The sequence below is a fragment of the Bariatricus sp. HCP28S3_F11 genome, assembly GCF_052065395.1.
Lineage (GTDB): Bacteria > Bacillota > Clostridia > Lachnospirales > Lachnospiraceae > Allocoprococcus.
Window position 1 is genome coordinate 1 of record NZ_JBQHUC010000007.1, and the last position, 115343, is coordinate 115343.

General features: G+C 45.2%; 105 protein-coding genes, 3 tRNA genes and 3 other annotated features (1 of these 111 running past the window's edge). Of the genes, 93 read left to right on the top strand and 15 right to left on the bottom strand.

Going from position 1 to position 115343, the window contains the following annotated elements; all coding sequences use genetic code 11:
• The 20 genes from ACTNBR_RS04995 to sigE form a co-directional block, all read left to right on the top strand.
• Positions 1-271: cysteine-rich VLP protein (locus ACTNBR_RS04995; protein ID WP_441042676.1), on the top strand; the 271-nt coding region annotated here is incomplete at its 5' end.
• A gap of 111 nt (positions 272-382) precedes the next feature.
• Entirely contained in the window at positions 383-778 is a 396-nt protein-coding gene (locus ACTNBR_RS05000; protein WP_002578726.1) for a replication initiator protein A, read from the top strand.
• Positions 779-967: 189 nt separating this feature from the next.
• Complete coding sequence (gene mobV / locus ACTNBR_RS05005; RefSeq protein WP_441042677.1) at positions 968-1912, top strand: MobV family relaxase; 945 nt, start codon at positions 968-970, stop codon at positions 1910-1912.
• 72 nt (positions 1913-1984) lie between these two features.
• Positions 1985-2179 (top strand): hypothetical protein, encoded by a 195-nt coding sequence (locus tag ACTNBR_RS05010; protein WP_002334813.1) that lies wholly within the window; start codon positions 1985-1987, stop codon positions 2177-2179.
• Between the two features lie 145 nt (positions 2180-2324).
• Positions 2325-3902, top strand: coding sequence for a DUF4368 domain-containing protein (locus ACTNBR_RS05015; RefSeq protein WP_441042679.1), 1578 nt, complete (start codon positions 2325-2327; stop codon positions 3900-3902).
• Between the two features lie 70 nt (positions 3903-3972).
• Entirely contained in the window at positions 3973-4305 is a 333-nt protein-coding gene (locus ACTNBR_RS05020) for a hypothetical protein (RefSeq protein WP_441016960.1), read from the top strand.
• A 206-nt stretch (positions 4306-4511) separates the two neighbouring features.
• Entirely contained in the window at positions 4512-4787 is a 276-nt protein-coding gene (locus tag ACTNBR_RS05025) for a hypothetical protein (RefSeq protein WP_427819081.1), read from the top strand.
• A 66-nt stretch (positions 4788-4853) separates the two neighbouring features.
• Positions 4854-5096 carry a hypothetical protein gene (locus tag ACTNBR_RS05030; RefSeq protein WP_427805470.1) on the top strand — a complete coding sequence of 81 codons (243 nt, stop codon included), beginning with the start codon at positions 4854-4856 and terminating at the stop codon, positions 5094-5096.
• A gap of 429 nt (positions 5097-5525) precedes the next feature.
• Positions 5526-5963: a division/cell wall cluster transcriptional repressor MraZ gene (gene mraZ / locus ACTNBR_RS05035; protein WP_427805471.1), complete on the top strand. Its 438-nt coding sequence runs from the start codon at positions 5526-5528 to the stop codon at positions 5961-5963.
• A gap of 54 nt (positions 5964-6017) precedes the next feature.
• Positions 6018-6953, top strand: a complete 936-nt coding sequence (rsmH, locus tag ACTNBR_RS05040; protein ID WP_427819080.1) for a 16S rRNA (cytosine(1402)-N(4))-methyltransferase RsmH — start codon at positions 6018-6020, stop codon at positions 6951-6953.
• Positions 6954-6992: 39 nt separating this feature from the next.
• Positions 6993-7535 carry a hypothetical protein gene (locus ACTNBR_RS05045; RefSeq protein ID WP_427819079.1) on the top strand — a complete coding sequence of 181 codons (543 nt, stop codon included), beginning with the start codon at positions 6993-6995 and terminating at the stop codon, positions 7533-7535.
• Positions 7536-7558: 23 nt separating this feature from the next.
• Positions 7559-9418, top strand: coding sequence for a peptidoglycan D,D-transpeptidase FtsI family protein (locus tag ACTNBR_RS05050; RefSeq protein ID WP_441016957.1), 1860 nt, complete (start codon positions 7559-7561; stop codon positions 9416-9418).
• A gap of 77 nt (positions 9419-9495) precedes the next feature.
• Positions 9496-11223 (top strand): peptidoglycan D,D-transpeptidase FtsI family protein, encoded by a 1728-nt coding sequence (locus tag ACTNBR_RS05055; RefSeq protein WP_427805475.1) that lies wholly within the window; start codon positions 9496-9498, stop codon positions 11221-11223.
• 110 nt (positions 11224-11333) lie between these two features.
• On the top strand, positions 11334-12293 hold the full coding sequence (gene mraY / locus ACTNBR_RS05060; RefSeq protein WP_441016954.1) for a phospho-N-acetylmuramoyl-pentapeptide-transferase: 960 nt from the start codon (positions 11334-11336) through the stop codon (positions 12291-12293).
• A 31-nt stretch (positions 12294-12324) separates the two neighbouring features.
• Entirely contained in the window at positions 12325-13674 is a 1350-nt protein-coding gene (murD, locus tag ACTNBR_RS05065) for a UDP-N-acetylmuramoyl-L-alanine--D-glutamate ligase (protein WP_427805477.1), read from the top strand.
• 48 nt (positions 13675-13722) lie between these two features.
• On the top strand, positions 13723-14781 hold the full coding sequence (locus ACTNBR_RS05070) for an FtsW/RodA/SpoVE family cell cycle protein (protein WP_427805675.1): 1059 nt from the start codon (positions 13723-13725) through the stop codon (positions 14779-14781).
• Between the two features lie 61 nt (positions 14782-14842).
• Entirely contained in the window at positions 14843-15607 is a 765-nt protein-coding gene (locus ACTNBR_RS05075; protein WP_427805478.1) for a cell division protein FtsQ/DivIB, read from the top strand.
• A 131-nt stretch (positions 15608-15738) separates the two neighbouring features.
• Complete coding sequence (gene ftsZ / locus ACTNBR_RS05080; protein ID WP_441016951.1) at positions 15739-16941, top strand: cell division protein FtsZ; 1203 nt, start codon at positions 15739-15741, stop codon at positions 16939-16941.
• Positions 16942-17180: 239 nt separating this feature from the next.
• The gene (locus ACTNBR_RS05085; RefSeq protein ID WP_427805480.1) at positions 17181-17972 is read left to right on the top strand and encodes a sigma-E processing peptidase SpoIIGA; all 792 of its coding nucleotides are present in this window, start codon (positions 17181-17183) and stop codon (positions 17970-17972) included.
• An 11-nt stretch (positions 17973-17983) separates the two neighbouring features.
• Positions 17984-18724 carry an RNA polymerase sporulation sigma factor SigE gene (gene sigE, locus ACTNBR_RS05090; RefSeq protein WP_427805481.1) on the top strand — a complete coding sequence of 247 codons (741 nt, stop codon included), beginning with the start codon at positions 17984-17986 and terminating at the stop codon, positions 18722-18724.
• Between the two features lie 14 nt (positions 18725-18738).
• Here sigE and ACTNBR_RS05095 read toward each other — a convergent pair whose 3' ends face one another.
• Positions 18739-20355 carry an MBL fold metallo-hydrolase RNA specificity domain-containing protein gene (locus ACTNBR_RS05095; protein ID WP_441016948.1) on the bottom strand — a complete coding sequence of 539 codons (1617 nt, stop codon included), beginning with the start codon at positions 20353-20355 and terminating at the stop codon, positions 18739-18741.
• 173 nt (positions 20356-20528) lie between these two features.
• On the opposite strand from ACTNBR_RS05095, the gene sigG reads away from it, so the two are divergent.
• The 3 genes from sigG to ACTNBR_RS05110 all read left to right on the top strand — a co-directional run bounded on the left by sigG (position 20529) and on the right by ACTNBR_RS05110 (position 22344).
• Positions 20529-21311: an RNA polymerase sporulation sigma factor SigG gene (gene sigG / locus ACTNBR_RS05100; protein ID WP_427805483.1), complete on the top strand. Its 783-nt coding sequence runs from the start codon at positions 20529-20531 to the stop codon at positions 21309-21311.
• A gap of 68 nt (positions 21312-21379) precedes the next feature.
• Positions 21380-22030 carry an HAD family hydrolase gene (locus ACTNBR_RS05105; protein ID WP_441016945.1) on the top strand — a complete coding sequence of 217 codons (651 nt, stop codon included), beginning with the start codon at positions 21380-21382 and terminating at the stop codon, positions 22028-22030.
• Positions 22031-22080: 50 nt separating this feature from the next.
• Positions 22081-22344: a glyoxalase gene (locus tag ACTNBR_RS05110; protein WP_427805485.1), complete on the top strand. Its 264-nt coding sequence runs from the start codon at positions 22081-22083 to the stop codon at positions 22342-22344.
• 53 nt (positions 22345-22397) lie between these two features.
• Here ACTNBR_RS05110 and ACTNBR_RS05115 read toward each other — a convergent pair whose 3' ends face one another.
• Positions 22398-22829 carry an FMN-binding protein gene (locus ACTNBR_RS05115; protein ID WP_427805486.1) on the bottom strand — a complete coding sequence of 144 codons (432 nt, stop codon included), beginning with the start codon at positions 22827-22829 and terminating at the stop codon, positions 22398-22400.
• 152 nt (positions 22830-22981) lie between these two features.
• Here ACTNBR_RS05115 and pth point away from each other — a divergent pair, with 152 nt between their 5' ends.
• The 5 genes from pth (at position 22982) to ACTNBR_RS05140 (ending at position 30349) form a co-directional block, all read left to right on the top strand.
• Positions 22982-23563: an aminoacyl-tRNA hydrolase gene (pth, locus tag ACTNBR_RS05120; protein ID WP_427805487.1), complete on the top strand. Its 582-nt coding sequence runs from the start codon at positions 22982-22984 to the stop codon at positions 23561-23563.
• A gap of 38 nt (positions 23564-23601) precedes the next feature.
• On the top strand, positions 23602-26967 hold the full coding sequence (mfd, locus tag ACTNBR_RS05125) for a transcription-repair coupling factor (RefSeq protein ID WP_427819073.1): 3366 nt from the start codon (positions 23602-23604) through the stop codon (positions 26965-26967).
• A gap of 152 nt (positions 26968-27119) precedes the next feature.
• Entirely contained in the window at positions 27120-28130 is a 1011-nt protein-coding gene (locus tag ACTNBR_RS05130; RefSeq protein WP_427805489.1) for a SurA N-terminal domain-containing protein, read from the top strand.
• Between the two features lie 639 nt (positions 28131-28769).
• A complete protein-coding gene (locus ACTNBR_RS05135; protein ID WP_441016942.1) occupies positions 28770-29486 on the top strand; it encodes a hypothetical protein in 717 nt (238 codons plus the stop codon).
• A gap of 29 nt (positions 29487-29515) precedes the next feature.
• Positions 29516-30349 (top strand): PHP domain-containing protein, encoded by an 834-nt coding sequence (locus tag ACTNBR_RS05140; protein WP_427819070.1) that lies wholly within the window; start codon positions 29516-29518, stop codon positions 30347-30349.
• A 108-nt stretch (positions 30350-30457) separates the two neighbouring features.
• On the opposite strand, the gene ACTNBR_RS05145 is transcribed toward ACTNBR_RS05140, so the two are convergent.
• The gene (locus ACTNBR_RS05145) at positions 30458-31444 is read right to left on the bottom strand and encodes a putative ABC transporter permease (RefSeq protein ID WP_427805492.1); all 987 of its coding nucleotides are present in this window, start codon (positions 31442-31444) and stop codon (positions 30458-30460) included.
• A 256-nt stretch (positions 31445-31700) separates the two neighbouring features.
• Between ACTNBR_RS05145 and ACTNBR_RS05150 the strand changes: the two genes are divergently transcribed.
• The 3 genes from ACTNBR_RS05150 (at position 31701) to ACTNBR_RS05160 (ending at position 36028) form a co-directional block, all read left to right on the top strand.
• On the top strand, positions 31701-34031 hold the full coding sequence (locus ACTNBR_RS05150) for a VaFE repeat-containing surface-anchored protein (RefSeq protein WP_427805493.1): 2331 nt from the start codon (positions 31701-31703) through the stop codon (positions 34029-34031).
• Between the two features lie 228 nt (positions 34032-34259).
• A complete protein-coding gene (leuC, locus tag ACTNBR_RS05155) occupies positions 34260-35534 on the top strand; it encodes a 3-isopropylmalate dehydratase large subunit (RefSeq protein WP_427805494.1) in 1275 nt (424 codons plus the stop codon).
• Positions 35534-36028: a 3-isopropylmalate dehydratase small subunit gene (locus tag ACTNBR_RS05160; protein WP_427805495.1), complete on the top strand. Its 495-nt coding sequence runs from the start codon at positions 35534-35536 to the stop codon at positions 36026-36028. Before leuC ends, ACTNBR_RS05160 begins: the two co-directional genes overlap by 1 nt.
• A 31-nt stretch (positions 36029-36059) precedes the next feature.
• On the opposite strand, the gene ACTNBR_RS05165 is transcribed toward ACTNBR_RS05160, so the two are convergent.
• Positions 36060-36497 carry an RrF2 family transcriptional regulator gene (locus ACTNBR_RS05165; RefSeq protein WP_427805496.1) on the bottom strand — a complete coding sequence of 146 codons (438 nt, stop codon included), beginning with the start codon at positions 36495-36497 and terminating at the stop codon, positions 36060-36062.
• A gap of 259 nt (positions 36498-36756) precedes the next feature.
• On the opposite strand from ACTNBR_RS05165, the gene ACTNBR_RS05170 reads away from it, so the two are divergent.
• The 5 genes from ACTNBR_RS05170 to ACTNBR_RS05190 all read left to right on the top strand — a co-directional run bounded on the left by ACTNBR_RS05170 (position 36757) and on the right by ACTNBR_RS05190 (position 41894).
• Positions 36757-37587, top strand: coding sequence for a hypothetical protein (locus ACTNBR_RS05170; RefSeq protein WP_427805497.1), 831 nt, complete (start codon positions 36757-36759; stop codon positions 37585-37587).
• 36 nt (positions 37588-37623) lie between these two features.
• Positions 37624-38622 carry a leucine-rich repeat protein gene (locus tag ACTNBR_RS05175; RefSeq protein ID WP_427805498.1) on the top strand — a complete coding sequence of 333 codons (999 nt, stop codon included), beginning with the start codon at positions 37624-37626 and terminating at the stop codon, positions 38620-38622.
• A 27-nt stretch (positions 38623-38649) separates the two neighbouring features.
• Positions 38650-39975, top strand: a complete 1326-nt coding sequence (locus tag ACTNBR_RS05180) for a vWA domain-containing protein (protein WP_441016939.1) — start codon at positions 38650-38652, stop codon at positions 39973-39975.
• Complete coding sequence (locus ACTNBR_RS05185) at positions 39965-41518, top strand: ATP-binding protein (RefSeq protein WP_427819067.1); 1554 nt, start codon at positions 39965-39967, stop codon at positions 41516-41518. The genes ACTNBR_RS05180 and ACTNBR_RS05185 overlap by 11 nt, the downstream gene beginning before the upstream one ends.
• Before the next feature lie 121 nt (positions 41519-41639).
• Complete coding sequence (locus ACTNBR_RS05190; RefSeq protein ID WP_427819066.1) at positions 41640-41894, top strand: hypothetical protein; 255 nt, start codon at positions 41640-41642, stop codon at positions 41892-41894.
• Between the two features lie 100 nt (positions 41895-41994).
• Here ACTNBR_RS05190 and ACTNBR_RS05195 read toward each other — a convergent pair whose 3' ends face one another.
• Positions 41995-43221 carry an argininosuccinate synthase gene (locus ACTNBR_RS05195; RefSeq protein WP_427805502.1) on the bottom strand — a complete coding sequence of 409 codons (1227 nt, stop codon included), beginning with the start codon at positions 43219-43221 and terminating at the stop codon, positions 41995-41997.
• Positions 43222-43820: 599 nt separating this feature from the next.
• Here ACTNBR_RS05195 and proB point away from each other — a divergent pair.
• From proB to ACTNBR_RS05335, 28 genes are all read left to right on the top strand, one after another.
• Positions 43821-44705 carry a glutamate 5-kinase gene (gene proB / locus ACTNBR_RS05200; protein ID WP_427805503.1) on the top strand — a complete coding sequence of 295 codons (885 nt, stop codon included), beginning with the start codon at positions 43821-43823 and terminating at the stop codon, positions 44703-44705.
• Between the two features lies 1 nt (position 44706).
• Positions 44707-45954 (top strand): glutamate-5-semialdehyde dehydrogenase, encoded by a 1248-nt coding sequence (locus ACTNBR_RS05205; protein WP_427805504.1) that lies wholly within the window; start codon positions 44707-44709, stop codon positions 45952-45954.
• 246 nt (positions 45955-46200) lie between these two features.
• A complete protein-coding gene (gene argC, locus ACTNBR_RS05210; RefSeq protein ID WP_427805505.1) occupies positions 46201-47241 on the top strand; it encodes an N-acetyl-gamma-glutamyl-phosphate reductase in 1041 nt (346 codons plus the stop codon).
• Between the two features lie 11 nt (positions 47242-47252).
• Positions 47253-47705 carry a GNAT family N-acetyltransferase gene (locus ACTNBR_RS05215; protein WP_427805506.1) on the top strand — a complete coding sequence of 151 codons (453 nt, stop codon included), beginning with the start codon at positions 47253-47255 and terminating at the stop codon, positions 47703-47705.
• A 16-nt stretch (positions 47706-47721) separates the two neighbouring features.
• Positions 47722-48945 (top strand): bifunctional glutamate N-acetyltransferase/amino-acid acetyltransferase ArgJ, encoded by a 1224-nt coding sequence (gene argJ / locus ACTNBR_RS05220; RefSeq protein ID WP_441016965.1) that lies wholly within the window; start codon positions 47722-47724, stop codon positions 48943-48945.
• A gap of 31 nt (positions 48946-48976) precedes the next feature.
• Complete coding sequence (argB, locus tag ACTNBR_RS05225; RefSeq protein ID WP_427805507.1) at positions 48977-49861, top strand: acetylglutamate kinase; 885 nt, start codon at positions 48977-48979, stop codon at positions 49859-49861.
• A gap of 36 nt (positions 49862-49897) precedes the next feature.
• The gene (locus ACTNBR_RS05230; RefSeq protein WP_441016933.1) at positions 49898-51079 is read left to right on the top strand and encodes an aspartate aminotransferase family protein; all 1182 of its coding nucleotides are present in this window, start codon (positions 49898-49900) and stop codon (positions 51077-51079) included.
• A 60-nt stretch (positions 51080-51139) separates the two neighbouring features.
• Positions 51140-51577 carry a DMT family transporter gene (locus ACTNBR_RS05235; protein WP_427805509.1) on the top strand — a complete coding sequence of 146 codons (438 nt, stop codon included), beginning with the start codon at positions 51140-51142 and terminating at the stop codon, positions 51575-51577.
• 141 nt (positions 51578-51718) lie between these two features.
• Entirely contained in the window at positions 51719-52336 is a 618-nt protein-coding gene (locus ACTNBR_RS05240) for a helix-hairpin-helix domain-containing protein (protein ID WP_441016930.1), read from the top strand.
• 12 nt (positions 52337-52348) lie between these two features.
• A complete protein-coding gene (locus tag ACTNBR_RS05245; protein WP_427805511.1) occupies positions 52349-53038 on the top strand; it encodes a response regulator transcription factor in 690 nt (229 codons plus the stop codon).
• The gene (locus ACTNBR_RS05250; protein WP_427805512.1) at positions 52995-54464 is read left to right on the top strand and encodes a sensor histidine kinase; all 1470 of its coding nucleotides are present in this window, start codon (positions 52995-52997) and stop codon (positions 54462-54464) included. The genes ACTNBR_RS05245 and ACTNBR_RS05250 overlap by 44 nt, the downstream gene beginning before the upstream one ends.
• A 34-nt stretch (positions 54465-54498) precedes the next feature.
• Positions 54499-55422 carry a GerMN domain-containing protein gene (locus ACTNBR_RS05255; RefSeq protein WP_427805513.1) on the top strand — a complete coding sequence of 308 codons (924 nt, stop codon included), beginning with the start codon at positions 54499-54501 and terminating at the stop codon, positions 55420-55422.
• Between the two features lie 4 nt (positions 55423-55426).
• Entirely contained in the window at positions 55427-57676 is a 2250-nt protein-coding gene (locus ACTNBR_RS05260; RefSeq protein WP_427805514.1) for a DNA internalization-related competence protein ComEC/Rec2, read from the top strand.
• Positions 57673-58668, top strand: coding sequence for a DNA polymerase III subunit delta (gene holA, locus ACTNBR_RS05265; protein ID WP_441016924.1), 996 nt, complete (start codon positions 57673-57675; stop codon positions 58666-58668). Before ACTNBR_RS05260 ends, holA begins: the two co-directional genes overlap by 4 nt.
• Before the next feature lie 50 nt (positions 58669-58718).
• The gene (gene lepA / locus ACTNBR_RS05270) at positions 58719-60533 is read left to right on the top strand and encodes a translation elongation factor 4 (protein WP_427819020.1); all 1815 of its coding nucleotides are present in this window, start codon (positions 58719-58721) and stop codon (positions 60531-60533) included.
• Between the two features lies 1 nt (position 60534).
• A complete protein-coding gene (gene hemW, locus ACTNBR_RS05275; RefSeq protein WP_441042678.1) occupies positions 60535-61749 on the top strand; it encodes a radical SAM family heme chaperone HemW in 1215 nt (404 codons plus the stop codon).
• A gap of 162 nt (positions 61750-61911) precedes the next feature.
• Positions 61912-62955: a heat-inducible transcriptional repressor HrcA gene (gene hrcA / locus ACTNBR_RS05280; RefSeq protein WP_427805518.1), complete on the top strand. Its 1044-nt coding sequence runs from the start codon at positions 61912-61914 to the stop codon at positions 62953-62955.
• A gap of 26 nt (positions 62956-62981) precedes the next feature.
• Positions 62982-63674 (top strand): nucleotide exchange factor GrpE, encoded by a 693-nt coding sequence (gene grpE / locus ACTNBR_RS05285; RefSeq protein ID WP_427805519.1) that lies wholly within the window; start codon positions 62982-62984, stop codon positions 63672-63674.
• Positions 63675-63784: 110 nt separating this feature from the next.
• Entirely contained in the window at positions 63785-65656 is a 1872-nt protein-coding gene (dnaK, locus tag ACTNBR_RS05290; protein WP_427805520.1) for a molecular chaperone DnaK, read from the top strand.
• 98 nt (positions 65657-65754) lie between these two features.
• Positions 65755-66948 carry a molecular chaperone DnaJ gene (gene dnaJ / locus ACTNBR_RS05295; protein WP_427805521.1) on the top strand — a complete coding sequence of 398 codons (1194 nt, stop codon included), beginning with the start codon at positions 65755-65757 and terminating at the stop codon, positions 66946-66948.
• Positions 66949-67355: 407 nt separating this feature from the next.
• The gene (locus tag ACTNBR_RS05300; RefSeq protein ID WP_427805522.1) at positions 67356-67820 is read left to right on the top strand and encodes a DUF6465 family protein; all 465 of its coding nucleotides are present in this window, start codon (positions 67356-67358) and stop codon (positions 67818-67820) included.
• Positions 67821-68026: 206 nt separating this feature from the next.
• Positions 68027-69211 carry an iron-containing alcohol dehydrogenase gene (locus ACTNBR_RS05305; RefSeq protein WP_427819018.1) on the top strand — a complete coding sequence of 395 codons (1185 nt, stop codon included), beginning with the start codon at positions 68027-68029 and terminating at the stop codon, positions 69209-69211.
• Positions 69174-70583, top strand: coding sequence for an MATE family efflux transporter (locus ACTNBR_RS05310; RefSeq protein ID WP_441016915.1), 1410 nt, complete (start codon positions 69174-69176; stop codon positions 70581-70583). The genes ACTNBR_RS05305 and ACTNBR_RS05310 overlap by 38 nt, the downstream gene beginning before the upstream one ends.
• Before the next feature lie 146 nt (positions 70584-70729).
• Positions 70730-71107 carry a Rid family detoxifying hydrolase gene (locus ACTNBR_RS05315; RefSeq protein ID WP_427805525.1) on the top strand — a complete coding sequence of 126 codons (378 nt, stop codon included), beginning with the start codon at positions 70730-70732 and terminating at the stop codon, positions 71105-71107.
• 24 nt (positions 71108-71131) lie between these two features.
• The gene (locus ACTNBR_RS05320; RefSeq protein ID WP_441016912.1) at positions 71132-71968 is read left to right on the top strand and encodes a P-loop NTPase; all 837 of its coding nucleotides are present in this window, start codon (positions 71132-71134) and stop codon (positions 71966-71968) included.
• Positions 71969-72184: 216 nt separating this feature from the next.
• Positions 72185-73522, top strand: a complete 1338-nt coding sequence (locus tag ACTNBR_RS05325; protein WP_427805677.1) for a putative DNA modification/repair radical SAM protein — start codon at positions 72185-72187, stop codon at positions 73520-73522.
• Complete coding sequence (locus ACTNBR_RS05330; protein WP_427805527.1) at positions 73497-74264, top strand: TIGR03915 family putative DNA repair protein; 768 nt, start codon at positions 73497-73499, stop codon at positions 74262-74264. The genes ACTNBR_RS05325 and ACTNBR_RS05330 overlap by 26 nt, the downstream gene beginning before the upstream one ends.
• A gap of 86 nt (positions 74265-74350) precedes the next feature.
• Positions 74351-76723 (top strand): ATP-dependent DNA helicase, encoded by a 2373-nt coding sequence (locus ACTNBR_RS05335; protein WP_427805528.1) that lies wholly within the window; start codon positions 74351-74353, stop codon positions 76721-76723.
• A 3-nt stretch (positions 76724-76726) separates the two neighbouring features.
• On the opposite strand, the gene ACTNBR_RS05340 is transcribed toward ACTNBR_RS05335, so the two are convergent.
• Positions 76727-77635, bottom strand: a complete 909-nt coding sequence (locus tag ACTNBR_RS05340) for a LysR family transcriptional regulator (RefSeq protein ID WP_427805529.1) — start codon at positions 77633-77635, stop codon at positions 76727-76729.
• 84 nt (positions 77636-77719) lie between these two features.
• On the opposite strand from ACTNBR_RS05340, the gene ACTNBR_RS05345 reads away from it, so the two are divergent.
• The 3 genes from ACTNBR_RS05345 (at position 77720) to gdhA (ending at position 84068) form a co-directional block, all read left to right on the top strand.
• Complete coding sequence (locus ACTNBR_RS05345; RefSeq protein ID WP_441016909.1) at positions 77720-78463, top strand: TIGR01906 family membrane protein; 744 nt, start codon at positions 77720-77722, stop codon at positions 78461-78463.
• A gap of 126 nt (positions 78464-78589) precedes the next feature.
• Positions 78590-82348: a phosphoribosylformylglycinamidine synthase gene (locus tag ACTNBR_RS05350; protein ID WP_441016906.1), complete on the top strand. Its 3759-nt coding sequence runs from the start codon at positions 78590-78592 to the stop codon at positions 82346-82348.
• A 385-nt stretch (positions 82349-82733) separates the two neighbouring features.
• Positions 82734-84068: an NADP-specific glutamate dehydrogenase gene (gdhA, locus tag ACTNBR_RS05355; RefSeq protein ID WP_427805532.1), complete on the top strand. Its 1335-nt coding sequence runs from the start codon at positions 82734-82736 to the stop codon at positions 84066-84068.
• A 146-nt stretch (positions 84069-84214) separates the two neighbouring features.
• Here the strand turns inward: gdhA and ACTNBR_RS05360 are convergent.
• Both ACTNBR_RS05360 and ACTNBR_RS05365 read right to left on the bottom strand, forming a co-directional pair.
• Positions 84215-84288, bottom strand: a tRNA-Met gene (locus tag ACTNBR_RS05360).
• Between the two features lie 20 nt (positions 84289-84308).
• Positions 84309-84381: transfer RNA gene (locus tag ACTNBR_RS05365), tRNA-Val, on the bottom strand.
• A gap of 263 nt (positions 84382-84644) precedes the next feature.
• Here ACTNBR_RS05365 and ACTNBR_RS05370 point away from each other — a divergent pair.
• From ACTNBR_RS05370 to ACTNBR_RS05405, 8 genes are all read left to right on the top strand, one after another.
• A complete protein-coding gene (locus ACTNBR_RS05370; protein ID WP_441016903.1) occupies positions 84645-85163 on the top strand; it encodes a hypothetical protein in 519 nt (172 codons plus the stop codon).
• A gap of 41 nt (positions 85164-85204) precedes the next feature.
• Positions 85205-85759 carry a 2-C-methyl-D-erythritol 2,4-cyclodiphosphate synthase gene (gene ispF, locus ACTNBR_RS05375; RefSeq protein WP_427805534.1) on the top strand — a complete coding sequence of 185 codons (555 nt, stop codon included), beginning with the start codon at positions 85205-85207 and terminating at the stop codon, positions 85757-85759.
• Positions 85756-86880, top strand: coding sequence for a GNAT family N-acetyltransferase (locus ACTNBR_RS05380; protein ID WP_441016900.1), 1125 nt, complete (start codon positions 85756-85758; stop codon positions 86878-86880). Before ispF ends, ACTNBR_RS05380 begins: the two co-directional genes overlap by 4 nt.
• A gap of 73 nt (positions 86881-86953) precedes the next feature.
• Positions 86954-87200: a binding site (T-box leader), on the top strand.
• 98 nt (positions 87201-87298) lie between these two features.
• Entirely contained in the window at positions 87299-87967 is a 669-nt protein-coding gene (epsC, locus tag ACTNBR_RS05385; RefSeq protein ID WP_427805536.1) for a serine O-acetyltransferase EpsC, read from the top strand.
• Between the two features lie 26 nt (positions 87968-87993).
• Entirely contained in the window at positions 87994-89400 is a 1407-nt protein-coding gene (gene cysS / locus ACTNBR_RS05390; RefSeq protein ID WP_427805537.1) for a cysteine--tRNA ligase, read from the top strand.
• Complete coding sequence (locus ACTNBR_RS05395) at positions 89385-89873, top strand: Mini-ribonuclease 3 (RefSeq protein ID WP_427805538.1); 489 nt, start codon at positions 89385-89387, stop codon at positions 89871-89873. The genes cysS and ACTNBR_RS05395 overlap by 16 nt, the downstream gene beginning before the upstream one ends.
• On the top strand, positions 89873-90625 hold the full coding sequence (gene rlmB / locus ACTNBR_RS05400) for a 23S rRNA (guanosine(2251)-2'-O)-methyltransferase RlmB (RefSeq protein WP_441016897.1): 753 nt from the start codon (positions 89873-89875) through the stop codon (positions 90623-90625). Before ACTNBR_RS05395 ends, rlmB begins: the two co-directional genes overlap by 1 nt.
• A 4-nt stretch (positions 90626-90629) precedes the next feature.
• The gene (locus tag ACTNBR_RS05405) at positions 90630-91250 is read left to right on the top strand and encodes a sigma-70 family RNA polymerase sigma factor (RefSeq protein WP_427805540.1); all 621 of its coding nucleotides are present in this window, start codon (positions 90630-90632) and stop codon (positions 91248-91250) included.
• 33 nt (positions 91251-91283) lie between these two features.
• On the opposite strand, the gene ACTNBR_RS05410 is transcribed toward ACTNBR_RS05405, so the two are convergent.
• Positions 91284-91356: transfer RNA gene (locus tag ACTNBR_RS05410), tRNA-Thr, on the bottom strand.
• Positions 91357-91570: 214 nt separating this feature from the next.
• Between ACTNBR_RS05410 and ACTNBR_RS05415 the strand changes: the two genes are divergently transcribed.
• Entirely contained in the window at positions 91571-92254 is a 684-nt protein-coding gene (locus ACTNBR_RS05415; protein ID WP_441016894.1) for a YczE/YyaS/YitT family protein, read from the top strand.
• A 53-nt stretch (positions 92255-92307) separates the two neighbouring features.
• On the opposite strand, the gene ACTNBR_RS05420 is transcribed toward ACTNBR_RS05415, so the two are convergent.
• Positions 92308-93327 carry a M42 family metallopeptidase gene (locus ACTNBR_RS05420; RefSeq protein WP_427805542.1) on the bottom strand — a complete coding sequence of 340 codons (1020 nt, stop codon included), beginning with the start codon at positions 93325-93327 and terminating at the stop codon, positions 92308-92310.
• A 76-nt stretch (positions 93328-93403) separates the two neighbouring features.
• Positions 93404-94768: an MATE family efflux transporter gene (locus ACTNBR_RS05425; RefSeq protein ID WP_441016891.1), complete on the bottom strand. Its 1365-nt coding sequence runs from the start codon at positions 94766-94768 to the stop codon at positions 93404-93406.
• Positions 94769-94997: 229 nt separating this feature from the next.
• Between ACTNBR_RS05425 and ACTNBR_RS05430 the strand changes: the two genes are divergently transcribed.
• Positions 94998-96662 carry a glutamine--tRNA ligase/YqeY domain fusion protein gene (locus ACTNBR_RS05430; protein WP_427805544.1) on the top strand — a complete coding sequence of 555 codons (1665 nt, stop codon included), beginning with the start codon at positions 94998-95000 and terminating at the stop codon, positions 96660-96662.
• 83 nt (positions 96663-96745) lie between these two features.
• Here ACTNBR_RS05430 and ACTNBR_RS05435 read toward each other — a convergent pair whose 3' ends face one another.
• Positions 96746-97168 (bottom strand): hypothetical protein, encoded by a 423-nt coding sequence (locus ACTNBR_RS05435; RefSeq protein ID WP_441016888.1) that lies wholly within the window; start codon positions 97166-97168, stop codon positions 96746-96748.
• Positions 97169-97337: 169 nt separating this feature from the next.
• On the opposite strand from ACTNBR_RS05435, the gene cls reads away from it, so the two are divergent.
• Both cls and ACTNBR_RS05445 read left to right on the top strand, forming a co-directional pair.
• Positions 97338-98927, top strand: coding sequence for a cardiolipin synthase (gene cls / locus ACTNBR_RS05440; RefSeq protein ID WP_441016885.1), 1590 nt, complete (start codon positions 97338-97340; stop codon positions 98925-98927).
• Between the two features lie 181 nt (positions 98928-99108).
• Entirely contained in the window at positions 99109-100383 is a 1275-nt protein-coding gene (locus tag ACTNBR_RS05445; protein WP_427805547.1) for an adenylosuccinate synthase, read from the top strand.
• A 105-nt stretch (positions 100384-100488) separates the two neighbouring features.
• Here ACTNBR_RS05445 and asnA read toward each other — a convergent pair whose 3' ends face one another.
• Entirely contained in the window at positions 100489-101499 is a 1011-nt protein-coding gene (gene asnA, locus ACTNBR_RS05450) for an aspartate--ammonia ligase (protein ID WP_427805548.1), read from the bottom strand.
• Positions 101500-101663: 164 nt separating this feature from the next.
• Between asnA and ACTNBR_RS05455 the strand changes: the two genes are divergently transcribed.
• Positions 101664-101828, top strand: a complete 165-nt coding sequence (locus ACTNBR_RS05455) for a hypothetical protein (RefSeq protein WP_427805549.1) — start codon at positions 101664-101666, stop codon at positions 101826-101828.
• Between the two features lies 1 nt (position 101829).
• On the opposite strand, the gene ACTNBR_RS05460 is transcribed toward ACTNBR_RS05455, so the two are convergent.
• Positions 101830-102063, bottom strand: a complete 234-nt coding sequence (locus tag ACTNBR_RS05460; RefSeq protein ID WP_441016882.1) for a hypothetical protein — start codon at positions 102061-102063, stop codon at positions 101830-101832.
• A 135-nt stretch (positions 102064-102198) separates the two neighbouring features.
• On the opposite strand from ACTNBR_RS05460, the gene ACTNBR_RS05465 reads away from it, so the two are divergent.
• From ACTNBR_RS05465 to ACTNBR_RS05500, 8 genes are all read left to right on the top strand, one after another.
• Positions 102199-102708: an SEC-C metal-binding domain-containing protein gene (locus ACTNBR_RS05465; protein ID WP_441016879.1), complete on the top strand. Its 510-nt coding sequence runs from the start codon at positions 102199-102201 to the stop codon at positions 102706-102708.
• Positions 102709-102750: 42 nt separating this feature from the next.
• Positions 102751-102967, top strand: a binding site (T-box leader).
• Positions 102968-103035: 68 nt separating this feature from the next.
• The gene (locus tag ACTNBR_RS05470) at positions 103036-103458 is read left to right on the top strand and encodes an acyl-CoA thioesterase (RefSeq protein ID WP_427805552.1); all 423 of its coding nucleotides are present in this window, start codon (positions 103036-103038) and stop codon (positions 103456-103458) included.
• Positions 103459-103505: 47 nt separating this feature from the next.
• A complete protein-coding gene (gene thrS, locus ACTNBR_RS05475; RefSeq protein ID WP_427805553.1) occupies positions 103506-105431 on the top strand; it encodes a threonine--tRNA ligase in 1926 nt (641 codons plus the stop codon).
• A gap of 58 nt (positions 105432-105489) precedes the next feature.
• On the top strand, positions 105490-105804 hold the full coding sequence (locus ACTNBR_RS05480) for a DUF1540 domain-containing protein (protein WP_427805554.1): 315 nt from the start codon (positions 105490-105492) through the stop codon (positions 105802-105804).
• Positions 105805-106079: 275 nt separating this feature from the next.
• Complete coding sequence (locus ACTNBR_RS05485) at positions 106080-107435, top strand: AI-2E family transporter (protein WP_427819005.1); 1356 nt, start codon at positions 106080-106082, stop codon at positions 107433-107435.
• A 20-nt stretch (positions 107436-107455) separates the two neighbouring features.
• Positions 107456-108379, top strand: coding sequence for a homoserine O-acetyltransferase MetA (gene metA, locus ACTNBR_RS05490; RefSeq protein WP_427805556.1), 924 nt, complete (start codon positions 107456-107458; stop codon positions 108377-108379).
• 248 nt (positions 108380-108627) lie between these two features.
• Positions 108628-109254, top strand: a complete 627-nt coding sequence (locus tag ACTNBR_RS05495; RefSeq protein ID WP_441016876.1) for a cyclodeaminase/cyclohydrolase family protein — start codon at positions 108628-108630, stop codon at positions 109252-109254.
• Positions 109255-109277: 23 nt separating this feature from the next.
• The gene (locus ACTNBR_RS05500) at positions 109278-110135 is read left to right on the top strand and encodes a bifunctional 5,10-methylenetetrahydrofolate dehydrogenase/5,10-methenyltetrahydrofolate cyclohydrolase (protein ID WP_441016873.1); all 858 of its coding nucleotides are present in this window, start codon (positions 109278-109280) and stop codon (positions 110133-110135) included.
• 8 nt (positions 110136-110143) lie between these two features.
• On the opposite strand, the gene ACTNBR_RS05505 is transcribed toward ACTNBR_RS05500, so the two are convergent.
• Entirely contained in the window at positions 110144-110500 is a 357-nt protein-coding gene (locus tag ACTNBR_RS05505) for a helix-turn-helix domain-containing protein (RefSeq protein ID WP_441016870.1), read from the bottom strand.
• A 125-nt stretch (positions 110501-110625) separates the two neighbouring features.
• Between ACTNBR_RS05505 and ACTNBR_RS05510 the strand changes: the two genes are divergently transcribed.
• The 5 genes from ACTNBR_RS05510 to ACTNBR_RS05530 all read left to right on the top strand — a co-directional run.
• Positions 110626-111177, top strand: coding sequence for a hypothetical protein (locus ACTNBR_RS05510; RefSeq protein ID WP_427820789.1), 552 nt, complete (start codon positions 110626-110628; stop codon positions 111175-111177).
• Between the two features lie 68 nt (positions 111178-111245).
• The gene (locus ACTNBR_RS05515) at positions 111246-112646 is read left to right on the top strand and encodes an alanine/glycine:cation symporter family protein (RefSeq protein ID WP_427805561.1); all 1401 of its coding nucleotides are present in this window, start codon (positions 111246-111248) and stop codon (positions 112644-112646) included.
• 38 nt (positions 112647-112684) lie between these two features.
• Positions 112685-112933: a binding site (T-box leader), on the top strand.
• Positions 112934-113068: 135 nt separating this feature from the next.
• Entirely contained in the window at positions 113069-114076 is a 1008-nt protein-coding gene (locus ACTNBR_RS05520; RefSeq protein ID WP_427820494.1) for an ABC transporter substrate-binding protein, read from the top strand.
• A 72-nt stretch (positions 114077-114148) separates the two neighbouring features.
• Positions 114149-115036 carry an ABC transporter permease gene (locus tag ACTNBR_RS05525; RefSeq protein ID WP_427805563.1) on the top strand — a complete coding sequence of 296 codons (888 nt, stop codon included), beginning with the start codon at positions 114149-114151 and terminating at the stop codon, positions 115034-115036.
• Positions 115023-115343: the 5' end (the start) of an ABC transporter ATP-binding protein gene (locus ACTNBR_RS05530; protein WP_427805564.1), read on the top strand. It continues 453 nt past the right edge of the window; only the first 321 of its 774 coding nucleotides appear in the window; it begins with the start codon at positions 115023-115025; its stop codon lies off the right edge, out of view. The genes ACTNBR_RS05525 and ACTNBR_RS05530 overlap by 14 nt, the downstream gene beginning before the upstream one ends.

Below are 115343 nucleotides of genomic sequence, written 5' to 3' on the forward strand. Positions count from 1 at the left end.
TGTCCTTGACGATGGGGACACCTGCACCTGTCCGCAGACGATTTCTTTCTCGGTCTGCTGTAAGTGGTTCCGCTGGGCGGTCTTGCCGCTGGACGGGACGCTGGAAGCGGAAATTGTCCGGGATAAGGACTTGAAACGCTGTGCGGTCTGCGGTGGCGTGTTCGTCCCCAAATCCAACCGGGCAAAATACTGCCCCGGCTGTGCCGCCAGAGTTCACAGGCGGCAGAAAACAGAAAGTGAACGGAAAAGGAGGTCTGCTGTGGACAGTTAGGAGCGAAAAAAGCCTTGATTTATCAGGCTTTGCAAGCCCCAAACCGGGGCAGGTGGTATAAAGTATCGCCCGCCCCGGAAAACGGGCTTCTAACCGTCCACAAAACGAACTATGACAAATACCATCTATATCCATCAGCCGGAAAAGGCGTTCAGCTTCACCCGGCTCCCGAATTTCCTCTTTGAAGCCCCCACATTCAAGCCCCTGTCTAACGAGGCAAAGGTTCTGTACGCCTTTATCCTGCGCCGGACAGAGTTATCCCGCAAGAATGGGTGGGCGGATGACTGCGGACGGATTTTCCTGTATTACCCTATCTGTGAAGTGGTCACACTGCTCCATTGTGGGCGGCAGAAAGCGGTGAATACCCTGCGGGAACTGCAATACGCCGGACTGGTGGAGATCCAGAAGCAGGGCTGTGGAAAACCCAACCGCATTTTCCCAAAATCCTATGAAGCGGTTCCAAACACCGACTTCAAGAAATCCGGTTCTGGTACGCCGGAGGACTGAAAACCGTACCCATGAAGTACGGAAATCACTCCTGAGACGTACGAAAACCGGACGGTATATAGAAATACGAAATACAAAGATAAAAAGATTGATTTATATTCTATCCATTCCAATCCTATCCGAGCTATTTTCTGCGGGATTTTCCCTGTGGAAAACCCCGGATAGGAAAGGAATGGGGAAAGGAGCAGAATGGCAAAACACGCAATTTTACGGTTTGAGAAGCACAAGGGCAACCCGGCAAGGCCGCTGGAAGCCCATCACGAAAGACAGAAAGAACAGTATGCCAGCAATCCCGACATTGACACAAGCCGGAGCAAATACAACTTCCATATCGTCAAGCCGGAGGGACGCTATTACCACTTCATTCAGAGCCGGATTGAGCAGGCCGGGTGCCGAACCCGCAAGGACAGCACACGGTTTGTCGATACGCTGATAACCGCCAGCCCGGAGTTTTTTAAGGGGAAATCCCCAAAGGAGATACAGGCGTTCTTCCAAAGGGCGTCGGACTTCCTCATTGGCCGGGTAGGACGGGAAAATATCGTGTCGGCGGTGGTACACATGGACGAGAAAACGCCCCACCTGCATTTGACCTTTGTTCCGCTGACAAAGGACAACCGCCTGTGCGCTAAAGAGATTATTGGCAACCGGGCAAACCTGACGAAGTGGCAGGACGATTTTCACGCCTATATGGTGGTGAAATATCCCGACTTGGAGCGTGGGGAGAGTGCCAGCAAGACAGGCCGGAAGCATATCCCCACCCGGCTTTTCAAACAGGCGGTTTCCCTCTCCAAACAGGCCGGAGCCATTGAAGCCGCCCTTGACGGCATTAACCCGCTGAACGCCGGAAAGAAAAAAGAGGAAGCCCTCTCCATGCTAAAAAAGTGGTTCCCGCAGATGGAGAACTTCTCCGGGCAGTTGAAAAAGTACAAGGTCACAATCAATGACCTGTTGGCGGAGAATGAGAAGTTGGAAGCAAGGGCAAAGGCCAGCGAAAAAGGAAAGATGAAAGATACGATGGAACGGGCAAAGCTGAAAAGCGAACTGGACAATTTACAGCGGCTGGTTGACCGTATCCCGCCGGATATACTGGCGGAACTGAAACGTCAGCAGCGGCACACGGTAAAGGAAAGGTGATAGATATAAGCAGAAATTTTCGCCGCCTTTGTGCGGCATTGTACCTTGAAAACTGAATATGGAGGACACTGGATGGCAAAAAGCGAAAGCGATATTTTTACACCCCGGACAGGGCAGGTCATACAAGCAGAGAACGGCACGCAGTATTTTGTATGTGGGAACAACCGTATAAAAATCTCCGAACACTTCGCCGCAGGCGGGAAGCCCCTCGGTGATCTGATTGTAGATGTGGTGCGGCATACCGCAGAAAAAGCCGCTTCAACCTGATAGCCCATCATTGATAACACGCCCACGCTTATGATATAATTGCCATAGAGCAAAAGTATTGTAAGCGTGGGTTGTTTCTTTAGAAGGAGGATTTTTAACGGTGAAACAACCTTACAATACTACGATTTACAACACGGCGCTTTATATGAGATTGAGCCGGGACGATGAACTGCAAGGAGAAAGCGGGAGTATTCAGACACAACGCATGATGCTCCGGCAATATGCCGCCGAGCATAGCCTGAATGTCATAGATGAATATATCGACGATGGATGGTCTGGAACGAACTTTGACAGGCCGGATTTTCAGAGAATGATTGATGACATTGAGGACGGGAAAATCAACTGCGTTGTTACGAAGGATTTATCCCGCTTAGGCAGAAACTACATTCTGACCGGCCAATACACGGAAATCTACTTTCCCAGCAAAGGAGTCCGCTATATCGCTGTCAATGACAATGTGGACACCATCAACGGAGAGAATGAGCTTGCCCCATTCCTCAACATTCTGAATGAAATGCACGCCCGCCAGACCAGCAAAAAGGTAAAGGCGGCCATGCGGACACGGTTCGCAAATGGCGCACACTATGGAGCCTATGCTCCGCTTGGCTATGTCAAAGACCCAGATAAGAAAGGCCATCTTCTGATTGACCCGGAAACAAGGTGGATTATCGAAAAGATTTTTGACCTTGCCGTTCATGGCCGGGGAGCCGCCAGCATTACACGGATTTTGGTCGAAGAAAAAGTACCTACTCCCGGCTGGCTGAATTTCCAGAGATACGGCACTTTCGCAAATATCTATGCCGGAGCGCCGGAGGAAAAAGCCTATGCGTGGACGATAGCGCAGGTGAAAAGTATTCTGAAAGAGGAAACCTATATCGGACACAGCGTCCACAATAAGCAGACCAATATTTCATTCAAAAACAAGAAGAAAGTACGCAAGCCAAAAGAGGAATGGTATCGTGTGGAGAACACCCACGAAGCGATTATTTCCGAAGATGTGTTCCGTCAAGTACAGGAGCAGATTTGCAACAGGCGCAGACGGCAGAAGAACGGCACAACGCAGATATTTTCCGGGCTGGTAAAATGTGCGGACTGCGGTTGGTCGCTGGCCTATGGTGTGAACAGTCAGAACAAAAATCCCTATGCCCACTACCATTGTAGCAAGTACGGGCAAGGATTGCACCAGTGTTCCATGCACTATATCCGTTATGATGTGCTTTACGCCTATGTCCTTTCCCGTCTGCAATACTGGTCTGTGCTGGCACAGCAGGACGGGGACAAACTTCTGAAACGGCTACTTAACGCCAGCGACAAGGAACGCAATACTGCAAGGAAGCGGCAGACAGCCGAACTGAAAAAGGCGGAAAAGCGCAAAGCAGAAGTAGACACCCTGTTTGCAAAAATGTATGAGGACTGGTCTGCCGGACGCATTACAGAATACAATTTCAATATGCTGTCCGAAAAGTATCAGGGCGAACAGCGAGAATTGGACGCAAAAATTGAACGGCTTCACGAAGCGATGGAGGCCGCCGCCCAGACAGCGGTTGACGCTGAAAAGTGGATAGGTCTGATGAAACAGTATGTCAATCCCACAGAATTGACGGCTGAACTTCTGAATACGCTGATTGAAAAAATCCTTATCCATGAAGCGGTCAAAAGTGAGGACGGAAGCCGGGAACAGGAGGTAGAAATCTTCTACCGCTTTATCGGCAAAATCGAATGACACATCTTGAGATACCCAACAATATCTTTAACTAAGGGAAACGGGAAGAGCGTATCCGGATATTGATAATTTGGTAGTGCTCAGTGAGATATATAAGGTTTCTATCGATGAATTGTTAAAGGATAAGAGTGCTGATGAGCAAGATGAAGTAAACACTGAGATAGAAGTTGAGCCGGAAGAAAGGAATAACAGACTTGCAGTATTGATGGTTGCAATTTCCGGCACTTTGTTTCCGGGTGGAGGATTAGTGATCATGTTGGCAGTTTTACTTTATTGTGGAATCAAAAGGATAGAACTGCCAAAGGTTTATAAAGTTATTATAGCAGTATGTTTCGTAATAAATCTTATAAATGTTGGAGTGTTGATAAAGTCTTTTGGATCTGTTTTTGCAGAGTGGCTATAACAAATAGGTACTAAATTGTTGGAAAAGGTGAACTCTAGTGGTGCATTTAGTAGTGTAAACGAATAATTTCTCCCTGGAAATTACTCATTACTTTGCTGCGATTTTATTTGTGCTATTATAAGTGTATAATATTTGCGCAAATAAACAGCCAGAATAGTGAGAAATTTGGAGACAGTGGACCATAAATTTATACCTTAGGAGGATTTATGAAAGTGAATAGCATTAGTAATAATAAAAAGTTAACATTGCTAGAATTTTTGTGCTTGATTATATTAACTTTATACGTCCTGGAACAATATGTCTTACCGGATCTATTACAGATTAATCCGGATTTTTATGTGATTTTTAATTGGTGGTTGTGGTTAGTGGATAAGACTGTAGGGAATGTTTGCAGATACTTAGCTGTTATTTTTTCTTTCCAGCTATTAAGAACAATCATTCCGGAAAAGCATATGACAAAAGATGAAAATCCAAAAGTCTAATGCTTGAATCTGTTAAAGAAATATGCTAATATTGTAGCATCTAATTTTAAAAGGAGCTACAGTAAGATGAGTCAGGAAAAAGTAGATTGTTATAAAAAAGAAAAAGCAAATAGAAAACAGATTATGAGGAAACAGAAGATTATGCACATCGTGCGCAGTGCCATCGTGGGAGTGATCGCAGTGGCGCTGGTTGGATGGCTTGGTTATTCTGCGTACGGCTTGTATGAGCAGAATCAGCCGAGAGATATGGCAGAAGTGGATTACACTGCTGTAGATGGGTATCTTCAGTCCCTCAATTTATCCGAATAATGAAAATAAAAAGTGTATAGTAAAGAGTCTGCCGGAGAGCAGGCTCTTTTTTAGTTCCGGGGATATGCCGGAAGTGTCAGCGCTCATTTTATTTGCTCCATTTCAATGAGTGAATTAATATAAAAACAGAAAAAAGTGGGAAAATTTCCCACAATGATATGAAAACGAAAAAATCCCCCACGATTCCCCACCACTTGATGCTAAATGGAGGGTGAAGAGGAATCGGAAGGGGATTTTTCTGCTTTTTGTGCAATTTGGGGAGAAAAAAGGAAAAATTACAGAAAAGTCTGGGAGAGCATAAAAAAATGAAAAAGGGGGTTGAAAAGGGAGATAAAGTGGTTTACAATGGTTTCAAGTGGTAGAAAGTGGTGAATAGTGGAGCGAAGTGGTGTAAAAGTGGCAGACCACTTTGAAAGAAGGTGATCCTTGATGTTGACTGGAGAGTTTAATCACAGTATTGACGCGAAAGGCAGGCTCATCATTCCGTCAAAATTGCGAGAAAGTCTGGGAGAACATTTCGTAATTACCAAGGGAATGGATGGCTGCTTATTTCTCTATCCGGAAAACGAATGGGAAGCCTTTGAAGACAAGCTAAGAACCTTACCACTCACGAACAAAAAGGCCAGAGACTTTAAACGTTTCTTTCTCGGAAGCGCCGTGGAAGGAGAACTTGATAAACAAGGGAGAGTTTTGATTTCTTCTTCGCTTCGTGCATATGCCAGTCTGGACAAAGAAGTTGTGCTTGCCGGTGTGCTGGACAAGGTGGAGATCTGGAGCAAGGATGCGTGGGAAGCTCGTACTGCTGATGTTGAGGAAAATATCGAAGATATTGCAAGTGACATGGAAGATTTGGGACTGAGCATTTAACCGGATCACAAAAGCGAAACGGATTGCAATGATTCGTTTCAATAGGAGGACACTATGGCATTTGAACACAAATCAGTATTACTGGAGGAGACAATCGAGGGCCTTGCCATCAAGCCGGACGGTATTTACGTCGATGGGACGCTTGGTGGAGGCGGACATGCTTATGAAGTATGTCGGCGTTTAAGTAACAAGGGGAGTTTTATAGGAATAGACCAGGACGCTGCTGCAATCGAGGCGGCAAGCGAACGATTACTCAGTTTCGGGGAGAGAGTTACAATAATCCGGAGCAATTATTGTGATATGAAACTGAGGCTCCATGAAATCGGCATTGACAAAGTAGATGGGATCGTACTTGATCTGGGCGTGTCATCTTATCAGCTGGATACGGCAGACCGAGGATTCTCCTATCGGGCAGATGCACCTTTGGATATGAGAATGGACACCAGACAGAGTGTAACGGCAAAGGACATCGTCAATGGCTACAGTGAGATGGACCTTTTTCGCATTATACGTGACTACGGAGAAGATAAGTTCGCGAAAAATATCGCGAAACATATCGTGGCCGAACGTGAGAAAGGTCCAATCGAAACGACTGGACAGCTTGCCGAGATCATCAAACAGTCTATACCGATGAAGGTTCAGAAGACATCAGGACATCCGGCAAAGAGAACATTCCAGGCAATTCGGATTGAATGCAACAGGGAACTGGAGGTGCTTCGGGATTCGCTGGATGATATGATTGATATATTGAATCCGGGCGGAAGGATCTGTATCATTACGTTCCATTCGCTGGAAGACAGAATTGTAAAAGGTATTTTTAAGAAAAATGAAAATCCCTGTACTTGTCCAAGTACATTTCCGGTGTGCGTGTGTGGTAAAGTATCCAAGGGACGTGTTGTTACGAAGAAGCCGGTTCTTCCGAGTGAAGAAGAGATGGAAGAAAACAGCCGCTCAAAAAGCGCAAAGCTTCGTATTTTTGAAAGAAGATAGAATACAAGGGATATATTTAATTTGAAAGGGTGGTGCCTTATGGCAGCAAGGCGGAATAATTATGTAGAGACAGCAAGACGCCCACAGGCACATAGTGGAATGTACATATATGGAAATACGGTTCGGCAAAATGAGGTGATGCCGCGAAGACGGGAACGAGTGGTTGAAGAGCCACGCCGTAAGAAGAGAGTCAGCCGTCAGGTGAGACAGAACCGGAAGAAAGCACTGCATATGAGTCCGGCATACGTAGCATTTCTTGCTTTTGCAGCAGTAATCGCACTGGTGGCATGTGTATGGTATCTTCAGATGCGTACAGAGCTTACGAATCGATCTGAACATATTTCAGAACTGCAGCAGGAGCTTGCCGATATACGGGAGGAAAATACGACAAGATACAATTCCATCACAGATTCTGTGAATTTGGAAGAAGTTAGAGAGAAAGCAATCAATGAACTGGGAATGGTCTATGCAAATTCTGATCAGGTTGTTACCTATCAGAATCCGGTAAGTGATTATATGAAGCAGTATCAGGATATCCCGAAAAGCGGAGTGCTGGCTCAGTCTGAACAGATGAAAAAATAGAACAGAAATGCAAGGTGAATCAAATGTCAAAAAGAAAGAAAAGAAAAGTTCCTGCTTTGAGGCAAAAATTCACGAAAGGGATGCAGAAAAAGCTGGTAATACTCTTTATGTTGATATTACTGGCTTTTGTTATTCTCATCGGAAGAATTACTTACATCAATGCCTCGGAAGGAGAAAATTATACGAAGATCGTACTGGATCAACAGCAGTACACAAGCAGAACGATCCCGTTTAAACGTGGTGATATCGTGGACGGCAACGGCACAAAGCTTGCGACCAGTGAACGTGTGTATAATGTGATTCTGGATGCCAAAGTACTTTTGAGTAATGAAAAAAAAGCAGAGACATATAAGCAGGCGACGACGGAAGCTCTTCAGACGTATTTCGGAATTGAAGCGGAAACGGTTCTCAATATTCTGGAGGAAGACCCGACCAGTCGCTATACTATTCTGAAAAAGGGAATAGACTATGATACTGCAAAAGCTTATGAAAAAGCTGTGGAAGGGAATACGGATATTCAGGGTATCTGGCTGGAGGAAGACTACGTCAGAAAATATCCTTATGATACGCTTGCATGCGATGTAATCGGATTCAGTGTAGATGGAAATGTGGGAGCTGCCGGCCTTGAGGCATATTATAACAGTACGCTGAATGGAACGGATGGACGAAAATACGGGTATCAAAACACGGAGGCGTCCACAACGCAGACGGTGAAAGAACCGGTCAATGGCAGTACGATCGTAACAACGCTGGATGCAAATCTTCAGTCAATCGTAGAGAAACATCTGTCTGCATTTTATGAAGAGCATAGAAATGAAGCAACACAGGGAGGCGGATTTAAAAACGGGGCGGTAATTATGATGAACCCGAATACAGGTGAGATTCTTGCCATGTCTTCGCTGCCGATTTTTGATCTGAACAATCCAAGAGATTTGTCAAATTATTATTCAGAAGAGCAGATTGCGGCAATGTCCAGTGAAGAGAAGCTGGATATTCTGAATGGACTCTGGAGAAATTTCTGTGTGTCCGATACTTATGAACCGGGGTCTACGATCAAACCATTTACCGTGGCAACAGGTCTGGAAATCGGAAAGCTGACCGGGGATGAGACCTATTACTGCGGAGGCTACCTTCATGTGGGTGATCATGATATCAAATGTATTTCTTATGATGAAGGAGGACATGGGTATCAGAATCTGACACAGGTTATGGAGAATTCCTGCAATGTGGCTTTGATGGAAATCGGCCTTGATATCGGAACAGAAGAGTTCAGCAAATATCAACACATATTTGGATTTGGTGAGTATAGTGGGATTGATCTCCCGGGAGATGCGGCGACTTCGGCACTTTTGTATCAGCCCGACAATATGGGAAGCACAGATCTTGCAACGAACTCCTTCGGGCAGAACTTCAATGTGACTATGGTGCAGTTGATCTCAGGTTTCTGTTCCCTGATAAATGGGGGGAATTATTATGAACCGCATGTGGTTAAGGCGATTCGTGATGAAAATGGGAATGTCACAGAAACGATTGAACCGGTTCTGGAGAAAAGAACGATATCGAAGAAGACGTCTGAGATGTTGAAAAGCTATATGCACAGTGTTGTTGAAAACGGCAGTGGAAAATATGCGAAAGTGGAAGGCTATGATGTGGGAGGAAAAACAGGTACCGCAGAGAAACTCCCTCGTGGTGAGAATAAGAACGTAGATTCCTTTATCGGTTATGCACCACAGGATAACCCGGAAATCGTCGTTTATGTTGTGATCGATGAACCGAATGTGCCGAATCAGGCAAGATGCAGTAATCAGATTTCACAGCTTGCCGCGGATATTATGAAGGAAGCGTTTCCGTATCTGAATATTACAAAGGCTTCAGCTGAATAAATGAAGGGTATAACCCCGGGCAAAGAATAATATGTTATAGAAATGGAAGATAACATATTTGAAGGTCCGGGGTTTTTATGCGCAACAAAACATATAATAAAAAGAAAATGCTTGTCGTATTTCTGGCAGCGGCGGTGATGATACTGGGGCTGCTGGGAAGGCTTGTCTATCTGATGATCTTCGATGCAGAGTATTATCAGGAAAAGGCAAAAGCGCTGCATGAGCGTGAACGGGAAATTAAGGCTGCAAGAGGAGAAATTGTGGATAGAAACGGAGTTGTACTCGCTACGAACAGAACGGTGTGCACGATTTCAGTTATTCACAGCCAGATCAAGGAACCAGAGAGAGTCATTGAAGTACTTTCAAAAGAACTGGGGATTTCGTCCGGTGAAATACGTAAAAAAGCAGAGAAGATTTCCTCAAGAGAAAAGATAAAGACGAATGTTGATAAAGAGACAGGGGACAGAATCCGGGAATATGATCTTGACGGAGTGAAAATAGATGAAGATTTTAAACGGTATTATCCATATGACAGTCTCGCATCGAAAGTGATTGGGTTCACCGGAGGGGATAATCAGGGAATCATAGGACTGGAAGTGAAATATGAAAAATGGCTGAAAGGGACGAACGGGACGATTCTTACAACGACGGATGCAAGGGGAATCGAACTGGAAGGAATTGCGGAGGACCGGATAGAACCGGTAGCCGGAGAGACACTTCAAATCAGTCTGGATTATAATATTCAGATGTATGCACAGCAGGCTGCGTTGAAAGTCATGGAGGAGAAAGAGGCCGATGCAGTAGTTATCCTTGTGATGAATCCCCAAAATGGTGAAATCTATGCCTGCGTTAATATTCCGGAATTTAATCTGAATGATCCATTTACTTTGAATATGGAAGAGGATACTTCGGAACTGGATGATGAAGTCAAACAGGAACGCTTGAATCAGATGTGGAGAAATCGATGCATCAATGATACATATGAACCGGGATCCGTATTTAAAGTGTTCACGGCTTCTGCGGCATTGGAGGAGGGAGTGGTAAGCCTTACGGATCAGTTCTATTGTCCGGGATATAAAATTGTGGAAGACAGAAAGATCCGCTGTGCAAGAACGACCGGCCATGGTGCGGAAACGTTTGTGCAGGGAGTGCAGAACTCCTGTAATCCGGTTTTTATTGAAGTTGGATTGCGGCTGGGAGTAGATAATTTTTACAAGTATTTTGAAAAATTCGGTCTGTTGGAAAAAACAGGAGTGGATCTTCCGGGGGAGGCTGATACGATTATGCACAAGAAAGAAAATGTCGGTCAGGTGGAACTGGCTACGATGTCCTTTGGACAGTCTTTTCAGGTAACACCGATCCAGATGGCTGCGACGATCAGTTCCCTTATCAATGGCGGGGAAAGGATCACCCCGCATTTTGGAATGGCAACTTATCGGGCGGATGGGGAGAAAACGGAGACATTTGATTATGGGGAAGGCAAAAGAATTCTGTCGCAGGAGGTTTCTGAGACAATGCAGGCTGTACTGGAAACGGTTGTGTCAGAAGGTGGAGGAAAGAATGCCTATATTGAAGGGTATCGAATCGGCGGGAAAACGGCAACCAGTCAGACGCTGCCAAGGAGCGCGAGAAAATATATTGCTTCTTTTGTTGGCTTCGCGCCGGCAGATGATCCGGAAGTGCTGGCGATGGCAGTAATCTACAATCCACAGGGTGTCTATTATGGAGGGACGATCGCTGCCCCGGTTGTGAGGGACATTTTCGATAATGTACTTCCATATCTGGGAATAGAAAAACAGTCATAGGAAAATGAGAAGGACGAAAGGTAAAAGGTCGGAAGTGTCCACTTTACAAATGGAAACAGATACATTATACTAAATGCGTAGAAAAAAACGAAAGAAATAAGAGGTGCGTTATGGATTATAAGATGGTAATTCCAGTGCTGATAGCATTTGGACTGAGTGTATTGACCGGACCTATTGTGATACCGATTCTCAGAAGGCTGAAGATGGGGCAGACAGAGCGTGAGGAAGGAGTGAAGTCTCATCTTAAGAAAGCAGGAACTCCGACAATGGGAGGCGTGATCATCCTGTTCGCGATTACGATGACATCCCTGATCTATGTCAGGGAATATCCAAAAGTGATCCCGGTCCTTTTTGTGACACTGGGGTTTGGAATGATTGGATTCCTGGATGATTATCTGAAGGTTGTACTAAAGCGTTCCGATGGCCTCATGCCGATGCAGAAAATGGCACTCCAGATTGTGGTGACTGCGATTTTTGCATTTTACATTGTTAAGGTTGCAAAGGTCCCGCTTACGATGCTGGTTCCTTTTACCGGCGGGAAATACTACTGGGATATCGGATGGCTTGCAATTCCGGTTCTGTTTTTTGCTGTTATCGGTACGGTGAACGGAGTGAATTTTACGGATGGTCTGGATGGCCTTGCATCTAGTGTGACGGTGCTTGTGGCTACATTTTTCACAGTCGTCGCGATGGGAAATAAGAGTGGAATCGAGCCGATTACCTGTGCGGTTGTCGGAGCGCTTCTTGGATTTCTACTGTTCAATGTATATCCGGCAAGTGTTTTCATGGGAGACACCGGTTCGCTGGCGCTGGGAGGTTTTGTGGCTTCGGCAGCCTATATGCTTCAGATGCCGCTGTTTATCATAATTGTCGGACTTATTTATCTGATCGAGGTGCTTTCTGTTATGATACAGGTTGCATATTTTAAGAAAACGGGTGGGAAGAGATTTTTTAAGATGACTCCGATCCATCATCATTTTGAACTTTGCGGATGGAGTGAAACGAGAGTTGTCGCAGTATTTTCAATTGTTACGGCTATTTTATGCCTGATTGCCCTTCTGGCGCTTTAAGCGAAGAAGAAGAAAGGTAGGAGGAAGAAAGATGGATTTACAAGGGAAGAAAGTGCTTGTTTTTGGTGCAGGCATCAGTGGTACCGGCTCTTGCAGGCTGCTGGCAGATAAAGGGGCAGAAGTGATTCTTTATGATGGAAATGAGAAACTGGATGCGGCTGCTGTTGCAAATCAGACCGGTGCAAGGGTAATTCTCGGAACATTTCCCGAGGAGGAACTTGCGAGGCTTGATCTGGTGGTAATGAGTCCGGGAGTTCCGACGGATCTTCCAATCGTACTTCGGATGAAAGAAGAAGGAATTCCTGTCTGGGGAGAGATCGAACTCGCGTATGTGTGTGGAAAAGGTGAGATTCTCGGAATTACGGGAACCAATGGAAAGACGACGACGACCTCCCTCCTTGGCGAGATTATGAAGAATGCGTTTGAAAGTGTGTTTGTTGTCGGGAATATTGGCAATCCTTATACGACGGTTGCGAACGAAACGAGGGAGGATTCAGTGATCGTCGCGGAGCTGTCCAGTTTCCAGCTGGAGAGTATCCTTACATTCAGGCCGAAAGTCAGTGCGGTTCTGAACATCACGCCGGATCATCTGAACAGACACCACACGATGGAAGCTTATATTCAGGCGAAACAGGATATAGCGAAGAATCAGACCTCCGAGGATACCTGTATACTGAATTATGAAGATGAAGTTACACGTGGTATGGCGGATAAGATCGATGCTTCGGTTCTATTTTTCAGTAGTGCGCATAAATTGGAACAGGGGATTTATCTGGATGATGGTGCGATCATTTACAAACCGGATAAAGATAAGGAAGGTATTTTGATCTGCCGTACGGAGGAACTGCAGATTCTGGGCGTACACAATTATGAGAATGTAATGGCAGCTGTTGCAATGGCGGCTGTCTATGGAGTGGATCTGGATGTGATCCGCGATACAGTAAAGTCATTTAAAGGAGTAGAACACCGGATCGAGTTTGTGGCTGAGAAAGGCGGAGTTGTCTATTATAATGATTCAAAAGGAACCAATCCGGATGCGGCAATCAAGGGAATTCAGGCAATGAACCGGCCTACGGTCCTGATTGGAGGAGGTTACGATAAACAGTCTGACTTTCATGAATGGATCCGCAGCTTTGACGGAAAAGTACGTTATCTGGTTTTGATCGGCGCAACGAAGGAGCAGATACAGAGGGAAGCGGCAGAATGCGGATTTCATGACTGCATTCTGAGAGATACTTTTGAGGAGGCAATGGACACTTGTGTGGAACTTGCTAATCCCGGAGATGCAGTTCTGCTTTCTCCGGCATGTGCGAGCTGGGGAATGTTTCCGAATTATGAAGTACGCGGAGATGAATTTAAGAAATATGTGCTTGCATTATAAAAAGTGAGGAAGTGAGCCGGATTGGCGGAGAAAGAGAAAAAGAAGCGAATGGATTATACGCTTCTTGTCATAGTGTTTCTGCTGGTCGCAGTAGGCCTGGTGATTCTATACAGTACCAGCGCATACAATGGTGACGTGAAATTTCACGATTCTTTCTACTATCTGAAGAAGCAGGTGTTTGCAACGATCCTGGGGCTTGTTATGATGTTCTGGGTTGCCGGGATTGATTATCATGTATGGCAGCAGTTTGCAGCAGTTTGCTATCTGGCAGCGGTTGGGCTGTCAATTGCGGTTATGCTATTCGGAAAAGAGTATAACGGATCCAAAAGATGGTTATCTTTGGGTCCGTTTTCTTTTCAGCCTTCTGAATTTGCGAAAGTTGCGCTTATTATTTTCTTGTCATGGATCGTGACGAAACATGCAAAGACGATTGCGAAAACAGGGACTATGTTCAGAATTGTTCTCTGGATGCTCCCAATCGTGGGACTGGTCGGTACCAGTAATCTGAGTACGGCAATCATCATTCTGGGGATCGGCGTCGTACTGGTATTTGTTGCCAGCCCTCGATATGCACAGTTTGTCGGCATGGGGGTGTTGGGGTGCGCGTTTATGGGAATCTTTCTGGCTCTCGAAAGCTACCGTCTGGAACGTCTTGCAATCTGGAGAAATCCTGAAAATTATGAGAAGGGATATCAGACCCTGCAGGGGCTTTATGCCATTGGATCGGGCGGACTTTTCGGAACCGGTCTTGGAAATAGTGTCCAGAAGCTCGGGTTTGTGCCCGAAGCGCAAAATGACATGATTTTTTCTATTATATGTGAAGAACTCGGACTGGTGGGGGCGGCTTTTATCGTCTTTTTGTTCCTGATTCTGATCTGGAGATTTTTTTTGATCGCAACGCACAGCCGAGATCTTTTTGGCGCACTGATCGCATCGGGAGCGATGGCGCATATGATGATACAAGTGATTCTGAATATTGCGGTCGTTACAAATACAATACCGAATACAGGGATTACTCTTCCGTTCATCAGTTACGGAGGGACGTCCGTTGTTTTCCTTTTGATTGAAATGGGGCTTGTGCTTAGTGTGTCAAGTCTGGTAGAATGAACCTTAGGGAGGAAAATGCTGCCTGAAAAGGACAGCTGATAAATAATAAGGAGGCATTTGGATGAGTGAAGAACAGAATCACAAAAAACGACGAATCAAGAAGCGGACGATTTATGCAATCATTCTGCTGGTTATGCTGATCTGCTTTGTTATGATTGGATTTCTCCTTTTATTTCAGGTTCGAAAAATAGAAGTGGAGGGGAATCAAATTCTATCTAAGCAGGAAATTGCAGACTGGCTGCAGCAGGATGAATTTTCAACGAATTCCGTATATTTGCTCTGCAAATATCATTTTACAGATTATGAGATGCTGCCTGCGTTGGAAGAGGCCAAGGTGGGGCTTGCCAATCCATGGACGATTCGAGTTCAAGTGACGGAAAAGAAAATTGTAGGTTATATTATAGTCGGAGATGATTTCGTATATTTTGATAAGGATGGCGTGGTGCTGGCGCGAACAAAAGAATGGTGGGATGATGTGCCGTGTATCGAAGGTCTTACCGTGAGTGAAGCAGAGCTTTTCGAGGAACTTCCGGTCGGGAAGGACAACAAGAAGGTTTTTGAGCATTTGCTGGATATGAGTAACACGCTGAAGAAATATGACCTGAAGCCGGATCGGATTTTGTGCAGAGGCTCGGATTTGTATTTGTATTTTGGAAATAAATGTGCGATCATCGGTGATGAGAATCTGGCAGACAGGATTGCACAGATTCCGCCGATCCTGGAGAAACTCGGGGATCAGAAAGGGACGCTTCATCTGGAGAGATATGACGAGGATCACACGACAATCAGCTTTGAAAAAGATGTCCTACCGGAAGAAAGTGAGTAAAAAATTAGAAAAATATACAAAATTCTATTGATATTTTGGAAAAAAAACTATATTATAGTTGATATATAGCTAATCGTATATTGGACATATTGGGTGTATAATATAATAAGGAGACAAAGGAGGAGAAACTCTTGTTAGAAATTAAGACAAACGAATCAGAAGCAGCAGCAAAAATAATCGTAATTGGTGTTGGCGGCGGTGGAAATAATGCTGTGAACCGTATGATCGACGAACAGATTGCAGGTGTTGAATTTATTGCAATCAATACAGATAAGCAGGCACTTCAGCTCTGTAAGGCACCGACTCTGATGCAGATTGGAGACAAGCTTACCAAAGGACTTGGCGCGGGAGCAAAACCGGAGATCGGTGAGAAGGCAGCAGAAGAAAGTGCGGAAGAGATTTCAGCAGCACTGAAGGGTGCAGATATGGTATTTGTAACCTGTGGTATGGGAGGCGGAACCGGAACCGGTGCAACGCCTGTTGTAGCACGTATTGCGAAAGAGCAGGGAGCGCTTACTGTAGGTGTTGTTACGAAACCATTCCGTTTCGAATCAAAAACAAGAATGAACAATGCGCTTGCAGGAATTGAAAAATTAAAAGAGAATGTTGATACATTGATTGTTATCCCGAATGATAAACTTCTTGAGATCGTTGATAGACGAACAACAATGCCGGAAGCACTGAAGAAAGCAGATGAAGTCCTTCAGCAGGGTATTCAGGGTATTACCGACTTGATCAACGTACCGTCACTTATCAACCTTGACTTTGCGGATGTTCAGACTGTCATGACAGACAAAGGAATTGCACATATCGGTATCGGTCAGGGCAAAGGCGATGACAAGGCATTGGAAGCTGTTAAACAGGCTGTTGCCAGCCCGTTGCTTGAGACGACAATTGCAGGGGCTTCTCATGTAATTATCAATATTTCCGGAGACATCACTCTTATGGATGCAAGTGATGCGGCTGAATATGTACAGGATCTCGCAGGAGAAGAAGCGAATATTATCTTTGGTGCTATGTACGATGATTCTAAGTCAGATGAAGCAACGATTACCGTAATTGCGACCGGACTTCACAGTGTGGGAGGAACTGCATCCAAATTGCAGTCCAGACTGGAACATAAATCCAGTATGCTTTCAGGCGCAGGTTCTATGGGAGGAACAACGCAGGCGATGCCGAAGAACGACTATGGTATGGAGAGACCGCTTTACAATACAAGAAATTACCAGCAAGGTACCGGTAACGGAACGATGCCTCAGCTTCAGACACCGAGAAAGCCGGCAAGCAATGTAAAAGAGCAGTCTATTAAGATTCCGGATTTCTTTAAGAAATAATTTTATATTTTTGTCGAAAGACGCAACATATTTTATGTTGCGTCTTTTTTTATGCTCATTTATACGACAGCCTTTTTTGTGAAAATTTGACAAAAGTCATTCCGAGTTCCTGTGTTTAGTGGTGTCGAGTGAAAATAAGAACGCTCCTCACTGTTTGACAAAATCTGAGGGGACGATTGTCTATAATAAGGTTTGCTTGAGTACCAAATCGATTTGATTCAAAAGAAAGAGGGAAAAACGTGCAGTATGAAATATATTTAGATGTATTTTTTCTGGTCAATTTTTCGATGGATTATCTGATTCTCCTGGCGGTAAAAAGAGCATTGAAATGTACTGCCACACATGGATATGTGCTGTTGGGAGCATTTGCGGGAGCGTTTTCAGTCAGTGTTTTAATGTGTATTCCGATGTATCCGGCGGTCAAGATTCTGATTATGCATTTATTAGTGAATTCCTGTATGTTGATCGTTTCGCTGAGACCTGCATGCGTTTCGGAGTTTATCAGGGAATGGATCCTGCTTTACATTGTCAGTTTTCTGATGGGAGGAATTATGACATGGGTCAGGCCGTACATGGGTGAATTCTTTCGGGAGGGAGTACTTTGCTTTTCGATTACAGTGTGCAGCTATTATCTGCTGTGCAGAGTGATGGATTTTCTTGAGATGATGTGGAAATTCCAGGGAAGCAGATGCAAAGTGACATTATATTTCCGGGAAAGGGTTTGTACATTCCGGGCAGTAATCGATAGTGGAAATAGTCTTTGTGATACGCTGAGCTGTAAGCCAGTACATATAATTGATAAAAAAGCAATGAAAGAATTGACGGAACAGGAAAAAATACAATATATCAGATACATTCCTTATTGCACGATCCAGGAAAATGAAAGTGTATTGCCAGTATTTACCATCGATAAAATGTGCATTCATGGAAAGCGCGAGAAAATCATAGAATATCCGCTGTTCGGAATTTCGGCACAGGAACGGTTTAATGATGGAAATTATGATGTGATATTGCATCCCGAGGATTGTTAGGAGGAGTAAAATTGATGATAAAAGTTGCAGTTCCAAACCAGTTTAAATTAAAAATGGTACCCACGTTCCGGACATTTTTGTTTCCGGAGACAAAAGATGTACACTATATCGGCGGCTCGGATATTCTTCCGGCTCCGTTGGAAGCAGAGGAAGAAGCGAAGGCGATTGAAGCGCTGGGAACAGAGACGGAAGAAAAGGCGAGGAAGCTGCTGATCGAGCATAATCTGCGTCTGGTCGTCTACATTGCCAAGAAATTCGACAATACAGGAGTCGGTGTCGAGGATCTGATCTCGATCGGAACGATCGGACTTATTAAGGCAATCAACACGTTTAATCCGGATAAAAAGATCAAGCTGGCAACTTATGCCTCGCGTTGCATAGAAAATGAGATTCTCATGTACTTGCGCAGAAATAATAAGACCAGGATGGAGGTTTCCATCGATGAGCCGCTGAATGTGGATTGGGATGGAAATGAGCTGCTGCTTTCCGATATTCTCGGAACAGAAGAAGATACAATCTACCGTGATATGGAAAATGAAGCGGAGAAAAAAGTGTTGTTTCGGGCCGTCAGCCGCCTTTCCAGCAGAGAGAGAACCATCGTGCAGATGAGGTTTGGCCTGGGAATGCCGGGAGGTGAGGAAAAAACGCAGAAGGAAGTGGCTGATATGCTTGGAATTTCTCAATCTTATATTTCGCGTCTGGAAAAGAAAATTATGCAGAGGCTGCGCAGAGAAATGGTGCGCTATGAATAAAAAAAAAGAGATGATTAAACATCATCTCTGTCCCATTTATCTGCCAGATTTTGAATCTGGGTTTCAAATTTTGCAAGGTCTTTATTGGCGAGACCTTCGTTCTTAAGCACAACATCCATGAGACGTTTCGCTGCGGCAACCACTCGCTCGAATGCAGCAGATGCACGCTGCCTTGCAGGTTTTTCGACTGCCTTTTTGGGGATCTTGATTCCGGGGCTTAAGATGGTATCGGTTGCAAGATCTACAGCGCCTCCGGAATAAGGTGCAAATGCAGGTATGTGGAATCGGTCGGTAATAGTATGAGCAAAAGAATCCGTTACTGCATCTTCACCATGAACCACAAAAACGTGTGAAGGTTTTTTGGAGAATCCATCTAACCAGTTAAGGAGTCCGTTCATATCAGCATGACCGCTGATTCCCTGGAGAATTTCGATATGAGCATTTACTTCGATGTTCTCGCCGAACAGCTTCACACAGTCGGCTCCTTCTACAAGCTTTCGCCCCAGAGTGCCTTCTGCCTGATATCCTACAAAAAGGACAGTGCATTCTCTTCGCCATAGATTATGCTTCAGATGGTGGCGAATACGACCTGCTTCACACATACCGGAAGCAGAGAGAATCACCTTTGGCTTATCATCAAAGTTGATTAATTTGGATTCCTCACTTGTAATGGTCGTTTTCAGCCCGGGGAAAAGGAGCGGGTTTATACCCTGATTGATGAGGGCCATAGCTTCCTCGTCGAAGCAGGAACGAGTATTCTTCTGGAATACAGTCGTGGCATCGATCGCAAGTGGGCTGTCTACATAGACCTCAAAGTTGCTGTATTCTGGAAGAAGATTTTTCTCCTTGATCTCCCGGAAGAAATACAGGAGCTCCTGAGTTCTTCCTACGGCAAATGAAGGAATCACGACATTGCCGCCACGTTCGAATGTTTCACGGAGAATCCGTGTGAGTTCGCCAATGTAATCCGGCTTCTCGGCAGCGTGGATCCGATCACCATATGTAGACTCAATGACCAGATAATCTGCATCGCTGACGTTCTGGGGATCACGGATGAGAGGCTGGTCGATATTGCCGACATCGCCCGAAAAAACGATTTTCTTTTCTACGCCATTTTCATGGATCCATATCTCTATGCAGGCGGAACCCAGTAGATGACCTATGTCTGTAAAGCGGACATCGATTCCCTCACACAGCTGAATTTTCTGATTGTAATCTACAGGAGCAAGTAGCATGATCGTATTCTGGGCATCCTGCATATCGTAGAGTGGTTCGTACATAGGGCCGCCTGAACGGCGTGCTTTTCTGTTTCTCCACTCAGCTTCGGCAACCTGGATGTGTGCACTGTCACGGAGCATAATGCTGCACAGATCTGCGGAAGCAAATGTAGAGACAATGTCGCCCTTAAATCCATTTTTTACAAGGAGAGGAAGCTTTCCTGAATGATCGATATGCGCATGAGTCAGCAACACATAATCAATCGTGGAAGGTGAAACTGGAATGTCCTGGTTCTCATAAAGGTCAGGTCCCTGTTCCAGACCACAGTCGATCAGAATATGCTTACCACAGGCTTCAAGATAATGACAGCTTCCAGTGACTTCGTGGGCGGCACCGATAAATGTTAGCTTCATAAGCTCAACCTCATTTCGTTAGAATTATTATCTTAATTATACTATAAATTCAGAAAAAATAATAGTTATTATGTCAAGGACTAATATTTTTTATATTTTGTTTATAATTGTATAAATAAAATATGTTTTGAGAAAAATTCTACTAGCTGGAAAGAGTTAGGAGGATACTTGAAATGGCATTGAATAAGGTTGAAATCTGTGGAGTAAATACAGCAAAGCTTCCGCTTCTGAATGATGAGGAAAAAGATGCCTTGTTTGCAAGAATTAAGGAAGGTGACGAGACAGCAAAAGAAGAGTATATCAAGGGAAATCTCCGCCTCGTCCTCAGTGTGATCAAACGTTTCGGAAGCACGAACGAGAATCCGGACGATCTGTTCCAGATCGGTTGTATCGGGCTAATAAAGGCAATCAATAATTTTAATCCGGAATTGGAGGTGAAATTCTCAACATATGCAGTCCCAATGATCATTGGCGAGATCCGACGCTATATGAGGGATAATAATTCAATACGGGTCAGCAGATCCTTGCGTGATACCGCTTATAAAGCGATCTATGCGAAAGAAAATTACATGAAAAGAAATATGAAAGAACCTACAGTTCAGGAAATAGCGGATGAAATTGGAATATCAAAGGAAGAAATCGTCTATGCACTGGACGCGATCCAGGCGCCGGTAAGTTTGAATGAGCCGGTCTATAATGACAGTGGAGACGCGCTCTATGTAATGGATCAGATCAGTGACAAAAAGAACAGGGAGGAAAAATGGGTGGAGGATCTTTCCCTGCAGGCGGCAATGGAACATTTGGACGAGAGAGAAAGGTATATCATTCAGCTTCGTTTTTTTGAGGGAAAAACCCAGATGGAAGTGGCACGGGAAATCCGAATCTCTCAAGCGCAGGTCAGCCGTCTGGAAAAGAATGCACTGCGTCTGATGCGTCAATATTTGAAAACAGAATAGAAAATCGAATTTTATATTGAAATTTGACAGGGTTCATACTATTATAGTCATAGAAAAGGAGAGCAGCAATGTATAAGGCATGTATTTTTGATTTAGATGGAACCCTGACAGATACTTTGGATTCCCTGTGGTATTCGGTAAATGAGACTTTGAAGCAATTGGGAGTGAAGATGATTTCACGTGAGCAGTGTCGCGGCTTTGTGGGAGACGGTGCCAGATGTCTGGTGGAACGTGCCCTTCGGGCAACCGGAGATGTGGAACTTGAAAGGATCGAAGATGCAATGCAGATATTCGGCAGAGTGTTCAGTGAAAAGTGTACGTATCATGTTGCCCCGTATGAAGGGATTCTTTCTCTTCTTGAGGAACTGAAGAGCCGTGGGCTTGCGATTGCAGTATTTACGAACAAACCGCATCAGCAGGCTGTGGACGTAGTTGAAAGTATATTCGGCAGAGGGATGTTTGACGAGATACGCGGACAGCGTGACGGATTTCCGAAGAAGCCGGATCCGGCGGGGCTTTTTGAAATTACAAAAGACCTTGGAATCAAGAAAGATGAAGTAATCTATGTGGGGGATTCAGAAGTGGACGTTCAGACCGGGAAGAACGCGCAGGTTCTTACGGTCGGTGTGAACTGGGGATTCCGATCAAAAGAGATATTGGAGAGGTCAGGGGTTGATGTGACCATAGACCACGCTGATGAGCTGCTTAGATTCCTGTAATACAAAGCGCAGAATATAAGCGCGATCGAGATAAAGGGAGGGTTATCGAAATGTATGAGTATGATGAGGAGTGCCTGAGAACGTTTTTGAAGATGCAGTCACAATTATTCGATGAACCGGTGGCTGACACACTGGAAGAAGCAGAGGCATTTCTGGAGGACTGTATGGCAGTGATTGTTGACTCTGTCAGAGAAGTAAGAGAATATTTTGAGGAAAGCGGAGCCGATGTGGAAGGCATGAGCGATGAAGAGCTGGAAGATGCTTCTGAGGTATTTGAACTTCCGAACGGACAGTATCTGATTGTAGAAGGATAGTCAGAAAATAGATGTTCTTGTTATTTTCAGGTGAAAAGCCGATAAAGCCGTAGTCATGAAACTACGGCTTTTTTGAGCGCTTCGTCGATGGCATTCAGGAGGAGCTGTGAGGTGTAAGGAGTGTCGGACGGCAGTTCAATGTTTTCAAGTGATTGTGTGTCACAGATCTGTTGGGCAATCTCTTCGATTGCCGGTTGAAGAAGAGGATACATGGCAGCAACAGATTCATCCAGATTGCTGATTCGTATGGACTGGATCCGGGTCTCATCCACAGCAACTTCTACATTCAAATCGGTATTGTTCAGATGAACAGAAGAGGTATAGACACCGGGATTATATGTTTTACGGACATCGCTATGCTTGCCATTCCCAGAAGAAAACATAAAGAAAAGCAGGCATAGGATCAAAATGCCGAAAACAGCAAATACTGCTGTATAAATAATTTCTTTCATGTGCAAGACGATGATTTTGGTTTTGGAACTCATGAAAACCCCCCAAATACATTTCTTTTTGAATATCCAGTTGCATGCTGTTTAACACAATATATGAATGAATGCAGGAAAATATGCATTCTATGGCGTGACAAAAAAGAAAGTGTCTGGTATCATAAAGCAAGAAAAATGCAGAGGTGATTAAAATGTTGGTTATAGTTGGACTTGGAAACCCGGATGATAAATATCAGGGAACACGACACAATGTTGGATTTGATGTGATAGATCTGCTTGCGGAAAAATATAATATAGCTGTAGATACAAAAAAACACAGAGCGTACATTGGAAAGGGAATCATTGGCGGGCAGAAAGTGATCCTGGCAAAACCACAGACCTATATGAATCTGAGTGGGGAAAGTGTAAGAAGCCTGGTCGAGTATTACAAAGTGGATCCGGAAACGGAACTGCTGATTATTTTTGATGATATCAGCCTGGATGTAGGACAGCTCCGAATCCGTAAGAAAGGAAGTGCGGGTGGGCATAATGGAATAAAGAACATTATAGCAAATTTGGGGACTTCTGTTTTCCAGCGGATTAAAGTCGGAGTCGGAGAAAAACCGAAAGGATACGATCTGGCAGATTATGTGCTCGGCCGTTTTTCAAAAGAAGAGCGGGAATTGATAAAAGAAGGCTTTGAGTGTGCTGCGGAAGCGGTGGCTATGATCACAGCTGGAGAAATCGATCAGGCTATGAACAAGTATAACAGGAAACGTAAGGATAATGAATAAAATGATCCTTGCTTAGAAAGAATAAGGAGCAATTGGAAATGAAAGCATTTACAGCCCCGCTGAGAGAATTGGCAGAGTTTGAGGAAATATACAAAGAGAAACGGAAAAAACCGGGAATGCTGCTGCTATCAGGATGTGTGACTTCACAAAAAACTCATATGATTTATGCGCTTAGCGATGGCTGCCCTTGCACACTCATCGTTCTTTCTAATGAAGAAAAGGCAAAACAGATGTACGAGGAATACCGTTTCCTTGATGAGAATGTCTGTTATTATCCGGCAAAAGACCTGTTATTTTATCAGGCGGACATCCACGGGAAACTTCTGATCAAACAGCGTATGGAAGTCGTTCAGAGACTGATCGAATCGAATGAAGCGGGCAGTGAAGAAAAATCAGCCAGTATCATAACGACTTTTGATGCCTTGATGGATTTTCTGATGCCGATTGAAGAGATTGAAGCGTGTATTCTCACTGTAGAAAATGGAAGAGAATATAGGTTTGAAGAGCTTACCAGAAAAATTGCACAGCTGGGCTATGAGAGGGAAGTTCAGGTAGAAGGACCCGGACAGTTTGCAGTACGGGGAGGAATTCTGGATATCTATCCGTTGACGGAAGAACTGCCGATACGTATTGAATTCTGGGGAGATGAAGTGGATTCAATCCGGACTTTTGATGTGGACAGCCAGCGTTCAGTAGAGAATCTGGAACGGATTGTGATCTACCCATCTGAAGAATTGAAAAGTGACAATAATTCCGTTTCTTTCATAGATTATTTTAATGTTAAAAATACGAATTTGTTTCTTGATGAACCGGTTCGCCTAATCGAGGCGGGAACGAGAATTGAAGAAGAAGTTGTGAATGCACGAAAGATGCGCGCTCTGGCGGACAATGAGGACAGGGAAGGTACGCCGGAACCATTGTTTTATACGACAGAAGAAGTGGTTAAGAAATTAAATCATTTTTGCTCTGTCGGAATGTGTGCACTGGAGAATAAATGTAAGCCGTTTTTAGTAAAAGAACAATTCCATTTACAGACCCAGAGTGTGAATCCTTATAATAACAGTTTCGAGATGCTGACCCATGATTTAAAGCGGCTGAAGAGGAATGGATATCGAGTCATTCTGCTTTCCGGTTCGAGAACAAGGGCAAAACGTCTGGCGGAAGATCTGAGAGATTATGACCTCAGCAGTTATTATAATGAGGATCCCATGAGAGAAGTGCTTCCGGGAGAAATCATGGTATGCTATGGGCATGCCGCGGTCGGTTACGAATATTCGATGATTAAATTTGTGGTAATTTCTGAAACGGATATTTTTGGGAAAACAAAAAAGAAAAAGAAACGAAAAAGTTATGATGGACAGAAAATACAGAATTTTTCTGACCTAAAACCGGGGGATTATGTGGTTCATGAAAACCATGGACTTGGAATTTACCGGGGGATTGAGAAAATTGAAGTAGATAAAGTTACGAAAGATTATATGAAGATTTCTTATGCTGATGGAGGAAATCTTTATATTCTTGCTACACAGCTTGACCTGATTCAGAAATATGCAAGTGCAGACGCAAAGAAGCCGAAGCTGAATCGTCTTGGCGGACAGGAATGGAAGAAGACAAAGACAAGAGTAAAAGGGGCTGTACAGCAGATTGCAAAGGACCTTGTGGAACTGTATGCTGCACGTCAGGAGAAGGAAGGATTTGTCTACGAGAAGGACACGGTGTGGCAGAAAGAATTTGAGGAAATGTTCCCGTTTGAGGAGACAGAAGACCAGCTTATGGCTATTGAGGCCACGAAACGCGACATGGAAAGCCCGAAGATCATGGATCGCCTGATTTGCGGAGATGTCGGATTCGGGAAAACGGAGATCGCGATCCGGGCAGCTTTTAAGGCTGTGCAGGACGGAAAGCAGGTTGTTTACCTTGTCCCGACAACGATTCTGGCACAGCAGCATTATAATACTTTTGTGCAGAGAATGAAGGAATTCCCTGTTCGCGTAGATCTTCTCTGTCGTTTCCGTACACCGGCGGAACAGAAAAAAACTCTGACGGATCTGACGAAAGGCCAGGTCGATATCCTGATCGGAACACATCGTGTGCTGAGTAAGGATGTTCAGTTTAAGGATCTGGGGCTTCTGATTATTGATGAAGAACAGCGTTTTGGAGTACAGCACAAAGAAAAAATCAAAAAATTGAAAGAAAATGTGGATGTTCTGACACTGACTGCTACCCCGATTCCGCGAACACTTCATATGAGCCTGATCGGGATTCGTGATATGAGTGTTCTGGAAGAGGCCCCTATGGACCGGATGCCGATCCAGACCTATGTGATGGAATACAATGACGAGATGGTGCGGGAAGCCATCCAGAGAGAATTATCCAGACAGGGACAGGTGTATTATGTATATAATCGGGTCAAAGACATCGCCGATATGACAGCCAGAATCCAGGCATTGGTGCCGGAAGCAAATGTTGCGTTTGCACATGGACAGATGCGGGAACATCAGCTGGAACACATTATGTACGATTTCATTAATGGAGAGATTGACGTATTGATTTCTACAACCATCATTGAAACGGGACTGGATATTTCGAATGTAAATACCATCATTATCCACGATGCCGACCGGATGGGATTGTCCCAGCTTTATCAGCTTCGAGGGCGTGTTGGACGCTCGAATCGGATGGCATATGCTTTCCTTTTGTATAAACGGGATAAGCTTCTGAAAGAAGTGGCAGAAAAAAGGCTTGCAGCCATCCGGGAATTCACAGACCTGGGTTCCGGAGTGAAGATTGCCATGAGGGATCTGGAAATCCGAGGTGCCGGAAATCTCCTGGGTGAGGAGCAGCACGGGCACATGGAGGCAGTTGGATACGATCTCTACTGTAAAATGCTGAATGAGGCGGTTCGTCAGCAAAAAGGAGAAATTCCGGAAGATACGTATACAACGACGATCGATCTGAACATCGATGCATTTATTCCGCCGACTTATATCCCGAATGAATATCAGAAGCTGGATATTTATAAGCGAATCGCAGCCATCGAGACGGAGGAAGAACGGGAAGATATGCTGGAAGAACTGATTGACCGGTTCGGGGAACCGCCGAAAAAAGTACAGCAGCTTTTGACTATCGCACAGATCAAAGCTTTTGCGCACAGCTCTTATATTATTGCAATCGAGCAAAAAGGGGAAGATTATCAATTTACCATGTACGAGAAGGCAAAAGTATCGGCCCAGAAGATTCCGGTGCTTTTGGATAAGTATAAAGGTGCTCTCACTTTCAAAGTCGATGTAAATCCGTATTTCATATATAGGAAGCTTCGGAAGACAAAGAAGGAGAAAGATGAACAGGTTCTCGAAAATGTAAAACAGATTATTGCAGATATTCATGAATTGATTGAAGAATAAAGCGTTTTCATATAGCCGGATGTCAAATAACGGATGTCAAATTTTCGTGAAAAGGATTGCCAGCTAAGGAAAAACACGGTATACTATATAAATATGCACGACGATTCTGCTCGGGAGAACGGCAGGATACGGTTAAGGAGGAAATAGTTCAGATGAAGAAGAGAGTATTGACGCTTGTACTTGCATCTGCCCTGGTGGCAGCTACAGTAGCAGGCTGCGGTAAATTAGATGGAAGTGAAGTAGTTGCAGAGGTTGGAGATGCGAAGATCACGGCAGATGTGGCGAATTTCTATGCGAGATATCAGCAGGCACAATATGAGACGTATTATGCAAGCTTTTTAGGAGAGGATATGTGGTCTGGTGAGGCAGAAGAGGGTAAGACCTATGAAGAAAGTGTGAAGAAAGGCGTTCTGGAGTCACTTGAAACTATGTATATACTGGATGCACATAAGGATGACTATGGTGTTTCCTTGACGGATGAGGAGAATGAGGCTATAGAGAAAGCGGCGAAGAGCTTTACTGAATCGAACAATCTTGAAGATAAGGATATGGTTTCCGGAGATGAAGAAACTGTGAAGAAATTCCTGGAGCTTGTTACCATTCAGGAAAAAATGCATGAAGCAATGACTGCCGATGTGGATACCGAAGTGTCCGATGAAGAGGCTGCACAGAAGAGTATGCAGTATGTATATTTCTCATTTACCAAGACAGACGACGATGGAAATTCAACCCAGCTTTCAGAAGATGAAAAGGCAGAACTGAAAGAAACGGTTGAGGCATTCCGGGAGGGAGCGGTGAACGCGGAGGATTTTGCAGCTTATGCAGAGGAGGCTGGATATACAGCATCGACTCTGACTTTTGATACATCAACTACATCACCGTCTCAACTGCTTGTGGTTGCGGCAGATTCACTGAAGGAAGGCGAGGTTACTCCTGTGGTCGAAGATACCAGCGGATATTTTGTTGCAAAGCTGACCAGTCTCCTCGACCGGGACGCAACGGATGCAAAAAAAGAATCCATCGTTTCCGAACGGAAAGAAGAGCAGTTTGATAAGCTCTGCGAAGAATGGAAAGAAGCAGACGGTGTGAAGGTTCACAAAAATGTATGGGACAAGATCAGTTTTGTAAAACGGGGCGTGACAATTAAAGATACAGACGAATAGAATGTGGAATTGTAGCAGTTCAGCCGTAAGGCTGAACTGTTGTGTTTTGGTCTGGCATTTTTTGTTTTGAATGGTGGCAAGCTTTCTGAATTTACGGGGGATTGTGTAAATTCCTTTTTACAATCTTGCAATTACCTTTTCAAAATCCATAATAAGCTACTGTTCTTACGGATTATTCATCAATTCCACTCTAAGAGTTTGGAAAAATTTATGATATAATATATAATTTTGTAAAAATACAAATACATATTAAAAATGTATTGACAAATTGGGTGCAACGAGTTATTATATAGACATAAAAGATAGATGAGGTAATAAAAACAGATAAAAAGGTTTCGGACGCTATCTTTTTAAATTGAAGAATGGAGGTACAGACCACCGAAAACATAATTTCAAAAACGGGAATCTAAGAAAGGAAGGTACAGACCACCAGAAAGGTAAATAATAATGACAGATGAAGTGAATTAAAGAGGAGTATCAAAATACGAAGGTTGATACTCCTCTTTAATATGTTTAAATTGTAATGAGGGTTAATATTGAGTTTGTGTTAAAACAGTGAAATAGTTGCGATTATGTCTGCTTGTGTGATATAATAATCCGGTGGGAGAACGTAAATAATGATATAGGAGGACTTGTTTTATGTTTAATGAACCAATGATAAATGAGATCATTACCCAGATGAATGCAGTCGTACAGAATGGGATAGAGATACCCTTTCCAGCTCTGGTTATTTCGGCAGTTATCGGATTGATTGTATGTCTGTTCGGACTGAAGCTGGTCAGATTTGTGAACGCGATTTGCGGACTGGCTGTTGGAGCTGTACTTGGAATTCTGGTGGCATATCTGATCCAGACCGATCTGAAGATCGGTCTCGCCATTGTTGCGGCGGCAGCACTGATTCTGACGATCATGTCAGCAGTGTTCAAGAAGTTTGGAGCATTTCTGCTTTGCCTGAGCGTGGCTCTGGAGGTTGTAGGTATGTTCCAGATGCAGAATTTTACAATGCTGGTTGTCACAGGAGTTGCCGGAATTATTATTGCAGTCCTGACAATGATCTGGTTTGAACCACTTGTTATCATTGTGACATCACTGAGCGGGGGAATGGGGCTTGGAAATGCAGTTGCGCAGATGGTCGGAATTAAGAATCCTTACATTACACTGGGAATCTGTGCGGCCGGTATCGCCATCGGACTTATCGTACAATTTATGATGAAGTCCCGGGAAATCGGAAGAAGAGAAGCGCGGCATTCCAGACAGGTGAAAGAAGAGATTTCGATTGAATCGGAGATTGATCGTGCACGTTCCATTCTGGATCTCGATGATGAGGAGGAAGACGAAGACGAGTACGAGGAATAAAATTTTAAAGAAAGTCTGGTGATGTGCTCATGAAGATCGATATGCATTGTCATGTACGGGAAGGGTCGATTGACAGTAAAGTCAGTTTGGAGAAGTATATTTTAAAGCTGAAGGAAAAGGGAATTGATGGTATGCTGGTGACCGATCATGATACGTATAATGGTTACCGGTACTGGAAGAACACTTTCAAAGGGAAAAAGTATAATGATTTCGTTGTGTTAAAAGGAATTGAATATGATACGCTGGAAGCGGGGCATATTCTGATCATCATGCCTCAAGGCGTTAAGATGCGGCTTCTGGAAATGCGCGGACTTCCGCTTTCCCTACTCATTGATTTTGTGCATCATCACGGTGGAATCTGCGGTCCGGCACATCCTTGTGGAGAAAAGTATTTAAGCTTTACCAATACAAAGAAATGGCAGACGTCGCCGGAACTTCTGGAGAAATTTGACTTTGTTGAAACATTTAACGCGTGTGAACCGCCCGAATCCAATGCCGGCGCGAAACTGCTGGCGGAAAAATACAACAAACCCGGAACGGGGGGAAGCGATGCGCACAAGCTGGATTGTGTGGGAATGGCATATACGGAGTTTCCACATCCAATCAAGACGGAGCTGGATCTGATTATGCAGATCCGGAACCGGGAACCGATCAAGGCGGTTGGTGACTTTTACACAAAGACCACGAAGGACAAGATCGGTAAAGCGAATAAGCTTTTGGTGTATTCATTCTGGTTCTACAACCGTGGAGGAGCACTTCTAAAGATGCACAAACGCAAGAATAAGATTCAGGATGAGCAGCCGATCGATCCGATTGATCCGATTGAGATCCCATATCTGAAACGAATTAAAAGAGACCATTAATTGAATAATAAAAGTCCGTATCACCGGCATCGTTTCTGATAGAAAATCAATGCTGATGATACGGACTTTTATGTATAAATGAAAATCTGATTCGGAACTGCAGGTCATCTAGCGTTTGCGCAGAGAATTCAGTTTCTCGCGCAGATCGTCTAAGGATTCACTGTATTTTTTGTTTTCCATTTTCGGGAACGCTTTTAGAAGACGTTTCTGAATACCGGTAAAGTCCTCACCAAGTTCACTGTAATGCTTACGCAAGGATGCAATACGTTCTTTCAATTCGTCTGAAACCGTATCCAATGTTTCGGAAATCTCTTCGCGGCGCTCTGTGAGATTGCCCAGAATCTCTTCCTGCTTTAAAGCAAAAGAATCTTTGAATTCCATCTGTTTTGCTGCAAGGGAATCTTTGAATTCCTCCTGTTTTGCAGTAAAAGAATCTTTGAGTTCTTCCTGCTTCTCCGTAACAGAATCCTTGATCGCATCCTGGGTTTCCATCGCTGCGATCGTATTTTTGTAAATATTTTCTCCAATTTTGTCTGATATTTCATGAAGCTCATCAGCAATCTCCTGCATAGCCGCAAGACGTTTGTTCATCTTCAAGATGCCGGAAGCAGTCACATAAAGGTCTGCAAACATGCCGATCCCCAGTATGATCAGAATGATCACTCCGACGATAACAGGAATATAGAGCAACAGTTTGTGAATAACCGGATGGATGAAATCCACGATCAAAACACAGGCAACGCCCCATATAAGAGAAAACAAGAGGCATACATAGCCATTGAGATTAAGCGGCATATTCGAATAATCCCACCATTTGTTATGAAAGACCCTCTCCAGAATGAACCCGGTCAGCCATTCGAGTGCGGTTACGAGAATCGTACTGGTTATATAGAGAATGATGAGATTGGATCTGTAAGGACTAAGAAAATGGACGACCAGTGTGACTCCGATACCGTAGACCGGACAAATTGGGCCATTCAGAAATCCGCGGTTTACAAATCGATGCTCTTTCCAGGCGGCAAAAGCGACTTCCGTACACCAGCCAAGAAAGCCATAGACGAAAAAGTACAAAGCGATAAAATATAATTCCGTCATTTCAGTTTGCTCCTAACTATTTAATTTGTATGAATTACTATTATAACGCAATTATGGGGGAGATGTAAAGGAGGATTCTGTAAAGAAAAGGCTAAAATGTATTAATAGGATGATGTGAGGTGATAGGAAGATTCGGACTTTAAGAAAAAAATAAGAAGTCTAATAATTGACTTTTGGGTACCCGTATCTTATGATATGGGTACTCGTCTTATGTATCTCTTTTTCGTGCCGGATGGGCAGGAAGGAGAATACAAATATGTTTATCAAATCAAGAAGATGGCAGTATGCCATCACAGCGGTACTTACCGCTCTTTGTCTGACCGGAAGCAGTCAGAAGATCTGCGAAGTCAAAGCGACAGGAAATTCAACAGATACAATTGTAAAGCTGGATGAAAAGCTCGGAGTGGCTCCGGGAGCAGTTCTTACGGAGCTCCAGGCACACGAGAACGACGGTTATTACCTTGGCACACCCTATACCGGTTCCCCGTTAACACCGGGAAACTGTATGCGGCCGAACGGAGCAAATGGTGGAAATGGCGGTATGAACTGTACCGGTTTTGTGGCGTATGTTCTGGAAAAATGCGGAGCGGATCTTTCGGGGATCGCGAACCGTGGATACCGGGGCGGCAAGGTGAATGCAAGCAACTGGTATCACTGGATCACGGAAAATGCCGTGGAGTATTATCATTATGATACCGTTGAAGAGCTGCTGGCGGGCGGAAAGGCCCAGAAAGGGGATGTGATCTATTTTGAACCGCGCTCCTGGGAATCGGAGGATGCGGACTGTCATATCGGATTTTTCTGGGGAAATAACGGGAAAGATAATAAGTTCTGGCATTCTTCGACGCATCCCCAGCGAGGGAATCAGATTTCGGTGCTGGAGCCCAAATGCGAATCTACCGTATATTTATTTAAGATTTCACATACAGGCGGTCTGGAAGTGAAGAAATCCTCTTCGGATGCCGGATTGGTGGAAGGGAATTCCTGCTATTCACTTGCCGGGGCAGAATTTACGCTATTTTATCAAGGAACAGAAAATGTGGCGGCGGTGATCACGACTGATGAAAGGGGCTACGGGAAGGCCGATGCTCTGCAGGAAGGGAGCTATGATATCAGAGAAACGAAAGCTCCGCAGGGGTATACCTGTAACCCGGAGTCGCAAACGATCACCGTAAAAGCAGGTGAGACAGTCTATTATACCTGTGAAGATGCTCCTTTTTACAATCCGATCGAATGGCTGCTGGAAAAGAAGGACAAAGAGAGCGGAAGCGGAAAACCACAAGGAAGCGGAAGCCTGGAAGACGCAGAATTTACAGTGCAGTATTATGATATGATATCGCAGGAAGATCCTGCAAAAGAGGGACATTCGCCGCTTCGGACATGGGTATTCAGGACGGACGCACAGGGTAAAGTGAAGATGACCGGAGCATATCAGGTCGGAGGTGATGCGCTTTATCTGGTAAATGGAGCAGGCGTTCTGCCTGTCGGTACAGTTACGATCCGAGAGACGAAGGCTCCGGAGGGTTACCGGAAGACAGATGTGGTTTTTGCTCAGGCGATTCAGCCGGAAGAAGAAAGTGCATCGGAGGCTGCATTGCATGTCTATCAGGAAACCATTGTTCCGGAGGAGATCGTGCGGGGAGATCTGGAGCTGATCAAGGTGGCTGACAGCACAATGGAACGCCTCTCTGGAATTCCTTTCCGGATCACATCTAAGACCACGCAAGAAGCACATGTCATCATTACCGACAAAAACGGTTATGCGTCTACGGCGTCAAAATGGAACCGTCATACGGTAAATACGAACCGGGGAGAGTCTGCAGAGGATGGAATCTGGTTTGGCGAAGGGAAATCCGATGATAAGAAAGGCGCGCTCCCATATGACACGTATTGCATCGAAGAACTGGAGTGTGAGAATAACAGTGACAGGATTTTACTGCCGCCTTTTGAGGTGGAGATCACGAGAGATGCTCATACCGTGAATCTGGGAACGCTTACGAATGATAAAAGACCGGTTCCGGAGATCGCGACAACGGCACTTGACGAAGAAACCCGCACTCATGAGGCTAAACCGAGGGAGGAAATGGTGCTGATTGATACGGTGTCATGGAAGAACCTTACTCCCGGGAAGGAATATACACTGAAAGGTATTCTGATGGACGCCGAAAGTGGGGAAGAACTGAAAATCGGAGAAGAGCTGGTTACGGCTGAAGCGACATTTGCGCCGGAGAAAGAAGAGGGAAGCGAAGAAATGCGCTTTGTATTTAATGCGTCCGGATTGGGAGGGAAAACGACGGTCGTGTTTGAGTATTTATATTGCGAGGGAAAATTGGTTGCTGACCATACCAATCTGGGAGATGAAGGACAGTCTGTTCATTTTGAGGAAGAGCCGGAAATTCCGGAGGAACCGGAAAAACCCGAAATACCGCAAAAACCAGAAGATATGCAGCTGGGAAAGCCGCAGCTCCCAGTGAAAACAACATCGGTTGCGACCGGTGATTCGGCAAACTTGATAGTTCTTATCCTTTGTGCGCTTCTTTCTTGCGCTGTAGTGTTGAAATGTGTTAGAATATCACGGAGAAAGTAAGTAATTTCATCTTGAAATAAAGATGAGACTCCCACCTCCATAGGTGGCGAGTTGCGGTAAGCTAGTCTTGGTGGGAGTCAAATCTTCTTCCAAGATTAAGCCTCCGGCGGATTGCAGAGGTGCGCAGATGTATTGTGTCATGCAAAGCATGACGCGCACCTCGCAGCAAGTACGCCGAGGCGTACTTGAAGATTCAACTTAATAAATGATCCAAGGAGGAATTTAATCATGGGAATGACGATGACGCAGAAGATTCTTGCGGACCATGCAGGACTGGACTTGGTTGTGGCGGGACAGCTCATTGAAGCAAAGCTGGATGTCGTGATGGCGAATGATATCACAGGTCCTATGGCGCTGCCGATTTTCAGACAGATGGCAGATAAAGTATTTGACAAAGACAAGGTGGTTCTGGTACCGGATCACTTTACACCGAATAAGGATATCAAGTCAGCAGAGAACTCCAAAGCGATTCAGGATTTCGCAAAGGAGCAGGGATTGAAATGGTATCTGGTACAGGGCAAATGTGGTGTGGAGCATGCGATCCTTCCAGAATATGGTATCGTTGCTGCCGGTGAGTGTATTATCGGGGCAGATTCACACACCTGTACATACGGAGCACTCGGAGCATTTTCAACGGGTGTGGGAACCACAGATATTTCAACAGGTATGGCGACCGGAGAACTCTGGTTCAAAGTTCCGTCAGCAATCAAGTTTGAGCTGACCGGCAAACCGGGACCGTATGTGACCGGTAAAGATGTGATCCTTCATATCATCGGCAGAATCGGGGTGGACGGAGCACTGTATAAATCCATGGAATTCATGGGTGACGGCCTGAAGTACCTGACAATGGATGACCGTTTCACGATGGCGAATATGGCAATTGAGGCCGGAGCAAAGAACGGAATCTTTATGGTTGATGAACAGACGGAAGCGTATCTGAAAGAACATACAGATAAAGAATATAAGATTTACGCACCGGATGAGGATGCCGAGTATGATGAAGTTGTTGTTGTGGATCTTTCTGAAGTCCGCCCGACGGTTGCGTTCCCGCATCTTCCGGGCAATGCGAAGACCATCGATGAGATCGAAGCGATGGAACCGATCGTGATCAACCAGGTGGTGATCGGATCCTGCACCAACGGAAGAATTTCCGATATGAGAAAAGCTGCTGCGATCCTGAAAGGACATACTGTTCATCCGGATGTGCGCGTGATGGTAGTTCCGGCTACACAGGCGGTTTATAAGCAGTGTATCAAGGAAGGACTGATCGACATTTTTATTGATGCTGGTTGCGCTGTGAACACACCGAGCTGCGGTCCTTGTATGGGAGGCCATATGGGAGTTATGGCTGCAGGGGAAAAATGTGTTTCAACTACGAACAGAAACTTTGTCGGACGTATGGGACATGTGGATTCTCTGATTTATCTGGCGTCACCGGAAGTGGCAGCAGCAAGTGCAATTGCAGGGTATATTGCAAATCCGGAGAAAGTAGGTGACAAATAATGAACGCAAAAGGACATGTATTTAAATATGGTGATAATGTAGATACGGATGTAATCATTCCGGCGAGATATCTGAATTCCTATGACGCGAAAGAGCTTGCGACGCATGCGATGGTAGATATTGATCCGACTTTTGTGGAGAGAGTACAGCCGGGCGATCTGATCGTGGCAAATAAGAATTTTGGATGTGGCTCTTCGAGAGAGCATGCACCGCTTTGCCTGAAGACGGCAGGGGTAAGCTGTGTGATCGCAGAGACCTTTGCGAGGATTTTCTACCGCAATGCGATCAATATCGGGCTTCCGATCATTGAGTGCCCGGAAGCGGCAAGAAACATTGAGGCAGGCGATGAAGTGGAAGTGGATTTTGACTCCGGCAAGATCTATAACCGTACGAAAGGAACCGAGTTCCAGGGACAGCCGTTCCCGGAATTTATGCAGAAGCTGATCGCGGCAGGCGGACTTGTGAATTATACAAATGCAAAAAAGAATCAGTAATTGAAAAAAGGTCCCGCGGGACCTTTTTTTCTTATATGACATAATCATTGCCATAGAGGGTCGTCTGTTGATCTAGAATATCCTGCAGCGTTACGCTGTCCAGATATTCGTTGACCGTTTTGTAAAGTCCCTGCCACATCGGAAGGGTGAGACATTCGCCGCAGCGCGGGCACATATTCGGTTCCTGCTCGAGACAGGAGATCGGTGCCAGGCTGCCTTCGGTGACGCGAAGAATGTCTCCCACAGTGATGGAAGAAGGTTCTTTCGCCAGCTCATATCCCCCCTGATAACCGCGGCCGGTGAGCAGAAATCCGGCACGGTTCAGCATGGGAACGATCTGTTCCAGATATTTTTTGGAGATATCCTGACGTTTGGCAATATCTTTTAATGCAACAAATCCGCAGTTCCGGTGCTGTGCCAGATCAAGGAGAAGCCGGAGTGCATAGCGTCCTTTGGTTGAGATTTTCATAGTGTTCACCTCGTCTTTATTTCTGATGTCGTGCTCCAGATAACCCGTTCTATACGGGAAAAACCATGGGAATCATGGCATCCTATATATTAACATAATACCACGTATTTACTAGGTATTCAAATGAAAAAAGCATATTGCAACTGTATTTACAAGAATAAGGAGAACGTATATAATAGTTATATGTGTTTAATTGGGCTCGGCAGGACAGAGCGTCAGATGGCGAAGTCTGTCAGAATACGGTGGAAGGTGGATCAGAATGAAAAAAGGGAGAAACGGAAATGTAGTGGATTTCGGCGCAACACTTCAGGAGTGGCCGAAAAGAATATGGGAATGGGACGAGGTGCGGGAGTGCTATCTGCCGCACCTTTCCAAGTGGAAAGAACAAGGAATGCCACTGGAGGCGATGGTATGGGTACCGGCCAAGGGATATGAGCGGGGAGCCTTTGAATATCTGGCGGCAAGATTTGACGGACAGATTATGCTTCTTTTTCCGAAGAAAGACGGAGAGGTAAAGGAGATATGTATTCCATGCAGGGATATCCTGGCTGTGCGGGAACTGCGGTATGTGTTGGACTGCAGATATCTGATCTATTATGAAATGGACGGTAAGATTGAATGCGTGGCGATGCCGTACAATGAGGCGACCCAGTATTTATTTACCCCGTTCTTAAACTGTGCATTGCAGTTGGATGAGAATTTTAATGCGGCAAGCCGGATTCGTTTGAATCCGCGGCCGGAGCATTTGCTCCATGAGGCGCATGAGCTTTACAGTTTCAGTGAGGCTGCATACAGGCTGGGAGACAAGATCGTTCATTATGAATGGGGCAGGAATTTCCAGATTACAAAGAATTTCATATTTAAAACGAAGAAAGAGTGTTCATGGATCCTCTGTGAGATGGAGGAGGGCTGGTGCATGATCGAATGCGGTGCCAACTATCATGAGACCACCTATTTATATAAGAAATATGGCAAAGTCCTGCTGGAAGAAGAAAAAAAGCTCTGGAAGATGGAGGTTGAGGAAAATGGACAGCCTTATCTGGTGCGTGATCTGAAGTATGAGACACGGAATGTGGGCAAAGAAAAATAAGGTGCAATTGTAACCTGAAAGAGAGAGACAGACGACATGAGAATTGCATTCAGAAGAAAAGAAGACGGAGCGGAGCTGGTTCGTGTGTGGAGCGAATCGGAGGTTGTCAAAGTTCCGGAAAATGTTGGAAAATATAGAATAAATTCCATTGCATCCTATGCATTTTCCAATCACAAACAGGTGGAAGATGAAGATGTGGAGTTCTTTGAAGAGGACAGCAGAGCGGAAGAATTCCAGATGCAGGATCTGCCGCTCAGATGCGGAGCCAATCTTCTGGAGATCCATCTTCCACCTACGGTGAAGGTGATCGGTAATTATGCATTTTACGGCTGCATGAATATGAAAGTCTTTCACGGAACAGACGAGATCGTGAGGATGGGAAGCGGTGTGTTCACCGGATGCCGTCTGTCGAATGTTCAAATTGATTTTTATGAGGGAGAGCGGTCCTGTCTGAAGGAGATTCTGACAGAGATCCGCTATGAGATCGTGGCGACTCTGGTTTATGGAAAAGGAAAAGAAGAACGGTTCACGAAGATCATTTTTCCGGAACATTACATGGACGCTGTGGAGAATACGCCTGCAAGGATCGTGGAGACTCATTATTACGGCTCGGGTGGAGAATACAGGGAATGTTTCTACCGCCGGGAGCTGGATTACCTGAAATACGACAGAATGTTCGCACTTTCCGGTGTGCGGGATGATGAGGCGGTTACGGTCCAGGTCGCACTTGCAAGACTGATGTATCCGGTGAAACTTGAGGATGCCGCACGCAGGCGGTATGAAACTTATATCCGGGAACATCTGACGAATCTGATAAAGGATTGTCTGAAAAAACTTGACGATCATGAGAATTATGCGCTCGGTTCACCGGTGGAGATCGTGGAATTTATCTGTCGGATGGAGTATTTTGAAAGGGATGTGCTGGAGCGGGCGATTGATCTGGCATCCCGGACCGGACAGACGGAAGTCTTAAGTATCCTGATGGATGAGAGACACCGGAGATTTCCGGTAAGAAAGAAGAAATTCGTTCTATAGAATGCAGAAGGAAAGAAGCGGAAGAATATGGAACTCAATTTGGAAGAGAATACGAAGCAGGAAGACCAGCTGGAGCAGATCGGCCGCCGGATCCTGGCGCTTTCAAGAAATGAACTGTATCTGCAGATGCGATTCCTAGATGTGGCATTGTCTTCCCTGGCGTATGTACAGGATTTTTCGGTATCGCTTGTTGCCACAGACGGGTGGAATCTGTATTTTCATCCGGGAGAGCTCGGAGGACTCTACCGGAAAAACAGGCTGGATGTAAACCGGGCTTATCTGCATGCCGTGATGCACTGCATTTTCCGTCATATGATTACGCGGAAGGGCAGGGAGAAGCTGTGGTGGAATCTGGCTTGTGACATCGTGACGGAATCCATCATTGACGGGTGGAACACACGGAATATCCGGCGTGCCAAGTCATGGCTCAGGCAGGAAACCTACCGGAAGATGCAAGGTGAGATGAAGGTGCTGACGGCGGAGAAGGTTTACGGAAGTCTGATGCGATGGGAGCTTTCAGAGAGAGAGATGCTTCGTCTTCAGGCGGAATTTACCGTTGATGATCATAAATACTGGGCTGAGGATGAGGAGAAGAACAGAAATAGTGAGCTGAATCAGAGATGGAAAGATATCAGTGAACAGATGCAGACGGAGATGGAAACATTTTCGCAGGAGACTGCCGGTGGAACGGGCCATTTTCTGGAACAGATCCGGGTGGAGAACAAGGAGCGGTATGATTACCGGAAATTTCTCAGAAAATTTGCCGTGCTGAAGGAAGAGATGACCATTGATGAGGATTCCTTTGATTATGGATTTTACAGCTATGGGCTGCGATTGTACGGAAATATGCCGCTGATTGAGCCGCAGGAGTGGAAAGAAGTCAGTAAGATCGAGGATTTTGTGATCGTGATCGATACGTCCATGTCCTGTTCCGGAGAACTGGTGAAAAAATTTCTGGAGGAGACGTATGGAATCTTAAGTGAGAACGACAGCTTCTTCCGGAAAGTCAATATCCATATTCTCCAGTGTGATGAGCAGGTGCAGACGGATCAGAAGATCACGAATAAAGAGGAACTGCGGGAGTACATGGAGCATCTGGACCTGGTCGGAGAAGGCGGTACGGATTTCAGGCCGGCATTTGAGTATATCAACCGTATGATAGAAAATCATCAGTTTGCTAGGCTGAAGGGTGTGATCTATTTTACAGACGGGCAGGGTATCTTTCCGAAACAGATGCCGCCCTATGAGACTGCATTTGTGTTTATGGAAAGGGAAGGCCTTGAGGTGGAGGTTCCGCCGTGGGCGATGAAGCTTACGATTGAGGAGGACGAATTGGAAAACTATGGACATTAAGCGAGCAAAACAGGAAATCAAGGACGCGATCGAAGCGTATTTAGTAAAGGATGAATGTGGAAAATACATGATCCCCGCTATTCATCAGCGGCCGATCCTTCTGATGGGGCCTCCGGGAATCGGAAAGACACAGATCATGGAGCAGGTGGCAAGAGAGTGCGGGATCGGCCTGGTGGCGTATACGATCACCCATCATACCCGCCAGAGCGCAGTGGGGCTGCCGTTTATTCAGAAAAAACAGTACGGAGGGAAAGAATATTCGGTGACGGAGTATACGATGAGCGAGATCATCGCGTCGGTGTATGACAAAATGGAAGTTACCGGACACAAAGAGGGAATTCTTTTCATTGATGAGATCAACTGTGTCTCTGAGACCCTGGCGCCAACGATGCTGCAGTTCCTGCAGTGCAAGACATTCGGAAATCAGAAAGTCCCGGAGGGATGGATCATCGTTGCGGCGGGCAACCCGCCTGAGTATAATAAATCGGTACGTGAATTTGATGTGGTGACCCTGGACCGTATCAAGAAAATCGATGTGGAAGAGAATTTTGATGTCTGGAAAGAATACGCCTATCAGGTGAGCGTGCATCCGGCGGTCATCTCCTATCTGGATGCAAGGCGGGAGAACTTCTACCGGATGGAGACGACGGTGGACGGGAGAATGTTTGCAACTGCCAGGGGATGGGAGGATCTCTCCCGACTGATCCAGGTGTATGAAAGACTGGGAAAAAAGGTGGACCGGGAAGTCGTGCATCAGTATATCCAGCACTGGAAGATTGCAAAAGATTTCGCAAATTATCTGGAACTCTATGTGAAATATCGGAAGGATTACGGAATTGAAAAGATTCTGGAAGGAACCTATGGGGAGGATACGCTGGAGAAGCTGAAAGTTGCTGCGTTTGATGAAAAACTGAGTGTGGTGAACCTTCTTTCCGGAAGATTGGCGGGCGCTTTTAAAGACACCTATGAAATGGATCGCTATGTATCTGCCCTGTATGAATGGCTGAAGAAATATCGTGCTTTGATCCGTGAAGTGGAGAAAGAAGGAATGTCAGAAGAACTCTATGCAAGCGGAGGAATCATCAAGACGATCTATTTTCGGGCGAAAAAGGAATTCGAAGATCAGAAAAAGGCTGAGAAGCTTGACCGGGACGGGGAGCGGTGCATGGCAAAAGTGGTGGATACACTGGAAGGCTACTGGAATTATGCCAAAGAAGAGCATCTGGCCGGCAATGAAGCGTTTGAACAGATCCGGGAGCTTTTTGCAGATGAGACCGAAAAGCGGGAGGAAATGGTCGACCATACGATGGAAATGCTGGAGCATGCGTTTGAATTCCTGGAAAAAGCATTCGGAGAGAGTCAGGAGATGGTCGTATTCGTGACGGAGCTGAATACGAATTACTACAGCATCTGGTTCCTGAAAGAGAATGACTGCGGATTGTATTATAAATACAATAAGGGACTGCTGTTCGATGAACGGCACCAGGAGATCCTGAAGCAGATGGACGAGGCGGAAGAGAGTATGGAACGAGGGATCCGGTAAGCGGAAAATCCGAGAGGATGGGATTGCCGGATCCTGCAAATGAGAAGACTGGAAGAATGGAACGTGATGCGGATTCCGGCATATAATGAAAAGGAAGGCAGATACAAGGGGCAGTTCCAAATTGCTGTGCAGAAATGAAACGAAAATCCTGAAACAGGAGAGATGGCTGCCGGACATAAGAACCGGTCGTTGGACGTTGAAATATGAGGAACGTTTTCGAAAAGGGCCGGGACTTAATTATCCGGGAGAAGTGACGGCAGAAGCCGGAACAGAAGCCATGATCCTTGAGGTGCGCTGCCTGAGCGTTTCGGTCTGGGGAAGGGCACAGGATGGCTGGCTGTGCCTGTATATGAGCGGCACCTGGTATGTGGAATAAAATTGTGGGAATAGAATCATGGACATAGAAAAAAGGCGGTTCAGAAGAGGATTTGCGAAAACTCTTTCTGAACCGCCTTTTGGGATATTCTTAATAACTGCTATTTCTGGTTGTTCTTAGCTTCAGCCAGTTTCATCGCACGAACTTTCAGCGGAAGGCCGAACAAGGTAATGAAGCCGTCTGCATCGTGGTGGTCATAAAGATCACCGGTTGTAAAGCTTGCCAGAGATTCGCTGTAAAGTGAATACGGAGAAGTTGTACCTGCTTTGATGATGTTGCCTTTGTAAAGCTTGAATTTCACTTCACCTGTCACATATTCCTGGGTGGAGGTTACGAATGCCTGAATCGCTTCACGAAGCGGAGTGAACCATTTTCCTTCGTATACTACCTGAGCAAGCTTGTTACCCATATCTTTCTTCACTTCCATGGTTGCACGGTCAAGCACCAGTTCTTCCAGCTGTGCGTGTGCTTCCATCAGAATCGTTCCGCCCGGAGTCTCATATACGCCACGGGACTTCATACCTACAACACGGTTTTCAACGATATCAACGATACCGATACCATGTTTGCCGCCAAGTGCGTTGAGCTTGCGGATGATGTCGGCTACCTTCATTTCTTCGCCGTTGATGCTTACCGGAACACCTTTTTCGAATTTCATAGTGACATACTCACCTTCGTCCGGGGCCTTTTCCGGTGTAACGCCGAGAACCAGAAGATGATCGTAGTTCGGTTCATTGGCTGGATTCTCCAGTTCCAGACCTTCGTGGCTTAAGTGCCATAAGTTACGGTCACGGCTGTAGCTGTGGCTTGCGTCAAACGGAAGATCAATGCCGTGTGCTCTGCAGTACGCGATCTCATCTTCACGGGACTGCATGGTCCATACATCGGTCATACGCCATGGAGCGATGATCTTCAGATCCGGAGCGAGTGCCTTGATTCCAAGCTCGAAACGGATCTGGTCGTTTCCTTTACCGGTAGCACCGTGGCAGATTGCGGAAGCGTTCTCTTTTCTCGCAATCTCAACCAGTTTTGCGGCAATTCCCGGACGAGCCATAGCGGTTCCGAGTAAATATTTATTTTCATAAACGGCACCTGCCTGTACACATGGCATGATGTAGTTTTCGCAGAAATCATCGGTGATATCTTCAATATATAATTTGGAAGCTCCGGCAAGTTTTGCCCTTTCATCCAGTCCGTCCAGTTCTTCGCCCTGTCCGCAGTTGATGCAGCAGCAGATTACTTCGTAATCAAAGGTCTCTTTTAACCATGGGATAAGTGTGGTTGTATCAAGACCACCTGAATATGCTAAAACAACTTTCTCTTTCATTCTATATTCCTCCTGATAATAAGTTCGTCGATCAAGTACAAAACACACTATACACTATGTTTTATATTTATGCAAGAAAAAAATGCAAAATCTTGAAAAAATGTGTGTTTTTATGCATGAAAATGTATAAAAACAAGTTTATATGCATTTTTGAAATCAGAGAACCGCATGTGAAAGACCTGTGTGAAAATGAAAATGATAGAAAATATGAGGCAATTTAAAAAAAAGCTTGACATTTTCCGCGTGAACGATAGAATAGAATGAAAAGAAGCAGTGTATTGCAAACGAGTAATGGAGGAGTAAGGATCATGGATTATATGCATAAAATGAATTACAATCATACTCTCATCATTACCTTCCGACCGTGTCAGCCGTATCCCTTAGGGGGATACGTATATTAATTGAACATGGACGGGATGGCGTTGTTGTTGTGCTTCTCAATCAGAGAGATTCCCTTAGAGGGATGAGTTTGACTTATTTTGCCGTAAGGAAAAAGAGTGTCAGGAGAAAAGGTATAACTATATGCGTTTTCCCCTGATTTTTTTGTACTTTTTTTATTATTTTTACATGAGTTATTATGGCAGGATTAGGAGAACGAAATGGAACTGAGACAGGAATTAAAAGATAAAAAGAGAATTGTGATTAAAGTTGGGACTTCTACAGTGACATACGAGAAGACGGGACAGATCAATCTGGAAAAGCTGGAGAAGTTTGTCAGGATTCTGATCAATATGAGAAACCGCGGGAAGGAAGTGATCGTTGTTTCATCCGGAGCAGTCGGGATTGGAAGGAACGTTCTGGGGATTACGGAAAAACCGCAGGGAGATGTCAAGCAGGCCTGTGCAGCTGTCGGGCAGGGAAGACTGATGATGATATATGAAAAGCTTTTCGCGGAATACAGTCAGTTGACGGCCCAGGTGCTGCTTACAAAGGAATCTGTATATAATGTGACCTGCAGAAATCATGCAAAACAGACATTTGAAAGATTGCTTGCTATGAATGTGATTCCGATTGTCAATGCAAATGATGCGATTTCGGTGGATGAAGACAGTTACGGGAATTTCGGGGATAATGATACGATGTCGGCAGATGTGGCGGCGCTGGTGAATGCGGATCTTCTGATTATGATGTCTGATATCGAGGGACTTTATACGGATGATCCAAGGAAGAACCCGAACGCCAGATTCGTGCATACGGTGAACAAAATTGATGCCGCACTGGAAAAGATGGGGAAAGGTGCCGGAAGTGATCTTGGTACCGGAGGAATGGCGACAAAAATCGAAGCGGCGAAGATTGCAACGGAAGCCGGGGCGGATATGGTAATCGCTAACGGTGACAATATTTACGCTATCAATGATGTGATGGCAGGAAAGAAAGTAGGTACTCTTTTTTTATCAAAGGATAGGAGATATGACGGAGAGAACGAGCTGGCACCGGAGCGGGAAGGATATAGAAGACAGATGAAGCGCAGGAGGAAGATGTGATATGGAATATATGGAACAGTTGGGAAAAAGGGCGCAGGAAGCGAAGAAAGTGGTTCAGTTTCTTGGGACAAATGAGAGAAATAAAGGACTTCTGGCGGCGGCAGATGAGCTGGAAGGCAAAGCGGCATTTATAATAGAAGAAAATAAGAAAGATATTCTGGATGCCAGAAGCAGGAATCTTCCGGAACCGCTGATCGACCGGCTGATGCTGAATGAGGAGCGGATACGGCAAATGGCGGAAGGACTCAGGCAGATTGCGGCACTTCCGGATCATTTGGGGGAAATGATTTCTATGTCAGTCAGGCCAAACGGACTTCAGATCGGGAAAAGACGTGTACCGATCGGCGTTGTGGGAATTATTTACGAGGCCAGACCGAATGTGACCGCAGATGCTTTCGGGCTTTGCCTGAAGACGGGAAATGTTGTGATTTTACGTGGAGGAAGTGATGCGTACAGGTCAAGCAGCGCCATTGCGTCCTGTTTAAGAGGAGGGCTTCATGACGCGGGGATTCCGGAAGATGCCCTTCTTCTGGTAGAAGATACGAGCAGAGAAACGGTGTGTGAGATGATGCGTCTGAATCAGTATCTGGATGTTCTTATTCCAAGAGGCGGTGCGGGGCTCATCGCTTCGGTGGTTGAAAACAGTACGGTACCGGTCATCGAGACCGGAACAGGAAACTGCCATATTTACGTGGATGAATATGCAGATATACAAATGGCAGCGGATATCATCGTGAATGCCAAAACGCAGAGACTTGGAGTGTGCAATGCCTGCGAGTCGCTGGTTATCCATGAAAAGATTGCCGGGGAAGCAGTGCCTGTCATTTGCAGAAGACTGTGGGGAAAGGGCGTGGAGATCCGCGGGGATGAAAGGGTCTGTGCTCTTGAGAATCAGGTGAAGGCAGCATCCGAAGATGACTGGGGAAGGGAGTATCTGGATTCCATTATTTCGGTGAAAATGGTAAATTCGATTGAAGAAGCCGTGGAACATATTAACCGGTATAATACCGGACATTCCGAATCGATCATTACCCGTAGCTATGAGCATGCTTTGTATTTCCAGGAAAGAGTCGATGCAGCGGCTGTCTATGTCAATGCGTCTACCAGATTTACGGATGGAAATGAATTTGGTTTTGGAGCGGAAATCGGAATCAGTACGCAGAAGCTGCATGCAAGAGGACCAATGGGGCTGGAAGCACTGACAACAACAAAATACGTGATTTTCGGGAACGGTCAGGTGCGCTGTTAGATGATCCAAAGATTTATGATAAAAGTACTTGCATAATATGCACAAATTATGTATAATTATGCAAGTACTATTTTCTTGACCTAAAATTAAGAGAGGATAAGAAGCGCATTTTGGAAGATACTCTATGGATTTTTATTAGAGAATACTTTACTTTGAAAAACAAATGGTTTATAGTGGTTATGACTTATGCCCGGAAAGGCCGGGGATTTCAAGGTGCCGCAAGGGCATGATGAAAGGAAGGATAACATGATTAGAGCAGGAATTATCGGTTCGACCGGCTATGCCGGAGGAGAACTGGTCAGAATTTTGACGGGACATAAAGATGTGGAGATCAAGTGGTTTGGCTCCAGAAGCTATATTGATAAAAAGTATGCATCCATTTACCAGAACATGTTCCAGATCGTCGATGCGGTCTGCATGGATGATAATATGGAAGAACTGGCAGAGCAGGTGGATGTAATCTTTACCGCAACACCGCAGGGACTTTGCGCATCTCTGGTAAATGAAGATATCTTATCCAAGGTAAAGATTATTGACCTGAGCGCGGACTTCCGTATTAAAGATGTGAAGGTATACGAAAAATGGTACGGAATCGAGCATAAGAGTCCTCAGTTTATTGAAGAAGCGGTATATGGATTGTGTGAGATCAATCGTGAGGATATTAAGAAAGCGAGACTGGTGGCAAATCCGGGATGTTATACGACCTGTTCGATCCTGACGGCGTATCCGCTTGCCAAAGAAGGGCTGATCGATATGGATACACTGATCATCGACGCGAAATCCGGAACTTCCGGAGCGGGAAGAGGGGCAAAGGTTCCGAATCTCTTCTGTGAAGTCAATGAGAACATGAAGGCCTATGGCGTTGCGTCCCATCGACATACGCCTGAGATCGAAGAGCAGCTTGGATATGCATGTAATAAGGAAGTTGTTCTGAATTTTACGCCGCATCTCGTACCGATGAACCGCGGAATTCTGGCGACGGAATACGCAAAGCTTACAAGAGAAGTTTCCTATGAAGAAGTGAAGGCCATCTATGATAAATATTACGGCAGTGAGAAATTTATCCGTGTCCTTGATAAGGATGTGTGCCCGGAGACCAAATGGGTGGAGGGAAGCAACTACGTGGACATCGGATTTAAGATCGATCCGAGAACGAACCGGATCATCATGATGGGAGCCATTGATAATCTGGTGAAAGGAGCAGCGGGACAGGCAGTACAGAATATGAATCTTGTGTTCGGACTTCCGGAAGATGAGGGATTGAATCTGGTACCGATGTTCCCGTAAAGGAGTTACATATGACAATTCGAGAGATGACGATAGAAGATTATGACCAGGTCTACGCATTATGGATGAAGATCAAAGGATTCGGGATCCGGAGCATTGACGATTCCCGCGAAGGAATCGAGCGTTTCCTTCGAAGAAATCCTACGACCAGCGTGGTTGCCGAGAAAGACGGGAAAATCGTAGGCGGGATCCTGTGTGGTCACGATGGACGGCGCGGATGTTTCTATCATGTCTGCGTGGATCCGGAGTACCGAAGACATGGCATCGGCAAAAGCATGGTCGTATTTGCCATGGAAGCGCTGAAAAAAGAACAGATCAATAAAGTCTCCTTGATCGCATTTACGAAGAACGATATCGGAAATGCATTCTGGAATACGATCGGGTGGACGAAGAGAGAAGATCTGAATTATTATGATTTTACTTTGAATGAAAAGAATATTACGGCATTTATCGAAGATAAGTAGTATGGAGGGATGAATGATGAAGATTATTACCGGCGGAGTTACCGCAGCAAAAGGATTTGAGGCAGCAGCAACCGCAGCAAAGATTAAATATCAGGATCGTACCGATATGGCGATGATCTACAGTCAGGTTCCATGTGTATGCGCAGGAACATTTACCACGAATGTGGTGAAAGCAGCTTGCGTGAAATGGGATCAGCAGATTGTGGCAGGTGGGCAGAAGGCACAGGCCGTGATCGTAAATTCTGGAATCGCCAATGCATGTACCGGCGCAGAAGGGTTCGGATATTGCAAGGAAACCGCAGATGCGGCTGCAGAAGCACTGGGAATCAGCGCAGATGGCGTCTTGATCGGTTCGACCGGTGTGATCGGAAAACAGCTTCCGATCGACCGCATCAAAGCAGGCGTGAAAGCGCTGGCACAAAAGAAAAATACGTCTCTGGAAAATGGCACAGAGGCTGCCAAAGCGATCATGACCACCGACACCTGCGAGAAACAGATTGCAGTGGAAATTGAAGTGGGCGGCAAGACGGTCACGATCGGCGGTATGGCAAAGGGCTCCGGCATGATCCATCCGAATATGTGCACTATGCTGAGTTTCATCACGACCGATGCGGCGATCACCAAGGAAGCACTGCAGAAGGCACTCAGTGATGATGTAAATGATACTTATAATATGATTTCCGTTGACGGGGATACTTCCACCAATGATACGGTGGTTCTTCTGGCAAACGGATTGGCTGAAAATGAAGAAATCACGGTGGATTCTCCGGACTATCCGGTATTTTACGAGGCGCTTCACACGATCAATGAATACCTTGCAAAGAAAATGGCCGGAGACGGAGAAGGCGCAACCGCATTGTTTGAAGTTCAGGTAGTAGGCGCTGACACGAAGGAAACTGCAAAAATACTTGCAAAATCCATTGTCTGCTCCAATCTGACGAAGACCGCAATCGCCGGACACGACGCGAACTGGGGACGTATTCTGTGTGCAATGGGATATTCGGGAGCACAGTTCGATCCGGAAAAAGTGGATCTGTTCTTTGAAAGCCAGGCGGGAAGAATTCAGATCATTGAAGACGGAACCGCAGTGGATTACAGTGAGGAGAAAGCAACCGAGATCCTCTCCCAGCCGGAAGTGAAGGCAATTGCCGATATTAAGATGGGAAATGAAAGTGCGACTGCCTGGGGATGCGATCTGACTTATGATTACATCAAAATCAACGCAGATTACAGAAGCTAAAGACGGAACAGTTCAAACGGAGGAATGAGTCATGAACCAGAATATGCAGAAATATCTGGACAAGGCAGAGGTGCTGATCGAGGCGCTGCCATATATCCAGCGTTTTAACCGTAAAATTATTGTTGTAAAATATGGTGGCAGTGCCATGATTGATGAAGAATTGCAGCAGAACGTGATCAAAGACGTTACTCTGCTGAAACTGACCGGATTCAAACCGATCATTGTCCACGGCGGAGGAAAAGAGATCAGCCGCTGGGTCGGAAAGGTCGGCATGGAACCGAAATTTATCAACGGACTCCGCGTGACGGATGAAGATACCATGGAAGTTGCGGAGATGGTCCTGAATAAAGTGAATAAGAATCTGGTGCGAATGGTAGAGGAACTGGGCGTTCGTGCAATCGGAATCAGCGGAAAAGACGGGGCGCTTCTGAAGGTGGAGAAGAAATATTCCAACGGTGAAGATATCGGGTTTGTAGGTGATATCAAATCCGTCAATGCAGACATTCTCTTTGATCTTCTGGAGAAGGATTTTCTTCCGATCGTCTGCCCGATCGGACTGGATGATGACTATAATACATACAACATCAATGCAGATGATGCGGCCTATGCGATCGCGAAGGCGGTTCATGCGGAAAAGCTGGCATTCCTCTCTGATATCGACGGAGTTTACCGGGATTTCGAGGATAAGACATCGCTCGTTTCGCATCTGACTGTAGACGAGGCGCGGGAACTGATCGAGAGCGGCGGCATCACGGGCGGTATGATCCCAAAGCTTCAGAACTGCATCGGTGCTATTGAAAATGGAGTTTCCAGGGTGCATATTCTGGACGGAAGGATTCCGCACTGTCTGCTTCTTGAGATTTTTACCAAGAAAGGTATCGGAACGGCAATCTTAAAAGACAACGATCCGGATTAATTCAACGATCCGGTGGGAAGGAAAGAAGGAGAATATATGGAGAATCAATATATACAGGATACAGAACAGGGACTTTTGAAGACCTATAATCGTTTCCCGGTCGTTCTGGATCATGGAGAAGGTATGTACCTCTATGACACAGACGGAAAGAAATATCTGGATTTTGCTGCAGGAATCGCAGTCTGTGGTCTGGGATACGGAAATCAGGAATTCGGGAACGCAATCAAATCACAGGTTGATAAACTGCTCCACACATCCAATCTTTACTATAACACCACCTGCGGAGAGGCGGCAAAGGAACTGAAGAGAGTTTCGCAGATGGACCGTGTCTTCTTCACCAACAGCGGAACGGAAGCGGTGGAAGGAGCACTGAAAGCAGCCCGGAAATATGCTTATGAGAAAAAAAGCGGACGTTATGAATTTATCGCAATGGAAGATGCATTCCACGGAAGAAGTATCGGGGCGGTTTCCGTAACCGGACACAAAGAATACCGGGAACCATTTGAACCGATGCTGCCGGGCGTTTCTTTTGCGACATTCAATGATCTGGACAGTGTGAAAGCACTGGTAAGTGAAAAGACATGTGCAATCATCATGGAGACGATCCAGGGAGAGGGCGGCATCAATCCGGCTACACCGGAATTCCTGGAAGGAGTTCGTAAAATTTGTGATGAAAATGATATCCTGCTGATCCTGGATGAGATCCAGTGCGGAATGGGACGGAGCGGTTCGTATTTCGCATGGCAGCAGATGGGCGTGAAGCCGGATATCATGACGATGGCAAAAGCAATCGGAAACGGAATTCCGGTGGGAGCATTTGCCATGACGGAAAAAGTGGCACAGCATTCGCTGAAGCCTGGGGATCACGGGACAACATACGGCGGCAATCCGCTGGCATGTATGGCGGTCAAGACGGTCATTGATATCTTTGAAAAGGAAGATCTGATCGGGCACGTCAATGAGATCGCGCCGTATCTGACTGAGAAGCTGGAAGAAGTTGTAGCGGAATTCGACTGTGCGGTCAAAGTAAAAGGAAAGGGTCTGATCCAGGGACTTCAGCTTACGAAGCCGACCGGAGAAGTGACGAAAAAAGCGCTGGAGGAGGGACTCCTCATCATTTCGGCCGGACAGAATGTACTCCGTGTGATCCCGCCTCTGATCGTGGAGAGGGAACACATCGATGAGATGATCGAAAAACTGAAAAAAGCATTGGCTTAATACGCATAATAACCCGGTCATCGGGCATACTCTTAGAAGAAAAAACTGGGAGGAAGAACGATGACCGGGTTTCTGATTGCCCTGATTTCCGGGGCGCTTATGAGTGTACAGGGAGTATTTAACACACAGGTGACAAAGACTACGGGGATGTGGGTCAGCAATGCATGGGTGCAGCTGAGCGCCTTTGCACTGTGTTTTGTGATGTGGCTGATCATGGGAAGGGACAGCGTTGCTTCGATTGCGAAGGTGGAGCCGAAATATGTACTGCTGGGAGGTGTGATCGGTGCCGGGATCACCTGGACGGTCATTAAGAGTATGGAACAGCTCGGGCCTGCAAAGGCGGCACTTTTGATCGTAGTTTCACAGCTTATTGTGGCGTATCTGATCGAGCTTCTGGGGCTGTTCGGAGTGGAAAAATCACCTTTGGACTGGAAAAAGGTGGGCGGAATGGCGCTGGCACTGATCGGGGTTGCAATTTTTCAACTGGCAGGAAAATGATAAAATGGAAATAGCGGTTGAGTTTTTCATGGAAATTCGTTACAATAATCTTGTCTTAGCTGCAGATACATTCTTCCCTCAGACCTGGAGGAAAGAAATGTATGGCGAGGGGTCGCGGCTCTGCATGGAAATGGAGAGAGAATGAGGCAGAAAAGACAAAGAGTGTATCGAAGATTTGCAATTATGATTCTATGCTTCTGCTGTATATTTGCGGGATGCAGCAGGGAAGAAGCGTTTGCCGAAGTCGAGATTACAAAACAGGAAGCAGACGAGAAAGTCCCGGAAGAAAGCGAAGAGACGAAAGAGACGGAACAAGAACCGATCTGGGTCTATGTCTGTGGACAGGTAGTGTGTCCCGGAGTCTATGAGCTGAAGAATGGTGACCGCGTGTATCAGGCCATAGATGCGGCGGGCGGTTTTACAGAAGCGGCGAGCCGGGAGTTCTGGAATCAGGCTGAGATTCTGTCGGACGGGCAGAAGATCTATGTACCGACGAAGGAAGAAACGGAACAATCCGGTTCTGCCACAGAAAAAGGGACAATGGATGCCGGGAAAAGCGAAGATGGAAGAGTGAATCTCAACACGGCATCGAAGCAGGAACTCACATCTCTGAGCGGGATTGGTGAATCGCGGGCAGAGGCCATCATCCGTTATCGCGAAGAAAACGGTGGATTTCAAAGCATAGAAGAGATCAAAAAAATAGAGGGAATAAAAGAAGGCATTTTTGAGAAGATCAAAAATGATATTACAGTAAATTAAGGGAGCGGCAGTATGGGCAGAAAAGTGTTGGTAGTGGATGACGAAAAATTAATCGTGAAAGGAATTCGTTACAGTCTGGAGCAGGATGATATGGAAGTGGATGCCGCCTACGACGGTGAAGAGGCGCTGGAGATGGCAAGAAGGAAAGCGTATGATATCATTTTGCTGGATGTCATGCTTCCCAAGTGTGACGGATTTGAAGTGTGCAGGCAGATCCGGGAGTTCTCGGATGTTCCGATCGTGATGCTCACTGCAAAAGGAGAGGATATGGACAAGATCCTCGGGCTGGAATACGGAGCTGACGATTACATAACGAAACCATTCAATATACTTGAGGTCAAGGCAAGGATCAAGGCAATCATGCGCCGTACGGGGAAAAGAGAAGGAAGCACGGTGGCATCGAAGATGATCGTGAAAGGGGATCTCAGGATCGATTGCGAGAGCCGGAGAGTATTTTCCGGAGAGAAGGAACTGAACCTGACTGCAAAAGAATTCGATCTTCTGGAACTTCTTGCGATGAATCCGAATAAGGTGTACAGCAGAGAGAATCTTTTGAATATTGTCTGGGGATATGAATACCCGGGAGATGCACGTACGGTGGATGTCCATATCCGGAGACTGCGCGAGAAGATTGAAGTGAATCCGAGTGACCCGAAATATGTCTATACGAAGTGGGGAGTTGGTTATTATTTCAGGGGTTAAATTAAAATTTGTACCAAAGTTTTTAAAAAGTCTGCGAGTGCGCATTGTACTGCTTTTGGGGATTTGCACAATTCTGACGTGCCTGTTCTTAAAAGGGGCGATTTTGGAAAGCTATGAACAGAGACTGGTATCTGTGCGCACTTCAGAGATTCAGAATCAGTGTACGATTCTGGGCAATCAGTTAATCAATTCTAATTATCTGGAACATACAGATTCCGAGGTTATCAATGCTGAGCTTGCGCAGCTGTCCAATATTGTCAGCGGACGGGTCATGGTCATCAATGATGAATTCCGTATCGTAAAAGATACATATAATCTGGATGAAGGGAAGACGATCATATCTACGGATGTGGTGCGCTGTCTTCGCGGAGAGCAGAGCAACAATTATGATGAAAAGAACCGCTATATCGAGGTGGCGACGCCGATCGTGAGTTCCGGGGACAGGCGTGTTCCCGGCATGATGCTGGTCAGTGTGTCCACCGATTCGATCCGGGATGAACTGGCGGCTTTGGAGAGCAAGGCGTATCTTGCATCTCTGACGATCTTCCTGATCGTCCTTCTTGCCGCAGGATTATCGGCTTCTTTTCTGGTGCGTCCGCTTACAAGGATGTCAAAGACGATCGAGGAAATGGCATCCGGATACGGAGATAATTACCTTCATGAAGATGCATACAATGAGACGGAGAAGATCTCACTGGCATTTAACAGGCTGTGGGACCGCTATAAGCTGCTGGATGCTTCCAGGGAAGAATTTGTGGCCAATGTCTCTCACGAACTGAAGACACCGCTGACATCCATGAAGGTTCTGTCAGATTCACTTCTTGCACAGCCGGATGTGCCGGTGGAGCTGTATCAGGAGTTTATGGGAGACCTCTCAGAAGAGATTGAGCGGGAAAATAAAATCATCAATGATCTTTTGGAACTGGTTAAGATGGACAAAAAAGGCGCCGGCCTGAACGTGCAGAGCCAGAATATCAACGAGCTGGTGGAGCGGATTCTGAAAAGGCTGCGTCCTCTGGCGGCACGCCAGAATGTGGAACTGGTGTATGAGAGCTTTCGCTCTGTTACGGCAGAGGTGGATGAAGTGAAATTTTCGCTTGCGCTTTCCAATCTGGTTGAAAATGCAATCAAGTATAACAGGGAGAACGGCTGGGTTCATGTTGAGCTGAATGCGGATCACAAGTATTTCTATCTGAAAGTTGCGGATTCCGGAATCGGAATTCCGAAAGAGGATACCGAGCATATATTCGAACGGTTTTACCGGGTGGACAAGTCGCATTCCAGAGAAATCGGAGGGACCGGACTGGGCCTTTCTATAGCCCGCAACGCGGTGATCATGCACAGAGGAGCGATTAAGGTGCACAGCGAGCCGGGAGAGGGGACGACATTTACGGTCAGGATCCCGCTCACCTACATTGCCCAGTAGAGAGGCAGTGGGAAACAGAAAGAAGTGGATGGAAATGAGAAGAAGGAAGAAAATCATTTTGTATGTCGCCCTTGTCCTGGGTATTCTGGCATCGGCCGGGTGCAAAAGGAAGGATGAGGCGGATTCTCCGTATAAGCTGTACCGGATCAACCAGGATGGCACCGGTCTTGTGGAGACGGCGTACCAGGGAGAGACGGAAGATAGTGATAAAGCGGTGAACGAGATGATCGAAGATCTGAAGGCGGCAGATGACTCGATTGAAGAGCAGCCGGCGATCCCGAATGATGTTGATCTGGAGCGCTATGTCCTTGAAGACGAGAAGCTGCTGCTTTATTTTAACGAAGCGTATGCGGACATGGATCCGGTTCAGGAAGTGCTCTGTCGGGCGGCACTGGTACGTTCCCTTACGCAGATTGACGAGGTGGATCAGGTTGCGTTCTATGTGGATGAGAAACCGCTTGCGAACCGCTCGGGAGAAGAATACGGATTCCTCCAGGCCGAAGATTTTGTACAGAATACAGGATCGGCGATCAATTCTTTTCAGGACACGGTATTGACCCTGTACTTTGCAAACAGTGACGGTTCTGCGCTGGTGAAAGAAGAGATGGATGTCCGTTACAATTCGAATCAGGCGAAGGAAAGAGTCATTGTGGAGAAGCTGATCAAAGGTCCCACAGGCAATGATCTGCAGGCCACGATCCCGAAAGGGACAAAGCTCCTTGGCACTTCGATCAAAGACGGGATCTGTTATCTGAATTTTAATGAAGGTCTGAAGAATACGACGCCGGGCGTGCAGCCGGAGACGGTGATCTACTCGATCGTAAATTCCGTGACGGAGTGTAGTTCGGTAAGTCGTGTTCAGATTGCGATTAACGGTGACAGCAATGTCATGTTCCAGGAAAGTATCAAACTGAGTGAGCCTCTTAGCAGAAATCTGGATATTGTGGAGGAAAAATAACAGTTTGAGACATAGAAAAATATGCTGTGCGGCATGTGTGGCAGCAGGAGTGATCGCTCTTATGTTTTATCTGGGCGGGAGCCGGATTTTTCCGGTTCTGGGAGAATCGGAGTTTGAAAGGCTGTATTCAGACGGAGATAAGGTAAGGCTTTGCGGTCAGATTTATCGGAAAACAAAAAAAGAAGACATCTGGATTCTGTACCTTAAAGGGATCAGAATGCAGGAACAAGGCGAATCAGAAATTGAGGCAGAAGATAATCTGCTGGTCTATTTATCAAATGGGCAGGAGGAACGGGTTCCGGAATACGGGCAGTATATCCGGGTGTCTGGAACCATTTCTTTCTTTCAGAATGCCCCGAATCCGGGGAATTTTAACCAAAGATTTTATTATCGAAAACAGGGAATAACAGGAGCGCTGAAACAGGCAAGGCTTGAAGAAATCCGGGCATTTACGGGAAAAGCGGGATGGAAATACCGTCTTCTTGAATGGATGAGTGATATTCGGGAGAAAACGGCAGAGCAGATTCTTGCGTATCTCGGCGAAGAAAAGGGCGGAGTCTTGTGCTCCATGATGCTCGGAGACCGTGCGTATATGGATGAGGAGGTAAGGGAGAACTATCAGAAAAGCGGAATCGGGCATCTGCTGGCGATCTCGGGTCTTCATGTGTCTTTTGTCGGGATGGGAATATACGAAATCCTGAGACATGCCTCTTTTACAAGGACTTTTGCGGCGGGAGGAAGCTGTGCGGTTCTGATCCTGTACGCGGTGCTGACAGGAGGGAGTATATCGGCAGTCCGAGCTGCCGTGATGTTTCTGATCCGTATGGGGGCAGAGGTGACGGGAAGGGAATACGACGGACTGACGGCGGCGGGAACGGCCATGCTGCTGATGTTGTCGTTCAATCCTCTGCAGCTCTTTGACGCGGGATTCTTGTTGTCCTTCGGCGCCGTGCTCGGTGTCTACCTGATTCTGCCCTTCTGGCAGACAGAAGGGGAGGCGAAATGGAAACGCACCATAAAAATGTCGCTGTCGGTTCAGCTGGCAGTGCTTCCAATCATGCTGTATTATTATTATGAAATCAGTCCTTATTCCATATTCTGGAATTTGCTTGCGGTTCCGCTTGCGGGAATCGTGCTCGCATGCGGCTTCGCAGGGATCCTGACTGGAACGGTAGTTTCTGGGGGACTGTGGCCGGCACGCATCTCCTATGGAATAAGCGGTCTGATTCTTGGAATTTATGAAGAAGGAAGCAGGATCATGCTGGAGATCCCGGGTGCGAGATGGGTCGCAGGAAGACCGGGGACAGTGCAGATTCTGGCATACTATATGGTACTGGCCGTCATGTTGGCATGTTTTAGATTCGGGAAGAAGAAAGCCGCTTATACAGGAATTTTGGCAGCGGTTTTGCTCATGGGGTTCCCTCACGGCAGGGCGGGAGAGCTGGAAATCTATATGATGAATGTTGGACAGGGGGATGCATTTTTCCTCAGAGGACCGAAAGGTGGTACATACCTCATCGACGGAGGGAGCAGCACAGTGAGTGATGTGGGGAAATACCGGATCGAACCGTTTCTGAAATCCGAAGGTGTCGGGAAGCTGGATTATGTGTGGGTCTCCCACGGGGATATCGATCATCTTGGAGGAATTGAGGAAATGCTGAAACGACAGAAATACGGGATCCGAATCGAACGGATCGTACTTCCCGGGGAACGCTTCTGGGATGAAAAACTGTATGAATTTGCACAGACTGCCACAGAATACGGGGCAAAGGTCTACACGGTCGAAGCGGGGCAGATTCTTCGGGAAGGAGAAATGGAGCTTTTCTGTATCTGGCCGGGAGACGAGAAGGAGAAAGAAGAGATGCCGGAGCCGGGCAATGAAGCCTCCATGGTCCTTGCCCTTCGCTATCGCAGATTTGATATGCTATTTACCGGTGATCTGGAAAATGACGCAGAAGATACGGTGTCGGCAAGGATTGGGGAACTTCAGGAGCAAAAAAAGCTTTCGGACAGATTTGAAGTGCTGAAAGTCGGGCATCACGGATCGAGAAATGCGACATCGGAAAGACTTCTTGAAATAACAAGGCCGGATGCTGCCTGGGTGTCGGCCGGAGAGAAGAACCGCTATGGGCATCCGCACGAAGAAGTGCTGGAAAGACTTGCAAATTGGGGCGTCAGCTTATATAATACGAAAGACGGACATGCAGTGAAATTATGTACAGACGGGGAGAAATATAGTATACTGAGACCATGAAGAGTTTGAATGAAGATTTAAAAACCGGACAATTTAAACAGATCTATCTCCTATACGGGGAGGAGGCTTATCTGAAAAAACAGTACAGGGATCGTTTTGTAAAAGCGATGGTCTCCGAAGGAGATACCATGAATTATGCGTATTATGAAGGGAAAAACACGAATCCCCGGGAGGTGATCGACCTTGCCGAAACGATGCCGTTTTTTGCCGAGCGAAGGCTGATCGTGATGGAAAATACCGGGTTCTTCAAGAGCTCGGTGCCGGAACTGGCAGAGTATCTGAAAGAGATTCCTCAGACTTCGTTTCTGATCTTTGTCGAGGAGGAGATCGATAAGAGAAGCAAGCTGTACAAGGCAGTAAAGGACAGAGGAAGGATCGTAGAATTGAAACGCCAGGATGAGAAGACTCTGGTGCGCTGGATTCTCGGTATGGTAAAAAAAGAGAATCAGAATATGACGGAATCTGCCGCCAGATATTTCCTGGACAAGGTGGGCAATGACATGGAGAACATCCAGAAAGAGTTGGAAAAGCTGTTCTGCTATTGTTTGAATCATACGGAGATCACGGTGGCGGACATAGATGCGATCTGTACGACCCAGATCACGAACCATATCTTCGACATGGTGGATGCGGTGGCGAACAAGGAACAGAAGAAAGCGCTGGATTATTACTATGATCTGCTGACGCTGAAAGAACCGCCGATGCGGATCCTGTATCTGCTGACCAGACAGTTCCGCATTCTGATGGAAATCAAGGAAATGGAAAATCAGGGAGTTCCATCCAAAGAGATGGCATCCAAAGCCGGGATCATGCCGTTCCTGGTGGGAAAATACCGGGCACAGGCACAGGCGTTTTCCGCAAAAGAGCTTCGGCAGATCGTCGAGGCGGGCGTGCAGACCGAGGAGAATGTCAAGACAGGAAGAATGGGAGATGTCCTGTCGGTCGAGCTCTTTCTGGTACAGTACAGCCGGAAAAAACCAAAGGTATCATAATATACAGACAGGATATGAGAAAGATAGGATAAGGAGACGAAAAAAGGGCTATGCATATGGATCAAAAGAAAATTCGGAATTTTTGTATAATTGCGCATATCGACCACGGGAAATCTACATTGGCAGACCGGATCATCGAGATGACCGGCCTTCTTACCAGCCGGGAAATGCAGGCACAGGTACTGGACAACATGGACCTGGAGCGGGAGAGAGGGATTACGATCAAGTCCCAGGCAGTCCGCACCGTCTACAAGGCAAAAGACGGGGAGGAATACATTTTCAATCTGATCGATACTCCGGGACATGTGGATTTTAATTATGAAGTTTCCCGTAGTCTCGCCGCGTGTGACGGTGCGATATTGGTTGTGGATGCCGCTCAGGGGGTTGAGGCACAGACGCTTGCAAATGTATATCTCGCACTGGATCATGATCTGGATGTCATGCCTGTTATCAATAAGGTGGATCTTCCGAGTGCAGAACCGGAACGTGTGATTGAAGAGATTGAGGACGTGATCGGGATTGAAGCACAGGATGCACCGAGAATCTCTGCAAAGACCGGTCTGAATGTGGAAGAAGTGCTGGAACAGATCGTGGAGAAGATCCCGGCACCGGAGGGAGATCCGGACGCCCCGCTTCAGGCACTGATCTTTGATTCACTCTACGATCCGTATAAAGGGGTCATCGTATTCTGCCGGATCAAGGAAGGCTGCATTGCAAAGGGAACACCAATCAAAATGATGGCGACCGGGGCAACGGCGGATGTCGTGGAAGTGGGATATTTCGGAGCGGGTCAGTTTATTCCTTGTGAAGAATTGTCAGCCGGGATGGTAGGATATTTTACAGCCAGTCTGAAAAACGTGAAGGATACGCGTGTCGGTGACACGGTGACGAATGCACAGAGCCCCTGCGATCAGCCGCTGCCGGGTTACAAGAAGGTCAATCCGATGGTGTACTGCGGAGTGTATCCTGCGGACAGCTCCAAATATCCGGATCTGAGGGATGCGCTAGAGAAACTGCAGTTAAATGATGCGGCGCTTCAGTTTGAGCCGGAGACTTCACTGGCGCTTGGATTCGGTTTCCGCTGCGGTTTTCTGGGACTTCTCCATCTGGAGATCATTCAGGAACGTCTGGAACGGGAATACAATCTGGACCTGGTTACGACGGCGCCCGGAGTTATCTACAAAGTACACAAGACAAACGGAGAGGTGATCGAGCTTACCAACCCGTCTAATCTGCCGGACCCTGCGGAGATTGAATATATGGAAGAACCTGTCGTCAAAGCGGAGATCATGGTAACATCGGAATTCATCGGCGCGATCATGGATCTGTGCCAGGAAAGACGGGGCGTGTACCAGGGAATGGAATATATCGAAGAGACAAGAGCGGTGCTTCACTATCACCTGCCTTTGAATGAAATCATCTATGATTTCTTCGATGCACTGAAATCCCGTTCACGCGGATACGCTTCTTTTGATTATGAACTTCTCGGGTATGAGAGGTCCGAGCTGGTCAAGCTGGATATTCTCATTAATAAAGAAGAAGTCGATGCACTTTCCTTCATTGTATTTGCAGGAAGCGCTTATGACCGGGGAAGAAAGATGTGTGAAAAGCTGAAGGAAGAGATCCCGAGACAGCTCTTCGAGATCCCGATCCAGGCAGCGATCGGAAGCAAGATCATTGCGCGTGAGACGGTCAAAGCTCTGCGTAAAGATGTTCTTGCGAAGTGTTACGGCGGTGATATCACACGTAAGAAGAAACTTCTGGAGAAGCAGAAAGAAGGAAAGAAACGTATGCGTCAGGTGGGAAATGTAGAAATTCCGCAGAAAGCATTTATGAGTGTTCTGAAATTGGATGATAAGAAATAATATGGAAAGAAAACAAATATCAGGTGGGGCGGGCAAGCCTTTGGAACTGTACATTCATATTCCGTTCTGCCTGAAGAAATGTGCCTACTGTGATTTCCTATCAGCGCCCGCAGGCGAGAAAGAGCGGGAAGAATATGTACAGATTCTGTGTGAGGAAATCAGGACAAATGCAGGAAAAGTGGAAGAGTATCAGGTCTCTTCCATTTTCTTTGGAGGAGGGACTCCCTCTCTTCTTACCGGAGACCAGTTCCGGATGATTCTTGATACGGTTCGGGATCAATATCACATTTCTGCGGATGCGGAGATTTCTATGGAGATGAATCCCGGTACGGTTACGGATGAAAAACTGAAAGCGTATAAAGATGCCGGTGTGAACCGGCTGAGCATCGGACTACAGTCTGTCCATGATGAAGAACTGCGGATGCTTGGAAGGATACACACTTATGAAGAATTCCTTGAGGCCTATAGGAGTGCGAGGATGTGCGGATTTGACAATATCAATATTGATCTGATTTCGGCGATCCCGGGTCAGACGGCGGAGAGCTGGACCGAAACACTGAGAACAGTCGCGGCTCTGGAGCCGGAGCACATTTCTGCATACAGTCTGATCATCGAACCCGGAACTTTATTCTATGACAGGTACGGGGAAGATGCAGGATGGGAAGAAAGGGCGGAGTCGGGATGTGAGAAAAGAAAGGGTGCAAATCTGCCGTGGCCTGCGCTTCCTACGGAGGAGGAAGAACGGGAGATGTATCATCAGACAGAGCAGATCCTCGTCGGTGCGGGATATCAGCGGTATGAGATTTCCAATTATGCAAAGCCCGGATACCGATGCAGGCACAACTGCGGGTATTGGAGAAGAGTGCCGTATCTGGGGTTCGGCGTGGGTGCCGCCACATTTTTTGAAGGGGCAAGATACAGTAATCCGGAAAAGATGACGGAATACAGGGATAATTTTGAAGAAAAATTTTCCGGAGAAAAACTCAGCCTGGAAGATGAGATGGAGGAATTCATGTTTCTCGGACTGCGCATGACGGAAGGCATATCGAAAACAGAATTTGAGGAAGCCTTTGGAACCGGGATCGAAGCGGTCTACGGAAAACCGATCCGGAAACTGAAAGGTATGCATCTTATAGAAGAACATGAGGACCGTATCGCGCTTACAGAACAGGGAATCGATGTGAGCAATACGGTATTTGTGGAGTTTATGTTTTGAGAAAAGGACTGTCATATGGCAGTCCTTTTGCGATAAAAAAGTGTAACTATGAAATATTTATAAAGTGGGTTGACAAAGCGTGTTGGGAGTGATACATTAATAAGCGAAGATGATGTTAGCACTCGAATATACCGAGTGCTAATAAAACAAAGGAGGGTGCAGATGGAGTCTATACAGGAACTTAGTGAGCGGAAAACGAAAATCCTTCATGCCATCATTAAGAATTATTTAGACACCGGAGAGCCGGTGGGATCGAGAACGATTTCCAAGTATACGGATCTGAACTTAAGCTCTGCAACGATCCGGAATGAAATGGCGGATCTGGAAGAACTGGGTTATATCATGCAGCCTCACACATCGGCGGGAAGGATTCCATCTGATAAAGGATATCGATGGTATGTAGATATGCTGATGAGCCAGAAAGAGCAGGAGGTCACAGAACTCAAGGAGCAGATGCTGGAGAAGTCAGATAAGATGGATCAGCTCCTAAGGCAGGTCGCGAAAGTACTGGCAACGAACACCAATTACGCGACGATGATTTCCTCTCCGGTATATAACAGGAATAAGCTGAAGTTCATCCAGCTTTCACAGGTAGATGAGAACCAGTTGGTCGTCGTCATTGTGATGGATGGAAATATCGTAAAGAACCAGATTATTACACTGGAAGAGCCATTGGATAACGAAGCATTGCTGAAACTGAATATGCTGTTAAATACGGCACTGATCGGACTGTCGGTGGAAGAGATCAATCTCGGAATGATCGCCAGACTGAAGGAACAGGCAGGGATTCACAGTGAAGTGGTCAGTAATGTGCTGGATGCAGTGGCGAATGTGATACAGCTTGATGATGACATGGAGATTTACACCAGCGGCGCAACGAATATTTTTAAATATCCGGAGCTTAGCGATAAGCAGAGCGCTCAGGAGATTATCAGTGCTTTCGAAGAAAAGCAGCAGCTGGCAGCGCTGGTATCAAAGACGATGGCCAGCAGCGAGAATAAAGACATTCAGGTCTATATCGGAAATGAATCCAATGTGGAGAAGATGAAGGACTGCAGTGTTGTCACAGCGACCTATGAGCTTGGTGAGGGTATGCAGGGGACCATTGGAATCATTGGACCGAAGCGGATGGATTACGAACATGTAATGAAGACGTTAAAGACTCTGATGGCGGAACTGGATGAGATTTTCCACAGGGATGGTTAGAACATCCGGACTATGAAAGGAGAAAGGTGGCAGAACCGTTGGATAATCAGATGAGTAATGAAGAAATGGTAAAAGAAGCAGTGGAAGAGGCAAAGAAAGCCGCCATGGAAGCGGAAGCAGAAGAAGCTGCTGAAAAAGAAAATGATAAGGAAGAGGATTCCGAAGAAAGTCGGGAAGGTGAGAACAAAGAGGTCGGCGAAGCAGATGCGAAGGAAGAAGAAAAAACAGAAGAAACTGCGGAGCCGAAAAAATCAAAGCTTTTTGAAAAAAAGAATAAAAAAGACAAGAAGGATGAGCAGATTGCAGATCTGACAGATAAGCTTACCAGACAGATGGCAGAATTCGATAATTACAGAAAGCGGACTGAGAAAGAAAAATCAGCCATGTATGAGATCGGTGCAAAAGATATCGTGGAAAAGATCCTTCCGGTCGTTGATAATTTTGAACGCGGCCTGCAGTCTGTAGCTGAGGAAAACAAAGAAGATCCGTTTGTGCAGGGAATGGATAAGATCTACAAGCAGCTTATGACAACACTGGAAGGCATCGGTGTGAAACCGATTGAGGCGGTCGGACAGGAATTTAACCCGGATTTTCATAATGCAGTGATGCATATTGAAGATGAAGAGGCCGGAGAGAATGTCGTGGTCGAGGAATTCCAGAAAGGATATATGTATCGTGAAAGTGTTGTGAGACACAGCATGGTAAAGGTTGCTAATTAAAATAGCAGAATGAATGAAATAGTTTGTATATTTACACATGAAGATGCAGATATACTCTATATAAACAAAGTAAGTAAACAAATTTTTTAAAATATTAGGAGGTCTTCATAATGGGCAAAATCATTGGTATTGATTTAGGTACAACAAACAGTTGTGTAGCGGTTATGGAAGGTGGTCAGCCGGTTGTAATCGCAAATACAGAAGGTGCAAGAACAACACCGTCTATCGTAGCATTTACAAAAACAGGAGAACGTCTGGTAGGTGAACCTGCAAAACGTCAGGCAGTTACAAACGCAGAAAAGACAATTTCTTCTATCAAGAGAGAAATGGGAACAGACCATAAAGTTGACATTGACGGAAAGAAATATTCTCCGCAGGAAATTTCAGCTATGATTCTTCAGAAACTGAAAGCAGATGCAGAAGCATACCTTGGAGAAAAGGTTACAGAAGCAGTTATCACTGTTCCGGCATATTTCAACGATGCACAGCGTCAGGCTACCAAGGATGCCGGTAAGATCGCCGGTCTTGATGTAAAACGTATCATCAACGAGCCTACAGCGGCAGCACTTGCTTATGGTCTGGACAATGAAAAAGAACAGAAGATCATGGTTTATGACCTTGGCGGTGGTACATTCGATGTATCCGTTATTGAGATCGGTGACGGCGTTATCGAAGTATTATCTACAGCAGGTAACAACAGACTTGGCGGAGATGACTTCGATCAGAAGATCACAGACTATATGCTTGCAGATTTCAAGGCAAAAGAAGGTGTAGATCTTTCTACAGATAAGATGGCTCTTCAGAGATTGAAAGAAGCAGCTGAAAAAGCAAAGAAAGAGCTCTCGTCTGCAACAACAACTAATATTAACCTTCCGTTCATCACTGCAACAGCAGAAGGACCGAAGCATTTCGATATGAACCTGACAAGAGCTAAATTCGATGAATTAACTCATGAACTGGTTGAAAAGACAGCAGAACCGGTAAGACGTGCACTGTCTGATGCAGGTATCACAGCGTCTGACCTTGGCCAGGTACTTCTGGTAGGTGGATCTACCCGTATCCCGGCTGTACAGGAAGAAGTAAAACGTCTCACAGGCAAAGAACCGAGCAAATCTCTGAATCCGGATGAGTGTGTAGCCCTTGGTGCATCCGTTCAGGGCGGTAAACTGGCTGGAGATGCCGGCGCAGGCGACATCCTTCTTTTGGATGTAACTCCGCTGTCACTGTCCATCGAGACAATGGGTGGTGTTGCTACAAGATTGATCGAGAGAAATACAACAATCCCGACCAAGAAGAGCCAGATTTTCTCTACTGCTGCAGATAACCAGACAGCAGTTGATATCAACGTTGTTCAGGGTGAAAGACAGTTCGCAAGAGACAACAAGTCCCTCGGACAGTTCAGACTGGACGGAATTCCGCCGGCACCGCGTGGAATCCCGCAGATCGAAGTTACATTTGATATCGATGCAAACGGTATTGTAAATGTATCAGCAAAAGATCTGGGAACAGGAAAAGAACAGCATATTACGATCACAGCAGGTTCTAATATGTCCGATGCAGATATCGATCGTGCAGTAAAAGAAGCTGCTGAGTTCGAAGCACAGGATAAGAAGCGTAAAGAAGCAATTGACACCAAGAATGACGCAGACGCAATGGTATTCCAGACCGAGAAAGCAATGAAAGAAGTTGGTGACAAGATCGATGCTGCTGACAGAAGCGCAGTAGAAGCTGATGTTCAGACTCTGAAAGATTTGCTTGCAAAAGCAGGCGATGAAATGACAGATGCTCAGGTCGCTGAGATCAAGGCTGCAAAAGAAAAACTGATGGAAAGTGCACAGAAGCTGTTCACAAAGGTTTATGAGCAGGCTGGTGCTGCAGCCGGCGCAGCAGGAGCACAGGGTGGACCGGCTCCGGAAGCAGGACCGGCACCGGAAGGATACAACGGAGATGACGTTGTAGACGGAGATTATAGAGAAGTTTAAGTTCTTGTTTAACAAAATTATTTTCTGCAAGGCGGGTAAATCCGTCTTGCAGATTTGTTGCTATGCATACGAAAAAGTAGAAGTGATGAGGTAGGGTTATGGCAGAATCAAAAAGAGATTACTATGAAGTCCTTGGTGTCTCCAAAGATGCGGATGAGGCGACATTGAAGAAAGCATATCGGGCTTTGGCCAAGAAATACCATCCGGATATGAATCCGGGGGATGCCGAGGCCGAAAAAAAGTTTAAAGAAGCCTCTGAAGCATATGCAGTACTGAGTGATCCCGAAAAACGTCGTCAATATGACCAGTTTGGACATGCCGCCTTTGAAGGAGGTGCCGGCGGAGCCGGGGGATTCGGAGGATTCGATTTTAACAGCGCAGATTTCGGCGATATTTTCGGCGATATATTTGGTGATTTATTTGGCGGAGGCAGAAGAGGAGGCCGTGCCAATACCGGTCCTATGAAAGGGGCAAATATTCGAAAAGGTGTTAGAATTACATTTGAAGAGGCTGTGTTTGGCTGTGAGAAGGAACTGGAGGTTGTGTTGAAAGATCCGTGCAGTAAATGTAACGGTACCGGGGCAAAACCGGGAACAAGTCCGGAAACCTGCAGCCGATGCGGTGGAAAAGGACAGGTAGTCTATACATCCCAGTCGTTCTTCGGAACAGTACAGAATGTACAGACTTGTCCGGAGTGTCAGGGAACAGGTAAGGTTATTCGCGAAAAATGTCCGGATTGTGGAGGAACAGGATATACGTCCAGTCGAAAGAAGATTAAGGTTTCTATTCCGGCAGGTATTGATAATGGACAGAGCGTACGGATTCGCGAAAAGGGAGAACCTGGGGTGAATGGAGGTCCGAGAGGAGATCTTTTGGTCGAGGTTACTGTTTCACGGCATCCGATTTTCCAGAGACAGGATGTACATCTGTTTTCAACAGCACCGATTACATTTGCACAGGCAGCGCTCGGTGGTGACGTAAGAATTAAGACGATTGATGGGGATGTGCTTTATAATATAAAACCGGGAACAAAGACCGATACGAAAGTGCGTTTGAAAGGAAAAGGTGTTCCTTCGCTCAGAAATCCGCAGGTACGTGGAGATCATTATGTCACGCTTGTGATTCAGACACCGGAAAAATTAAGTGCAGAGGCCAAAGAGGCACTTCGCAAATTTGATGAATTGACAGGGAATTCTTTGAATCAGGAAGAAGAACCCGAAGGAAAAACAAAGAATAAGAAAAAAGGCTTCATGGATAAGGTGAAGGAAAAGTTAGAAGAATTGGAAGAATAAAAAATATGCGTTTCGTGTGAACATCCCACATGAAACGCATATTTTTATTCTTCTTCTTCCAATTCGCTGCCGGCGATGCCACCAATTACTGAAGTAACACAGGCGGTAACGATAGCTGCGATGATTGCAACTGCGATAATGCCAACCAATAATACCATAATGTTACCTTCCTTTCTTTCCAATATAAACATTATAGCACAATTTGCATAATTAATACAGTAAAATTGAGAAAAATTTCTACATTAAAAAAGGCTGAAAGTCAAATATATCTTGGGAATCAATGTGACTTTTTGAAATTTCTGTGGTATAATATCGCGGTAAGCAAATTCCGAGGAAAATTTTTTCGGTTTTTGTACTTTGTTATGTGGCAACATGCAGTAACTTAGAATCGAGGAGGATATTTAAATATGGCAAGAGTAAGCAAACGTTCTAAAGCAGTAATTGATAAGAATGTAAAAGCAGCAGAAGCAAAAGCCCCGGTTAATGCAGCAGAAGTAAAAGAAGCTGTAGAAGTTAAGACAGAAGAAGTAAAAGAAGCTGCAGCAGCTATGGCAGAAGAAGCGGTAAAAATGGCAGAAGAGAAGGTAGAAGACGTGAAAGAAGCTGTAGAGAAGACTGTGAAAGATGTAAAGAAAGCAGCAGCTAAGACAAGAAAAGAGGCAACTAAGAAAGAAATCAAGACAGAAATTGTTTTGCAGTATGGTGAAAAAGAAGTAAATACGAAAGATATGGTTGCGGCAGTTAAGAAAGAATGGACAAAGGCAAAACACAAAGTATCAGACATCAAGTCCATGGAACTCTATATCAAACCGGAAGATTACGCTGTATATTATGTAATCAACGGTGAAACAACCGGTAAGATCTGGCTGTAGAATTATATAGTAGTTAGTGAATGTATATTGCCATTGTTCGTTTTCCGGAAAGAAGAGAAGCAATTCTTTTCTCCGGAAAAATCGAACAGAATCATTTCTTTTTTCTAATAGAAGTATGAACTGGAATCGGTCCTGATTTTCCCATGATTGTATAAAACAACAGAATATAGGTAAGATCTGCGACGATCTTAGAACGGAGGAGAATAATGCAGAATTTTACACAATATACACCTACTGAAATTGTGTTTGGAAGCAAGACGCATCTTCAGGCGGGAATAGAAGTGAAAAAATGGAACGGACACAGAGTGCTGATCGTTTATGGAGGAGGAAGTGTCGTGAAAAGCGGTCTTCTGGAAACGATTGAAAATGCTCTGCGAGAAGAGAAAATTACATATGAAGAATTTGGCGGAGTGAAACCGAATCCGAGACTCGCATATGCGGAACGGGGAGTTCAGAAGGCGTTGGAGTTCGGGGCGGATTTTATCCTGGCCGTTGGTGGAGGCAGTTCGATCGACACGGCGAAAGCAATTGCACATGGGGCGGCGAATCCGGGAACAAAGCTATGGGATATCTGGACGCAGAAAGTGCCACTTACCCGGTCTCTTCCGATGGGATGTGTACTTACGATTGCGGCAGCCGGCAGTGAGATGAGCTCATCTTCTGTTCTGACAAATGAAGAGACCGGGGAAAAAAGTGGAATTACCACGGTATTTAACCGCCCCAAATTTGCGATTATGAATCCGGAACTGACATTTACTCTGCCACCATATCAGATTGCATGTGGAGTTGTGGATATTATGATGCATACGTTGGAACGATACTTCATTCCTAATCAGAAAAACCAGATGACAGATGAAATCGCAGAAGGGCTTCTCAGGGTCATGATCGAAAATGGAATAAAAGGATTTAAGAATCCAGAGGATTATGATGCGATGAGTGAGATTATGTGGTGCGGAAGTCTGTCGCATAATGATCTGACGGGGCTTGGCAGAGAAAAAGATTTCTGTGTGCATAAATTCGGACATGCTCTCGGAGCGAAATATGATCTGGCACATGGGGCGACTTTGTCTGCAATGTGGGGATCCTGGGCAGAGTATGTATATCGATATGATGTGGATCGTTTCTGCCATTACGGTCAGAAAGTGTGGGGAATTCAGGGAAAAGATGCTGTGGAGACAGCGCGGGAGGCAATCCGGAAAACGGTGGATTACTTCCGCAGCCTGGAAATGCCGGTGAATTTGAAAGAGCTTGAAATCGGGACACTCAGTGATGATACTTTGATGGAACTGGCAATGAACGCAACCAAAGGCGGAACGGTAAAATTATCGAAAATAAAGGAGTTAGATGTAAACGATGTTTATCAAATCTTTCAGTCGGCAAACGGAAGATAAGATGGATATTAACTGGAAAAATTTCTATAAACAGGTATGTCTGCTTATCATTCCGATGGCGCTGCAGAACCTGATCAATGTCGGGGTTCAGGCAGCCGATGTATTTATGCTGGGACGGGTTGGGGAGAAGGTCCTTTCCGGAGCATCGCTTGCCGGACAGATTCAGTTCATCATGACGCTGATCCTGTTCGGAACTACGTCAGGAGCTACGGTGCTGACTGCGCAGTATTGGGGGAAAAAGGATACCCGGACGATTGAAAAAATCCTGGGGATGGGCATGCTGATCGGTATTGGCGGAGCATTGGCTTTCGCTTTGGCAGCCGAACTGATCCCTGAGACACTACTCCGGATCTATACAAATGACCCGGAAGTCATTGCGGAAGGCGTGAAATATCTGAGGATTGTTGCGCTTTCTTATGTAATCATGGCGGCAACTCAGGTCTATCTGTATATTATGCGCAGCATTGAGAGGGTCGTAATCGCGACGGTCGTATACGGTGCTTCACTTATAGTGAATATTATAGTCAACGCAGTGTTGATCTTCGGGCTTATGGGATTCCCAAAGATGGGAATTGAAGGAGCGGCGATCGGAACTTTGATTTCAAGAATCCTTGGACTTATGATTGTAATATGGTATGCAAAATTCAGAAATAAAGTGGTCCGTTTTCATTTGAGCGACATGTGGAACATTGATAAAGTGCTGTTGAAAGACTTTTTGTTCTACGCGACTCCGGTTATTTTGAACGAGCTGGTATGGGGAATGGGGAGCTCTGCCAATACGGCGGTGATCGGACATCTCGGCAGTGCAGCAGTCGCGGCAAATTCTGTTGTGCAGGTGGTAAGAGAACTTTCCACAGTGGTTGTTTTCGGTGTCTCGAATGCGACGGCAATCTATCTGGGGAAAACGATCGGAGAGCGACAGTATGAGCTCGCGAAAGCATATGGCAGAAGATTTGCGGTTCTAAGTGTCATCACTGGATTCATTGCCGCGGGGATCATATTGGTTTCGGCTCCGGCAGTGAGCAGATTTATGACACTTTCTCCGGAAGCAAAGAGTTACCTGATGTTTATGTTTTTTGTTATGTCTTATTTCGCGCTGTGTCAGGCAATTAATACAACACTTGTGGTGGGGGTGTTCCGCTCGGGGGGAGACACCAGATTCGGACTTCGTCTGGATGCAACTACGATGTGGTGCTGTTCCATCCTGCTCGGAGCGATCGCAGCGTTCGTTTTTCGGGCCAGTGTTCCGGTGGTTTATGTATTACTGATGAGTGACGAAGTGATCAAGGTGCCGATCACTGTCAAGCGTTTCCTGGGGTATAAATGGATCAAAAATGTAACGAGGGAGCAGGAAGAACTGACAATGGATTAGTTACAGGTTATTTGGAAAAAGGATTGGATTTTCCCGAAAGCTATGGTATTCTAGTACTATGGTTCCGGGGGCTTGATGAGAGCTCAAAAACTAGAGTATAAAACGGCATTTTCATAGAAAATACCAGGAAAAGGAGAGACGAGATTATGAAACCAGTAGCAACTGAGAAAGCACCAAAAGCATTAGGACCTTATTCACAGGGATATGTACACAATGGTATCCTTTATTCTGCAGGTCAGATCGCTATCAATCCGGAGACAAATACGGTCGAGGCTGTTACCATTGAAGAGCAGACAGAACAGGTTTGTAAGAATCTTGGAGAAGTATTAAGAGCAGCAGGAAGTTCATTTGACAAAGTTTTAAAGACGACTTGTTTCTTAAGTGATATGGGAGACTTCGCTGCCTTTAATGAAGTATATGGCAAATACTTTACATCAAAACCGGCAAGAAGCTGTGTTGCAGTAAAGACGCTTCCGAAGAACCTTCTCTGCGAAGTTGAAGTCATTGCTGTGGTAGAAGAATAATATATATTTTGGAGGTTGAGAATTATGGCAGAAGAGCAGAACAGCGGATGTTCACCGGAGGCGTGTTCTTCCTGTGCGCACGCAGGCTCGTGTAAAAGCAAGAAAGAAGATATGAAAGCACCGGCTAATCCGTATTCACAGGTGAAAAAAGTAATCGGCGTGGTGAGCGGAAAAGGCGGAGTCGGTAAATCTATGGTGACTGCATCTCTTGCACGGCTTGCCATCAGCCAGGGATACACGGTCGGAATCCTGGATGCCGATATCACAGGACCGTCTATACCGAAAATGTATGGAGTGCACGAAAGTGCAGTCGGAAATGAAGAAGGTATGTTCCCATGTATTGCTAAAGACGGAACTAAGATTATGTCCGTCAACCTGCTCCTTGAGAGAGAGTCTGATCCTGTGATCTGGCGAGGACCGATCATTGCGGGGGTTGTAACTCAGTTCTGGACAGATGTAATGTGGGGAGATCTGGATTTCCTTTTTGTCGATATGCCGCCGGGAACCGGTGATGTACCGCTGACCGTTTTCCAGTCTTTGCCTGTCGATGGAGTTGTGATCGTCACATCACCGCAGGATCTGGTACAGATGATTGTGGAGAAAGCATACAATATGGCAAAACAGATGAATATTCCGGTTCTTGGAATTGTAGAAAACTACAGTTATCTGGAATGCCCGGAATGCGGAAAGCGGATTTCCGTCTTCGGAGAGAGCCACATTGATGAGATCGCGGAAAATCTTGGAACAGAAGTGCTTGGAAAAATGCCGATTGATCCTCAGCTGGCTGAAATCGTAGAACAGGAGAAGTTCTATGAGGCTGAAAATAAATATCTGACAAATATTATTGAAAGATTCCAGTAGGAGTCCGGCAATGATAAAAATGGGGCGTTTCACAGTAATGTGGAGCGTCTTTTTTTAGTTGCTTCGCATATGAGAAAAATATGGTTCAGATATTGATAAATCGACTTGAATATGTTACTATATAAAAGAACAAATGTTCGGAACGTAAGTTTGCAAATGCTCAAAGATCGAAGAACGGAGAATAAGGAGGAATGAAAAGTGCGGATCCAGACGGAGATGAACCTGTATGAGAAGCTGAATATACTGTCGGATGCAGCAAAGTATGATGTGGCGTGTACTTCCAGCGGTGTGGACAGGAAAGGAGACGGAACCGGTATGGGGAATTGTGAGAAAGCAGGAATCTGCCACAGTTTTTCGGCAGACGGACGGTGTATTTCACTGCTTAAGATCCTTTTCACCAACGAGTGCATTTTTGATTGCAAATACTGTGTGAACCGTTCATCCAATGATGTGATCCGTACTTCCTTTACTCCCGATGAAGTTTGTAAGCTGACGATGGAGTTTTATCGACGTAATTATATAGAGGGATTGTTTTTGAGCTCCGGTATTTTAAAGAGTCCGGATTATACAATGGAATTGATCTATGCGACGCTGTATAAGCTGAGAAAAGAGTGTAATTTTCAGGGCTATATCCATGTGAAAGCCATTCCGGGGGCGAGTCAGGAACTGATTCAGAAGGTGGGATATCTTACAGACAGAATGAGTGTGAACCTGGAACTCCCAACGCAAGAAAGTCTTCGCCTTCTTGCACCGCACAAGAGTCGGAAGAATATCCTGACTCCCATGAGGCTGGTGCAGGAAAAGCGAAAAGAAAATAGGCAGGAATTGACAGTATACCGGCATGCTCCGCAGTTTGTGCCGGCAGGGCAGAGTACGCAGATGATTATCGGAGCAACTCCAGAAACTGACTTTCAGATTATGCAGGTGACGGAGGCACTTTATCAGAAGTTTGAACTGAAGAGAGTGTTTTATTCGGCGTTTGTTCCCGTGAACGAAGATAAAGCGCTTCCGGTCAAAACAGATAGTGGCCCGCCGCTTCTGAGAGAACACAGGTTATATCAGGCGGACTGGCTGCTGCGTTACTATCAGTTTCATGTGGATGAATTGTTGGATGAAGAGAATCCGAATTTTAATGTATTGATGGACCCTAAATGTGACTGGGCAGTCCGCCATCTGGAGGAGTTCCCGATTGAGGTGAACAGGGCGGACTACCACATGCTGCTTCGAGTTCCGGGGATTGGATACCGGTCGGCGTCCCGGATCGTAAAGGCAAGAAGGCTTGGGACGGTTGATTTTGCGGATCTCAAGAAAATGGGAGTTGTGCTGAAAAGAGCACTGTATTTTATTACGTGCAGTGGCAAGATGATGTATCCGGTGCGTATGGATCAGGATTATATAACAAGGAATATTCTGGACGGCAAAGAACGGTTGCCGGATTCTGTGATTGGGATGAATTACAGGCAGCTGTCGTTATTTGATGATGTGAGATTCTCAGGAGATTCGTTTGCTGTGGAAGGAAGTGGGAAATGTGCAGAAAATCTATGTCTGTCATGATGATATCACCGGGATTTTTTCGGCGGTGTATGATGCCTGGAAGGAGAGAAGAGAAACTGGGGATGCAGGAATTGCTTTTAAAGGCAGTGTTGAACAAAAGCTGTTTTGTGAATACACGGAGTGTGAGGAAAGGGAAGAAAAGGTGATCGCGGTTGAGAAGATGATCAAGAACCACCTTGGGATGGATGCATATTGGAAACTGTATCATGCGGCTCTTTCGTCTGATCCAGCCAAAGGAGATGCGATACTGGGGACGATGTTTGCGGCCAGAAGGCTGAAGGATAGTACCAGGATCATGGAAAATCTGACCAGTCCTTCCGTAGAGAAAGTATTTGCGCTTAGCAGAAAGGTTTCCAATGAAGCACATTATTTCAAAGAATTTCTGCGTTTTAAGGAATTGGAAAGCGGAATACTATTTGCCAGAATCGATCCGAAAAGTCAGATACTTGCGTGTATCGCACCGCATTTTGCAGATCGGCTGCCACTTGAAAACTGGTTAATCTTTGACGGTACACATGAGGTTTTTGCGGTACATGAGGCAAGAAAGAGCTGGTTCCTGATCTCTGGAATCGAGGCGGATATGGAGATACTGGAACGTTTGTCCGAATCGGAGATGGAAATCCAGAAGTTATGGAAAGGGTTTTTTGAGAGTATCTCGATCAATGAGCGCGAGAGTTATGTGCGCCAGAGACAGCATCTGCCGATCTGGTACAGAAAAAATATCGTGGAGTTCCAGAATTAATGGAGTGAAAATATCACGTAATGCTTTTTCTCGATTCTGTTTCGTGTTAAGATATAGAAAGAATGTAAGAATCGGGAGATAATGAGATGGAACAGGAAATGCCGGTGATCAGAATATCGGTCCGGAATCTGGTAGAATTCATTTTACGGGAAGGCGATATTGACAATCGAACAGGAGGAATTCTGGATGCCGAAGCCATGCAGATGGGTGGAAAGATCCATAGAAAGATTCAGCGAAGCATGGGTGCGGGATATCACGCGGAGGTGTCGATGAAAAAGGAGATCCCATGTGACGGTTTCTGCTTGAAAGTGGAGGGACGCGCAGACGGGATTCTGGAAGAGGCGGACGTAGTGACAATTGATGAGATTAAAGGAGTACTCTGTGAGCTGGATGAAATCAAAGAGCCGGTGGGAGTACATCTTGCTCAGGCGAAATGCTATGCCTGGATGTATGCAGAGCAGAGAGACCTTTCTTTTATCGGTGTGCAGATGACGTACTGCCAGATGGATACAGAGGAGATCAAGAGATTCTGTTATACCTATGACTGCAAAGAATTGAAACTGTGGTTTGATGAACTGATCATGAAATATGAAAAATGGGCGAAATTCCAAGTGGAATGGCGCAGAAAGCGGAACGCATCTGCAAAAGGAGTCCAGTTTCCTTTTTCGTACCGGAAAGGACAGAAAGAGCTGGCGGCATCCGTTTATCGTACGATCCTGAGAAAGAAAAAACTGTTTATTCAGGCACCGACCGGTGTCGGAAAGACGTTATCGGCAGTGTTTCCGGCTGTGAAAGCAGTCGGGGAGGAGCTGGGGGAAAAGATCTTTTATCTGACGGCGAAGACGATCACAAGAACGGTTGCCGAGCAGGCGTTTCAAATCCTGAAAGAGCAGGGACTGAAAATGAAGGTGATCACGCTGACGGCGAAGGAGAAGATCTGTTTTTGCGATGAGACGGAATGCAATCCGGAATACTGTCCGTACGCAAAAGGACATTTTGACCGTGTAAATGACGCGGTGTACGAACTGCTTACTTCCACGGACGAGATGAGCAGAGCAGCGCTGGAAGAACAGGCGAAAAAGCACTGTGTGTGTCCGTTTGAGATGGGACTCGATGTATCCACATGGGCAGATGCTGTGATCTGTGATTATAATTATGTATTTGATCCAAATGCACATTTGAAGCGGTTTTTCTCCGAAGGAGTATCGGGGGAGTATATTTTTCTGATTGATGAAGCGCATAATCTTGTCGAGCGCGGAAGACAGATGTACAGTGCAGAGATCTACAAAGAAGATTTTCTGAATGTGAAAAAACTGGTGAAGACGCTTGATTATAAACTTGCGAAAAGGTTGGATGAGTGTAATAAGCTTCTACTGGCAATGAAGAAGGAATGTGAAGATTATCGGGTGGTGAGCAGTGCTTCCCATATTTACCTGAAATTAATGAATCTCATGCCGAGGATTGAAACGTTCCTGGAGAACTGTCAGGACAGGAACGTGGCGGATGTTGTCCGGGATTTTTATTTTTCGATTCGTTCCTTCATCAGTATTTATGAGGCATTGGATGAAAATTATGTGATCTATTCGCAAATGCAGAAGGATCAGAGATTTATGTTGAAGCTTTTCTGTGTCAATCCGGCGGCAAATCTCCAGAAATATCTGGATATGGGGAATAGTACGATCTTTTTTTCGGCAACGCTTTTGCCAATACAGTATTATAAAAAGCTGCTGAGCACGGACAAGGATAATTATGCGGTCTATGCGGAATCTACATTTGACCAGAGCAGACGTTTGATACTAAACGGAACGGATGTCAGTACACGATATAAGAAGCGAACGGAAGATATGTATAAGCGATATGCGGAATATATCTGGCGGACTGTTCGCGCGAAGCAGGGAAACTATATGGCGTTTTGTCCATCCTATCAATTTATGGAAGCTGTATATGATGCTTTTGAGAAAATGCGGTGCGAGATGGGAGATGGTCAGACGGAGTGTATTCTGCAATCTCACTATATGAACGAAGAAGCGAGAGAGATTTTCCTGGAAACATTTGAGGAAGTGCGCGAAGGAAGTCTGGTCGGTTTTTGCGTGATGGGAGGAATCTTTTCGGAAGGCATTGATCTTGCGGAAGAAAAACTGATCGGTGCCTTTATTATTGGTACCGGCCTTCCCCAGGTGTGCAGTGAACGAGCGATTCTCAAGGATTATTTTGACAAAGACGGCGGACAGGGATTTGACTATGCATATCTGTACCCGGGAATGAATAAGGTGCTGCAGGCAGCAGGAAGAGTAATCCGGACGGAAGAGGACAGAGGTGTGATTCTCCTTTTGGATGAACGGTTTCGGGAGCGCCGGTGCCGGGAGATATTTCCAAGAGAATGGGAGGATTGTGGAGCCTGCGTTTTAGAAGATGTGGAGGAGAAAGTGAAGGCATTCTGGGATAGCCAGAATGCCTAAAAGTCAGATCGTATCAGGATTTTGGGAGATGACAGGTTCGTCAAAATAATTAAGAAAAGCCTGAGCCGCTCTTGAGATGGGAACATGTTCGTTATAGGCGGCAATAAGCTGTCTTTTTGGAAGTTTTTCGGTAGTCTCAACGATGAAGAGATCGTCGGACTTTAACGGAAAACAATAATCCGGGATAAAGGCGATCCCCAGACCGATACTTGCAAGATCAATCAATAGGTCGTTGCTGCTGAGTTCAATCTCCGGGACGAGATCGAGCTGATGCTTCTGAAACAGAGAGTGAAGGAATTCGCTTGTCGTGCTTTTTTTGTCCAGCATGATGATTGGGTAATCCAGAAGCTGCTTTAAGGATAAGGGATGTCCTTTCAATTCGCGAAATGCGTGATTGGCGATAAATACATCCTGAAATTCTTTTATTTTTTTTATGGAGACCAGATTGCCGAGGTATGCGTTTGGATAGTTTGCTACGATCAAATCCACTTGACCTGTCTCCAAAAGTTCGGTACATTTAATAGATGTAGCATTGGTCACTTTTATGTGGGCATTTGGAAAAGCTCTGTGAAAGCGTTCCAGATAGGGAACCAGAAAGTATCGGCAGATGGTGTCACTTGCACCGATTCGGATCTGTCCGCCGGTGGTGGCGGATTCCAGAATCTGAGCCTCGCCGCGCTTGATCAGGTGGATCGCCGGTTCAATGTGGCGAAGAAGAATCTCGCCTTCCGGGGTGAGCTGTACTTTTTTCGTACTTCTTATAAAAAGAGTCTGATCCAGCTTCTTCTCCAGGGCTTTGATGGACTGGCTGACGGCAGATTGAGAGATATAGAGCTGCTTGGATGCTTCTGAGAAGCTCAGAGTATCGGCCACATAATAAAACACTTTATATAATTCGTAATTAATATCCATTATTAGTCCTCCTTATAAAACTCATTTGTATTATAAGAGATGTGGAAGAAAAAAACAAGAGAGATCGAAAGGAAAGATGGAATCATGAAGAAAGCGACAGGAAGAAAAGACAACGGGAAAATTATAGGTGAAACATGGCTTCATAAATTTCTGGGTGGTGTAATTGCTCTGAGCTTGATTTTTATATTTTTGATCAGCAGTTTTGAAATCGGTATTTACAGTGATTTTGATTTTTATGAAAAAGAATACAGTAAATACGGAGTTGAGGAGCAGCTGGATATGGAAATGGAGGACATCATGGAAGTCACAGAATATATGATGTCTTATCTAAGAGGAAAGGAAGAAGTCTTAAGTATCGAGACAATGGTAGAAGGGGAACGACAGGATTTTTTTAATGAACAGGATAGACTGCATATGGAAGATGTGCAGGGACTGTTTCTGGGTGGACTATCCCTGAGGAGAGCAACGTTTATTATTCTTATTGCAGGAGTTATTGCATTGTTTGCGCTCAAAGGAAATTGGAAAAAAATCATACCGTATATGTATGAGCGGATACTCGCGGTTTTTGCAGTTGTTATTGTGGCTCTGGGCGTTCTGATCTCGCAAAACTTTACGAAATGCTTCGTGATTTTTCATGAATTGTTTTTTGACAATGATCTGTGGATGTTCGATCCGGAATATGACTATATGATACGAATGCTCCCGGAAGGATTCTTCTTTGACATGGTTATCCGGATTGCTGTTATCTTTATTGTTATGCTTTTGGGATCTCTTATTGTTTGTGTGATAAGTAAACGATTGGACAGAAAAGAAGAGAATGTTAATTAGAAAAACTTATAAAACAGTTTAGATATATTGACTATACTTATAAAAATGAATGTGATAGAATAAGACTATGCAGTAACTTATGCTGCCTCACGCAGTTTAAAATATGATTAACTAATGGAGGAAATTATGAACAGTGTAAAACGAGTGTATGTGGAGAAAAAACCTGAATTTGCCGTTCAGGCGAAGGAACTTGGACATGAAGTGAAGAGTTACCTCGGAATCAAATCGGTTACAAATGTAAGGGTGTTGATTCGTTATGATGTGGAGAATCTCTCGGATGCCACATTTGACAGAGCATGTAATGGCGTTTTTGCAGAACCACCGGTAGATGTTCTTTATCATGAAGATTTTCCACATGGAGAGAATGACCGTATTTTTTCTGTGGAATTCCTTCCGGGACAGTTCGACCAGAGAGCGGATTCGGCAGTCCAGTGTGTGCAGTTTATTAAGGAAGATGAGCTTCCGGTTATCAAAACTGCTACAACTTATGTGATTGAAGGTGAGATCAGTGATGCTGAATTTGATGCAATCAAAGCTCATTGTATCAACCCTGTTGATTCAAGAGAAACGAGTCTTGATAAGCCGGAAACACTGGTGACCAAGTTCGATGAGCCGGCAGATGTTAAGATTTTCGAGGGATTCAAGGATATGCCGGAAGAGGAACTGAAGGCATTATATGATTCTCTGGGGCTTGCAATGACTTTTAAAGATTTTCTGCATATTCAGAATTATTTCCGGGGAGAAGAGAAGAGAGATCCTTCTATGACAGAAATCCGTGTCCTTGACACATACTGGTCTGATCACTGTCGCCATACGACGTTCTCTACGGAACTTACAGATGTAAGCTTTGGGGAGGGGGATTATCGTGCTCCGATCGAAGATACTTATAAAGAATACTTACAGACACACAGTGAGATCTTTAAAGGGCGTGAAGACAAATTTGTCTGCCTGATGGATCTTGCTCTGATGGCGATGAGAAAACTCAAAAGGGAAGGAAAACTGGAAGATCAGGAAGAGTCTGATGAGATCAATGCCTGCAGTATCGTTGTGCCGGTTGAAGTAGATGGTGTTGAAGAAGAATGGCTTGTGAACTTCAAGAATGAAACCCATAACCATCCGACAGAGATTGAACCGTTTGGTGGAGCGGCTACCTGCCTTGGAGGAGCGATCCGCGACCCGCTGTCAGGACGTACTTATGTATATCAGGCTATGCGTGTGACAGGAGCGGCAGATCCAACCGTTTCAGTAAAAGAGACGATCAAAGGAAAGCTTCCGCAGAAGAAACTTGTCCGCAGTGCCGCACATGGCTATAGTTCTTATGGTAATCAGATCGGTCTTGCAACCGGCCTTGTAAAAGAAATCTATCATCCGGATTACGTGGCAAAACGTATGGAAATCGGAGCAGTTATGGCTGCGGCTCCGAGACGTGCTGTTATTCGTGAGACTTCCGATCCGGGAGATATCATTATCCTGCTTGGCGGACGCACCGGCCGTGACGGCTGCGGCGGAGCAACCGGATCTTCCAAAGTTCATACAGAAGAATCGATTGAGACCTGTGGCGCTGAGGTTCAGAAGGGTAACCCGCCGACAGAGCGTAAGATTCAGAGACTGTTCCGCAGAGAAGAAGTCAGCAGACTGATCAAGAAATGTAACGACTTCGGAGCAGGCGGTGTTTCTGTAGCAATCGGAGAACTTGCAGACGGACTTCGTGTTGATCTGGATAAAGTACCGAAGAAATATGCCGGTCTGGACGGAACAGAAATTGCGATATCAGAATCGCAGGAACGTATGGCTGTGGTTGTTGATCCGAAGGATGCCGAGCAGTTCCTTGCATATGCAAAGGAAGAGAATCTGGAAGCGACAAAAGTTGCTGTTGTAACGGAAGAGCCGCGACTGGTATTGTCCTGGAGAGGAAAGGAAATTGTAAATATTTCCCGTGCATTCCTTGATACAAATGGTGCACATCAGGAGACAACTGTAAAAGTTGACATTCCTAACAGAGCAGACAGCCCGCTTGTACAGCAGGTAGAAGTAAATGATGTAAAAGAAAAATGGCTTGATACACTGAAAGACCTGAATGTATGCTCACAGAAAGGACTTGTTGAGATGTTCGACGGTTCGATTGGAGCAGGTTCTGTCTTCATGCCACATGGTGGAAAATATCAGATGACAGAGACGCAGAGCATGGTTGCGAAGCTTCCGGTTCTGAAAGGAAAATGCGATACCGTAACCATGATGAGTTATGGATTTGATCCGTACCTGTCAAGCTGGAGCCCATACCATGGAGCTGTATATGCAGTGACGGAATCCATTGCAAAGATTGTTGCATGCGGAGGAGATTACAGGAAGATTCGCTTTACATTCCAGGAGTATTTCCGCCGTATGACCGAAGATCCGTCCAGATGGAGTCAGCCGTTTGCAGCGCTTCTCGGAGCATATAAAGCGCAGCTTGGATTCGGTCTTCCGTCCATCGGAGGTAAAGACAGTATGTCCGGTACGTTCGAACACATTGATGTACCGCCAACACTGGTTTCCTTTGCGGTAGATGTTGCAAAAGAACAGGATATCATCTCTCCTGAATTGAAAAAAGCAGGTAACAAGCTTGTATGGCTTCGTATTGAAAAGGATGAATATGAGCTTCCGGCATATGATAAGGTGATGGAGCAATATGGTAAGTTCACGGAAGATATTCACAATGGAAGAATCGTTTCAGCATATGCACTTGACCGTCACGGTGTGATCGCCGCTGTCAGCAAGATGGCATTTGGTAACGGAATGGGCGTTAAGATCGAGCATAACATGGATGCCAGAGAATTATTTGCTCCTGCATTTGGAGATATTATTGCGGAAGTTCCGGCGGACAAGGTTGGAGAACTTGGCATTTCTTACACCGTGATTGGTGAAGTGACCGATGATGCGGCATTCTCTTATGCAGATGTCAGAATTACACTTGCAGAGGCAGAAGGCGCATGGACTGAGACTCTGGAGAAAGTATTCCGTACTGTATCCGATGAGGCATCCGAGGAGAAGGTAGAATCACCGCTTTATGATACAAAGGATATCTATATCTGCAAAAACAAAATCGCTCAGCCGCATGTATTTATTCCGGTATTCCCGGGCACAAACTGTGAATACGACAGTGCGAAGGCGTTTGAACGTGCAGGTGCGACTGTAACGACAAGAGTATTTAAGAACATGGATGCGGCGGACATTCTTGATTCCGTTACCGAATTTGAAAAAGAGATTGCGAAAGCCCAGATCATTATGTTCCCGGGCGGATTCTCAGCAGGTGATGAACCGGATGGCTCAGCGAAATTCTTTGCAACTGCATTCCAGAATGCAAAATTAAAAGAAGCTGTTGAGAAGCTGCTGAATGAGCGTGACGGACTTGTACTCGGAATCTGTAACGGTTTCCAGACACTTGTCAAACTGGGATTGGTTCCTTATGGTGAGATCGTAGGCCAGACAGCAGATTCACCGACGCTGACATACAATACCATCGGACGTCATATTTCCAAGATGGTATATACCAAAGTTGTGACGAACAAATCTCCATGGCTGCAGGGTGCTGAACTTGGCGGCGTATATACCAATCCGGCTTCTCATGGTGAAGGACGTTTCGTAGCAAGCAAGGAGTGGCTTGACAAGCTGTTCGCAAACGGACAGGTTGCGACCCAGTATTGCGATCTTGATGGCAATGTTTCTATGGATGAAGAGTGGAATGTCAATGGTTCATATTGTGCGATCGAAGGTATTACAAGCCCGGATGGACGAGTACTTGGCAAGATGGCACATTCAGAGCGTCGCGGCGACAGTGTAGCTGTCAATATTTACGGCGAGCAGGATATGAAGATTTTTGAATCCGGAGTGAAGTATTTTAAATAAGTCACAAGTCTGTTTGATGTAATATAAATAAAATGAGAACCGTTTTCATACAATACATATGATATGGCAAATTGCTAAGAATATGGATGTGTGAAAATGGTTTTTTTTTTGTAAAAATACAGAATGGTAGCAATGCACGTGCAGGAAATACAAAGAATACTTGCAGGAAAAATAATATAAATCAATAATATAATCAGAAATATTATATAAAGTGAAACAGAATGCGCTCTGATATTCAAATACAGGAAAAAAATAGCAAAAAAAACTTGACATTGTATAGAGGATGTTTTAAAGTGGAAAAAGGTTATTCAGTGGTTTTCATAATGAAATTGATTTGGTAAATATGAAAAGCATTTGAAAAAATGAACAGGAGGTATTGAGTAGTATGTCATATGTTGATGAGGTAATTGAATCAGTAGTTAAAAAGAATCCGGCAGAACCGGAATTTCATCAGGCAGTCAAAGAGGTTTTGGAATCTCTTCGTGTTGTAGTAGAGGCGAATGAAGAAAAATTCAGAAAAGATGCGCTTCTGGAAAGATTAGTAGAACCGGAGAGACAGATTAAGTTCCGTGTACCGTGGGTAGACGATAAGGGACAGGTTCATGTTAACACAGGATACCGTGTACAGTTCAACAGCGCAATCGGACCATATAAAGGAGGGCTTCGTCTCCATCCGTCCGTAAACCTCGGTATTATCAAGTTCCTTGGATTCGAGCAGATCTTTAAGAATTCTCTTACCGGTCTTCCGATCGGTGGAGGTAAAGGTGGTTCTGACTTTGATCCGAAGGGAAAATCAGACAGAGAAGTAATGGCATTCTGTCAGAGCTTTATGACAGAGCTTTGCAAATATATCGGTGCAGACACGGATGTGCCGGCTGGAGATATTGGTACAGGAGCAAGAGAAATCGGCTACATGTTCGGACAGTATAAGAGAATCCGCGGACTCTACGAAGGTGTTCTTACAGGTAAAGGATTAAGCTACGGCGGATCTCTTGCACGTACAGAAGCAACCGGATACGGACTTCTGTATCTGACAGAAGAGATGCTGAAACTCAACGGAATTGAGCTTGCAGGCAAGACAGTGGCAGTATCCGGATCTGGAAATGTTGCTATTTATGCTACACAGAAAGCTCAGCAGCTCGGAGCAAAGGTTGTTACCGTAAGTGATTCTACAGGATGGGTATACGATCCGGAAGGAATCGATGTGGCAGCACTGAAAGAGATCAAAGAAGTAAATCGTGCAAGATTGACAGAGTACAAGAAGTATCGTCCGAACTCAGAATACCATGAAGGACGCGGTGTATGGTCTGTAAAAGTAGATATTGCACTTCCGTGTGCAACACAGAATGAACTTCTTCTTGATGATGCGAAACAGCTTGTCGCAAACGGATGTATTGCAGTAGCAGAAGGAGCAAATATGCCGACAACCATCGAAGCAACACAATATCTTCAGGAGAACGGCGTATTATTTGCACCTGGTAAAGCAGCGAATGCAGGCGGTGTTGCAACATCTGCTCTGGAAATGTCTCAGAACAGCGAACGTCTGAGCTGGACATTCGAAGAAGTTGATGCGAAACTGAAAAACATCATGGTAAATATCTGCCATAACATGGCTGATGCAGCAGAACGTTACGGAGCAAAAGGCAATTATGTAGTGGGTGCAAACATTGCAGGATTTGAAAAAGTTGTAGATGCTATGACTGCTCAGGGAATTGTGTAATAGAAATATACTGTAATAGATAGAACAATAATCAATAGATAAGCCGGGATGATCGCAGAAATGAGATGATCCCGGCTTTTTATTTCGTAACTGAAATAACACGTTGTTTTGAACAAGAAAAAAGTCTGGAAAACCAGACTTTTTAGTAGCGGGAACTGGATTTGAACCAGCGACACCACGGGTATGAACCGTGTGCTCTAGCCAACTGAGCTATCCCGCCATATTCACTTTTCAGTGAAGTGGGACCAATAGGGCTCGAACCTATGACCCTCTGCTTGTAAGGCAGATGCTCTCCCAGCTGAGCTATGATCCCATTTCTGTAAGTTGCTTTCCCGCAACCGACTTCTATAGTATATCTCGAAGATCTCAAAATGTCAACACTTTTTTTGAAAAAAATTATTTTTTTTGAGAATGCCATTTGGCGTGTTTGGGATAGGAATAAAGAGGCATGGATTACAGAAGCCGTAATCGAAAAAACATGGAAATTTCAATTCAAGTATGGTAGAATGAATAACAGTTCAGTTACATGAGGATACTGTAATTGTTGTGATGATGTAGAATACGGAGGAAGAAAAAATGCAAGGAAAAACGAGAAGGACGTTGATGATTCTTGTAGGTGCATACCTGATATATAATGGTGTCAAACTGATTATGGATGTTATGCAGGGCAACCCGAACTACAAGACAGTTTTGATCATTTTCGGAGTCATCTTTATTGTATTTGGTGCTGCTACAGTGATTTTGAATATCCGTGAACTCCTGAAGGATATGAAAGCAGAAAAGGAAGTATCCGGTGACGCGGAAAACGGAGACGATGATGAGAGCGTTGACGAGACCACAGTTGAGGTAGAAGGAACCGGGAATCCGGCGCGTACTGACAATACGGAACGTGTGTGGAAAGCTCCGACCGTTGCTGATGAAAAGAATGAATCTGCAAATTCAGGCGATGGAAAGGACAGCGATGATGGTGAAGTGATGATGGACGAAGACGCAGAGCCTCTGGATGAGGATCCCGATTTTTCTGAAATGGATGAGGAAGGATGGGGAACTGCTTCCGGAGAAGAAACAGATGAAGAGGCAGAAGAAGAGCCGTAAAAAGAAGAATCAGGTACATATCGGGAAGGAGAAGACGGGATATGCGGGTTGGAATGGGATATGATGTACACAGACTAACGGAAGGAAGAGATTTGATTCTTGGAGGAGTGAAGATTCCTTATGAGAAGGGGCTTTTGGGACATTCCGATGCAGATGTTCTTCTGCATGCGATTATGGATGCTCTTCTGGGAGCTGCGGCTCTCGGCGATATAGGGAAGCACTTCCCGGATACGGATGAAAAATACAGTGGTATTTCCAGCATGAAGCTGCTTAAACATGTGGCAGGCCTTTTGGAGGAAAATCTGTATATTGTAGAAAATATTGATGCCACTATCATTGCGCAGAAACCGAAGATGCGTCCGCATATTGCGCAGATGGAGGAAAATATAGCGAGTGCTTTGGGGATTGAGAGAGACAGAGTGAACGTGAAAGCGACAACAGAAGAAGGGCTTGGATTTACCGGAAGCGGAGAAGGAATTTCCGCTCAGGCAATTTGCGCTCTTGAGAAGATTACGAATTTCAGCAGTACGGATGTGATGCAGACTGAGGGGAGAAGCTGCGCCGGCTGCCGGGGATGTATGAGGTCAGAAGAATGATACTAAGAAAACTAAAGGCAAACGAGCATGTGCTTACGAGACCACTCTGGGAACGGGTGTTTGACGAAGATACGACAGAATTTTTAGATTATTATTATACTTCCAAAACGGAAGACAATGAAATCTACGTAATCGAGAAGGATGGAGAGATTCATTCCATGCTGCATTTAAATCCTTATGTGCTTCAAATTGGTAAAAAGGAAGAAGGCAGCCGATATATTGTGGGAGTTGCTACCGACAGAATGTATCGCGGGCAGGGGCAGATGACAGAATTGCTCCGAAAAGCGGTGAGGGATATGTATACGAAGAAACTGCCGTTTACATTTTTGATGCCGGCAGATGAAAAGATTTATTATCCGCATGATTTTCGCTTTGTGTATGCGGCGGAGCAGTGGGAAGCTTTCATGGCAAATGGGGAAGTACCGTCGCTGGATGCAATTCTTCACAGCGGCAATGGAAAACGGATACTGCTCAGACCTGCGCTTGCGTCTGATTGTAAGAAAATAGCGGCTTTTGCGGAACATATTCTGGAAGAAAAATACCAGATTTATGTCAAAAGAGACTGGCTGTATTATGAAACTTTGCTCAGGGAGCAGAAAAGTCAGAAAGGCGGAATCCTCCTTGCGGAGACAGATGATGAAATCAAAGGGATTCTGGTATTTGATGAAGAAAAGGATTTTTCGGTACGGGAACCGCTGGTAGAACCGGGATATGAGGATATTTTTGAAAAAGGCGGTCTGATCCTTAAGAAACAGGAAAAGAAAAAACCAATGATTATGGCCAGGATCCTGCATGTAGAATCTCTGCTGTCGTGCATGGCCTGCGATGAGGATACAGAGTTCCAGTTCATTCTTGTGGATCCGGTTATCCGGGAGAATAATAAGATATTCAGCATTAAGGGAAACAAAGAGCATCTGGTGGTTCGAACGAAACCCATTGCAAAAGGAAAGAGTGACGGCATCCAGATGATTAGTGTGGATGCGCTGACAACGATTTTATTCGGCTATAAGAGTCTGGAAAAAGTGGAGGAAGAGGAGCAGGAGAAATTCTCTGCGGAATTCAAGGAGAGTATTTCCAAGCTACAGCCTTTGAATCGGATTCTTTTGAATGAAATCGTATAATGTGATAATTTTTGCTTTGCGGTTGACAAATTAATCAATTTCGCATAGTATATAGAAGAATAGGCAAATAGTTTGAAAGACGAAGAACGAAAAGAGTAACTTTCCGGAATCTGACAGAGAGGGTTTGTCAGCGGCTGTAAGCAGACCCGAGAAGAAGGATTGTGAAGTGCATTCGGGAGTCGATTCGGTGAAAGGATTAACGTGGCATTCAAAGTGTTTAATCATATAGCCGGATACGGAGTGCATCCGTTATATGCATTGAGGAGAAAGGTCGAAAAGCCTTTTAATAGAGTGGAACCGCGGAAAACTTCGTCTCTTATCGGGACGGAGTTTTTTTGTTGCCATGCATGCGCCAACAAGGTCCGGTGGACCATTTGCGAGTTTTATTGCGTTTTCACTGAAAGAAAGGAGTAATAATATGGGTATCGTTTCTTTTGTGAAGGAAGAAATAGAAGTGATCCGAGAACGTGATCCGGCAATTAAGTCTACGATGGAAGTATTTCTGTATCCCAGTTTTAAAGTAATGTTACATTATAGAGTGGCACATAAGTTATATTTAAAGAAGCACTATTTTCTTGCGAGGTGGATTTCGCAGAGAGCAGTCCGAAAAACGGGGATCGAGATCCATCCGGGAGCTACCATCGGGAAGGGCCTTTTTATTGACCACGGAAGTGGTGTGATCATTGGTGAGACGGCGATACTTGGAAATAATGTGACGTTGTATCAGGGAGTGACCCTTGGAGGAACCGGAAAAGAAAAGGGAAAACGGCATCCGACGCTGGAAGATAATGTTATGGTGAGCGCCGGAGCAAAAGTAATCGGATCATTTACCGTAGGAAAGAATTCCAAGATCGGCGCCGGTTCTGTCGTAATCGAGGAAGTGCCGCCGAACTGTACGGTTGTCGGTGTCCCGGGACGAATTGTGCGCATGGGAAATCAGAAGATTCCGAGAACAGATATGGATCAGATTCATCTTCCGGATCCGGTCAAAGCGGATATTCAGAAACTGCAGGAAGAAAATATGTGGATGATGAAGAAAATGGAAGAACTGGAAAAAAGAATTGAATTATATGAAATGATGGAATAAGATGACAGATCAGAAAGGGAAGACACATGAAAGTATTTAACACACTGACAAGAAGAAAAGAAGAATTTGTACCTCTGGAGCCGGGGAAAGTGAAAATGTATGTCTGCGGTCCGACCGTGTATAATTTTATTCATATCGGAAATGCAAGACCGATGATCGTATTTGACACCGTAAGAAGATATTTTGAATATAAGGGATACGATGTCAATTACGTTTCCAATTTTACGGATGTGGATGACAAGATCATTAAGAAAGCAATTGAAGAAGGCGTTTCTGCGCAGGAAATTTCTCAGAGATACATCGCAGAATGTAAGAAGGATATGGAAGGGATGAATGTGAAGCCGGCAACCAAACATCCGCTTGCAACCGAGGAAATCTGCGGTATGGTGGAAATGATCGCGGATCTGATCGAGAAAGGTTATGCCTATGAGAAAAACGGAACCGTTTATTTCCGCACCAGACGGTTCAAAGACTATGGAAAATTATCCCATAAGAATCTGGATGATCTCCGCTCGGGCGGACGTTCCCTGCTGGTGACCGGTGAGGATGAGAAAGAAGATCCGCTTGATTTCGTACTCTGGAAGCCGAAAAAAGAAGGCGAACCCGCGTGGGAGTCTCCGTGGTGTGAAGGACGTCCGGGATGGCATATTGAATGCTCTGTGATGTCTAAGAAATATCTCGGTGAGCAGATCGACATTCATGCGGGCGGTGAGGATCTGGTATTCCCACACCATGAGAATGAGATCGCTCAGAGTGAAGCGGCTAACGGAAAAGAATTTGCCAGATACTGGATGCACAATGCATTTTTAAATATTGATAACCGTAAAATGTCCAAATCTCTCGGAAATTTCCGTACCGTCCGTGAGATCAGCGAGCAGTATGATCTGCAGGTGCTCCGCTTCTTTATGTTGAGCGCTCATTACAGAAGCCCGTTGAATTTCAGTGCTGATTTAATGGAGGCGTCCGCAAATGGTCTGGAAAGAATTGTGAATGCGGTGGATAATCTGAAACATCTGATGGGAGCTGCCCAGACGGAAGCGATGAACGAAGCGGAAAATGCGACGTTTGCCCAGACGGAAGAGTTCGTAAAGGAATTCGAAGCTGCCATGGATGATGACTTTAATACGGCAGATGCAATCGCTGCGATCTTTGATCTGGTGAAATTTGCAAATACTACGGCTTCAGCGGAAAGTTCAAAAGAATATCTGAAGAAGCTGTTTGATCTGATCGTGAAGCTTGGAGATGTGCTCGGATTGATCCTTGACAAGGAAGAAGAGCTTCTGGATGCAGACATTGAGAAACTGATTGAAGAACGCCAGGCAGCAAGAAAGGCAAAGGATTTCGCAAGAGCTGACGCAATCCGTGACGAACTTCTGGCGAAAGGAATTATACTGAAGGATACCAGAGAAGGAGTACAATGGAAAAAAGCATAGGATTTGACTGGAAATCCTGTATGTGCGACGTTTTGAAACTGAATGAGGTGGATATCGCAGGATATTCACCTCTTACTTTAGCATATATAGGAGATAGTGTATACGATTTGATTATCAAGACTATGGTGGTCAGCGAAGGCAATAAACAGGTGAAAAAGCTGCACCAGGAAACCAGCAGTATGGTACAGGCTTCGGCGCAGTCGGAGATGATGCGTGTGATTCAGGAGCATTTGACTGAGGAGGAACATGCTGTATACAAGCGGGGGAGAAATGCGAAAACGGTATCCCCTGCAAAGAATCAGACCCTAACGGATTATCGGCGCGCGACCGGTTTTGAGGCGTTGATGGGATGGCTGTATCTGAAAAACGAATGGCCGAGAATGCTGGAACTGATTAAAATCGGACTGGAACATTTGAATAAAAAAGAAGAAAAAATGCAGGAGACAGGTTCTGCAGTCAGGGAGAATGAGTGATGATAGAAGAAAATGGAGTAAAAAGCCAGTTGATCGAGGGGAGAAATGCGGTTATGGAAGCATTTCGTTCCGGAAAACCGATTGACAAAGTGTATGTTCTGGACGGATGTCAGGACGGCCCGATCCGCAGTATTGTGCGTGAAGCGAAGAAGCATGACACGATTCTCAATTTTGTGACAAAAGAACGTCTTGCTCAGATTTCCGAGACAGGGAAACATCAGGGTGTCATTGCGATGGTGGCTGCGTACGAATATGCTCAGGTGGAAGATATGTTGGAACTTGCAAAAGAAAAAGGCGAGGATCCATTTCTGATCCTGCTGGATAATATTGAGGATCCGCACAATCTTGGGGCGATTATCCGAACCGCAAATCTGGCGGGGGCACACGGTGTGATCATTCCGAAGCGGCGTGCGGCAGGACTCACTGCGACAGTGGCAAAGACTTCGGCCGGTGCGCTGAACTATACGCCGGTAGCTAAGGTCACCAATCTGGTGAAAACGATGGAAGAACTGAAGGAAAAAGGACTCTGGTTCGTCTGCGCCGACATGGGCGGGGATATCATGTATCATGTGAATCTGAAAGGGCCGATCGGGCTTGTGATCGGAAACGAAGGAGAAGGAGTGAGCAGGCTGGTTCGCGAGACCTGCGATATGACAGCTTCCATTCCGATGAAGGGGGATATTGATTCTCTGAATGCTTCGGTGGCGGCGGGTGTGCTTGCTTATGAGATTGTACGTCAAAGGCTGGGTTAATTAAATGGAATATGAAAAAATGACGGACGAGCAGCTGATCAGCCGCCTGCGAGGCGGCGAAAAGCCGATCATGGATTTTTTGATGGAGAAATATAAGGGATTGGTTCGTCAGAAGGCAAAAGCAATGTATCTCTGGGGAGGGGAAAATGACGATCTGATCCAGGAGGGGATGATCGGTCTTTTCAAAGCAGTAGAGGATTATGAGCCGGATGCGGGTGCATCTTTTTATAGCTTTGCTGAACTTTGCATTTCCAGGCAGATGTACACCGCCATCAAAGCGTCCCAGAGAAAAAAGCACTTACCCTTAAATTCCTACGTCTCACTCTATACATCGGGAAAACGGGAAGATGGAAAAGAAGCGCTTCCGCTGGCAGAGACGATCGAGGCGGGGGCAGAAAGCAATCCGGAAGAATTGCTTCTGAACACAGAGTATGCCAATGCATTTGAGGAAGAACTGAAGGATCAGCTCAGCAAGCTGGAAAACCGGGTTTTGTATCTGCATCTGATGGGAATGGATTATTTGAAAATCGCAGAAGTAATGGATAAGAGTCCAAAAGCCATTGACAATGCCCTTCAGAGAATCAAAGGAAAGGCAAGGCATATTCTGGAAGAAAAGAGAAAATAAAAACCTCAGGAAATCTTCCTGAGGTTTTTTAAAAGCTGCCTAGCGGAATCGAACCGCCGACCTCCGCCTTACCAAGGCGACGCTCTACCGACTGAGCCAAGGCAGCAGACGCATATCAGCGACTTAATTAATATAACACACCTTCGTGAAATTTGTCAATATGACTTTTGATTTTTTTGAAAAAGTATTATGCTGCGAATTTCTTAGAATGAAGAATCCTGGATTGCGCATCCGGCATCAGGTATGATATCCTATAAGAAGTGAAAATACGTGGGATGCCATGTGTGGCAGCTTACAGGAGGAGAATAGGGGAGAAACATATGGGAAAGGATTCAAAAGATACATTTGCGGTCGATACGCGTAACAGGAGTCTGAAACAATGGGGAGAAGGTCTGTTTGCTTTATTTGTGGGTCTAACAATCGCCCATTTGGGAGTCAGCCTTTTTCTCGTGTCGGAACTTGGCTCGGATGCGTTTACGGTGATGATTCAGGGAATTGCAAGAACTCTCGGGCTTAGCATTGGCACGGTTCATGTGATTGCATTGATCCTGCTGATGATTGTGATGGTTTTGACGACGAAGGGATATGTCAAGCCGGGGACGGTCGTCTGTGCATTCTGCGGAGGATGGATCATAGATCTGTTCCTGTGGATGATCGGGGATAAAATATCTTCCGGATCGCCGATGTGGATCCGGATCCTTGTTATGTTGGCAGGATGTGTGATATTGAGCTTTGGTATGTCCATCGTCATTGAGAGCAACAGCGGTACAGGGCCGAACGATCTGATTGCCATCATATTAACGGATAAACTGAATCAGAAATGGAATGTACAGTTTCAGTATGTGAGGATTACCTGTGATATTTGTTTTGCAGTGATTGGATTCCTGCTTGGCGGGCACCTTGGAATCGGAACGATCGCAGCGGCTTTTCTGGTAGGGCCGGCTGCACAGTTTTTTTTGCCGAGGAGCCGCAAATTAATCAAAACATGTTTTCCGGATCTGTAAAAGAAAACCTGCCAATGCGTTTGGAAATGCAATGGCAGGTTTTCTTCTTGAAACTATTTACAAGTATAAGCTTTCAGAAGCAGAAGTGTATTTTTTACTCCGTCCAGATGAGAACGTTCATAATTATGTGATGCATAAACACCCGGTCCGATCAGACCGTGCAGAATGTCGTAACCGCTTCTTAAAGTAGCTTCTACGTCCGAACCGTAATGCGGATATACATCGATGGCATAGTCGAGTCCGTTTGCTTTCGCAGTGTCGATCAGGGCGCTTGTCACCTCATAATTGTAAGGACCGCCGGAGTCTTTTGCGCAGATGGAAACCATGCGCTCTGTGCAGCCCAGGTCGGCACCAACACATCCCATATCAACTGAAATCATTTCTTCGGTATCTTCCGGCACACTGCTTCCGCCGTGACCGACTTCTTCGTAAACGGTGAAGACGAGAGAAACCTTGCGATTCAGGGAAAGGTGTTCGTCTTTGACCCATTTTGCAAGGGCTAGCAAGATGGCAGCGGAGAGCTTGTCATCAAGGAAGCGACTCTTGATATATCCGCTTTCAGTCACTACAGTACGAGGATCCATGGCAATGATATCGCCGACCTGAATGCCGAGAGCGGCTACGTCTTCTTTCGTATTTACATTCTCATCCAGAAGAATCTCCATGTTTTTCTCTTCATGATCCGGCTTATCGTCTGCTACATGGACGGAGGGCTCGGTATTGAGAACAACACCGGTATAAACCTTTCCGTCGCGTGTGTGGATGGTGCAGTTTTCACCGTCGGCAGTTGACCACTGATGTCCGCCGAGTGTGGTGGGACGCAGACGTCCGTTGTCTTTGATGGAACGAACCATAGCGCCAAGGGTATCGACATGAGCGGCAAGAAGAAGCGGATTTCCCTCTCCACCCAGTGTCACCAGTACATTTCCTTTTCTGGAACTCCATGGCTCATACCCCATCTCTTTGAGTGTGGAAAGAAGGTATTCTTTCACTTCGCGGGTATACCCGGAAGGGCTGGCGATTGAAGTCAGTGCTTTGAGCTGCTTTGCAGCGTATTCAGTGTAAGTTTCCATAAAATCATTCCCCCAAAATGTTAAATTTTATTATGCTTTGTTATTTTAATCGTTATCAAACGAAAAAGCAATCCTGTTATGCAGAGAATTTCTGCTTTTCCAATCCATGTATCCAGTCGGATTTGAAATAATATACCGTAAATACAATAGAACTTAAGGTCCAGGTGATCGGGTAGGCCCAGAACACAACATTGATCACCGGGATAAAATGAACCGCAATGCTGATGTAGCTGACACGGATCAGGCACCAGCAGATCATCATGACCAGCATCGGAACCGTAGAACGGCCTGCGCCGCGCATGATTCCGGCCATACAGTGGGAGTAGGCGAGCAGACAATAAAACAGAGAAATGGTTCTTGCCTGTGTCACACCGAATGCGATGGCTTCTTCGCTTCCACCGAATAAGGAGAGCAGTGTCGGCGCAAATGTATAGACAAGCAAACCAATCAGTTCTGCCAGAGTAATGGAGCATATGACTCCGAAAACGGATCCTTTCTTTGCACGGTCATACTCTCTTGCCCCCAGGTTCTGACTGATAAAGGTTGTGAGAGCCATTGAAAAACAGGTCACCGGAAGAAAACCGAAGCCCTCAATTTTGGCATAAGAACCGCAGCCTGCCACCGCAAGAGCACCGAATTTATTGATGTTTGACTGTACAAATACATTTGCTAGAGAGATGATCGAATTCTGGACTCCGGTCGGAAGTCCGTTCGCAACGATCTGAGGCAGCATCATGCGGTCCAAACGGATATCCTTCAAGGAAACACGGATCTCTTCCGGATTATGCAGGAGCTGGCGCAGACAAAGAAAAGCACTCAGGAACTGAGAGATCGTTGTAGCAAGAGCGGCTGCTCCGACACCGAACCGGAATCCAGCAATCAGGATCAGGTCAAGTGTAATATTTGTGGCAGAGGAAATCATCAGGTAGATCAGCGGATGTCTGCTGTCCCCAAGAGCCTGAAGAATTCCCATGAAGAAGTTGTACATAACAAAGCCAAGAGCACCCATGAAATAAACTCGGAAGTATACTAAAGAATTCACAAGTACTTCATCGGGTGTGCCCATGAGGTGCAAAATCTGCGGCGCGGCTATTTCCCCGATCAGGGTGACTGCGACTCCGCAGCAGAGACCGAATCCGATCGTTGTGTGAATGGCCCGCCTCAGTGCCTTCATATTGCCGGCACCGAAGTATTTTCCGATGATCACACTTGCACCGATGGAGATACCGTTGAAGAGTCCGACAAGAAGCATGATCAGACTTCCGGAAGAACTGACGGCGGCAAGTGCGTTACTGCCCAGAAAATTACCCACGATCAAAGTGTCGGCCGTGTTGTAAAATTGTTGGAACAGATGTCCCCAGAAAAGCGGAATTGCAAAAAGTACGATTCGCTTCCAGATAGGGCCCTCTGTCATGCGTGTTGAAGAAGAAATATTAGACATACCAAAAACCCCCGATAGTTATGTTGACTGTACATAGTTATAAACTGGTTACAGACTAAAGTACACTTTTTAATTATAAGAATGTATTTTGAAAAAGTCAATGAAGTGAGAGGAACAATGATAAAATTGTTGTTCTCTGTCATAAATTGTGGTAAACTAATGAACAAAGTTTCAGGAATCGGCCTTCTGCGGCGGATTCCACAGATTGAGAACCTGAGGAGGATTTACCATGGCAGAAGAAATGGTATCAAAGAATTTTATTGAACAGGAAATTGACAAAGATTTAAGAGAAGGTGTTTATGACCATGTCTGTACACGTTTTCCGCCGGAACCGAACGGATATCTTCATATCGGACATGCCAAATCCATTCTTTTAAATTATGGACTGGCCCAGAAATATAACGGAACATTCCATATGCGTTTTGATGATACGAACCCGACGAAAGAGAAGATGGAATTCGTGGATTCCATCAAAGAGGATATTCAGTGGCTGGGAGCTGACTGGGGGGAGCATCTTTATTTTGCATCAGATTATTTTGATACAATGTATGAATGTGCGGTCAAATTGATCAAGAAGGGCAAAGCGTTCGTATGTGATCTGACAGCGGATGAGATCCGGGAATACCGCGGGACTCTGACCGAACCGGGGAAGAACAGTCCTTATCGAGACCGGTCGGTGGAAGAGAATCTGGAGTTATTTGAGAATATGAGAGCCGGTGTCTATAAAGACGGTGAGAAGGTACTCCGTGCAAAGATCGATATGGCTTCTCCGAATATCAATATGCGGGATCCGGTCATTTACCGGGTGGCACACATGTCACATCATAATACAGGGGATAAGTGGTGCATTTATCCGATGTATGATTTTGCGCATCCGATTGAGGACGCAGTCGAAGGAATCACCCACTCCATCTGCACGTTGGAATTTGAAGATCATCGCCCGCTTTATGACTGGGTAGTGAGAGAGTGTGAATTCGAGAATCCGCCGCGTCAGATTGAATTTGGTAAATTATATTTGAATAATGTGGTTACAGGCAAGAGATATATTAAAAAGCTGGTTGAGGACAAGGTCGTTGATGGATGGGATGATCCGCGTCTGGTTTCGATCGCGGCACTCCGCCGTCGTGGCTTTACACCGGAATCCATTAAGATGTTTGTGGATCTCTGCGGGGTATCCAAGACTCAGGGAGCTGTGGATTACGCGATGCTGGAGTATTGTATCCGCGAAGATCTGAAGTTAAAAAGGCCGCGTATGATGGCGGTGCTGGATCCGGTGAAACTCGTGATTGACAATTATCCGGAAGGAGAAACCGAATGGCTTGATGCACCGAATAATCTGGAAAATGAAGAGCTGGGAAGCAGAAAGGTTCCGTTTAGCCGTGAACTTTATATTGAAAGGGATGACTTTATGGAAGAACCACCGAAGAAATATTTCCGCCTTTTCCCGGGCAATGAAGTCCGTCTGATGAATGCATATTTTGTGAAGTGTGTGGATTATGAGAAAGATGAAAATGGAAATGTGACCGTGATCCATTGTACCTATGATCCGGAGACGAAATCAGGCAGTGGATTTACCGGAAGAAAAGTAAAAGGCACGATTCACTGGGTATCAGCGGAACATGCTGTGAAGGCAACGGCACGCTTATATGAGAACCTGATCGATGAGGAGAAGGGCGTTTATAACAAAGAAGACGGTTCCATGAATCTGAATCCGAATTCACTTACCGAAAAGGAAATTCTTGTAGAACCGAACTTCTCAGAGGCAAAGGCCTATGACAGTTTCCAGTTTGTGCGTCAGGGATATTTCTGTGTGGATTCGCACGATTCCAAACCGAATGCGTTGGTGTTTAATAGGATTGTATCGTTGAAAAGTTCATTTAAACTACCGAAATAAAAAAGAATTTTCGAAAATTTAAGAATAAAAATGCAGCATTTGAATCAATGCTGCATTTTCTATTCCGGTATAACGGCTGTAATCTATTCGTTTTTTTCTTCGGAAGAATCAGCCGGCTTCCCTGCTTCTTCAGGAGCATCAATTTTCTGCTCGGAATCTGCTTCTTCGACTGTAGTTTCATCAGGTTGTCCCGGTGCTTCTGCTTCGGATGGCTCTACGGGTTCGGCTGGTTTTTCTGCTTCATCCGATGCTTCGGATTCAGGCTGTTCTTCAGTGGCACTGGAAGTATCGGATGTCTGAGCGGAAGATGGATTGAGATGAACATAACCGCGTTCTTTGACTTCGCCGAGGTCATCATCTAATTCAAAATCATCATCATCGAAATCATCATCAAAATCATCTTCTGATTCGATGTCATTCTTTTTCTTCATCCAATAATAGATACCTGCTCCGGCAGCTCCGGCGGCGGTCAGGCCAAGCAGGAGTTTTCTGAAATTTTTTGCCATAATAATACTCCTTTCTTAGACGAAATGCATAATAAGATGCATATAAACAAATTCATTGTAATACTTTTTCCGTAAAAGGAAAAGTAAAATATTTATAAACACTGGTTTTTGTGATAAGATATGTGATACGATATAGGATATTGATTTAAGAAAGGAACATCAATTAGGAATGGATGAAAAAGAGACTTTGATGTATGAAAAAGGTCAGACAATTAGGAAAAGGGCGAAAAATAAAATTTTTGGTGTAATCTATAGCCGTACCGCAGTTGTGATTATTTTGCTTCTTTTACAGATTGAGCTGATGTTATTTTCGCTCACTTATCTGGAGAATTATACAAACTATTTATATGGAGTTTTTGTCATACTTTCTGTTGTGTCAGTCATTTATATTATGAATGAGAAAGGGACGCCTGAATTCAAGATGACATGGCTTCTGTTTATTTTGCTTGTACCGGTCGTGGGAGTGGGATTCTATATTTTTACGAAGACCGAATTTGGAACCCATTTTCTGGGAAAGAGGCTGGAAGATCTTCGGCATGAAACAGAACCGTATATGGAGCAGAATGAAGGAATTGTCCAGACGATGCGAAGCAGCAGACTTGCGAATGTGAATTTGTCACATTTCCTGTATCAGCAGGTGGGATTCCCGACATACGGAAATACGGAGGCTACGTATTTCCCACTGGGAGATGATAAATTCCCGGCGCTTTTAGCGGAACTGGAGAAGGCAGAAAAATTTATTTTTATGGAATACTTCATAGTTGAAGAAGGGTATATGTGGAATTCAGTTCTGGATATTTTGCAGAAGAAGGTACAGGAAGGTGTGGAAGTCCGTTTCATGTATGACGGTATGTGCAGTGTTGCCCTGCTTCCATATGAGTATCCGGAAAAGCTCAGGAAAATGGGAATCCAGTGCAAGCAGTTCGCGCCGATTAAACCGGTTATGTCCACCAGTCAGAATAACCGGGATCACAGAAAGATCTGTGTGATCGATGGAAAAGTTGCGTTTACCGGTGGGGTCAATCTGGCTGATGAATATATCAATCAGAAGCTGCGGTTTGGTCATTGGAAAGATACCGCGATTATGCTGAAAGGAGATGCGGTACAAAGCTTCACCATGATGTTCCTGCAGATGTGGAATCTCTGGGAACGCCGCCCGGAGGATTATAAAAAATATCTGACGGTCAAGAAAAGCGGATTCCGGAGAGAGACCGGTTATATGATTCCATACGGGGACAGTCCGTTTGATCATGAGAATGTGGGAGAAGAGGTTTATTTTCACATATTGAATCATGCGAAGAAATATGTCCATATTATGACACCGTATCTGATTCTTGACAGTGAGATGATCACGGCTCTTACACGAGCTGCCAAATGCGGGATCGAAGTGATCATCATCATGCCGGGGATTCCGGATAAGCCGTATGCGTTTTATCTGGCCAAGACATATTATGCTGAGCTTTTGGAAAAAGGAGTTCAGATTTATGAATATACACCGGGATTTGTACATGCAAAGGTATTTACTTCGGATGACGATACGGCTACAGTAGGAACCATCAATCTGGATTACCGCAGCCTGTACCTGCATTTTGAATGTGGTGTCTTTATTTATCATAATCCGGTGGTTTATGATATTGAAAAGGATTTCCAGGAGACGCTGAAGAAATGCCATAAAGTTACGCTTACGGAAGTCAGAAACCGAAGCCTTTTTACGAAACTGTATGGGCAGATCCTCCGTCTGGTTGCCCCTCTTATGTAGGAGTAAACCGGCAGATTTCGTGTCTGATCGGCTTAGGATTTGCGAAAAAACCAGGAAAAAACAGTTTTCAAAAAATAAGAATGTACATATGAGAAAAAATGTTGTATAATTTTTAAAGGTGTTTCTTATAGTACAAAAGTTACATGGGATACATATATGAATATAAGCAGGAGGATATATCATGGTTAAAGCAGTAGTAGGTGCGAACTGGGGAGACGAAGGCAAGGGCAAGATTACAGACATGCTTGCAGAAAAGGCTGATATCATTATCCGTTTCCAGGGCGGTGCGAATGCAGGACATACAATTATCAACGATTATGGTAAATTTGCTCTTCACACACTGCCGTCGGGCGTGTTCTATGGACATACTACAAGTATTATCGGAAATGGTGTTGCAGTCGATATTCCGGTGTTGTTCAATGAGATTCAGTCCATCATCGACAGAGGAGTGCCGATGCCGAAGATTTTGGTTTCTGACAGAGCACAGATGGTAATGTCATACCATAAAAATTTTGATGCATATGAAGAGGAGAGACTGGGAGGAAAGTCATTTGGCTCTACAAAGTCAGGAATTGCTCCGTTCTATTCTGACAAGTATGCAAAGATCGGTTTCCAGATCAGCGAACTTTTTGATGATGATCTGCTGAAAGAAAAGGTTGTTCGGGTGGCGGAGCAGAAGAACGTGCTGCTTGAGCATCTGTATCACAAACCATTAATCGATCCTGAGGAATTATATAAAGAATTAGTAAGCTACAGAGAGATGGTAGAACCTTATGTATGTAATGTTTCCGCTTATCTTGATCAGGCGATCAAAGAGGGCAAAGAGATCCTGCTGGAGGGACAGCTTGGAACATTGAAGGATCCGGATCATGGCATTTATCCGATGGTTACTTCTTCTTCCACACTTGCGGCTTATGGTGCGATCGGCGCAGGTATTCCGCCATATGAGATCAAGCAGATCGTAACAGTATGTAAGGCATACTCCAGCGCGGTCGGAGCAGGTGCATTTGTAAGCGAGATCTTCGGAGAAGAGGCAGATGAACTGAGAAGACGCGGCGGAGACGGCGGCGAATTCGGTGCAACGACAGGACGTCCGAGACGTATGGGATGGTTTGACTGTGTGGCTTCCAAATACGGATGCCGTCTGCAGGGAACAACAGACGTTGCATTTACGGTAGTTGACGTTCTGGGATATCTGGATGAGATCCCGGTATGTGTAGGATATGAGATCGACGGCGAAGTGACGACGGAATTCCCGACCACACATCTGCTTGAAAAAGCAAAACCGGTTCTTAAGACTCTTCCGGGATGGAAATGTGATATCCGTGGAATCAAGAAGTATGAAGATCTGCCGGAGAACTGCAGAAATTATATTGAATTTATCGAGAAAGAGATTGGATACCCGATTACCATGGTTTCAAACGGACCGGGAAGACATGATATTATTTTCAGATAATGGATGAATAGAATAAATGAAAAAAGAGGACATGGCATATCAGTATGCTGTGTCCTCTTTCGTTGTGTGCAACTGCCTTAAAATCCGCAGAATTGCGGCAGTGTTTTAAAGCAGATAGAGTCCGTTCTCCGATGCATGCTGTACGATCTCGTCCGGCCATACGGAGGACTGTACTTCTCCGATGTGCGCTTTCCTGAGATAGAACATACAGATACGAGACTGCCCGATTCCGCCGCCGACTGTATAGGGAAGTTCTCCGGCCAGAAGAGATTTCTGGAAGTCCAGTCCCGCGCGCTCTTCGCATCCGGCAGCTTTGAGCTGACGTTTCAATGCTTCTTCATCGACACGGATTCCCATGGAAGAGAGTTCCAGTGCAATGTCCAGAACTGGATAGTATACAATAATGTCCCCGTTCAGTTCCCAGTCATCATAGTCCGGAGCACGTCCGTCATGTTTCGTTCCGGAAGCAAGCGTTTTACCGATCTGTTTGATAAAAATGGCTCCTTTGGCTTTGGCAAAACGGTATTCGCGTTCCTTTGGTGTCTTATCCGGATACATGGTTTCCAGTTCCTGAGAAGTAATAAATGTGATCTCATCCGGCAGATAAGCCTCTATGTAATTATAGCGGCGTGCCATAAACTGTTCTGTTTCTTTTAATGCGCTGTAGACTTTATTTACGGTATACTCCAGCGTTTCCATATTCCGTTCTTCTTTTGAGATTACTTTCTCCCAATCCCACTGGTCTACATAGATCGAATGGATATTGTCCGTTTCTTCATCCCGGCGGATTGCACTCATATCCGTATAAAGTCCCTCCCCTGAGTGGAATCCGTAGCGCTTCAGCGCGTAACGTTTCCATTTTGCAAGAGAATGGACGATTTCGACCTCTTTGTCATTCTGTTCCTTCACACCGAAAGAGACCGGACGTTCTATACCATTCAGGTTATCATTCAGACCGGATTCCGGGCGTACAAAAAGCGGAGCAGATACACGGGTCAGGTGCAGAGACTTGGCAAGTGAACGCTCAAAATGGTCTTTGACCTCTTTGATAGCAACCTCAGTCTCACGAATCGTAAGCGGAGAATGGTAATTCTCCGGTATTATCAAGTGTTCCATGTTCATCTTCCTTTCCTACTCATTAGTACAAGTGTAGTAGAAAGAGGTGTTGATTGTCAATCCATTTTTTTGGCAGAAAAATATTTAGTCAGAAAATATGTGCTTCCGGTCATAAATGGCTGTCCGGTCTCATATAATAAAAAGGTCGGGGAAGGAGGGGACTTATGATTCAGAAAGAGAAAATGAGAAATGAACAGGAAACGATCTCGATCGAAGAATATTTGAACAGACGCAGAAAGTTGCGTGAAAAAGAGAGAAGGAACAGAAAAGAGCAGACATACGAAAAAGAAAGCTCTCCCTGGATGCTGGCAGAGCTTTCCATGACGTAAGCTATTCGGCTTTGTTTTCATCGTTCGAATCATCCGAATCATCTTTGCGAAGCAGCCTGTAGAACAATGTATAGGCATAGAGAAGAACCGGAACGAGGATCGTACAGGCAATGGAAGCTTTAAAGAGCCCATGTGTCTGTGAATGATCCGTGAGTGCAAAAATCAATGTACTTGCATACAAAAGAATCAGTAAAACAGCACCGATCAGTGCGAGAATCCGTTTTGTTTTTTTCATTTAAATCACCTGTTTTCATCTTTTCTATCTATTATAATAACAAAATTGCATTTCCACAAGAAAATGTTTTGCAAACGGATAAGAAATGCTGTATGATATATGGAGTGAAAAGAACAAAAAGGAGAATTTACAAATATGAGTACTTTATTAGAACAGTGGAGAGATACCGCATATTCAAAAGAAATGGATCAGAATTCCCTGCAGAAGTTCTGGGGAACCTATTTTCAGGTTGAAAAGGAAATCTATGAAAAGCTTCTTACCAATCCGGATGAAGAGGTTAAGGGAACGGTGAAAGAACTTGCAGAAAAATATGGTGTAGAAGTATTTACCATGACCGGATTCCTGGATGGTATCAACGACAGCCTGAAAGAACCAAATCCGATCGAGACCATGGATGAAGATACCGTTGTGAGCCTTGCGTTTGACAAAGAACTGCTTTACAAAAATATGGTAGACGCAAAAGCGGACTGGCTTTATGAACTCCCGCAGTGGGAAAATATTTTCACGGAAGAAAAGAGAAAAGAACTGTATAAAGAACAGAAGAATTCCCGTACTGTACACGTAGAAAAGAAAGTTTATCCGAACGACCCATGTCCGTGCGGAAGCGGAAAGAAATATAAAAAATGTTGTGGGAAGAATAAATAGATTTCATAATTGACAAATACTTTCCACATGTCTATAATAATAGCAAATGTGTTGATGAGAAGAGTAGAACGCGGAAGAATCACAGAGAGAAAAGCCATGGCTGGAAGCTTTTTATTGCAGAAGCGTTTGAAGACCATCTCGGAGCGGCTGTGAGGAGCAGCACGGCAGGATACCGTTATCATCCGAATGAAGTGGCTTTGGCATGACGCCGGAGCAAGCGGGGTGGAACCGCGAGTAATGATGTTGACTCGTCCCTTGCAGTAGATGTTTATGCTGCAGGGGATTTTTTGTTGCCATGCATATATGAGCGGAAGGAGTGAGAAGTAGATGGAAGCATACAGACACAAAGTGCAGTATTACGAGACGGATCAGATGAAGATCGTACACCACTCCAATTACATCCGTTGGTTTGAAGAGGCGAGAATCGATTATCTGGAACAGCTTGGAATGCCTTATGAAGAGATGGAAGCCCGGGAGATCATAAGCCCGGTGCTGGCAGTCGAGGCGGAGTATCTGCGGATGGTACATTTTGGAGATACGGTCACGATTTATCCGAAAGTGAAAGAGTATAACGGGATCAAGCTTACAATCAGTTACGATGTAATGGATGAGAAAACACAGATGGTTCATTGCCGGGGACTGACAAGGCATTGTTTCCTGAATCTTAAGGGGAGGCCGATCTCGCTCAAACGGGAATACCCGGATTATCATGAAAAATTTATAGAAGCACTGGAAAACGACCAGGATTGACAAAGGAAGTTTCAAGTTAAAAGAAACATAGAAAGAGAGGAAAAAATATGAAAATCACATTGAAAGACGGATCTGTTAAAGAGTATGCCCAAAGCAAATCCGTAATTGAAATTGCGGAAGACATCAGCGAAGGACTGGCGAGAGCAGCAACAGCCGGGAAAGTAAACGGTGAGGTGGTTGACCTCAGAACGGTGGTCAGTGAAGACTGTACACTGAGTATCCTGACATTTAATGACGAAGAAGGAAAGGGCGCGTTCCGTCATACGGCTTCTCATATTATGGCACAGGCTATCAAGAGACTTTACCCGGATACAAAGCTTGCAATCGGACCTTCCGTTGCAGACGGTTTCTATTATGACATTGACCGCGAGACACCGCTTGTGGCAGAAGATCTGGAAAAAATCGAAGCAGAGATGAAGAAAATCGTCAAAGAAGGACTTCCGCTTGAACGTTCTACCAAGCCGAGAAATGAAGCAATAGAATACTTTAAAGAAAAGGGAGAACCTTATAAAGTGGAACTGATCGAAGACCTTCCGGAAGATGCCGAAATCAGTTTCTATACTCAGGGAGAATTTACAGATCTCTGTGCGGGACCACATTTGATGAATACAAAACAGGTAAAAGCATTTAAGCTGACAAGCCTTGCGGGGGCTTACTGGCGCGGAAGCGAAAAGAATAAAATGCTTCAGAGAGTTTATGGTACAGCTTATCCGAAGAAAGCAGATTTGGATGCGTATCTGACAATGATGGAAGAGGCAAAGAAACGTGATCATAGAAAACTTGGAAAGGAACTGGGACTTTTTATGATGAAAGAAGAAGGACCGGGCTTCCCGTTCTTCCTTCCGAAGGGAATGGTTCTTAAAAACCAGCTTCTGGATTACTGGAGAGAGATCCATCACAAAGCAGGTTATGTGGAAATATCCACTCCGATCATGTTGAACCGTCAGCTGTGGGAAACGTCCGGACACTGGGATCATTATAAAGACAATATGTACACAACGGTCATTGATGAAGAAGATTTTGCAATCAAGCCGATGAACTGTCCGGGTGGAATTCTGGTTTACCAGTCTGAACCACGTTCTTATCGTGATCTGCCGCTTCGTATGGGAGAGCTTGGACTGGTTCACCGCCATGAGAAATCCGGACAGCTCCATGGTCTCATGCGTGTAAGATGTTTTACACAGGATGATGCACATATTTTCATGATGCCTGAGCAGATCCGTGATGAGATCAAGGGGGTTGCCAAACTGATCGATGAAGTGTACAGTCTGTTTGGATTTAAATATCATGTAGAACTTTCCACTCGTCCGGAGGACAGCATGGGAAGTGATGAAGACTGGGAGATGGCTACCGATGCTCTGCGCGGTGCGCTGGATGATCTTGGCCTTGACTATGTAGTAAATGAAGGGGACGGTGCATTCTACGGACCGAAGATCGACTTCCATCTGGAAGACTCAATCGGAAGAACCTGGCAGTGCGGAACGATTCAGTTAGACTTCCAGCTTCCGCTTCGTTTTGGATGTGAATATACAGGAGCTGACGGAGAAAAGCATCAGCCGATCATGATCCACCGTGTAGCGTTCGGATCCATTGAACGTTTCATCGGAATCCTGATCGAGCATTTTGCAGGTGCCTTCCCGACATGGCTTGCACCGGTTCAGGTTAAAGTGCTGCCGATTTCTGACAAATATATGGATTATGCGAACAAAGTTCTGGAAGAACTGAACAATGCAGGAATCCGTGCAGAAGTAGACACACGTGCTGAAAAGATCGGTTACAAGATCCGTGAGGCTCAGATGCAGAAGATTCCGTATATGCTTGTTGTAGGAGCGAAGGAAGAGGAAGAGGGTCTGGTATCTGTCAGAAGCCGTTTCGAAGGAGACGAGGGGCAGAAAATGCTCTCTGACTTTATTGCGGCGATCAAAATGGAGATCAAGGCAAGAACGGTAAGAGAAGTAAAAACGAAAGAATAAGAAGTCAGAATAAGGGCATAATATAATTTGATTTCTGATAAGAGAAGGAGGGTGTATTATGCCGGAATTAAAATGTACCGTGCAGACATGCATGCATAACAAGGATTTTTATTGTGATCTGAATGCGATTACTGTGGGAGGAAATTCCGCAAAAACGGCAGAAGAGACTTGCTGTGACAGCTTCGAAGAGCGCAAAAGCGGAACCTACAGTAATGTGATGGGAGAGGCGTCCCCGACCAGCCAGATCGACTGCAAGGCAACGGATTGTAAGTATAATGATGAATGTCAGTGCCATGCCGGAAAGATCAGTGTCGAAGGAAGTCAGGCCTGCCAGTGCGAAGAGACAGAATGTGCGACGTTTACCTGTAAGTAGCAGATAAACAGCTGGAAGAAAAATGAGAAGACCACCATTGGGAACGTATATCAAATTAGGTATCCGATCAACCTGAAGGTGGTCTTTTTATGCATTCAGCTATTCGGAAAAGGAATGAGACTTGTATGAAAAACTTGAATTATTAGAAAAGGATTTTGGAGATTGCCACGGAAAATCTATTGCATAGAGTAAATTTTGACGGTATAATGCTGATGTATGAGAAAAAGAAATCGTGTCTTAAAGAAGACAGATTTAAGAGAAAAGGTGAAGAATGAATGGAAAATGATGAGAAGCTGCAGGAAAGAAAAAGTGATGATCCTGCTTCTGCTCCGTATTATGTGAAAAGGCCGCAATTCGGTAAAGAAGGCCCGTCTAAACTCCGGCAGGAATTTAGCAGGGGAATGACCATGTTTCTGGTCATTATGGCATGTGTGGTCCTGTATTTTGCATTACTGCGTCTGGATTCAATCACGAACGCTGTTTCCATGGTGATTGATGTATTGAAACCGATTCTTTATGGAATGGTCATTGCGTATCTTCTGAATCCGATTGTCAAGCAGGTAGATCGTATTCTGGTTCCAAGACTGGAGAAATACATGCAAAAGAATCGAGCAAAGAAATGCTCCAGAGGAATCGGAGTGATCCTGTCACTGGTGTTTTTATTTGCTTTGATCACAGCACTCTGTAATATGTTGATACCGGAGCTGGTAAAAAGCATCCGGGACCTGATCATCACGCTGCCGGGACAGTTGAATAATGTAGTCGACTGGTTTAATCATTTGCAGGCGTCCGATACGGCAATGGGAATCCTGATGAGAAATGCTCTGGAAGAGGGAACAACAACCCTGCAGAACTGGCTGCGTACGGATCTGATGCCGCAGGTAAATACGATCATGTCAAATCTCACGGTGGGAGTGTTGAATATCCTGAATGAGGTATTGAATTTCCTGATCGGACTGATCGTGTCCGTATACCTCCTGTTCAGCAAGGAACAGTATTCTGCCCAGTGCAAGAAAATGACCTACGCTTTTTTAAAAACGAATCATGCCAATATGTTGCTGCATCTTACGAAAAAAAGTAACGAAATTTTTGGCGGTTTTATTATCGGGAAAATTATCGATTCCGCAATTATTGGTGTACTCTGTTTTATCGGTCTTTCGCTGATTAAGATGCCATATACGCTTCTTGTCAGTGTAATTGTTGGAGTGACAAATGTGATTCCTTTCTTCGGACCGTACATCGGTGCGATTCCGAGTGCATTTCTGATCCTGCTCAGCGATCCGAAAAAGGGCCTTTATTTTATTATTTTTATACTGGTACTACAGCAGATCGACGGAAATGTGATCGGTCCGAAGATACTCGGTAATTCAACAGGACTTTCCCCATTCTGGGTCGTATTTTCCATCCTGATCGGAGGGGGAATGTTCGGGTTCGTTGGTATGATCATGGGAGTGCCTACTTTTGCGGTGATTTATTATATTATTAGTATGATTACCAGCCAGAGGCTAGAGCGTAAGAATCTCCCGTTGACCACAGTTCACTACGGAGTAAAGAGTTATGTGAACGAAAAAGGAGAGTTTATCAGTGACGATATAACGATTGTGGATGAAGATGAAAAGAACAATGAATAGTAGAAAAGGGGAATTTTATTATGCCAATTCGTGTACAGAATGATCTTCCGGTAAAAGAGATACTGGAAAAAGAAAATATATTTGTGATGGATGAGTTCCGGGCGACTCATCAGGATATCCGTCCGATCAGGATCGGGCTTTTGAACCTCATGCCGCTCAAGGAAGATACAGAACTTCAGCTTCTGCGGTCGCTTTCCAATACTCCGCTGCAGGTGGATATTGTGTTTGTCACGGTGAAGAGTCATGAGTCGAAGAATACTTCGGCAAACCATTTGAACCGGTTTTACGAAACTTTTGATAAAGTGAAAAACCAGAAATTTGACGGTTTTATCATCACCGGAGCGCCGGTTGAGCAGATGCCGTTTGAAGAAGTGGATTACTGGGAAGAACTGAAGGAAATCATGGAATGGACCAAGACGAATGTGACATCTACGATCCATCTTTGCTGGGGGGCACAGGCGGCACTTTATTACCATTATGGAATTGATAAAGTACAGCTTCCGTCCAAGCTTTTCGGTGTATTTGAACATAAAGTGATGAACCGGAAAATACCGCTTGTACGTGGATTTGACGATGTGTTCCTGGCACCGCATTCCCGCCACACAGATGTTCCGATCGAAAAGATCAGGGAGGATGACCGCCTAATGATACTGGCAGAATCTGATGTTGCCGGAGCATTTCTTGTCATGGCAGAGGACGGCAGACAGATCTTCGTGATGGGACATCCGGAATATGACAGAATTACACTGGATCAGGAATATAAACGTGACAAGAGCAAGAATCTTCCGATTGAACTTCCGGTTAACTATTATCCAAATGATGACTGCGAACAGAAGCCGCTTCTTACGTGGAGGGCACACGGGAATACGTTGTATGGGAATTGGCTGAACTACTATGTCTATCAGGCAACGCCGTATGACATGATTGGGACACCGCAGTTTTAGGCTGATCGGTGGGATAAGTAAGCAATCTATATAAAAGCACCAAGGGAAGAGATAATCTTCCTGCGGTGCTTTTTTATATGGAAACAGATGTATGGTACTGGAATCTTTCATTTGCTGACAACGGGACGGCTGACAGTAAAGAAACTATTTACAGATTCTGAATCATCACATATAATGAGGGTCAAAGTAATAAGTTAGAGAATGCGGCAGGAGTGCCCGGGCATTCTTGAATCTGGGAGGAATTATATATGATGCTTGAAAAGAAAACGACAGAGTTCCTGGAAGAACTTTCTTCATCGGCACCGGTTCCGGGAGGAGGCGGCGCATCGGCGGCAGCAGGTGCTTATGCAGCAGCGCTTGGATTGATGGTAGGCAATCTGACGACCGGTAAGAAGAAATATGCCGATGTGGAAGAAGAAATATGTGAAAGCATGAAAAAGCTGGAACAGCTGCGCGATAAACTGACACGTCTGGTTGATGAGGATGCGAAGGCATTTGAGCCGCTTTCAAAGGCATATGGAATGCCAAAAGAAACGGAAGAACAGAAGAAGTTAAAAGAACAGGTGATGGAGACGGCGCTTCGCGAAGCCTGCCGGGTGCCGCTTGAGATTATGGAGGTCTCTATTGAAGTGATGGAACTTCTGCAGGGACTCGAAGAGAAAGGAAGTCGCCTTGCAGTAAGCGACGCAGGAGTCGGTATTTTGTTTGCCAAGACGTCTCTGGAAGGTGCGTCTTTGAATATATTTATCAATACCAGACTGATGAAAGACAGGCAGTATGCGGAAGAACTGAATCAACGTGCGGATGCATGGATTGCCCGTGGAAGAACACTGGAGCAGCAGGTATATCATGGCGTTCTGGAAAAAATAAGGTAAACGAGAAGGAAGGAAAAGAGAAAATGGCAATAGAAATGTTAGGGGCAGAAGTGGCAAAGGCGATGAAAGAAAGAATTATCAGCAGAGGGGACAGACTGAAGCAGGAAGGGATTATACCTTGTCTCACGATTATTCGAATCGGAGAGCGACCGGATGACCTGTCATATGAGCGGGGAGCAAAAAAAAGGATGGAGCTTACCGAAATTGAATGCCGCGTAAAAGAACTCCCGGAAGATATTTCTCAGGAGGAGTTTGAAGGGGAATTTCGCAAAGTCAACGCGGATGAAACGGTGCATGGCATTTTGCTTTTCCGTCCGCTTCCGGCGCATCTGGATGAGGAACCGGTGAGAAAAATGATCAATCCGTATAAGGATGTGGACTGTATGAGTGATGTGAATCTGGCAAAGGTATTTGCAGGAGATCAATCCGGTTTCGCGCCCTGTACGGCAGAAGCTGTCATGGAAATGCTGGAACACTACGGCATCGATGTCTGTGGAAAAAAGGTGACGGTTGTAGGCAGAAGCATGGTTGTTGGAAGACCGCTTGCCATGCTGATGCTTCAGAAAAACGCGACGGTAACGGTATGTCATACCAGAACGGCCGAGTTGGCGGAAACGTGCAGAAATGCGGATATTCTGGTGGCAGCAGCAGGGAGAGCAAAGATGATTACTTCCGATATGATTGGGGAAGGAGCAATTGTCGCAGACGTGGGAATCAATGCAGACGCAGAGGGGAAAATGTGTGGAGATGTAGATTATGAAGGAGCACTTGAAAAAGCGTCCTTCATAAGTCCGGTACCACGTGGCGTCGGAAGTGTGACGACTTCCGTACTGGCATTGCATGTCATAAAAGCAGCAGAATATCTTGCCCATCTGGAATAGAACAATGGTTAAGTCTTATCTTCAGAATCCGGCGTTGCAGGGAATTCCCGGATAAGACTTTGGATATTGTCGCGGATATAACGTTTATAATGCTCTGGAAGAGGACGTAACAGATCCAGTATTTCCAGTTCAAGCGGATCGGAAATGGATGGCTTCTCTTCCAGGTAATCACAGATCAGATACTCAAAACGGACGTTAAGTACTTTGGAAAAATTCAGCATAGAAGAAAATGATGTGGAAAGATTTCCATTTTCGATCCGGCTGATTGTCGTTGTATCAAGATTCATTTTTTCTGCTAATTCAGCCTGAGTCATACCTGCGTTTTTACGCGCTTGACGTACGCGGCTACCAAATTCTTTGCTCATAACCATTACCTCTCTAAAAAATAGTTTAGCATTGGAATATGAAAAATAAATGGCGTATAAAACAAACAATATTTACAAATATGCAAAATGACTGTTAAGATGTAAACAAAAGGAGGGAAAAAAGAATGGATTTTGAAGTATACAGGGAGGAGATCGAAGCGATAAAACTGGCAGTAAGTACCGCATCCAGACGTGGTGTGCCAAGAGAACATACCCTTACGGGCAGTATAGAACGTTTGCTTGATTATTATGCGGAAGAACCGAAAAACGAATATCTGACTGGCGCTTTGCTCAATATACAGGCATATTTGGAACTGGGGATGGAATATAGTAAATACGAAGATTTGTTTGAGCGTGTGCTGAGAAAAGGTAATCTGGATAAAAGAGAAGTGTTCCCGAAACCGTTTTATTCTGCCAGAAAAGTGAAATTAAATAAAAGCCAGGTGAGAGGGATGATCCGGAAATGGTCTACTTCTTCTAAAAATACCATGCCTATCCCCGAGGTGGTTGAGGACATTATCACGAAAGTCAAGAACCGGGAAAAGGGTGTGTATTATTATCATAATCATGTGACGGGATCCGGTATGGAAGATGATATATACGAATTGGTCATCCAGGGGGAAGAATGCTATTTTCATGATATTAAATGGGGAAGATACTATGTCTTTAAGGAATAAAAGCGTTGTTAATTCTTCAATAATTTTGTATAATTAAATATCTTTATACGTTAGCAGGAGGAGAGAACATGCTTGATGTAATTAACACAGTCGTGAAAGCAGTCAACAAGGTTGTCTGGGGATGGCCTATGATTGTATTGCTGTTTGGAACCCATATTTTTATGACCGTACGAACCGGAGGAATTCAGAGATATATATTCAGGGGGATTCGTCTGTCTGTTGCGAAGGATCCGGATGGAGAAGGGGAGGTCAGCCAGTTCGGAGCGTTGACTACGGCGCTTGCATCAACCATCGGAACAGGTAATATTATCGGGGTAGGAACTGCAGTGGCGCTCGGAGGGCCGGGAGCGGTATTATGGTGCTGGCTTACCGGGGTATTTGGAATTGCCACGAAATACAGTGAAGCACTGATCGCCGTGAAATACCGCGTAAAGACTGAGGATGGGAGAATGCAAGGAGGGGCAATGTATGCCCTGGAATATGGATTGAAGAACAAAAAACTAGGAAAAGCTCTTGGATTGATGTTTGCTTTTTTTGCGGCATTTGCATCATTTGGAATCGGTTGTGCCACACAGGTCAATGCAATTGCTACTGTATGTAAAGAAAATCTGGGGATTCAGCCCTGGATCATTGGGATTGTTGTGGCGTTTTGTACTGCGATCGTGATTTTCGGGGGAATTAAAACAATTGCAAATGTATGCGAGAAGCTGGTGCCGTTTATGGCGTTGTTTTATGTTGTGGGATGCGTCATTATTCTTGGAATGAATTATGATTATATTATTCCGGCACTTGTGACGATCGTGAAGATGGCTTTTACTCCCGGAGCGGTGGCCGGAGGTCTTGTGGGAAGAGGAATCATGCTTGCCATGAGATATGGAATTGCGCGTGGACTGTTTTCAAATGAATCCGGTATGGGATCTGCACCGATCGCGGCAGCGGCCGCGCAGACACGAAATCCGGTGCGACAGGCTCTGGTTTCGGCAACAGGTACTTTCTGGGATACGGTTGTGGTATGTATGCTTACCGGGCTGGTACTGGTATCAACGATTATGAAGAATCCGGCGATCAATGCGAATGAGGTGAGTGACGGAGGTGTGCTTACTTCTATGGCGTTCAGCCAGATCCCGGTTATCGGTCCGATTATTCTGGTTGTGGGGATTATTTCATTTGCATATTCAACAGTACTTGGATGGGCATATTATGGGGAGCGTTGTGTGGAATATTTCGGCGGGAAGCGCGCGCTGGTTCCTTATCGTATTCTCTACATCATTGTAGCGGCAATCGCTCCAGTGGCTGCACTGGATCTGGTATGGCTGATTGCGGACACGTTAAATGCATTTATGGCGATTCCGAACTTGATCGCTGTTCTTGCCCTTTCTTCAGTCATCGTGGCAGAGACCCGAAAGTATATTAACAATATTGATGCAAGAGACACAACGCCGGTTCCAGTCGTAAAAAAATACTGTTGACAAATGAAAAAGAATGTATTAGGATATTTTCTATAGAATAGAAACCGTTGAGAAAGAGTAGTAGATTATCAAAGCAAGATCACAGAGAGCGGCAGGGGGTGTGATTGCCGTATGGAGCTGATAGTTGAATGGACTTTTGAGGGCAGCCTGAAATCTTTGGAGAGTATGGTATGTCGGGAACCCGACCCGTTATCAATGTGGAGTGTATGTTAGTACATGGAAGAGGACAGTCAGACTGTTGAAGTTGAGTGGTACCGCGTTAATATGAATTTATTACCGCCTCAATCCGGATAGGGTTGGGGCGCTTTTTATTATCGTGGCAGACATGAAAGTCGTACTTCTTACTAACGAAAGCAGAATTCCGGGCATATGGAATGAAGCAAGAAGGTCAATCATTATGAAAAGAGAAGGAGACAAAAATTATGAAAAAGAGAACAGTAGCAGTAATTTTGAGCATGGCAATGGCAGTTACAATGGTGGCAGGATGTGGCGCTAAGAAAGAAAGCAGTGGCGAGAAGAGTTATACAATCGGTATTTCACAGTTCGCCGAACACGGATCTCTGGATAATTGCCGTGAAGGATTTATTGAGGGACTAAAAGAAGAGGGGATTGAAGAAGGCAAGAACCTGACGATTGAATATAAGAATGCGGCAGCGGATATGGGAACGGCTTCCCAGATCGCGAGCAGTTTTGTTTCTGACAAGGTGGATATGATCTGTGGCATTGCGACACCAAGTGCGCAGAGCGCATACAATGCAGCAATGGATTCCGACATTCCGGTTATCTTTACAGCAGTAACGGACCCGGTTGCAGCAGAGCTTGCGGATGCAGACGGTAAACCGGTCGGTGAAGTGACAGGAACAAGCGATAAGCTGCCGGTTGAAGAGCAGCTTCGAATGATCCGAGAGGTTCTCCCGGATGCAAAGACGATCGGTATCATTTATACAACCAGTGAAGCAAACAGTGTTTCGGCGATTGAAGAATACAAAGAAAAAGTCGGTGATTATGGTTTTGAACTGGTAGAAAAGGGAATCACGAATACATCAGAAATCGCACTGGCAGCAGATGATCTTCTGACAAAAGTAGATTGCATTTCCAATCTGACAGACAATACCGTTGTAAATTCGCTTGCAACTATTCTGGATAAAGCAAACGCAGCGAAGGTTCCGGTATTCGGAAGTGAAATCGAGCAGGTTAAGATCGGTTGTCTTGCAGCAGAAGGTCTGGATTATGTAGCGCTTGGAAAGCAGACTGGTAAGATGGCAGCTAAAGTGCTGAAAGGTGAGGCGGCAGCTTCTGAGATTAACTTTGAGACCATCACGGAGGCAGGACTTTATCTGAATACAAAGGTTGCTGCAGATCTTGGAATTACACTTTCCGATGATCTGGTTTCCGGTGCAGTGGAAGTTTATGACAGTATTGCTGAGTAATATATTAGTATCAAGTAAAACGTTTATTGGATTAGAATTATACGATTTTGAAGAAAAGCGGGGTTTAATGGCATGAGTTTTGCAGTGTCTATTCTGGAGCAGGGGCTGATCTACGGTATCCTTTCTCTGGGAATCTATATCACATATAAAATACTGGATTTTCCGGATTTGACCGTAGATGGAAGTTTTCCTCTCGGAGCGGCGGTGACAGCACTTTTGATTACGAGAGGTGTGAATCCGTACCTGACACTTGTTGCGGCATTTCTGGTTGGAGTGATCGCGGGAATCTGTACGGGACTGATTCATGTGAAATGTAAAGTGCGGGATCTGTTGTCCGGCATTATTATGATGACAGCACTCTGGAGCATCAATCTGAGAGTTGCCGGAACTGCAAATGTGCCGTTATTTTCGCAGAAAACAATTTTTAAAAATGATGTAATTGATAAAGTGGTTCCGGAAGCATTATCAAAATACAGTACTCTGATCATGATTTTGATCATTGCAATATTCTGCAAAATTCTTTTGGATCTTTATATGAAAACTCAGTCAGGTTATCTGCTCCGTGCCGTCGGTGACAACGATAAGCTGGTGACTTCTCTGGCGAAAGATCAGGGAAATGTTAAAATCCTCGGCCTTGCGATTGCAAATGGACTTGTAGCGCTGGCGGGATGTGTGTTTTGTCAGGAGGAGAGAGTGTTCGAAATTTCCAGTGGTACCGGTGCTATGGTCATCGGACTTGCAAGTGTTATTATTGGTACGAGCATTTTCAAGAATCTGACATTTATGAAGACGACAACGGCAGTACTTGTAGGCTCTGTGATCTACAAGGCATGTGTGGCAATTGCGCTGAGAAGCTTTGAACCGCAGGATATGAAACTGATTACGGCAGTATTGTTCCTTGTGATTCTGGTGTTGAGTATGGAGAGAAAGAAGAAGGTGAAGAAGAATGCTGGAGCTTAGAGATATTCATAAGTATTATAATCCGGGAACCGTCAATGAAATGTGTCTTTTTCAGGATTTTAACCTGACGATTCGCGATGGAGAATTTGTTTCGGTGGTAGGAAGCAACGGCTCAGGCAAAACTTCTATGCTGAATATTATCTGCGGAAGTATTCCGGTGGAAGCGGGAAGCATTCTGATCGACGGAAAGGATATTACCAGGGAAAAGGAATATAAAAGAAACCGGAAGATTGGAAGGGTTTATCAGAATCCGGCGATGGGAACCTGCCCGTCCATGACGATTCTTGAAAATATGTCACTGGCGGAT

Coding starts and splice junctions, on each gene's coding strand:
- ACTNBR_RS05205 (WP_427805504.1), top strand. CDS start 44,707: ATGGAATATATGGAACAGTTGGGAAAAAGGGCGCAGGAAGCGAAGAAA.
- mraZ (WP_427805471.1), top strand. CDS start 5,526: ATGTTGACTGGAGAGTTTAATCACAGTATTGACGCGAAAGGCAGGCTC.
- ACTNBR_RS05140 (WP_427819070.1), top strand. CDS start 29,516: ATGAAGATCGATATGCATTGTCATGTACGGGAAGGGTCGATTGACAGT.
- ACTNBR_RS05165 (WP_427805496.1), bottom strand. CDS start 36,497: ATGAAAATCTCAACCAAAGGACGCTATGCACTCCGGCTTCTCCTTGAT.
- ACTNBR_RS05510 (WP_427820789.1), top strand. CDS start 110,626: ATGGATTTTGAAGTATACAGGGAGGAGATCGAAGCGATAAAACTGGCA.
- ACTNBR_RS05255 (WP_427805513.1), top strand. CDS start 54,499: ATGAGAAGAAGGAAGAAAATCATTTTGTATGTCGCCCTTGTCCTGGGT.
- ACTNBR_RS05520 (WP_427820494.1), top strand. CDS start 113,069: ATGAAAAAGAGAACAGTAGCAGTAATTTTGAGCATGGCAATGGCAGTT.
- ACTNBR_RS05415 (WP_441016894.1), top strand. CDS start 91,571: ATGGGAAAGGATTCAAAAGATACATTTGCGGTCGATACGCGTAACAGG.
- ACTNBR_RS05145 (WP_427805492.1), bottom strand. CDS start 31,444: ATGACGGAATTATATTTTATCGCTTTGTACTTTTTCGTCTATGGCTTT.
- ACTNBR_RS05435 (WP_441016888.1), bottom strand. CDS start 97,168: ATGGCAAAAAATTTCAGAAAACTCCTGCTTGGCCTGACCGCCGCCGGA.
- dnaK (WP_427805520.1), top strand. CDS start 63,785: ATGGGCAAAATCATTGGTATTGATTTAGGTACAACAAACAGTTGTGTA.
- ACTNBR_RS05245 (WP_427805511.1), top strand. CDS start 52,349: ATGGGCAGAAAAGTGTTGGTAGTGGATGACGAAAAATTAATCGTGAAA.
- ACTNBR_RS05095 (WP_441016948.1), bottom strand. CDS start 20,355: ATGAAGCTAACATTTATCGGTGCCGCCCACGAAGTCACTGGAAGCTGT.
- ACTNBR_RS05070 (WP_427805675.1), top strand. CDS start 13,723: ATGGATTATACGCTTCTTGTCATAGTGTTTCTGCTGGTCGCAGTAGGC.
- ACTNBR_RS05175 (WP_427805498.1), top strand. CDS start 37,624: ATGAGAATTGCATTCAGAAGAAAAGAAGACGGAGCGGAGCTGGTTCGT.
- ACTNBR_RS05115 (WP_427805486.1), bottom strand. CDS start 22,829: ATGAGTTCCAAAACCAAAATCATCGTCTTGCACATGAAAGAAATTATT.
- ACTNBR_RS05000 (WP_002578726.1), top strand. CDS start 383: ATGACAAATACCATCTATATCCATCAGCCGGAAAAGGCGTTCAGCTTC.
- ACTNBR_RS05465 (WP_441016879.1), top strand. CDS start 102,199: ATGAGTACTTTATTAGAACAGTGGAGAGATACCGCATATTCAAAAGAA.
- ACTNBR_RS05460 (WP_441016882.1), bottom strand. CDS start 102,063: ATGAAAAAAACAAAACGGATTCTCGCACTGATCGGTGCTGTTTTACTG.
- ACTNBR_RS05215 (WP_427805506.1), top strand. CDS start 47,253: ATGACAATTCGAGAGATGACGATAGAAGATTATGACCAGGTCTACGCA.
- ACTNBR_RS05425 (WP_441016891.1), bottom strand. CDS start 94,768: ATGTCTAATATTTCTTCTTCAACACGCATGACAGAGGGCCCTATCTGG.
- ACTNBR_RS05135 (WP_441016942.1), top strand. CDS start 28,770: ATGTTTAATGAACCAATGATAAATGAGATCATTACCCAGATGAATGCA.
- ACTNBR_RS05045 (WP_427819079.1), top strand. CDS start 6,993: ATGGCAGCAAGGCGGAATAATTATGTAGAGACAGCAAGACGCCCACAG.
- ACTNBR_RS05525 (WP_427805563.1), top strand. CDS start 114,149: ATGAGTTTTGCAGTGTCTATTCTGGAGCAGGGGCTGATCTACGGTATC.
- ACTNBR_RS05495 (WP_441016876.1), top strand. CDS start 108,628: ATGATGCTTGAAAAGAAAACGACAGAGTTCCTGGAAGAACTTTCTTCA.
- rsmH (WP_427819080.1), top strand. CDS start 6,018: ATGGCATTTGAACACAAATCAGTATTACTGGAGGAGACAATCGAGGGC.
- murD (WP_427805477.1), top strand. CDS start 12,325: ATGGATTTACAAGGGAAGAAAGTGCTTGTTTTTGGTGCAGGCATCAGT.
- ACTNBR_RS05310 (WP_441016915.1), top strand. CDS start 69,174: ATGTTTATCAAATCTTTCAGTCGGCAAACGGAAGATAAGATGGATATT.
- ACTNBR_RS05485 (WP_427819005.1), top strand. CDS start 106,080: ATGGAAAATGATGAGAAGCTGCAGGAAAGAAAAAGTGATGATCCTGCT.
- rlmB (WP_441016897.1), top strand. CDS start 89,873: ATGATAGAAGAAAATGGAGTAAAAAGCCAGTTGATCGAGGGGAGAAAT.
- ACTNBR_RS05370 (WP_441016903.1), top strand. CDS start 84,645: ATGCAAGGAAAAACGAGAAGGACGTTGATGATTCTTGTAGGTGCATAC.
- thrS (WP_427805553.1), top strand. CDS start 103,506: ATGAAAATCACATTGAAAGACGGATCTGTTAAAGAGTATGCCCAAAGC.
- ACTNBR_RS05340 (WP_427805529.1), bottom strand. CDS start 77,635: ATGGATATTAATTACGAATTATATAAAGTGTTTTATTATGTGGCCGAT.
- ACTNBR_RS05300 (WP_427805522.1), top strand. CDS start 67,356: ATGGCAAGAGTAAGCAAACGTTCTAAAGCAGTAATTGATAAGAATGTA.
- ACTNBR_RS05250 (WP_427805512.1), top strand. CDS start 52,995: ATGTCTATACGAAGTGGGGAGTTGGTTATTATTTCAGGGGTTAAATTA.
- ACTNBR_RS05240 (WP_441016930.1), top strand. CDS start 51,719: ATGAGGCAGAAAAGACAAAGAGTGTATCGAAGATTTGCAATTATGATT.
- ACTNBR_RS05185 (WP_427819067.1), top strand. CDS start 39,965: ATGGACATTAAGCGAGCAAAACAGGAAATCAAGGACGCGATCGAAGCG.
- mraY (WP_441016954.1), top strand. CDS start 11,334: ATGGATTATAAGATGGTAATTCCAGTGCTGATAGCATTTGGACTGAGT.
- ACTNBR_RS05350 (WP_441016906.1), top strand. CDS start 78,590: ATGAACAGTGTAAAACGAGTGTATGTGGAGAAAAAACCTGAATTTGCC.
- ACTNBR_RS05030 (WP_427805470.1), top strand. CDS start 4,854: ATGAGTCAGGAAAAAGTAGATTGTTATAAAAAAGAAAAAGCAAATAGA.
- ACTNBR_RS05195 (WP_427805502.1), bottom strand. CDS start 43,221: ATGAAAGAGAAAGTTGTTTTAGCATATTCAGGTGGTCTTGATACAACC.
- ACTNBR_RS05320 (WP_441016912.1), top strand. CDS start 71,132: ATGGCAGAAGAGCAGAACAGCGGATGTTCACCGGAGGCGTGTTCTTCC.
- ACTNBR_RS05235 (WP_427805509.1), top strand. CDS start 51,140: ATGACCGGGTTTCTGATTGCCCTGATTTCCGGGGCGCTTATGAGTGTA.
- mobV (WP_441042677.1), top strand. CDS start 968: ATGGCAAAACACGCAATTTTACGGTTTGAGAAGCACAAGGGCAACCCG.
- epsC (WP_427805536.1), top strand. CDS start 87,299: ATGGGTATCGTTTCTTTTGTGAAGGAAGAAATAGAAGTGATCCGAGAA.
- ACTNBR_RS05345 (WP_441016909.1), top strand. CDS start 77,720: ATGAAGAAAGCGACAGGAAGAAAAGACAACGGGAAAATTATAGGTGAA.
- hemW (WP_441042678.1), top strand. CDS start 60,535: ATGGAAAGAAAACAAATATCAGGTGGGGCGGGCAAGCCTTTGGAACTG.
- argJ (WP_441016965.1), top strand. CDS start 47,722: ATGAAGATTATTACCGGCGGAGTTACCGCAGCAAAAGGATTTGAGGCA.
- ACTNBR_RS05305 (WP_427819018.1), top strand. CDS start 68,027: ATGCAGAATTTTACACAATATACACCTACTGAAATTGTGTTTGGAAGC.
- dnaJ (WP_427805521.1), top strand. CDS start 65,755: ATGGCAGAATCAAAAAGAGATTACTATGAAGTCCTTGGTGTCTCCAAA.
- argB (WP_427805507.1), top strand. CDS start 48,977: ATGAACCAGAATATGCAGAAATATCTGGACAAGGCAGAGGTGCTGATC.
- ACTNBR_RS05380 (WP_441016900.1), top strand. CDS start 85,756: ATGATACTAAGAAAACTAAAGGCAAACGAGCATGTGCTTACGAGACCA.
- ACTNBR_RS05445 (WP_427805547.1), top strand. CDS start 99,109: ATGGTTAAAGCAGTAGTAGGTGCGAACTGGGGAGACGAAGGCAAGGGC.
- leuC (WP_427805494.1), top strand. CDS start 34,260: ATGGGAATGACGATGACGCAGAAGATTCTTGCGGACCATGCAGGACTG.
- lepA (WP_427819020.1), top strand. CDS start 58,719: ATGCATATGGATCAAAAGAAAATTCGGAATTTTTGTATAATTGCGCAT.
- ACTNBR_RS05150 (WP_427805493.1), top strand. CDS start 31,701: ATGTTTATCAAATCAAGAAGATGGCAGTATGCCATCACAGCGGTACTT.
- sigG (WP_427805483.1), top strand. CDS start 20,529: ATGGCATTGAATAAGGTTGAAATCTGTGGAGTAAATACAGCAAAGCTT.
- ACTNBR_RS05405 (WP_427805540.1), top strand. CDS start 90,630: ATGGAATATGAAAAAATGACGGACGAGCAGCTGATCAGCCGCCTGCGA.
- ACTNBR_RS05015 (WP_441042679.1), top strand. CDS start 2,325: ATGAGATTGAGCCGGGACGATGAACTGCAAGGAGAAAGCGGGAGTATT.
- ACTNBR_RS05075 (WP_427805478.1), top strand. CDS start 14,843: ATGAGTGAAGAACAGAATCACAAAAAACGACGAATCAAGAAGCGGACG.
- ACTNBR_RS05180 (WP_441016939.1), top strand. CDS start 38,650: ATGGAACTCAATTTGGAAGAGAATACGAAGCAGGAAGACCAGCTGGAG.
- ACTNBR_RS05505 (WP_441016870.1), bottom strand. CDS start 110,500: ATGAGCAAAGAATTTGGTAGCCGCGTACGTCAAGCGCGTAAAAACGCA.
- ACTNBR_RS05160 (WP_427805495.1), top strand. CDS start 35,534: ATGAACGCAAAAGGACATGTATTTAAATATGGTGATAATGTAGATACG.
- argC (WP_427805505.1), top strand. CDS start 46,201: ATGATTAGAGCAGGAATTATCGGTTCGACCGGCTATGCCGGAGGAGAA.
- asnA (WP_427805548.1), bottom strand. CDS start 101,499: ATGGAACACTTGATAATACCGGAGAATTACCATTCTCCGCTTACGATT.
- cysS (WP_427805537.1), top strand. CDS start 87,994: ATGAAAGTATTTAACACACTGACAAGAAGAAAAGAAGAATTTGTACCT.
- hrcA (WP_427805518.1), top strand. CDS start 61,912: ATGGAGTCTATACAGGAACTTAGTGAGCGGAAAACGAAAATCCTTCAT.
- ACTNBR_RS05335 (WP_427805528.1), top strand. CDS start 74,351: ATGGAACAGGAAATGCCGGTGATCAGAATATCGGTCCGGAATCTGGTA.
- ACTNBR_RS05110 (WP_427805485.1), top strand. CDS start 22,081: ATGTATGAGTATGATGAGGAGTGCCTGAGAACGTTTTTGAAGATGCAG.
- ACTNBR_RS05170 (WP_427805497.1), top strand. CDS start 36,757: ATGAAAAAAGGGAGAAACGGAAATGTAGTGGATTTCGGCGCAACACTT.
- ACTNBR_RS05480 (WP_427805554.1), top strand. CDS start 105,490: ATGCCGGAATTAAAATGTACCGTGCAGACATGCATGCATAACAAGGAT.
- ACTNBR_RS05430 (WP_427805544.1), top strand. CDS start 94,998: ATGGCAGAAGAAATGGTATCAAAGAATTTTATTGAACAGGAAATTGAC.
- ACTNBR_RS05025 (WP_427819081.1), top strand. CDS start 4,512: ATGAAAGTGAATAGCATTAGTAATAATAAAAAGTTAACATTGCTAGAA.
- ACTNBR_RS05230 (WP_441016933.1), top strand. CDS start 49,898: ATGGAGAATCAATATATACAGGATACAGAACAGGGACTTTTGAAGACC.
- ACTNBR_RS05105 (WP_441016945.1), top strand. CDS start 21,380: ATGTATAAGGCATGTATTTTTGATTTAGATGGAACCCTGACAGATACT.
- ACTNBR_RS05010 (WP_002334813.1), top strand. CDS start 1,985: ATGGCAAAAAGCGAAAGCGATATTTTTACACCCCGGACAGGGCAGGTC.
- ACTNBR_RS05420 (WP_427805542.1), bottom strand. CDS start 93,327: ATGGAAACTTACACTGAATACGCTGCAAAGCAGCTCAAAGCACTGACT.
- metA (WP_427805556.1), top strand. CDS start 107,456: ATGCCAATTCGTGTACAGAATGATCTTCCGGTAAAAGAGATACTGGAA.
- gdhA (WP_427805532.1), top strand. CDS start 82,734: ATGTCATATGTTGATGAGGTAATTGAATCAGTAGTTAAAAAGAATCCG.
- ACTNBR_RS05470 (WP_427805552.1), top strand. CDS start 103,036: ATGGAAGCATACAGACACAAAGTGCAGTATTACGAGACGGATCAGATG.
- holA (WP_441016924.1), top strand. CDS start 57,673: ATGAAGAGTTTGAATGAAGATTTAAAAACCGGACAATTTAAACAGATC.
- pth (WP_427805487.1), top strand. CDS start 22,982: ATGTTGGTTATAGTTGGACTTGGAAACCCGGATGATAAATATCAGGGA.
- ACTNBR_RS05050 (WP_441016957.1), top strand. CDS start 7,559: ATGTCAAAAAGAAAGAAAAGAAAAGTTCCTGCTTTGAGGCAAAAATTC.
- ACTNBR_RS05315 (WP_427805525.1), top strand. CDS start 70,730: ATGAAACCAGTAGCAACTGAGAAAGCACCAAAAGCATTAGGACCTTAT.
- ACTNBR_RS05455 (WP_427805549.1), top strand. CDS start 101,664: ATGATTCAGAAAGAGAAAATGAGAAATGAACAGGAAACGATCTCGATC.
- ACTNBR_RS05395 (WP_427805538.1), top strand. CDS start 89,385: ATGGAAAAAAGCATAGGATTTGACTGGAAATCCTGTATGTGCGACGTT.
- ACTNBR_RS05500 (WP_441016873.1), top strand. CDS start 109,278: ATGGCAATAGAAATGTTAGGGGCAGAAGTGGCAAAGGCGATGAAAGAA.
- proB (WP_427805503.1), top strand. CDS start 43,821: ATGGAACTGAGACAGGAATTAAAAGATAAAAAGAGAATTGTGATTAAA.
- ispF (WP_427805534.1), top strand. CDS start 85,205: ATGCGGGTTGGAATGGGATATGATGTACACAGACTAACGGAAGGAAGA.
- ACTNBR_RS05325 (WP_427805677.1), top strand. CDS start 72,185: ATGAACCTGTATGAGAAGCTGAATATACTGTCGGATGCAGCAAAGTAT.
- ACTNBR_RS05515 (WP_427805561.1), top strand. CDS start 111,246: ATGCTTGATGTAATTAACACAGTCGTGAAAGCAGTCAACAAGGTTGTC.
- ACTNBR_RS05055 (WP_427805475.1), top strand. CDS start 9,496: ATGCGCAACAAAACATATAATAAAAAGAAAATGCTTGTCGTATTTCTG.
- mfd (WP_427819073.1), top strand. CDS start 23,602: ATGAAAGCATTTACAGCCCCGCTGAGAGAATTGGCAGAGTTTGAGGAA.
- cls (WP_441016885.1), top strand. CDS start 97,338: ATGGATGAAAAAGAGACTTTGATGTATGAAAAAGGTCAGACAATTAGG.
- ACTNBR_RS05130 (WP_427805489.1), top strand. CDS start 27,120: ATGAAGAAGAGAGTATTGACGCTTGTACTTGCATCTGCCCTGGTGGCA.